This window comes from Collinsella sp. An307, from assembly GCF_002161805.1.
Classification (GTDB): domain Bacteria; phylum Actinomycetota; class Coriobacteriia; order Coriobacteriales; family Coriobacteriaceae; genus Coprousia.
In genome coordinates this window covers 172,376-257,817 of sequence record NZ_NFIP01000002.1, presented here as the reverse complement: position 1 = coordinate 257,817, position 85,442 = coordinate 172,376, and the positions used below count along the sequence as shown (strand labels likewise).

67 protein-coding genes, 5 tRNA genes and 1 pseudogene (1 of these 73 cut by a window edge) are annotated in these 85,442 nt (G+C 61.5%); 26 read left to right on the top strand and 47 right to left on the bottom strand.

The features are described from left to right. Positions 1 to 281 precede the first annotated feature (281 nt). The 14 genes from B5F89_RS03090 to B5F89_RS03025 form a co-directional block, all read right to left on the bottom strand. Positions 282 to 358 (bottom strand) — tRNA-Glu (locus B5F89_RS03090). Between the two features lie 108 nt (positions 359 to 466). Beyond that, positions 467 to 1,120 (bottom strand): ATP-binding cassette domain-containing protein, encoded by a 654-nt coding sequence (locus B5F89_RS03085; RefSeq protein ID WP_087430341.1) that lies wholly within the window; start codon positions 1,118 to 1,120, stop codon positions 467 to 469. Then, positions 1,117 to 2,079: an ATP-binding cassette domain-containing protein gene (locus B5F89_RS03080; RefSeq protein ID WP_087430340.1), complete on the bottom strand. Its 963-nt coding sequence runs from the start codon at positions 2,077 to 2,079 to the stop codon at positions 1,117 to 1,119. The genes B5F89_RS03085 and B5F89_RS03080 overlap by 4 nt, the downstream gene beginning before the upstream one ends. Beyond that, on the bottom strand, positions 2,076 to 2,957 hold the full coding sequence (locus B5F89_RS03075; RefSeq protein ID WP_087430339.1) for an ABC transporter permease: 882 nt from the start codon (positions 2,955 to 2,957) through the stop codon (positions 2,076 to 2,078). The genes B5F89_RS03080 and B5F89_RS03075 overlap by 4 nt, the downstream gene beginning before the upstream one ends. Further along, positions 2,944 to 4,020 carry an ABC transporter permease gene (locus B5F89_RS03070; RefSeq protein WP_239286647.1) on the bottom strand — a complete coding sequence of 359 codons (1,077 nt, stop codon included), beginning with the start codon at positions 4,018 to 4,020 and terminating at the stop codon, positions 2,944 to 2,946. Before B5F89_RS03070 ends, B5F89_RS03075 begins: the two co-directional genes overlap by 14 nt. Then, complete coding sequence (locus B5F89_RS03065) at positions 4,017 to 5,699, bottom strand: ABC transporter substrate-binding protein (RefSeq protein ID WP_087430338.1); 1,683 nt, start codon at positions 5,697 to 5,699, stop codon at positions 4,017 to 4,019. The genes B5F89_RS03070 and B5F89_RS03065 overlap by 4 nt, the downstream gene beginning before the upstream one ends. A 179-nt stretch (positions 5,700 to 5,878) precedes the next feature. After that, the gene (locus tag B5F89_RS03060) at positions 5,879 to 7,276 is read right to left on the bottom strand and encodes an HD domain-containing protein (protein WP_087430337.1); all 1,398 of its coding nucleotides are present in this window, start codon (positions 7,274 to 7,276) and stop codon (positions 5,879 to 5,881) included. A gap of 119 nt (positions 7,277 to 7,395) precedes the next feature. Continuing rightward, positions 7,396 to 8,328: a 1-phosphofructokinase family hexose kinase gene (locus B5F89_RS03055; RefSeq protein WP_087430336.1), complete on the bottom strand. Its 933-nt coding sequence runs from the start codon at positions 8,326 to 8,328 to the stop codon at positions 7,396 to 7,398. Between the two features lie 134 nt (positions 8,329 to 8,462). Beyond that, positions 8,463 to 10,166: a phosphoenolpyruvate--protein phosphotransferase gene (gene ptsP / locus B5F89_RS03050; protein ID WP_087430349.1), complete on the bottom strand. Its 1,704-nt coding sequence runs from the start codon at positions 10,164 to 10,166 to the stop codon at positions 8,463 to 8,465. A gap of 104 nt (positions 10,167 to 10,270) precedes the next feature. Further along, positions 10,271 to 10,534, bottom strand: coding sequence for an HPr family phosphocarrier protein (locus tag B5F89_RS03045; protein WP_087205351.1), 264 nt, complete (start codon positions 10,532 to 10,534; stop codon positions 10,271 to 10,273). A gap of 258 nt (positions 10,535 to 10,792) precedes the next feature. Beyond that, a tRNA-Arg gene (locus tag B5F89_RS03040) sits at positions 10,793 to 10,869 on the bottom strand. Between the two features lie 121 nt (positions 10,870 to 10,990). After that, a complete protein-coding gene (locus tag B5F89_RS03035; RefSeq protein ID WP_158098410.1) occupies positions 10,991 to 11,722 on the bottom strand; it encodes an RloB family protein in 732 nt (243 codons plus the stop codon). Then, positions 11,709 to 13,109 carry an ATP-binding protein gene (locus B5F89_RS03030; protein ID WP_239286652.1) on the bottom strand — a complete coding sequence of 467 codons (1,401 nt, stop codon included), beginning with the start codon at positions 13,107 to 13,109 and terminating at the stop codon, positions 11,709 to 11,711. The genes B5F89_RS03035 and B5F89_RS03030 overlap by 14 nt, the downstream gene beginning before the upstream one ends. A 220-nt stretch (positions 13,110 to 13,329) precedes the next feature. Further along, complete coding sequence (locus B5F89_RS03025) at positions 13,330 to 15,432, bottom strand: LTA synthase family protein (RefSeq protein WP_143758326.1); 2,103 nt, start codon at positions 15,430 to 15,432, stop codon at positions 13,330 to 13,332. Between the two features lie 137 nt (positions 15,433 to 15,569). Here B5F89_RS03025 and B5F89_RS10195 point away from each other — a divergent pair, with 137 nt between their 5' ends. From B5F89_RS10195 to B5F89_RS03010, 4 genes are all read left to right on the top strand, one after another. After that, positions 15,570 to 16,025, top strand: a complete 456-nt coding sequence (locus tag B5F89_RS10195) for a glycosyltransferase (protein WP_239286646.1) — start codon at positions 15,570 to 15,572, stop codon at positions 16,023 to 16,025. Further along, positions 15,979 to 16,317, top strand: coding sequence for a hypothetical protein (locus B5F89_RS10190; RefSeq protein WP_239286653.1), 339 nt, complete (start codon positions 15,979 to 15,981; stop codon positions 16,315 to 16,317). Before B5F89_RS10195 ends, B5F89_RS10190 begins: the two co-directional genes overlap by 47 nt. A 126-nt stretch (positions 16,318 to 16,443) precedes the next feature. Continuing rightward, positions 16,444 to 18,021, top strand: coding sequence for an IS21 family transposase (gene istA / locus B5F89_RS03015; protein WP_158098409.1), 1,578 nt, complete (start codon positions 16,444 to 16,446; stop codon positions 18,019 to 18,021). Beyond that, positions 18,011 to 18,562, top strand: coding sequence for an ATP-binding protein (locus tag B5F89_RS03010; protein WP_239286651.1), 552 nt, complete (start codon positions 18,011 to 18,013; stop codon positions 18,560 to 18,562). The genes istA (B5F89_RS03015) and B5F89_RS03010 overlap by 11 nt, the downstream gene beginning before the upstream one ends. A gap of 74 nt (positions 18,563 to 18,636) precedes the next feature. On the opposite strand, the gene B5F89_RS03005 is transcribed toward B5F89_RS03010, so the two are convergent. Then, positions 18,637 to 19,920: an IS256 family transposase gene (locus tag B5F89_RS03005; RefSeq protein WP_087430330.1), complete on the bottom strand. Its 1,284-nt coding sequence runs from the start codon at positions 19,918 to 19,920 to the stop codon at positions 18,637 to 18,639. 123 nt (positions 19,921 to 20,043) lie between these two features. On the opposite strand from B5F89_RS03005, the pseudogene B5F89_RS03000 reads away from it, so the two are divergent. Both B5F89_RS03000 and B5F89_RS09955 read left to right on the top strand, forming a co-directional pair. Further along, a pseudogene (locus B5F89_RS03000) lies at positions 20,044 to 20,262 on the top strand (ATP-binding protein); the annotation flags it as partial. A 103-nt stretch (positions 20,263 to 20,365) separates the two neighbouring features. Next, on the top strand, positions 20,366 to 20,524 hold the full coding sequence (locus tag B5F89_RS09955) for a hypothetical protein (RefSeq protein ID WP_239286645.1): 159 nt from the start codon (positions 20,366 to 20,368) through the stop codon (positions 20,522 to 20,524). 14 nt (positions 20,525 to 20,538) lie between these two features. Here B5F89_RS09955 and B5F89_RS02995 read toward each other — a convergent pair whose 3' ends face one another. The 7 genes from B5F89_RS02995 to B5F89_RS02965 form a co-directional block, all read right to left on the bottom strand. Continuing rightward, positions 20,539 to 22,389 carry a glycosyltransferase gene (locus tag B5F89_RS02995; RefSeq protein ID WP_158098406.1) on the bottom strand — a complete coding sequence of 617 codons (1,851 nt, stop codon included), beginning with the start codon at positions 22,387 to 22,389 and terminating at the stop codon, positions 20,539 to 20,541. Between the two features lie 16 nt (positions 22,390 to 22,405). Continuing rightward, positions 22,406 to 24,196: a glycosyltransferase gene (locus B5F89_RS02990; RefSeq protein WP_087430327.1), complete on the bottom strand. Its 1,791-nt coding sequence runs from the start codon at positions 24,194 to 24,196 to the stop codon at positions 22,406 to 22,408. A 105-nt stretch (positions 24,197 to 24,301) separates the two neighbouring features. Continuing rightward, the gene (locus tag B5F89_RS02985; protein ID WP_087430326.1) at positions 24,302 to 25,789 is read right to left on the bottom strand and encodes a sugar nucleotide-binding protein; all 1,488 of its coding nucleotides are present in this window, start codon (positions 25,787 to 25,789) and stop codon (positions 24,302 to 24,304) included. A gap of 128 nt (positions 25,790 to 25,917) precedes the next feature. Beyond that, the gene (gene rfbB / locus B5F89_RS02980; RefSeq protein ID WP_087430325.1) at positions 25,918 to 26,937 is read right to left on the bottom strand and encodes a dTDP-glucose 4,6-dehydratase; all 1,020 of its coding nucleotides are present in this window, start codon (positions 26,935 to 26,937) and stop codon (positions 25,918 to 25,920) included. Positions 26,938 to 26,971: 34 nt separating this feature from the next. Further along, positions 26,972 to 27,871 carry a glucose-1-phosphate thymidylyltransferase RfbA gene (gene rfbA / locus B5F89_RS02975; protein WP_087430324.1) on the bottom strand — a complete coding sequence of 300 codons (900 nt, stop codon included), beginning with the start codon at positions 27,869 to 27,871 and terminating at the stop codon, positions 26,972 to 26,974. Between the two features lie 167 nt (positions 27,872 to 28,038). Then, positions 28,039 to 28,470: a GNAT family N-acetyltransferase gene (locus B5F89_RS02970; protein ID WP_158098405.1), complete on the bottom strand. Its 432-nt coding sequence runs from the start codon at positions 28,468 to 28,470 to the stop codon at positions 28,039 to 28,041. Positions 28,471 to 28,511: 41 nt separating this feature from the next. Next, complete coding sequence (locus tag B5F89_RS02965; protein WP_087430322.1) at positions 28,512 to 28,784, bottom strand: DUF1778 domain-containing protein; 273 nt, start codon at positions 28,782 to 28,784, stop codon at positions 28,512 to 28,514. A 1,369-nt stretch (positions 28,785 to 30,153) separates the two neighbouring features. On the opposite strand from B5F89_RS02965, the gene B5F89_RS10100 reads away from it, so the two are divergent. Then, positions 30,154 to 30,888, top strand: a complete 735-nt coding sequence (locus B5F89_RS10100; protein ID WP_204230558.1) for a hypothetical protein — start codon at positions 30,154 to 30,156, stop codon at positions 30,886 to 30,888. A 99-nt stretch (positions 30,889 to 30,987) separates the two neighbouring features. On the opposite strand, the gene B5F89_RS02950 is transcribed toward B5F89_RS10100, so the two are convergent. From B5F89_RS02950 to B5F89_RS02940, 3 genes are all read right to left on the bottom strand, one after another. Beyond that, the gene (locus tag B5F89_RS02950) at positions 30,988 to 33,405 is read right to left on the bottom strand and encodes a glycosyltransferase family 2 protein (protein ID WP_143758325.1); all 2,418 of its coding nucleotides are present in this window, start codon (positions 33,403 to 33,405) and stop codon (positions 30,988 to 30,990) included. Positions 33,406 to 33,437: 32 nt separating this feature from the next. Then, on the bottom strand, positions 33,438 to 35,519 hold the full coding sequence (locus B5F89_RS02945) for a DUF2142 domain-containing protein (protein WP_087430319.1): 2,082 nt from the start codon (positions 35,517 to 35,519) through the stop codon (positions 33,438 to 33,440). 80 nt (positions 35,520 to 35,599) lie between these two features. After that, entirely contained in the window at positions 35,600 to 37,123 is a 1,524-nt protein-coding gene (locus B5F89_RS02940) for a glycoside hydrolase family 25 protein (RefSeq protein ID WP_158098404.1), read from the bottom strand. 590 nt (positions 37,124 to 37,713) lie between these two features. Here B5F89_RS02940 and B5F89_RS02935 point away from each other — a divergent pair. Continuing rightward, entirely contained in the window at positions 37,714 to 38,256 is a 543-nt protein-coding gene (locus B5F89_RS02935) for a transposase (RefSeq protein ID WP_143758323.1), read from the top strand. 239 nt (positions 38,257 to 38,495) lie between these two features. On the opposite strand, the gene B5F89_RS02930 is transcribed toward B5F89_RS02935, so the two are convergent. Further along, positions 38,496 to 39,173 carry an ATP-binding protein gene (locus B5F89_RS02930; RefSeq protein WP_087430316.1) on the bottom strand — a complete coding sequence of 226 codons (678 nt, stop codon included), beginning with the start codon at positions 39,171 to 39,173 and terminating at the stop codon, positions 38,496 to 38,498. A gap of 371 nt (positions 39,174 to 39,544) precedes the next feature. Further along, positions 39,545 to 40,729, bottom strand: coding sequence for an IS21 family transposase (gene istA / locus B5F89_RS02925; RefSeq protein ID WP_158098403.1), 1,185 nt, complete (start codon positions 40,727 to 40,729; stop codon positions 39,545 to 39,547). 865 nt (positions 40,730 to 41,594) lie between these two features. On the opposite strand from istA (B5F89_RS02925), the gene B5F89_RS02920 reads away from it, so the two are divergent. Next, complete coding sequence (locus tag B5F89_RS02920) at positions 41,595 to 42,740, top strand: glycosyltransferase family 4 protein (RefSeq protein ID WP_087430314.1); 1,146 nt, start codon at positions 41,595 to 41,597, stop codon at positions 42,738 to 42,740. 3 nt (positions 42,741 to 42,743) lie between these two features. Here B5F89_RS02920 and B5F89_RS02915 read toward each other — a convergent pair whose 3' ends face one another. Next, positions 42,744 to 43,799 (bottom strand): glycosyltransferase, encoded by a 1,056-nt coding sequence (locus B5F89_RS02915; RefSeq protein WP_087430313.1) that lies wholly within the window; start codon positions 43,797 to 43,799, stop codon positions 42,744 to 42,746. A 71-nt stretch (positions 43,800 to 43,870) separates the two neighbouring features. Between B5F89_RS02915 and B5F89_RS09950 the strand changes: the two genes are divergently transcribed. Beyond that, a complete protein-coding gene (locus B5F89_RS09950) occupies positions 43,871 to 45,139 on the top strand; it encodes a hypothetical protein (protein ID WP_143758322.1) in 1,269 nt (422 codons plus the stop codon). Between the two features lie 111 nt (positions 45,140 to 45,250). Here the strand turns inward: B5F89_RS09950 and B5F89_RS02905 are convergent, their stop codons facing one another. The 4 genes from B5F89_RS02905 to B5F89_RS02885 form a co-directional block, all read right to left on the bottom strand. Continuing rightward, complete coding sequence (locus B5F89_RS02905) at positions 45,251 to 45,595, bottom strand: DUF2304 domain-containing protein (protein WP_087430311.1); 345 nt, start codon at positions 45,593 to 45,595, stop codon at positions 45,251 to 45,253. Between the two features lie 5 nt (positions 45,596 to 45,600). Beyond that, a complete protein-coding gene (locus B5F89_RS02900) occupies positions 45,601 to 46,281 on the bottom strand; it encodes a glycosyltransferase family 2 protein (protein ID WP_087430310.1) in 681 nt (226 codons plus the stop codon). Positions 46,282 to 47,092: 811 nt separating this feature from the next. Then, complete coding sequence (locus B5F89_RS02890; RefSeq protein ID WP_087430308.1) at positions 47,093 to 49,012, bottom strand: hypothetical protein; 1,920 nt, start codon at positions 49,010 to 49,012, stop codon at positions 47,093 to 47,095. Positions 49,013 to 49,384: 372 nt separating this feature from the next. Further along, positions 49,385 to 49,825, bottom strand: coding sequence for an Rrf2 family transcriptional regulator (locus tag B5F89_RS02885; RefSeq protein WP_087430307.1), 441 nt, complete (start codon positions 49,823 to 49,825; stop codon positions 49,385 to 49,387). A gap of 237 nt (positions 49,826 to 50,062) precedes the next feature. Here B5F89_RS02885 and sufC point away from each other — a divergent pair, with 237 nt between their 5' ends. The 9 genes from sufC to B5F89_RS02840 all read left to right on the top strand — a co-directional run bounded on the left by sufC (position 50,063) and on the right by B5F89_RS02840 (position 60,870). Continuing rightward, the gene (gene sufC / locus B5F89_RS02880) at positions 50,063 to 50,908 is read left to right on the top strand and encodes a Fe-S cluster assembly ATPase SufC (protein ID WP_087430306.1); all 846 of its coding nucleotides are present in this window, start codon (positions 50,063 to 50,065) and stop codon (positions 50,906 to 50,908) included. A gap of 9 nt (positions 50,909 to 50,917) precedes the next feature. Then, a complete protein-coding gene (sufB, locus tag B5F89_RS02875; protein ID WP_087430305.1) occupies positions 50,918 to 52,330 on the top strand; it encodes a Fe-S cluster assembly protein SufB in 1,413 nt (470 codons plus the stop codon). Continuing rightward, a complete protein-coding gene (locus B5F89_RS02870) occupies positions 52,331 to 53,635 on the top strand; it encodes a SufD family Fe-S cluster assembly protein (RefSeq protein WP_087430304.1) in 1,305 nt (434 codons plus the stop codon). It begins immediately after the preceding gene. Then, positions 53,632 to 54,972: a SufS family cysteine desulfurase gene (locus B5F89_RS02865; protein WP_087430303.1), complete on the top strand. Its 1,341-nt coding sequence runs from the start codon at positions 53,632 to 53,634 to the stop codon at positions 54,970 to 54,972. Before B5F89_RS02870 ends, B5F89_RS02865 begins: the two co-directional genes overlap by 4 nt. A 107-nt stretch (positions 54,973 to 55,079) precedes the next feature. Then, complete coding sequence (gene sufU, locus B5F89_RS02860) at positions 55,080 to 55,499, top strand: Fe-S cluster assembly sulfur transfer protein SufU (RefSeq protein WP_087430302.1); 420 nt, start codon at positions 55,080 to 55,082, stop codon at positions 55,497 to 55,499. Between the two features lie 78 nt (positions 55,500 to 55,577). Beyond that, positions 55,578 to 56,915: a YbhN family protein gene (locus B5F89_RS02855; protein WP_087430301.1), complete on the top strand. Its 1,338-nt coding sequence runs from the start codon at positions 55,578 to 55,580 to the stop codon at positions 56,913 to 56,915. Between the two features lie 191 nt (positions 56,916 to 57,106). Next, positions 57,107 to 57,841, top strand: coding sequence for a hypothetical protein (locus tag B5F89_RS02850; RefSeq protein ID WP_087430300.1), 735 nt, complete (start codon positions 57,107 to 57,109; stop codon positions 57,839 to 57,841). Positions 57,842 to 57,858: 17 nt separating this feature from the next. Next, the gene (locus B5F89_RS02845) at positions 57,859 to 58,863 is read left to right on the top strand and encodes a GGGtGRT protein (RefSeq protein ID WP_087430299.1); all 1,005 of its coding nucleotides are present in this window, start codon (positions 57,859 to 57,861) and stop codon (positions 58,861 to 58,863) included. A 264-nt stretch (positions 58,864 to 59,127) separates the two neighbouring features. Beyond that, a complete protein-coding gene (locus tag B5F89_RS02840) occupies positions 59,128 to 60,870 on the top strand; it encodes an FAD-binding protein (RefSeq protein ID WP_087430298.1) in 1,743 nt (580 codons plus the stop codon). 298 nt (positions 60,871 to 61,168) lie between these two features. Here B5F89_RS02840 and B5F89_RS02835 read toward each other — a convergent pair. The 4 genes from B5F89_RS02835 to B5F89_RS02820 all read right to left on the bottom strand — a co-directional run bounded on the left by B5F89_RS02835 (position 61,169) and on the right by B5F89_RS02820 (position 63,044). Further along, positions 61,169 to 61,245, bottom strand: a tRNA-Lys gene (locus B5F89_RS02835). An 18-nt stretch (positions 61,246 to 61,263) separates the two neighbouring features. Continuing rightward, a tRNA-His gene (locus B5F89_RS02830) sits at positions 61,264 to 61,340 on the bottom strand. 136 nt (positions 61,341 to 61,476) lie between these two features. Further along, positions 61,477 to 61,929, bottom strand: a complete 453-nt coding sequence (locus B5F89_RS02825; RefSeq protein WP_087430297.1) for a VanZ family protein — start codon at positions 61,927 to 61,929, stop codon at positions 61,477 to 61,479. Between the two features lie 5 nt (positions 61,930 to 61,934). Next, complete coding sequence (locus B5F89_RS02820; protein WP_087430296.1) at positions 61,935 to 63,044, bottom strand: hypothetical protein; 1,110 nt, start codon at positions 63,042 to 63,044, stop codon at positions 61,935 to 61,937. 371 nt (positions 63,045 to 63,415) lie between these two features. Between B5F89_RS02820 and B5F89_RS02815 the strand changes: the two genes are divergently transcribed. Next, the gene (locus tag B5F89_RS02815) at positions 63,416 to 64,198 is read left to right on the top strand and encodes an SDR family NAD(P)-dependent oxidoreductase (protein WP_087430295.1); all 783 of its coding nucleotides are present in this window, start codon (positions 63,416 to 63,418) and stop codon (positions 64,196 to 64,198) included. 106 nt (positions 64,199 to 64,304) lie between these two features. On the opposite strand, the gene rho is transcribed toward B5F89_RS02815, so the two are convergent. Both rho and B5F89_RS02805 read right to left on the bottom strand, forming a co-directional pair. Beyond that, the gene (gene rho / locus B5F89_RS02810; protein WP_239286644.1) at positions 64,305 to 66,467 is read right to left on the bottom strand and encodes a transcription termination factor Rho; all 2,163 of its coding nucleotides are present in this window, start codon (positions 66,465 to 66,467) and stop codon (positions 64,305 to 64,307) included. 310 nt (positions 66,468 to 66,777) lie between these two features. Continuing rightward, positions 66,778 to 67,278: a CarD family transcriptional regulator gene (locus tag B5F89_RS02805; RefSeq protein ID WP_087430294.1), complete on the bottom strand. Its 501-nt coding sequence runs from the start codon at positions 67,276 to 67,278 to the stop codon at positions 66,778 to 66,780. 331 nt (positions 67,279 to 67,609) lie between these two features. Here B5F89_RS02805 and B5F89_RS02800 point away from each other — a divergent pair, with 331 nt between their 5' ends. The 3 genes from B5F89_RS02800 (at position 67,610) to B5F89_RS02790 (ending at position 71,608) form a co-directional block, all read left to right on the top strand. After that, positions 67,610 to 69,451, top strand: coding sequence for an arginine--tRNA ligase (locus B5F89_RS02800; RefSeq protein ID WP_087430293.1), 1,842 nt, complete (start codon positions 67,610 to 67,612; stop codon positions 69,449 to 69,451). Positions 69,452 to 69,463: 12 nt separating this feature from the next. Then, on the top strand, positions 69,464 to 70,072 hold the full coding sequence (locus tag B5F89_RS02795) for an HD family phosphohydrolase (RefSeq protein WP_087430292.1): 609 nt from the start codon (positions 69,464 to 69,466) through the stop codon (positions 70,070 to 70,072). Between the two features lie 348 nt (positions 70,073 to 70,420). Next, positions 70,421 to 71,608: a hypothetical protein gene (locus tag B5F89_RS02790; protein ID WP_087430291.1), complete on the top strand. Its 1,188-nt coding sequence runs from the start codon at positions 70,421 to 70,423 to the stop codon at positions 71,606 to 71,608. 221 nt (positions 71,609 to 71,829) lie between these two features. On the opposite strand, the gene B5F89_RS02785 is transcribed toward B5F89_RS02790, so the two are convergent. Continuing rightward, on the bottom strand, positions 71,830 to 73,125 hold the full coding sequence (locus tag B5F89_RS02785; RefSeq protein WP_087430290.1) for a glutamate-5-semialdehyde dehydrogenase: 1,296 nt from the start codon (positions 73,123 to 73,125) through the stop codon (positions 71,830 to 71,832). Positions 73,126 to 73,269: 144 nt separating this feature from the next. Between B5F89_RS02785 and B5F89_RS02780 the strand changes: the two genes are divergently transcribed. Continuing rightward, entirely contained in the window at positions 73,270 to 74,703 is a 1,434-nt protein-coding gene (locus B5F89_RS02780; RefSeq protein WP_087430289.1) for an alpha/beta fold hydrolase, read from the top strand. 106 nt (positions 74,704 to 74,809) lie between these two features. On the opposite strand, the gene proB is transcribed toward B5F89_RS02780, so the two are convergent. From proB to B5F89_RS02740, 8 genes are all read right to left on the bottom strand, one after another. Beyond that, positions 74,810 to 75,955 (bottom strand): glutamate 5-kinase, encoded by a 1,146-nt coding sequence (proB, locus tag B5F89_RS02775; protein ID WP_087430288.1) that lies wholly within the window; start codon positions 75,953 to 75,955, stop codon positions 74,810 to 74,812. 78 nt (positions 75,956 to 76,033) lie between these two features. Next, positions 76,034 to 77,548 (bottom strand): nicotinate phosphoribosyltransferase, encoded by a 1,515-nt coding sequence (locus B5F89_RS02770; protein ID WP_087430287.1) that lies wholly within the window; start codon positions 77,546 to 77,548, stop codon positions 76,034 to 76,036. A gap of 43 nt (positions 77,549 to 77,591) precedes the next feature. Further along, positions 77,592 to 78,023, bottom strand: a complete 432-nt coding sequence (locus B5F89_RS02765) for a hypothetical protein (protein WP_087430286.1) — start codon at positions 78,021 to 78,023, stop codon at positions 77,592 to 77,594. Positions 78,024 to 78,122: 99 nt separating this feature from the next. After that, positions 78,123 to 79,067 carry a radical SAM protein gene (locus B5F89_RS02760; RefSeq protein WP_087430285.1) on the bottom strand — a complete coding sequence of 315 codons (945 nt, stop codon included), beginning with the start codon at positions 79,065 to 79,067 and terminating at the stop codon, positions 78,123 to 78,125. Further along, positions 79,064 to 79,609 (bottom strand): GNAT family N-acetyltransferase, encoded by a 546-nt coding sequence (locus tag B5F89_RS02755; protein WP_087430284.1) that lies wholly within the window; start codon positions 79,607 to 79,609, stop codon positions 79,064 to 79,066. Before B5F89_RS02755 ends, B5F89_RS02760 begins: the two co-directional genes overlap by 4 nt. Before the next feature lie 108 nt (positions 79,610 to 79,717). Further along, positions 79,718 to 79,793, bottom strand: a tRNA-Ala gene (locus B5F89_RS02750). Between the two features lie 36 nt (positions 79,794 to 79,829). Continuing rightward, positions 79,830 to 81,578, bottom strand: a complete 1,749-nt coding sequence (locus B5F89_RS02745; protein ID WP_087430283.1) for an alpha,alpha-phosphotrehalase — start codon at positions 81,576 to 81,578, stop codon at positions 79,830 to 79,832. Between the two features lie 7 nt (positions 81,579 to 81,585). Beyond that, the gene (locus B5F89_RS02740) at positions 81,586 to 83,058 is read right to left on the bottom strand and encodes a PTS transporter subunit EIIC (protein ID WP_087430282.1); all 1,473 of its coding nucleotides are present in this window, start codon (positions 83,056 to 83,058) and stop codon (positions 81,586 to 81,588) included. Positions 83,059 to 83,263: 205 nt separating this feature from the next. Between B5F89_RS02740 and treR the strand changes: the two genes are divergently transcribed. Both treR and B5F89_RS02730 read left to right on the top strand, forming a co-directional pair. Beyond that, on the top strand, positions 83,264 to 83,986 hold the full coding sequence (gene treR / locus B5F89_RS02735) for a trehalose operon repressor (protein WP_087430281.1): 723 nt from the start codon (positions 83,264 to 83,266) through the stop codon (positions 83,984 to 83,986). A gap of 533 nt (positions 83,987 to 84,519) precedes the next feature. Then, on the top strand, positions 84,520 to 85,442 hold the 5' portion of the coding sequence (locus tag B5F89_RS02730) for an MraY family glycosyltransferase (protein WP_087430280.1). Its footprint extends 316 nt past the window's final position; only the first 923 of its 1,239 coding nucleotides appear in the window; it begins with the start codon at positions 84,520 to 84,522; the stop codon falls past the right edge of the window.

Below are 85,442 nucleotides of genomic sequence, written 5' to 3'. Positions count from 1 at the left end.
ACATTTTGTCCAGGCGGGCAGTTGGGGCGGGGCAACTTTCCGAGGTTATTTATGCCGGTTGAGCTGGAAGAACACGGGCGTTACGGACACACATTTTGTCCTATAAGCCCCGAGCGAGCAGATGAAGCAGGAAGGAGCTCTCAGGGTCGCAGTCTAAGCCGATTGCGTCCCGGATTGTGTCCCAGTCCCCGTTGTGTCCAGATTGTGTCCCGCGAAGGAGGAGAGATGAGGCTTCAAAAGAAAACAGGCCAGAGGACGTATCCCCTGACCTGCGGTCTTGTTGGTAGCCCGTACCAGATTCGAACTGGTGATCTCCGCCTTGAGAGGGCGGCGTCCTAAACCGCTAGACGAACGGGCCGTGCGCACCGGCAGTGCCTTAGTGCGAGAAAGAATATACGGGAACCGGGCGCCGGGCGCAAGTACCTTTTTGGATACGCGCGATTTTATGGTCATCTCGTGGAGCGCCCTAATGGATCAGGGGAATCGTTCGCGTGGCGACGCGCTTAAGCAGAGCGGGCGAATGGGAAACGACGACAAGACCCATCGAGCGTTCCTGGGCGATTGCCATGACCTCGTGCCAAATCTGCGCTTGGGTAAGGGCGTCGAGCATGGCGGTCATCTCGTCGCAGATGAGATACCGGGGCTGCGCGAGCAGCGCGCGCACGATGGCAAGACGCATGAGCTCGCCGCCGGAGAGCTCATGCGGCAGGCGGTCGAGCCACGCGTCGCGCACGCCCAAGCGCTCGAGAAGACCCGACGCCTCGATTGCGCTGCGGGCGTCCTCCGCACCTGCAGCACCCTCAGCAAGAGAGCGCGCAAGTGTTAAGCGCGGGTCGAAGGCTTGCTCGGGGTGCTGCCAGATGAGCTGCACGGGCCGAGGACCGCGCCATGACCGGTAGGGGCGCCCACCGGCACGGGACGCCTCGGTGCCGTCCACCTCGATACGGCCCTCGTTCAAAGGAAGGTAGCCCGCTATCAGGCGGCAGAGCGTTGTCTTTCCGCTTCCCGAGGGCGCGGTAAGAACGACCCGCTCACCCGGATCCACGGTAAGATTCACGCCCCTGAGCAGGGGTGCACAGCCGGGGTAGGAGAACCCGGCGTTCTCAACGATAAGGCTCATGGCCTTCCCTCCCCTTCTGCGGGAACAGACGCGCCGTCGCCCACAAACGGCTCCCCTTCTGCGGGCGTGAAGTCGCGGTCGGGCAGCGCGTGCCAGAGCGCGCGCGTGAACGGGTGCGTAAGGAGTTCAGGCGAGGCAAAGCTCGCGCACGGGGTCTCCTCGGCGACGGTGCCCTCGTGAAAGACCGCCACGCGGTCCGCCACGCGCAGGGCGAGCTCGATGTCGTGGGTGATGAGCATGACGCCTCCCCCGCCGTCGGCAAAGGCGCGCAGATCGTCGAGGGCGTGCACCGCAAGATCCAGGTCGAGGCCGGGCGTGGGCTCGTCGGCGATGATGAGCCAGGGCTCGTCAACAAGGGCGGAGATGAGCAGTACGCGCCGCGCCATGCCGCCCGAGAGCTCGTGGGGGTAGAGGCGCTCGACCGCCACATCGAGTCCGTAGGCGCCCATGAGCTCACGCATACGCGCGCGACGGTGCTCGGCTACCGCGCGACCACCGGCACCGCGCCCCGTGGGCCCCACAATCTGGTCGCCTACGCGCATGAGCGGGTCGAGATTCGCCACGCTTTGCGGAACGAGCGCTATGCCGCGGCCGCGGAGCTCGGCGAGACGGGCGGCGTCCATGGCCTCGCCGTCAAACCAGATGTTGCCCTCCACAAGCGCGTTTGGTTCGAACTGCCCCATGATCGCGTTTGCGAGCACGCTTTTGCCCGAGCCGCTCGCGCCCACCACGGCGAGCACCTCGCCCGCATGCACCGACACGGTGAGGTCCCGAAGTACCGGCAACAGCACGCGGCCCGCCCGGAAGAAGGGCGCCTGCGCGTCATACATCTCGAAGCTGACCGACAGGTGCTCGACGGTGAGCAGATGATGCCCGCCGCCATGGTGCGACGTGGCAGCGTGGGCATGGTGATGGTGGAACTCGGCATCATGGTGGCGTGCATCGGCAATCGAGCTCATCGCTGCACCTCCTCGGGCGTCACGAGCGAGCGGAGGGCAGACCCGATACGGTCAAACAAAAGCACGGCCGCCAAAAGGGCAAGGCCGGGGAAGACAGCAAGCCACCAGGCGCCCGCTGTGAGGTAGCCCATGGCCTCGGAGAGAATGACGCCGATGGCGGGCTGCTCCGGCGACAGGCCAAATCCGAGAAACGTGATGGACGCCTCGTGCAGGATGGCGTGCGGGAAGAGCAGAACGAGCCCCACCAGGTACTGCGGAAGCACGTGGGGGACGATGTGGACGAGCGCGATGCGCACGCGCGAGACGCCGAGCGCCTCGGAGGCCGCAAGATAGGGCGCCGAGCGCAGCTGCAAGATCTCTGCGCGCAGCACACGCGCAAGGCTTGGCCAATGCGTGAGGGCGATACCCGCGAGAACGCCCGTTGCCCCGCGGCCGAGCGCGTAGCTCACGAGTACGAGCAACACGATGTGCGGGATGCCCATGACAAGGTCGATGAGCCACGACACCGCCGCGTCCGCCGCGCGACCGCCGAGGGCGGCGATGAGCGCGAGGGCAAGCGCAATGAGCGACGATGCGACCGCAGCCACGAGACCGACCCCGAGCGAGGTGGAGAGGCCGGCGAGCGTGCGGGCGAGCATGTCGCGCCCCATCCAGTCGGTACCGAACGGGTGCACAAGCGACGGGGCGAGGTTTGCCTGCGAGAAATCGGCCGTGACCGCGCGTGTGCCGAGCACGACGCCCGCGATCGCCACGGCAAGCAGCGCGAGCGCCGCGACGACGATCCAGGCAAGAAGCGCCCGTCTGCCGCCTGCGCGCCCGAGAGGCACGGGGCGGTGCAGAACTGCGGCTGCAGGCGTGTGTGAGCTATGCGCCGACATGGGCCACCCCCTTGCGCATCCGGGGGTCAATCACGCCGTAGAGAAGGTTTGCCACGAGGTTTCCCGCAAAGACAATCGTTGCGGTCGCAAGTGCGATGCCCACCAGAAGCGGCGCGTCGCCGCCGAGGCCCGCCGTGACCGCAGCCTGGCCAAGACCGGGATAGGAGAACACCTGCTCCACAAGGACCGAGCCGCCGATGATCTCGCTCACCTGGGCGCACTCGAGCGTGAGCGCGGGCAGCACGAGGTTTCGCAAGCCGTGGCGCAAAACGACGGAGAGCTCGGACTCGCCGCGCAGGCGCGCGAAGCGCACGTAGTCGCTTGCCATGACCTCGCAGGTCTTCTCACGCGTGTGGAGCGCCACGTTGGCGACGCCGGTGAGCGAGAGCGTGAGCGCGGGCAGCACCGCATGGTGAAGGCGCTCCGCCAAAGACACCTCGGCCCCCGCACCGATGGGCGTGGCGAAGCCGACGGGGAACCACCCCAGATACACCGCAAAGAGCATGAGGGCGAGCATGGCGAGCCAGAAGGTGGGCGTGGCGGAAAGCAGGTAGCACCAGCCGCAAATCGCCCGGTCGAGGCGCGAGCCGCGGCGCGCGCCCGCCACAACGCCGAGCACGAACCCGATTACGCCCGAGAGCAGCCACGCCACCGCGAGCAGAAGCGCAGACGAAGCGAGGCGCTCGCCCACCACCGAGACAACCGGTGCGTTGAAGCGAAGGCTCTCGCCAAAGTCGCCGCGGAGCGCGTCGGCAAGCCAGGCGCCGTAGCGCTCGAGAAGGCCCTCGCCCGCACCCCAGCGCTCGGCAAGCGCGGCGCGACGCTCGGGGCTCATGGTTAGGTAGGCCGTCTGCCCCACGTTTGCCTGCACGGGGTCGATGGGCGAGGCGGCCACAAGCGCAAAGGTCACAAAGCTCACGGCGAGCATGAGGAGCACAAAGCGGACAAGCGTGCGCACGGGCCAGGGGATGCGGCGCCAGGCGCGTACGAGCGCGCCTGCGGCACCGGATACTGCCGCGCTAGGTGCTGCTGCATACTTTGGCCCCGTCCCCAAATGGCTCACTTGGCCCAGCTCCAACGGTCCACGTTGTTCACGAGCGACCAGCCGTGCCCGTGCGGGTGCGGCTTCTGGTCGGCCACGTCGAGGCCGCTCCGCTTGAAATACAGATGGTCGACGTTGGCAATCCACGCCCACGTTGCCGCGCCCTCGGGCGCAAAGCCGTCCTCGCCGTCCCATGCGGCGAGCTGCCAGTGGCCGTAAGAGTCCTCGACCACAGGCTCTGCGAGCGCATCGTCCAGATGCCCGTCGATTGCCGCGCTCTCGTAGCCGGCGTAGTTGCCCCAGCCGGTCGAGTAGTTGAGTGCGTACACCTCGATGGGCGAGTTGGATCCCCAGCCCCACATGATGGGCGACTCGTACTGATGGCTGTAGACCTCGTCCCAGCTGCCGCCGTGTGGGGTGACCTCGATACCCACCTCGGCGAGCTGGTTGACGAGCTCGTAGGTGAGCGCCTGGCGCACCGAGTCGTCAGACGAGTACCAGATATCGAGCGCCGCGCGCACGCCCCCCTTGGCGCGCACGCCGTCCTCCCCCATCGTCCAGCCGGCGGCATCGAGCAGCGCACGGGCGCGCTCGGGGTCGTAGGCAACCTCCATGTCCGGGCTCGACCAGGGCATGCTGTCGCTCACGCTAAAGGCCGGCTTGCCATAGCCCGCAAGCACGTGATCGATCATGGCGTCGCGGTCGATGGCGCAGTTGATGGCGCGTCGCACAGCGACGTCGCAGGTGACGTCGTTGCCCTGGGGGTAGGCCATGTCGCCGTCGACCACCTTCGTGCCGCCCGCAGGCAACACCGGCAGCGAGATGCCACGCGAGTCCACGGTCGCATAACTCACGAGCTCATAGCCCTCAAACGCCTGGTGCGCGTGCGTGGCAAAGGTGTAGGCAATGTCCACCTCGCCCGCCTGGACCGCCGCGAGCGCCGCGTCCTCGTCCATAAAGACCACGACCACGCGCTCCATACGCGGAGCCTCGCCATAGTAGCGCGGATTGGCAACGAACACCGCCTGCTGCCCGCGGTCCCAGCGCTCGAGCAGATAGCGCCCCGAGCCCACCGGCGCCTCGCCATAGCCCTCGCCGTAAGCATGCTCCGGCACGATGCCGAGCACCGCGAGCGTGTAGAGAAGGGCGTTGTAGGGCTTGTTGAGATGGAGCTCGACGGTGTAGTCGCCCGTCGCCACCGCCTCGTCAACCATGGAGAGGTCCGCCTCAAAGGCAGTAGATGCAATGGCGCCATTGACCGTGAAGGCAACGTCGGCCGCCGTCAAGGGCTCGCCATCCGAAAAGACAACGTCGTCGCGGATGTCGAAGGTCCAGACGAGGCCGTCCGGCGAACACGCGTAGTCGGTCGCAAGGTCGCAGACAAAGTTGAGGCCCGCGTCGGTGGTGATGAGGGTCGACTGGATGAGCGGCTCGTGCACGTGCTCACCGCACCCCCACGAGACGAGGGGGTCAAAGCCAGCCGCCGGTTCGCTCTCGGTGTTCATGGCAACGATGACCTGTGAGGTGTCTGGTGCGACGGTTGCCGAGGAGCCGGTCGAACTCTCCCCCTCTCCCGAGGCGCAACCTGCGGTCGTCACGGCGGCCGCCAAAGCAGCCGCACCACCGAGCGCAAGCGCACCACGACGCGTGATGGGAGTGCCGCCGCGTGCAAACGCAGCTCGAGCGAGCGTGTCTGGCATGATGCCCCTTTCCGGCGGGGCCCCGTGCACGCCCCCAGCTATCTGATAGAGAGTGTTACGAATTCCAAATTCGTGTTACCGCAAGGCATCATACCACACTGCGGCCTCCCGGGCGTACGGTTCCCACGTCAAGCCCCTCCGCCGCAAGCGCTCCCGACGGAGCTCGCTCCCGACGAGCGTTAGTCGAGCAGGTAGGCCAGCAGCTCGTCACGCTTGTTGGACACCGCGCCCGCCATAGCGGCGTCGAGCGCGCGGCCGAGGAGCTCGCCCACCCGGGGCCCCGGCTGCACGCCGCGCTCGATAAGGTCGCGTCCCTTGAGGTTAAGCGTTGCGGTGCTGTACGCCTCACCGTTGGCGATAAGCTCGCGCACCATCTCGCGCATGCGCTCGATCTCGGCGATATAGGCAAAGCAACTCGGCGCCTTGCCAAGAGCATCCGCCCGTTTGAGGGTGAGAAGTTCGTTCATAAGGCGCGGCACGTCGAGCCCGCCGCCCGAGAACCGCTGCATCATGCGGAGCAGGTCCTCGCGCTCCGCGCGCAGGGGCAGGTCGTGATAACGGATAAGAAGCGTCACCTCGCGGATGAGCTCGGTGGGTCGCGCCAGACGGCGCATGATGTCGCGCGCCATGTCCGCACCGCGCTCCGGGTGCCCAAAGAAGTGCCCCGCCCCGCGTTTATCCCGGGTGAAGGTGCCAGGCTTTCCCACATCGTGCAGAAGCGCCGCCCACATAAGCGCCGGCGCTCGGTCGGCCTCCCCCGCCGCGGCGAGCACGTGAGCCGTGTGCCCGTAGACGTCGTAGATGTGATAGCGGCTGTGCTGGTCGAACCCGCGGCAGGGCGCGAGTTCGGGTATGGCCGCACACATGATCTCGGGATAGCGCTCAAGCGCCTCGCCGCCGCGCCCCGTGGCGAGTATACCGTCGAGCTCGGTGCCCACACGCTCGCGCGCAACCTGGTCAAGAAGCGGTGCGCACGCAGCGAGGGCGACGGCTGTCGCGGGGTCCATGGCAAAGGCAAGGCGGCTCGCAAAGCGCACCGCACGCAGCATCCGGAGCGCATCCTCCTCAAACCGCCGCCTGGGCTCCCCTACCGCACGGATGATCCGGCGACGAATGTCACCTCGGCCGTCGTAGAGGTCAAGCAGGCCGCGGTCGGGATGCCATGCCATGGCGTTTACCGTAAAGTCGCGCCGGGCAAGGTCCTCCTCGACCCGCTCGGCACGCCGGATGCTCTCGGGATGGCGCCCGTCGGTATAAAAGCCGTCGTAGCGGTAGCTCGTCACCTCAACGCGCTCACCATCTACCACCGCGGTGATGCCGCCAAAGCGCGTGCCCGATTCCACTACGGCGATGCGCGCCACCTCGAGGGCGCGCTTACTTTCCTGCCAGGAGCCGGAGCAGCAGATGTCGATGTCATGGCTCGGCGCGCCCATAAGGGCGTCGCGCACCCAGCCGCCCACAAACCACGCCTCAAGGCCTCCCGCCTCAAGCGCGCGCAACACCGCAAGCGCCGGGGCCGAGGGTCGTGCCGAGAGCAGGGTATCACCTGCGAGCGAGCTGTCGAGCGTCTGCACCATTCCACCGCCTTTCTGTGGCCTTCAGTATACAGAAGCAGGGCGCCTCACCGAAGTGAGACGCCCTGTGCGCGTCAGAAGCGTATCGGTAAAGCTACGCGGGAAAGCTTGGTGCCTTCAGTCTACTCGCGCGGAAGCTTGCGGACCGCGATGTGCTTGCTGTACTCGTCCACATGGCCAAAGTCGCCAAGGCCGGCGCTCTCGCAGACGTTCGCGCCGGTGGCGAGGGCCAGCTTCAGCGCCTCCTCGACGTTGTCGCGATCGTCGTACCACTTGTGGAGGAACGCAGCGAGCGTGCAGTCGCCGGCGCAGACGGAGGACACGAGCTTGATGTTGAACTCGCGCTTGGCGTACCAGATGTCCTCACCGTTGGAGAAGTAGGCGCTGCCGCGGCTGCCCATGGTGAGCAGGACGTTCTGCACACCAGACTCGTGAGCGAGCTTAAGGGCGCGGCGGGCATCGTCATCGGTGTCGATCTGAACGCCCCAAATGGCGCGCATCTCGTGATGGTTGGGCTTGATAAGCAGCGGCTTGGTGGAAGCAAGCGTCTTGAGCTTGTCGCTCGAGAGGTCGAGCACCACGTCGGCGCCCTTGGCCTTGGCGTGTGCGACGACCTTGTCGAGGAAGTCGGCAGAGGCGCGCGGAGGCACCGAGCCAGAGATCACGAGGCACTCCATCTCGGAGGCGCCGTCGATGATGTTGAAGAGCTCCTGCTCGTACTGCGGGGTGAGCGGAGCGCCCGGGTTCAGGATGCCGTACTCGTTCTCGCCGTCGTTGATGTAGGCGCAGATGCGGGTGATGCCGTCGATCCAAACCGGCTGGCAGAACACGCCCATGTTCATGGTCTCCTCGACAATGAACTTGCCGGTGAAGCCACCGAAGAAGCCGAGGGCACAGGAGTCCTGGCCAAACTTCTTGAGAGCGAACGAGACGTCGAGGCCCTTACCGTTGGGGGTATAGCTCGCGCCGCCCGTGCGAACATTCTCGTTCGGGATAAGCGGAGTGGACTGAACGGTCATATCGACCGCGGGGTTCGCCGTAAGCGTATAGAACATGTGCCCTTCCTTTCTTCGGGAAAACTGCATGGCGCACAGGCACCATGCAGCATGCGACCGGAATGATTATACGCGTCCGCCGCGCATGTGACAGCCACTTCCGCGGCGGACTTACATTCCGTTAATCGAATCGCCTAGCGAGCGGCCTCCTCAAGGGCAGCCTTGACCTCGTCGGCGGTCTTGAGCTGCATGACCTTTGCCTCAAGAGCGTCGGCGTCAGACTTGGTCCACTGGCTGATGGCCTTGCGGGTCTTGAGCACGCTCGGCGCGGAAACGGAGAACTCCTCCATACCCCAGCTGATAAGCAGCGGCGTGAGCAGAGGATCTGCCGCGGCCTCGCCGCACATACCAACCATGATGCCGGCCTTGACGCCATTGACGATGATGTTCTTGATGGCGCGCAGGACCGCCGGGTAGTACCAGCTGTAGAGGTAGGAGACCTTGTCGTTGCCGCGGTCGGATGCCATGGTGTAACCGGTAAGGTCGTTGGTGCCGATTGAGAAGAACGCGGCCTCCTCGGCAAGGATGTCGGCGATGTTGGCGGCAGCAGCCGTCTCCATCATGATGCCGACCTCGATGTTCTCGTTGTACTTGTAGCCCTCGGTCGCGAGCTCGGTCTTGCACTCCTCAACGAGCGCCTTAACCTGACGGAGCTCCTCAACGCAGGTAACGAGCGGGACCATGATCTTGATGTCACCAAAGGCGCTGGCGCGCAGCAGGGCGCGGAGCTGGACCTTGTACTCGTCGGCGTTGTCGAGGCAGTAGCGCACGGCGCGGTAGCCCATGAAGGGGTTGTCTTCCTTCTGGAGCTTGAGGTACGGAATCTCCTTGTCGCCGCCCACGTCAAGCGTACGAATGATGACCGGCGCGCCCTTAAGGGTGACAGCCACCTTGCGGTAGGCCTCAAACTGCTCGTCCTCGGAGGGGAGCTCCTTGGCGTCCATGAACAGGAACTCAGAGCGGAACAGGCCGATGGCCTCGGCGTCGTGGTCGACAGCGCCCTTGGCGTCCTCGGGGTTGCCGATGTTGCAGGCGAGCACCTTCTTGTCGCCGTCGGCCGTGACCGTGGGCTTGCCGCGGAAGGCCTCAAGCGCGTGCTTCTCCTCGGCGAAGGCGTCAGCGCGCTTCTGGTAATCCTCGAGCATCTGCTCATCGGGGTCGTTGATCACGTGGCCGTTGATGCCGTCGACGATGACGGTGGTGCCGTTAAGGAGCGCACCGCAGGCGTTGGGGACCGAAAGGACCGCGGGAATCTCGAGCGCGCGGGCGATGATGGCGGAGTGCGAGGTGCGGCCGCCGACCTCGGTGACCACGCCAGCGACGTTCTCCTTGTCGATGGTGGCCGTCATGGACGGGGTGAGGTCGTGCACGACCACGATCGAGCCGGCAGGCAGGACGGACAGGTCAACAACGTCCTTGCCGAGGAGCTCGGCGAGAATGCCGGTGCGGATGTCGGCGATGTCGGCCGCGCGCAGGCGGAACATCTCGTCATCCATGGCGAGGAACATGTTCTCGAACATGGTGCTCGTGTCCACGAGCGCCTTCTCGGCGCAAGCGCCACCGTCGATAGCGGTGTTGATGCCGTCGACCAGGCCCGGGTCCTGGGCGAGCATGATGTGGCCGCTCATGATCTCGGCCTCGTTCTCGCCCACGGTGACCTTCATGCGCTCGGCCTGGGCCTCGGTCTTCTGGCAGAAGACCTCGAGCGCCTGCTGGTAACGCGCCTTCTCGGCGGCGGCGTCCTCAACCTCGTGCGGCTCAAAGCTCAGGTCGGGCTCAACAGCCAGAACAACCTTGCCGATACCGATGCCCTCGGAGGCGTTGACGCCCTCAAACATGCTGTACATCTTGGTTCTCTCCTTTAAACCAAACAGGCGCCCACGCGCATGCGCGGACGCCCGAACCAACACCTGGTTTAACGCAGCGAAGCCACGCTCTAAAACTACTCGCCGAGACCGCTCTTGATGAGCTCGACAGCAGCGGTGAGAGCGTCGGCCTCGTCAGCGCCGTCGCAGCGGATCTCAACCTCGGTGCCGCAGGGGATGCCAGCAGCCATAAGGGCCATGGGGCTCTTGCCGTTGACCTCCTTCTCGGGGGTGACAACGGTCACGTCGCAGGCGAACTTGCCCATGGTGGAGGCGAAGAGGCCGGCGGGACGCATGTGAAGACCCTGCGGGTTAACGAGCGTAACCTTCTCAGAAACCATGTTTGACTCCTTTTGACCATGCCAGCCGCGCGCCGCGCGACAGGACACGTTACAACGACGGGTCTAGTTTACCCCATACATCCGATTTTGTTGCGAGAAATGCTACTTGCGCGTCCGTTTGCCGGTGAGCGGTAGCCGCAAGGCTCAACGAGACACCCGTCGCGCTCGACTTGACGCGCCGCGTTCTAGCCCCATGCGCCGCGCTCCCCCGCTGCAAACGAGCAGCGCCCACCGGTTGCGGCGGGCGCTCAAATACAATGGTGCGCCCTGGGGGATTCGAACCCACGACCTTGAGATTAGAAGTCTCCTGCTCTATCCAACTGAGCTAAGGGCGCTTAGCTCAACCGATTATAGATGAAGCAGGATTGCGAAACTCCTGTAAACGTAAACCACACGCCGCGCAGCTTTCGCACTCCAGAACTCAATGCTAATCTTTATTCATCCCACTACCGCTCCTTAACTTGATTCCAAGCGACCGATCAGAAGGCCGATGTTCGAGGTGAGAACACGAATCGCCGAACGTGTCTCTTGATTGATTCTGCCCTCCTCGTGACACGCCCTTGCATACCCGTTCGCAAATCGCGCACAAGCACCTTCCTTCTTCGGGTTGCATTGGACAGCATCAGAAAATAACCGCTCGATAAATCGACGCTTACTGCCCGGCATTTTCTGATTCTCGATGATCTCCGTCCGGTGGGGGAGCACCCAGTCATCTAGGCCGTTTTCAATGTGAAGGAACAGGAACAACTCGAAGCTCGGATACGTCACATATGTCGCAACGTCTTCTTTAGAGAAGTCATCTAATAGAGCGACATAAGCATCAGGCGAATTCTTATAGATGTCAGCATCGAAGATGGCGACTATCTCATCGCCCTCCTCATAGCTCACCTCGCCGCACACGCGTTCCTCAGCTTCAGCATCTCCTCTTGCGGCATTACGAATATCTTGCGCAAACGCAAGAAGCCTCTTTGGATTTGACGCCCCCTTATCCTTGCCCTCGCGCTTGGTGGGTATGACAGCAAGATATTTTGGCAGCTTCCTGCGGTTAAGAAGATTGATCAGCGCATCAAAGTAATCGAACTCAGAGTTTTCACCCTCGAAAAGCAGGAAGATTCTTCGCTTGGGCTCTACGGGAACGCCGCTCTCTGTCTCACGTCCCCACGTATCAAGGCAGTTAAGCGGAGGCATTCTCAACCTCCTCGCCACTCTGAATCTCGGAAAGGTTTTCCAACGACGAAAGAACAGGGACTCCTCCATACCTCCCGTCCCAATACGCCTTGGCAACTTTCTTATCTCCGCGCTCTCTAAACTGATCGAGCGGGTATAGACGTGACCCACCTTCGACGCTGCGGTCGATGAACCATATCTCATCATTTCTAAGAACTCTATGGTCCATAAGGGAATCCTCATGGGTAGTAAAAATCAGCTGGACCTTATCATCTGCATGGACAGCATTCACAAGCTCGATCAGATGCTTAGTGAGCATGGGATGTAGGCTGCGGTCAATTTCATCAACAAAGAACACGGCATCCTGATCCCCTGCGAACAGCAGATCAAGAAAATCAAAAAGACGCTTTGTACCCTCGGATTCCTCACCGAAATCGAAATCGTAAAACGAGCCGGCATGCTTGGTGCAGATCTTAGAGACGTCAGGATCGGTATTCTTGCGATACTCAATCACCACAAAAGACGCACCAGTTCTGATAATCATTCCCGCCGCCTCAACTTTGCGCCCCGCAATGTCGTTAAGACGTTCCTTCACCTCATCTACAACCTTCTGGGGAACAAGCTCGTTGAGCTTCGAAGCATCGACAGGGATCCTAGCAACCTTATCGATGCCAGTGTCGAACCCGGCCATTATTGAGGAGATGTTATCGAGTTTTTCCCTACTCAAATACGAGATATCAAACGGAACAACATCACCCGCCCCGATGATACGCACGCGGGAACAAAGATAGTTATATGCAATATGAAACTGATGGAAAGCCGAATCTGTTGCAAAGCGCTTGCCTCTATTGAGCTCTGCCAAAAACAAGCCCTCCGTTGATGGGGCGAAGTCAGAGGCATAAAGCTCGAAGCGGCTCCTATCAACATCATTCACCGCCACATCGGATCCAAGCTGGGGCGCTGCCGTTCCTTCCCGGCTGTATAGGCTCGTTGTTTTCCAAGAACTGCCAGAGCCGAGCTCCAACGCATACAGCCATTCTGAGACAACGTTTCGCTCCGCCAGACGCGCGGTAAATCCATAGTCGAAGAACTTGCCATCAACTTCAAACAGCAGGTCAAAGGAGCTTTCAGATGCAGCCCCGTCCGATTTCAATTTACAGAACGACGAAGTAACGTTTAGAGGCAACTTCCCATTAACGAGCGTAAATTGAATGAGCGACAGGGCAGCATGCAAGTTCGATTTACCGGCTGCATTAGCACCATAGATGGCGGCATTCTTCAGGACCTTCATACGACCAAAACGCGACACATGCCCTGGCAGAGCTTTAATCTTGGAAGAAGAGACCAGATCGAGCGTGACGGCATCCTTAAATGAACGAAAAGACTTTAGAGAGAACTTCAACAACATGATCACAGCACCCCTTTCTTTTCGAGCGCCTCTTCAGGATAGCATATTTGACGATTATTTCGTCGTATCTATCAGTCCTTGGTAATGGGTAATTCCATAAGAAATCGTCGCCTAATATCGCATCTTGCCCGAGATAATCCCCATACAAGCGTATCTCTTCACAATTAATTAATCCGTTTTTTTCGAGCATGAACAGCCCTAGATGTAGCACTCCGTTCTGCTACACCTTGCTCCCCAAATTGAGGTACTGAAGCCACTCGAGGTCATCGACGGTCTTTGAGCGGTCCTCTGCCGTAAGGTCGTACCAGAGCCCATCTGCCCCGCGATAGCCAACCGAGTTGATGGCAGGAACCTCGGCGCGTGCCGCGAGCAACGCTTTCTGGTACTTCGTCATAGGAGCGCCGATGATCTCCATCAGCTTGGCGCCGAGCGTGCTCGTGCTTAGGTCGTCATGCGCAGAGATCTGATCGTTGCCCGCAAGATCGTAGTTTGCCCAGATGAAGTATTGCGTGGTATAGATGCGCTCCGCATGGGTTACCTCGTCCTCGCCGGGATACATAGCATCGTTGAAATTGGAACTGATGCCCGGCTGGTGGTCACCGAAGAACACAACCACTACAGGACGGTCGAGGATGCGCAACCCCTCGATGAAGTCCGCAAGCGCCCAGTCGGACTGCTCGATGCAGGCAAGATACTCGTTCATCTGCGCATCAAGAGAATCATCGCCAGCGGGAAAATCAAACCACGGCAGATTCTGAGCGACATTGCCCACCGTGTAACCGCCGTGGTTCTGCATAGTGAGATCGAAGATGAACTGCGGAGAATCGTCCTCGCGGAGGAGCTCCAGGACCTTATCGTAGGTCGCCGCGTCGGTCACGCCGGCATGGTACGTCTCAGCGCCCTCGAACCCGCTAATGTCGATGAACTCGTCGAAGCCAAGTTCCGCGTACGCCTTGTCGCGGCTCCAGTTGCTGGCGAGGTTGGGATGGATAGCTGTCGTTTTGTACCCGAGCTCTGAGAACTGTTTGGGTAGGCTGCTCACACCAGAGAGGTTGAAGGTGCTGTAGGGGTAAAACGCGACGCCAAGATGCGCCATACTGTTACCCGTGAGGAACTCGAACTCGGAGTTTGCCGTACCGCCGCCGTGAACCGAGACGGAAAGGCTCCCCGTGAGGGCGGCATCCGCAATCGTGTTCATATACGTGGGCCCTTGGTAACCAACCCCCAGCCCATCCATAAAGGAGAGGTCAGAGAACGACTCGTTCATGATGGCAATAACCGTCGGCTTCACTTCGGCAAACTGGTCAGTCGCACTGGCGGTGATATTCGGATCGGCTACGGAATCGTACGTCGCCGCGTATGTGGACTCCAACTGCTCCGCTTCCCCTTGCGTGTAGCCGTCGGGCGCCTCTACGCGCATCTGCTGCGCTAGGGTAAGAAACGACGGCATGAAGCTCTGGGTCTTGTACGCAGGGAGCGGCTGCCAGGCGGCTTTGTCGGTTGCAAACGTATCGGCAAGGTCAACCGTGTTGAAGCAGGCAAGGGCGGCTCCTCCAACCGCAAGGGCGCACGCCGTGTTTATTGCAACGAAGATACCGATCTTCTTTTTGTCCTCCCCTATGCTGGGCACCATGAACTCAAGCAAGAAGAGGATTACAGCACAAGCGACCAGCAGCCAAAGCGCCTCTTTCGTTAGCGTAAGATCATAGCCCGAGTTCACCGCGGCAGCCGTTCCAAAGGCGTAGATGTCACTCGGCAAGATAGGCGAGCTTTTAAAGAGGACCACGAAGTTTTGGGCGACGCCGACCAGCGTGAAAACGACCACACCGAGGGATACGGCAATTCCCGTCCGCTGGCCGAGAAAATACAGGAAGAGATAAATTGCAAACAGGGAGACGATAGCGATAAGGGCGAAGATGATCTGGAGCGAGAAAAGCGTCTCGTTCCACAAAATGTCGAGAACGAAGAACGAGTAAACACTGGCAACGACAAGAAGCAGCGCGTCGCGCGCCTCCGCTAGAAGAACGCCCGAAACACCGGAAGACCGCTTAATCAGCACATCGCGAAACACCGAGAGCGCGCCCAGCAGCGTAAAGACACCGGTCATCCCAAAAAGGAAAATCTGATCGCATGCCATCTTGTCGAGTCCATACCAGATACCGGTAAACCCCAGGAGAGCAACAAAGGGGATGATGCCGCTGAAGGCGACAAGCCGCTCGCGCAGCGCCTCGTCCTTCTTGACGAGAGTCCTGCCCCAGCAGGAAGCCGCGATGAGAACTATGCCCAGCAACGGAATAATCGAATACAGCTGTTGTGCGTCCAAGCGTTCCCCCAAATAGAAATGTAATGAGCATGTAAAGGATAGCAGGCTCAGAGAATTATGGCGGTGACCATCACCAAAACCTAAAGCGCTAGACTTCTACTATTGAATGTCGTTTCGCCGGGGGGATTCATAACACTATGAGCCTTATCTCCGTTGTTGTTCCCTGCTATAACGAGCAGGAGAGCCTGCCGTTCTTCCTTTCCGCGCTTACCGATGTCGCCTGCGCCTTGCAAGCCGAGCACGACGCTCATATCGAAACCATTCTGGTGGACGACGGCTCTCGCGACGAAACGCTCGCCCTGATGAAAAGCGCCTCCGCACCCCAAACCGCCGAAGTATACGCACCTCTGACAATCCGCTGGATCACGTTCTCGCGGAACTTCGGTAAAGAGGCGGGCATCCTCGCAGGGCTCGAACACGCGCGCGGCGATTACGTCGCCGTCATGGATGCCGACATGCAAGACTCGCCAAGTCTTCTCCCCCAGATGTATAACATCCCGCTCACCGAGGATTATGACAACGTCGCTGCACGACGCGTCAACCGCGATGGAGAGCCACCCATCCGCTCGTTTTTTCGCCCGGATGTTCTATAAGCTCATCAGGCATATCTCCAAGGCAGATATCGCCGACGGCGCGCGTGATTTCCGCCTCATGAAACGCCCTATGGTGGATGCCATTCTCTCCATGCGAGAGTACAACCGCTTCTCCAAAGGCATCTTCGGCTGGGTGGGCTTCAAGACCAAGTGGCTCCCCTACGTCAACGTCGAACGCGTTGCCGGTGAGACCAAGTGGAGCTTCTTCTCGCTTATGCTCTATTCCATCGACGGTATCGTCGATTTCCCCACCGTTCCGCTGTCCATCGCCTCTGTTGAGTACTGCACCTAGTTAGTACCGGCGCTCTACAAGAGCGGTACCGCCGTTCCGCATATGCGGTACCGGCCGGCGAACCCGATAACCTTTCAGCGAGGAGGGCGCCATCCGGGCGCCCTCGCCCGTTGGAAGGAGGCCCGTATGGCCACTAAGAAGGAGATCATGCGCCAGCTGCTGAAGGGGGTGAGCTGGAACGAGGCCGCCCGCGCCCTGAGGTGCAGCAAGGCGACGGTCGCGAAGTGCGCGGCCAAGATGGCGGAGGAGCAGATCGGCCCGGAGAGGCTGGAGTCGATGACCGACGCCGAGGTATCGGGCCTCTTCGCCGACGGCCGTGGGAAGCGCGGCGAAGAGTACCTCGAGCCCGACTACGCGCGCGTCTGCGACCAGCTCGCGAGGGTTCCGAAGATGACCCTCGCGCTGCAGTGGGCGCGCTACTGCGATTGTAACCCCGGCGGCAAGAGGCTCTACGGCTACTCGGGCTTCTGCAGGAGGGTCGGCGAGCACGCCCGCGCGCACGACCTCGTCGCGCGCATCGCGCACGAGCCCGGCAGGACGATGCTCGTGGACTGGGCCGGGCTCACCGCCTCGGTCTTCGACCCCGTGACGGGGAAACGGTCGCCGGCGTACCTGTTCGTCGCGTCGTTCCCCTGGTCGGCATGGGTGCACGCGGAGTGCTTCCCCGACATGCGCAGCCGGTCCTGGATATCGGCCCACGTGCACGCGTTCCAGGCGGCCGGCGGCGTGCCCGACATCCTCGTGCCCGACAACTGCGCCACCGCCACCGACAGGCGCCGTAAGTCGGAGCCGATCAAGGTCAACGACGCCTACCTCGAGATGGCCGAGCACTACGGCTGCGCGGTGGTTCCGGCGCGCGTCCGGAGGCCCAGGGACAAGGCGGCCGCCGAGAAAGCGGTCGACCTTTGCGAGACGTGGGTGCTCGCGCCGCTGGCCGAGGAGAGGTTCACGTCCTTCGATGAGCTGAACGCCGAGGTGCGCCGCCTCGTCGACGCACTCAACGCCCGCCCCTTCTCCAGGCGCGAGGGCTGCCGGGACGACGCCTTCTTCGGCGAGGAGAGGGCCGCGCTGAATCCGCTGCCGGCAGAGCCCTTCGAGCTGTACGAGTGGCGCCGGTGCAAGGTGTCGCCCGACTACCACGTCCAGTGCGACCACATGCGCTACTCGGTGCCCCACCGTCTCGTCGGCAGGACCGTCGACGTGAGGCTCGGCGCGGCCTCCGTCGCGATCCTGGACGGCGGCGAGACCGTCGCCGAGCACGGGAGGCTGCGCGGCCGCAGGGGCCAGTACTCGACCGATCCCGCCCACATGCCGCCGGAGCACCTCGAGGCTCAGTCGCTGTGGACGCGCGGGTGGTTCGAGCGCCGCGCCGGCGAGATCGGACCCGAGACCAGGAGGCTGATAGCGGCCGTGCTCGATGCGCACCCCGTCGAGGCGCAGGGCTACGTCCCGTGCTCCAACATACTGTCGCTCTCCGGGCGCGGACGGGCGGCCGAGCTCGAGGCGGCCTGCGCGCGCGTCAACGAGATGGGCGGCACCGCGACCTACACGCGCGTGAAGAACACGATGGCGGCGGCGAGGTCGGAGGCCGCCGCGCGACCGGCGGCCCCGACGGTGCAGGTCGTCGACCGCGCCGCGCATGCCGGCAGGGTCCGCGGCGCCGAGTACTACCGCAGGAGGCGGGGTGACGCAGATGCTCAGTGAGGAGGACTTCGCCCTGTTCACGAGATGGCGCGTGGGCGCCTTCGGACGCAAGCTGCGCGAGATCTGCGAGGACGAGGCGTTCGACGACATGACCTTCGAGGACAAGATCGGGGCGTGCATCGACGCCGAGCTCGAGGCCCGCGACAGCAGGAAGATCGACAAGGCGGTGAGGGCGGCCCGCTTCAAGATCAAGGGCGCATGCGTCGAGGACATCTACTACCTGCCCGACCGCAACCTGACGCGCGACCGGATCGCAGGGCTCGCGTCCTGCGCGTGGGTCGAGGCGCGCGAGAACCTTGTGATCATATCCGAGAGCGGGGGCGGCAAGAGCTGCATCGCGCAGGCGCTGGGCGTCGCGGCATGCCGGAGCCTCATGTCGGTGCGCTACGCGAGGCTCAACGACATGTTCCGCGAGATCAACGTGGCGAGAGGAGAGGGCCGGGTCTACGACGCGCTCGACCGGTTCTCGAAACCGGACCTGCTCATCCTCGACGACTTCTTCACCACGCCGATCGAGAACCCGCTCAACGCGGTCGGGTAGTGTCGAGAAAGTTGGTGTATGGTGCGATCCGGCAAGCGGGCGGCCATCACCCTGAATCTTCAACCAAGCCAATCCTATGCCGCCTCCAGCTCGTCCGCAAGCTCGAGGCTGGCCTCGATCGCCTTTCTCGCCACGACGATCCACTCCTCTCGTCTCTCCGGCGATGTCGTCTTCGCCACCCTCGGCTCCTCGTAGAGCTCGGACATCGCCCTTGTGGAGAAGTAGCGCGCATCCGACCACGCCTCGTCCTGGTCGCACATGACCGCTCCCGCCAGCCGCTCCAGCGACGCCGTGCTCGGGAACACCTGCACCACGCGCGCCCTGCGCTTTATCTCCCTGTTGGCGCGCTCCTGCACGTTGTTGGTCCTGAGGCGCTTCCAGTGGCTCGGCGGGAAGTCGAGGTAGGCAAGGGCGTCGGGCTCGGCTTCCTCCAAGATGCGGGCCGCCTCGCGGCAGCACGCCTCGAGCATCTCGATCGCCAGGTGGTAGGCGGCCCTCGCCGCCCCCGCCTCCTTGAGCCGGAAGACCGGGGCCACTATCCTGCACACGCGCCTGGCGAGGCCCCTCGACCCCGACGCGGCCCTGGCGCAGTCGCGCATGAGATGCACGACGCAGCGCTGCCACGCCGACCCCTGGAAAACCTCCTCGACGGCCCTCCTCAGGCCCTCGTGCGCGTCGGAGGTGACGAGCTGGACCCCTGTCACGCCGCGCGCCCTGATCCTCCTGAGGAAGCCGACCCAGGAGTCGTAGCTCTCGGTGTCCACGACGGAGACGCCCAGCACGCGTCTCCAGCCGTCCTCGTCGCAGCCGATGGCGGTGACCACGGCCGTCGAGGCGACGCGGCGGTCCCTGCGGCACTTGACGTAGGTGGCGTCCACCCACAGGTACGGCATCCTGAGCGCGCCCAGCGGCCGCGAGACGAGCTCCTCCACCTCGGCGTCCAGGTGCTCGCAGATCGCGCTGACCTGGTCTTTGGAGAGGCGCTCGACGCCCATCGCCGCGGCGACCTTCTGCACCTTCCTCGTGCTCGTGCCGGTCGCGTACATCTCGCTGACCGCCGCCACGATCGCCCTGTCGACCCTCTGGTAGCGCTCGATCACGTCGTCGGGGAAGAAGCTGCCGACGCGCAGCTTGGGGATGCGCAGCGTGAGCGTGCCGACGCACGTGACGAGGCGTCGCTCCCTGTACCCGTTCCTGCTGTTGCCCGTGGCGTCGCAGAGCTGGTCCGCCTCTGCGGACATGATCTCGTTGACCACGGACTCGGCTAGCGCTCTCAGGAGCTCCTGCATGTTGATGAAGCCGTCCTCGAAGCGGGGGAGCGCGGGCGGGATGGCCGCCGCCTCTGGTATGCTGTTCATTGCGGTCGTTGCCTTTCTCTAGAACCTGTAATGTCGCGATTTCAGATTCTAGGCAATGGCCGTTTCGCTTACAGAAAGCGCTCTCTTACACCAACATTTCCGACGTGATCCGCGGTCGACCTCTTCGAGATATTGGAGTCGCGCGAAGGCCGCGGCTCGACGATGTTCGCCTCGCAGCTCGAGCCCGACCAGTGGTACCTGAGGATCAACTCGGAGCTGTGCGCCGACTCGATACTGAACCGGGCCGTGGAGCACGCCAGGGTCCTCGACATCAAGGGGCCGAACATGCGGGAGTACACCGCCGGCCTCAAGGCAGAGATGGAAAAGGGATACTGGGACTGACTTCGGTATCCGTATAGTGGAAAGCCGGTGCCGCCTTTCGTAGAGGGGCGGTACCGCTCTTGTAGAGCGCCGGTACTAACTAGGTGCAGTACTCAGCGATCCAGTGGAGGGATGGCCGTCTCTTGCCTGCCTTATCACAATGCTCGGCGGCATCCAGCTGCTCTACCTTGGCATCATGGGACAGTACCTTGCAAAGACCTATCTCGAGGCCAAGCATCGCCCGCCCTACATCATCAGGGAATCCAACGACGATTGCGCGTAATCTTAGCCTGAGCTTTATGCCTTAGACGCGATGCCGAGATACTGGGTCCAGAACTCACGTGAGGTGAGATAGGGTCGCGCCTTCTTCCATGCGGCGCGCACCTTCTTGCCCTCCCGGCGATACCGCGCCATGAGCGCGTGTTCGCGGCGGCGGATTGCCTTAAAGCGCGCCCGATCCATGTGGCGGATCGCCCCGTGTTGGCGCGTGGCGTCCAAAAATACCACCGTCTTGCAACGCGAGGAATTGCTCTCGAGCGCAACGGATACGTTTTTGACCACATACCCCGGCTTCTTCTTCAACAGGAAATCGGGCAGATAGTGGCGGTCATACGGAATGCTTCGCAAAAGACGGCGGACCTTAGACGGCCGGTAGACAAGATCTGTGCGGGCGAGGACCTCGGGCGTGACCCCTGCCTCGCGCAGAACCGCCTGGTCGAGCTCGGCCACATCGAGGTGTTTCTCGTTAAGCGCACCGAGCTTCTTCATGATGGCAGAGCCGTCTGCCTGGGCGAGGAACTCAGGGCCCTTCAGGTAATCCTCAAAGCCGTCAAGCAGGCGCTCGGCGCTGATGTAATCCAAGTCGCGCAGGTGCAGGCGGATGCTGCGCGTAAGGCGCTGGATGGTCCAGAACTCGGAGGCGCAATCGTCCACCGCAACCGTAGCGAGAAAGTTCCGCGTGTACTGATAGCAGTCCACTGAGGCGCGGTAGCGGCCCTCAAAGCTCGCATGCCACACGCAGATGCCATCCATGGTCATATACGTGGGGTTGTTACGCACACCAAACTCCACGTCATCGCAGCGGATGAAAAACGGCATGGGAAGGCCGTTCTGGCGGATGTTCTCGACCGGGATGCAACTAAACCACCAGGCGCCGTAAGCATTGGGAACCTCGACGCTCGTCCGCTCGTTGTAGAGCATACCCTCGAGCGTGCCGGCGTCGGCATCGCGCTTGATGCGGCGGTACGCACCGTTGTCCACCACGTAGGCAACATCCTCAAACTGGCGCGTAGGCTCCTCGAGCGAGAGCATAGCGCCGTTGATGAACGCGTGGCGATACGCACCGCGGGCAAGCGACAGCAGGGCAAACACGCGGACAAAACTCTCCGGCATGATACGCACGTCGTCATCCATAACGATAACGTGGGTGTAGGCGCCCGGCACCTCACTCGCCGCCATCATGCCGCGCGCAAAGCCGCCGGAACCACCCGCATTGGGGTTGGGCAGCACCGTGACCACCTCGTCTGAGAGGGCCTCCACATCAAGCGTGCGCCCGTTATCGACCACAAACATGTGGAAACTGCGCGCGAGGGCTCCGCCCTCAGCGGCGATACCCTTCTTTACGAGCTCGATGTTGGGAAGAATGTAGCGCTCGTTCTGGAACGTGGTCGTGGCGATAGCAAGAGAGACGCTGTTGACGCTCCCCTCCTCGACGCTCGCCGTATAGAACGCACGGCAAATGCTTACCGTGCTACCCTCAGTGGGCGCAACCGAGAAACCGACCAGGTCAAAACCCGACGTGTCGATCTGAACAACGAGCTCGAGAGTTTCCTCGGATGCAAGGTCATAGCGGGCGATTTGCTCCACCGATGAGGCGTCGGTCCTCACGCCTGTCACCGTAAGCGTGCCAGAACCCGCGTAGGCAACATGAAGCGCGACTTGCTCAATACCCGTGTACTTGCGCCATTTGATAGCCGAGAGGCCGTTGATATAGGTGAGGAAATCCACTGCGCCCGTCACGCAAAGAGCGCCGGCCTCCGCATCGTAGCGCGCGTCGCTCGGCGCACAGCGATAGTACAGCTCGGGGTGCTCTGCGGCGTGATCGTCCACGTGCAGGACAACGTTGGCGAGTTTGATGTCTGTGACCATGCTCTCTCCGTATCGCTTATGCTTCGGGCACAACGGGTACTTGGAAGTAGCCCGAGGCCTGGTCGAGATTCTTATTGAAGTAGGGGTCGCCTCCGGCGCGGACTCCGGGATGCTCCGCGTCAAACTGCGCAATATCCTCTGATGAGAACTCCGGCGCGTTGACGGCAAGGTTGTAACGCTCCTTCGGGCACACGACGCCCGTCTGGAGCTTGACCGTGGGCGTGAGGGCAATGCGGCCGCCGTTGCGCGCAAGGCGCCAGCAGAGCTCGGCGCTCCCCACCTCGCCCTGATACGCCTCATCAAAGCCACCCGCAGCCTCAAAGCGCTCGCGCGCCACGCAGAGACCCAATACGCTCGCAGCGCTCGCGTTCTGGAACGCGCGCAGGTTGCACTGGTAGCCCGGGAAGTCGTCGGGATATCCTCGGTAGAGCGGCATGATGCGCTCGGGCGTGATGGCGATGCCATACATCCGGTTGGTGCCATCCGTATACAGGAGCTTAGGCGCAGCGGCAACAACGCCCTCAATCTGGCACAGCGAGACCAGCTGCTCAAGAGGCTCGGGCGTGGTGAAGAAACACGTGCTGTCGGCAAACAGCAGGTACGTGCCACGCGCCACCGCGGCCCCCCGGTTGAAGCGTGTGAAAAGGCCAGCGGATGCCTCCGCCTCGACTAAGGTCAGGTCAAGATTTGGATAGCGCTCATGAGGCTCGGCGTCGAGCGCAGAACCTACTAGGATTACCTCGCACGCATCGTAGCTGTTCGTCTGCAAGAAGTATTCTAGGAAGGAGTCGGGCGAGGACTCGTCCGCGCAATCGACCACGACCGAGACGCGCTCCTGGCGCGAGCACGTGAACCACAGGTTGTGGATGTTCACGATGCCCGACCCCACAATGTGTCCACCCGGGGCGCAGGCACGAAAGCGGTTTGAGGCAGAGAGTCGGTACGCCTTTTGGCTGTAGGGCTTTGCGTCGGGGTTAGCCGCAGTCGACGCCGCACTGATGCGCCAGTGATACAGAACGCGCGGCTCATGGTGCACGGCGCGGGCATGCAAGGTGGCGAACAGAACCATGTTGTAGTCCTGTGCACCGTCATAGCGTTCATCGGGCCGCGGCATCTGATCGATGATAGAGCGACGGACGGTCATGAGGTGCACGATGTAGTTCTTGCAGAGCAAGAGCTCGGGCGCATAGTCGGGCTTGAAGAGCGGGTGCAGGGGCACAAAGCCGTCGTCCTCGCGAACAACGAGGTCCTCGTCACAGTAGAGCACGCCAATCTCGGGGCGGGCGCGCAGGGCAAGCACGTAGCGATAGAGCAGGTCCGGCTCGAGATAGTCATCGTGATCGAGGAAGCAGCAGAACTCCCCCGTTGCCGCAGCGAGCCCGCGATTAGTGTTCTCGGTAATACCGTAGTTGCCATCAAGCATCACGTGCTTGACGCGCGTGTCCGCGCTGACGTACCCCTCCACCTCGCGCGCAAGATCTGTCATCTCGGGCGAGGCGTTGACCAGCACAAGTTCCAACTCACCGTAGCTTTGCGCCAACACGGAGTCCACCATGGTGTGCAGGTACTCGGAAGGGGTCTTGTATAGCGGGACTATGAAGCTGAAGAGGGGGCGGTCCTGCCACGTCGCAACCTCGGCGCGTTGGCGGACAAGCTCCGATTCGCCCACACGATGCGCCTCGAACCAAGCGGCGTACTCCTTGCTCTGAGTCCAGGCATCGATGGGAAAATCGTCTTTAGGTGGCGGATCGAGGTGGCGGCACACAAAGCGCACGCACCGCTTGGTGAAGTCGATAACAGCTGCCATTTACGCTCCCCGCAACAATTCAACTGATGGCATTCTATCAGACAAAGGGAAGGGGCGAAGGTCGAGCCTCCGCCCCTTGGATACCATAACGCATCGTCGAGAAGCCTACGCGCGCAGTGCCCTCACGTAGTCGCAGAGCTCTTCCTCCCAGTCGCGCGGGGTGAAGCCGGCGGCCTCGATCTTGGCGAGGTCGAGCGCCGAGTGCTCCGGGCGCGGCGACACGGGGCCGGTCGCCTTGGCGTAGTACTCCGCGGTCGTGACGGGCCGCACGGCGCCGCCGTTGCCGTTGGCGAGCTCGAACACCTCGCGCGCGATGTCGGCCCAGCTGGCGGCGCGGCCCTCGCCGGTGAGGTTGTACGTGCCGCAGGGCGCGGAGGCGGCAGGAAGCACCGAGCCCTCGCGGTAGCCGAGGAGCCAGAGGATGCCCTCCGCCATGTCGCGCGTGAAGGTGAGGCGGCCCACCTGGTCGTCGACGACCGTGACCTCCAAGAGCGCGTCGCCCGCGTCCGCCACGCGGTCCGAGAGCGCGCACATGGTCTTGACGAAGTTCCTCCCGTCGCCGATGACCCAGCTCGAGCGCACGATCCAGTGCGCGGGGCACCCCGCGACGGCGAGGTCGCCCGCCGCCTTGCTCTGGCCGTAGACCCCGAGCGGCGAGAGCGGCTCGTCCTCTGTGTGGAGCTCCCTCGTCCCGTCGAAGACGTAGTCCGAGCTCACGTGCACGAGGGAGATGCCCCTCTCCGCGCAGGTGCGGGCGAGGAGCGCCGGCCCCGTCGCGTTGGCCTTCCAGCACGTCACGCGCCCCTCGGGCGTCTCGGCGGCGTCGACGGCCGTGTACGCGCCGCAGTTGATGACGGTGCCGTAGAGGTCCCAGTCGACGGTGCCGTACGCAGCGGGGTCGGACATGTCGAAGGTGTCGATGTCGCAGTAGTCGAAGGCCATGAGGCCGCGCTCCTCGGCGAGCGCGCGCACCGCGCGGCCGAGCTGGCCGTTCGCGCCCGTCACGAGCGTGCGCCTGGGCTCCATCGGGCGGACGTCCCTGAGGAGGGGGTGCGCCCTGTCGGCGTCGGAGAGCTCCGCCTCGGCGAGCGGGATGGGCCAGTCGATGGCGAGCTCGGGGTCCGCGAGGTTCACGAACGTGTAGGTGCCCTTGAGCTCGGCGGACCAGTGGGCGTCGACGAGGTAGGTGTAGGCGGTGCCGTCCTCGAGCGCCTGGTAGGAGTTGCCCACGCCGCGCGGGACGTAGATCGCGCGGGAGGGGTCGAGCGTGCAGGTGAAGACGCGGCCGTAGGCGGGGCTGCCGGCGCGGAGGTCCACCCACGCGCCGAAGACCGAGCCGGTGGCGACGGAGATGAACTTGTCCCACGGCTCGGCGTGTATGCCGCGCGTGGCGCCGCGCTGCGTGTTGAAGCTGATGTTGTTCTGGACCCAGCGGCGGTCCGGGAGGCCGAGGCCGAGCGCCATCTTGGCGCGCTGCCAGTTCTCCTTGAACCAGCCGCGGTTGTCCCCGTGGACGGCGAGGTCCACGACGACGAGCCCGGGGATGCCGGTCTCGGTCAGGCCGAGCTCCTTCTCGTATGCGATGTCCGCCATGCGGTCACCCCTTATGTCGGTGCTGGAATCGGATCGTGTCGCAAGGGCGCCCGCCGCGCGGAGCCCCCGCCGGGCGATCATCCCCATGGCGCCCGCGGGGGCGCCGCGCGGCGGGCGCCCCGTCTGCCCTACTGGCCCTGCGCGGCGTAGCGCGCCTCGGTGGCCGCCTTGGCGGGGCGCCACCAGGCCTCGTTGTCGCGGTACCACGCGACGGTCTCGGCGAGGCCGGCCGCGAAGTCGGTGTGCGCCGGCTCCCAGCCGAGCTCGGTTCTGAGCTTGGTGGAGTCGATGGCGTAGCGGCGGTCGTGGCCGGGGCGGTCGCGCACCCAGTCGAAGTCGTCCGGCTCGCGGCCGAACGCCTCGAGGATGGCGCGCAGGACGTCGATGTTGGAGCGCTCGCCGTCGGCGCCGATGAGGTAGGTCTCCCCGATGCGCCCGCGGGTGAGGATCGTCCACACCGCCGAGGAGTGGTCCTCGGTGTGGATCCAGTCGCGGACGTTCCTGCCGTCGCCGTAGAGCCTGGGGCGCACCCCGTCGATCAGGTTGGTGATCTGGCGCGGGATGAACTTCTCCACGTGCTGGTAGGGGCCGTAGTTGTTGGAGCAGTTGGAGATGGTGGCGCGCACGCCGAAGGTGCGGTGCCAGGCGCGCACGAGCAGGTCCGAGGACGCCTTGGTGGAGCTGTACGGCGAGCTCGGGCGGTAGGGCGTCTCCTCCGTGAAGCGCGCCGGGTCGTCGAGCGCGAGGTCGCCGTAGACCTCGTCGGTCGAGACGTGGTGGTAGCGGACGCCGTATTTGCGGCACGCCTCGAGGAGCGCGTAGGTGCCCTCGACGTTGGTGCGCAGGAACGGCTCCGGGTCGGCGATGGAGTTGTCGTTGTGGGACTCCGCGGCGTAGTGGACGATCGCGTCGTGGCCGGGGACGAGCTCGTCGAGGAGCGCCCGGTCGCAGATGTCGCCCACCACGAGCTCCACGCGGTCGGCGGGCAGCCCCGCGATGTTCTCCGGGTTGCCGGCGTAGGTGAGCTTGTCGAGCACCGTCACGTGCACGCCCGGGTGGTTGTTCACCACGTAATGCACGAAGTTGCTGCCGATGAAGCCGCAGCCGCCGGTGACGATGATGTTGGTCGGCTCGAAGGTGTCGGGCATGTGTCTCCCCTCTCGGATCTTTCGCTGCGCGGGTCTAGTAGGCGCTCGGGCGGTCGCGGTAGACGCCGTCGGCGACCTTCTTGAGGTGCTGGCCGTAGACCGACTTGCCGTAGCGCTCGGCGCACGCCTCGAGCGTGGCGCGGTCGATCCAGCCGTTCTCGTAGGCGATCTCCTCGAGGACCGACACCGGAGTGTCCTGCGCGCGCTCGACGGCGCGGACGAACTCGCCGGCCTCGTAGAGCGACTCCATGGTCCCGGTGTCGAGCCAGGCGTAGCCGCGCCCGAGGGTCACGACGTCGAGGAGGGCGTCGTCGAGGTACATGCGGTTGAGGTCGGTGATCTCGAGCTCGCCGCGGGCCGAGGGCCGGACGAGCGCGGCGCGCGCGGCGACGTCTCCCGGGTAGAAGTAGAGCCCCGTGACGGCGTAGGAGCTCTTGGGCGCCGCGGGCTTCTCCTCGATGGAGACCGCGCGGCCCGCTCCGTCGAACTCCACCACGCCGAAGCGCTCGGGGTCGTCCACGTGGTAGCCGAAGACCGTGGCGCGGCCCTCGGAGGCGTTGGCCACGGCGCGGCGCAGGTGCCGCGAGAGGCCGTTGCCGAAGAAGATGTTGTCCCCGAGCACGAGCGCGCAGGGCTCGCCCGCGATGAAGCGCTCGCCGATGAGGAAGGCCTGGGCGAGGCCGTCCGGCGAGGGCTGGGCGGCGTAGGAGAGCGAGATCCCGAAGTCCGACCCGTCGCGCAGGAGCCGCTCGAAGTTGGGCAGGTCCGCGGGCGTCGAGATGATGAGGATGTCGCGGATGCCCGCCATCATGAGGACGGAGAGCGGGTAGTAGATCATGGGCTTGTCGTACACGGGCAGGAGCTGCTTGCTCGTGACCGTGGTGAGCGGGTACAGGCGCGTGCCCGACCCGCCCGCGAGGATGATGCCTTTCATGAGCGCCCTTTCTTGAGTCACCTATGCTGGAGATGATTCTAGCGCGTCATGCGGGCGCGAGCGAGCCGGATGGGGTGTCTCTAGGCAAAGCGCACAGGGCGGCGCCACGCGCGTCACCCCACTCTCCATCGAATTGAAGAACCGCTTCGATACGCCAGACAAATCAGCTAGCAGAGCGGCAGGAAGAGCCTGGTTGTTCCCCCCAGTTCCTTAAACCCAAAATGGCGATAAAAGGCAGAAGCCTCGCTGTTTGCCGGATCGACCAGAAGCGCTCGGGCTCCTATCTGACCAGACACCTCGACGGAACGCAGTATAGCGTCCCTTAAAAGGGAGGCTCCCAGCCCCTGGCCCTGAAAATGAACATCTACGCCCAGCATCCCCAGAAGTATCGCAGGTATGTGCTCTGGGGTATTGCGCTTCAGCCAGCCACCCTCGACATCGGTGCGCAATACGGAATGCGCGCTCAACGCGTAGAGCCCCGCGATGATTCGCCCGCTGTAGACAACGTAAACGATCGCAGTCCCTTGCCTCATGCTCCGGTGCGCACGGCAATGCACCCATGCATCCACCACATCAACACCAGAGATAAAATCTCTCACGTCGTCTGACTCCAAGAGCTTACGAGGCGCCGAGAAGCAGCTCATTTCCATACCGGCTCACGTTGCAAAAGCCGACGCGCCTCTTCGGGCATACCGGCATCGAGAGCGTTCTTGAACTCATTGAAGGCGTCTATCGAAAGACGGGTTGTGGACTCCTCTGAAACATCCCGACGAGCTGCGGAAAGCAGGTTCTCGAGAGCCCACTGGGTCAGGCTCATGCCTTTGATTGCAGCTGCATGCTCAATCTCCCTGCGCTGCGCTTCCGTCATACGCATGTCCAGACGAGCTCGTTTCTGCATCGAAACCGTTGCCATGGGGAATCCTCCTCACATAACTCACTCGCAATACGACATTTTAGCAGTATAACCAAATGTACGGGGATATTACGTACATGGCGTATTAACCCACAAGCACTCATCACCGAGATTCCAAGTCTTGAAAAGCGCGTGAGGACACCGCACGAGTGAAAGGTGACGTTCGACGGCTTCACTGCGATTGACAGCGCCGAGACGGAATGCGAAAGTCTTGGAATCTCAAACGGCACTCTTTATGAGACCCAAGCCACAGGGGAAATGAAACATGCGGAGACTGCCATTGAGGACTAAAGATTCGACGGTATTATTCTTTACGCTGACGGAGCGTCACATCTTAGTACCGTTCTGTCAGCATTTCAATTTTAGAATACAGGCATTTCCCGACGCGATGCAGAAAACTCCTATCCGCCCGACTATCTCGGTTCTGAATTGCGTCCGATAGCTTTTTATACGCATCGCATAGATCATTCTCCCGCAAAGGGGAGCCCGATATGCGGCGCGACGGGCCCCGTGCGCCGCAGCCTAGCCGCCTCCGGCGCCCAGCGCTGGCTCTGTCGCGGCTACGGACTCTCGTTCACAGCCTCGACCGGTGGCGTGCTCGCCCCGTCAAGGTGAAGATTCAGGTTCAGGTCGACGGCACGCTAGTCGCCGAGTCACTCGCGGGTAGAAACCGCAGGCAGTCCTTCTCAAAGCCGCGCAAGGCCATGAGGCACAACGGCCAAGTCTCCATATGGGACGTCTCCAGCGAGCATCCCTACGCCGTCTGCGGAGCCAATGACCGCGGGGGTGTCCTCCCGGAACTCTCCAGCTGCGGTCGTTGCACCGACGAGCAGGTCGGCCGCGCGCTCGAGAGCAAGGTCTCGTCGGGACCCTGGTCGCCACCGGCCTGCACGGCGCCTACCGCAGGCTCCTTCCCAGGATGGGCGCACGCCGCGAGGCGTTCAGGTCAGGCGCGCCCGAAACGAACCGGCGCCCGGCGTTCGTGAACTCCCTGCACTCGAGTCTCAAGTCATTCCTCGCGCCCCTCCGCGGCGTGCCCTCGCGCCGCCTGTGGCAATAGCTGTGGCGGGTCGCCCGAACGGTCCAGACCTCCGTCGGTGCCGACAACATTGGCCGGCCCCTCTTCGCGAGTGAGTGCGAGGGACTCCTACTCGATTACGAGGCACACACTATGGGACGCCCGCACCCATTCGCTGAGCACTCAGGGATGTTAGCGGTGGTTTTGCAGAGCCAAAACTTTAAGCGCGACGAACACTGTTATTCATTCAGCACCAACCACCCGCCGATTGAACCAATTAAACACATAAGGGAATGCTAGCATCATTGATAATGCGGATAGCGACGCGTATTTGTTGGGAAGGAAGAGTCTATGAAAGTACGCACGCTCACTAGGAGGCTATTTGCCTCGCTCTTCGTACTAATTGCCGCCTTGGCAATTACTCCAACCGCTGCGCAGGCAGCCGAAACAACAACCATCTACAGGCTTTATAACAGCAGCACGGGCGAACACCATTACACTCACGATGCAAACGAATACGCAACACTTGGAAGAATCGGCTGGGTCCAGGAAGGTTGCGCTTGGATTGCGCCCACCCAATCTCAGTCTCCCGTCTATCGCCTGTACAACCCCAATAGTGGGGACCACCACTACACTATGGACGCCAACGAAAGAGACGCGCTGGTTCGTATTGGCTGGACATACGAGAATATAGGTTGGTATTCCGACGAAGCCAAGACAGTTAAAGTCTACAGACTTTTTAACCCCAATGAGGTAATTGGAACGCATCACTACACCACGAGCCTGAATGAGTACAACACGCTTGGAAACATTGGCTGGAGGAAGGAAGATGTGGCTTGGTACGCCGTCCAACTTCCGCCCACCACTCCAAGCAATGGAAGCCAATCCCAAGGTGGATCAGGAGCCAGCGCCCCCTTCCAACCTTCGACACCGCAAGAATGCGTCGTTTACTGGACACCCGGCGGCACCAAATGGCATTCGACCAAAGACTGCCCAGCACTCGGGCGCTCGCACACCATCTTAAGTGGCACAGTTCAACAGGCGCAGGCTGCCGGCAAAGATGCCCCTTGCAAGGATTGTCATTAACGACACACTTACGGACATTGGCCCGAACGATGAAACCGTATGGGGCGGATATTGAGTAGGCCGCATCCGCCCCATGGAGCATCTCGACAACAAGTAATTCTAGACAAGATTTAGATATTTTCCGTAATACGGATCTGCTCCAGTGAAGTACTCAGGCCAATCTTCTCTAAGCTTACCTTGCTCGGTAACAAAGCGTACTGCACGTTCTCCGACTTCGTCGCTACCGCGGCTAAACGACTCGTAATGGTAGAGTACGGCGTCTGCATCATAAACTACCAAATATCCTGCCTCTCGAGCCCTCAGACAATAATCAACATCGTTATATGCAACCGCGTATCGCCCAGAAAGGCCACCCAACTGGTCGAATACGGACCTTTTGGTAAGAAGGCACGCACCGGTAACAACAGAAACATCTTGCGAAAAAGCTGCGCGATTCATATAACCGCAATCGTCTTTATCCAGATGACAGAACACGTGAACCGGGCCGCCAACTTCTGCAAGGGTTTTGCAACTTAACATGGCAACCCCCGCATGCTGAATAGTATCGTCGGGATAGAGTAATTTTGCACCTACGACAGCAACATCCTTGCGCTGACAGAACCCCAGCATAGAATCAAGCCAGTTTGGCTCAATGATCTCAGTATCATTATTCAAGAGCAAAAGGTAGTCGCCGCGGGCGTGCTCGGCACCATAGTTATTTATATTCGAGTAGTTAAACTCATCAGACCACGTGATAACGCGCACGTTGTCGTACCTTGTCTGGACTTCGTCATAGAATTTAAACGTATCGGTGCACACGCTGTTGTTTTCAACGATTACCACTTCAAAATACTTGTAGGAAGTAATCTGCTCCAAAGAATCCACGCAGCGCGAAAGCACCTCAACACTATCTTTGTTTGGAATGATTATGCTGACAAGCGGACTCCCCTCTACCCGGTAGGAGGTCTTATAGAAAAACATGACATCCGATTCTGCTGCTCGAGCAGAAAGGGAGCAGCGAGAGAGATGTTCGTCAAGAGCGCGCAAGCCAGCAAGTTGAGCATAAGGCTTGCTCTGAGAATTACTGGCGGTGGATGTAGCGCTTGCGCGCCAGTGATACAGCACCTCTGGAATATGAGCGAATCTGTCCGTACGCTCTGCCAAACGCAACACAAAATCATAGTCCTGTGCTCCGTCGTACTCTTTGCGAAGCATCAGGTCACGCACGTAATCAGCCCGCACGGTAAGCAAATGAGTTACATAGTTATGAGCCCGAAGCAAATCCAAGTTAAAATCTGACTTGAAATGTGGGGCAGAGTATTCGCCGTTTTCCGAAAGAATGTCCTCGTCGCAATACAGGGCATCTATTTCAGGGTGTTCGGATATCTCCTTGGCATAGCGGAACAAGACAAGTTTATCGAGCACGTCGTCATGGTCGAAGAACGCGATATATTCACCGGTGCACGCTTGAATACCGGCGTTAGTGTTCTCAGAAATCCCCAAGTTCTCCGATAGTGTGAGAATCTTAACTCTATCGTCGGAAATCGAGTCGAGCTCGTGACACAGCTGTTGATTATCCGGAGTGGAATTAACCAGAACGAGCTCCCAGTCAGTATAAAGTTGGTCCAAAACAGATTGAACCATCTCGCGAAGAAAGGCAACTGGAGTGTTATACAAGGGCACAACGATACTTATTTTTGGGCCATTTGCGACAACGTAATCCCGTGGATTTGCAAGCTCGTACTTGCGCGCATGGTCACGAGCCAGGTTAGGCCAAATCCACGCCCGGACGGCACGGTAGTAGAACATAAAATGATTGGTAAAGGCAGGAGTCGTGCGCCCCTTGTACAGGCTCATAAAACCCGAGCGAACATCGCCCCCGCCTTTGGCCACAAGGCAATATGCATTTCCGTCGTCCGGAATTCGAGCCGTAAAGCTTGTTTCAGCTCTCGGAACGCCATCATAGACAACTTGTTGTGTCGGCAGCAGGTAAGGTGAGAATTCATCAACTTGATTACCGTCAGATGCAAGCAGCTGTAGCTGTGGTCTGCCAGTTTCAGAAGGGGTGCAGATGATTCCCTTCACCACTAACTGATGTCGCTTCTCGGCCACCGAACAGTACATTGGCTTGATATGGATCTGGTCGGAATATGTAAAACGATCAATGTCGCGCAGATGAGAGACCTCACCATAGTTGAGTTTATAGTTCAGGCGAGAAAGCCATTTTGTAAGGGTGCGTCGAACACGCTTTACCTTTGAATCAATAACATCCCTGCCCGCGCCAATGGCCTCAAACGTGAAAATAATCTTGCTCGTGTTCAACATCGGTGTTGCGAGGACGCAATTCCGCATAGCACCCCCACTTGACACTGAGTTGCTTTGATGCCGATTTAGATAGTAGACTTCGACCGGCAAATCCACCCCACACTCCGATTTGGCGGAAACCCTCATCTCTGTGGTACCCGGCAATACGGTAATTTGCGCGTCGATGTAGATTACGCCTCCGCCACGACATACCTTGCCGAACTTAACCTTCAACCAAATCACATCCTAACAGCCGAAAACAGCCTCTATGCAAATATGCGCGAAACCACTAGCAACCAAAGAGTCCCATATAGTAACAATCCTGTGCCAATTCCTACAACGCACGAAAAAGCTCTACTAGAGAAATGAGCTTCAACTCGAAACGAGAAGACAAAGCAAAACACAAGTAGCCACAAAGGGGCCATGTATCGTGCTTGCACACCGGCAATAGTTGAGGAACCTACAGCGGTAAAAGAAATATATAAGGCGGAGCAGACTAGGGCCAAAGTACAAACGATTATGAAACTGGCCCAGAGCCTATTCTTTGCCGAGAGCATCCGGGCGGACAAACTATCAGAATCGAGTATCGAAACCACTATGACCGCAATAAAGACAAAACCGGTCAAAAATGGATACATACTGTTTAACGAACCCATATACGAAAGATTGGTAAAGCCATCTTCGATTGTTCCAACGGTTAGGTAGTTACCCAATAAGAAGCGAATCAAAATAGAGAGATAGCCAAGGGGGCTTTGCATCACAAATGACAGCTGCCCGGAAGAATTAACCTCAGTTCCGCCACGAAGATCTCCGACATCACCGGGAACCGGCAATATGATGGGAAGCATAAACGAGACGATGAGAAGAAACGCCATAAACAGAGCGAAGATGATGCATTTCTTAGCATCACTCTTATCACAACGGGTCCATAACAAGATGCAAACTATACCCATGATTGGGAAGTAGACAGCTTTGGGGCAAAACGCTATAAAGAACACCCCGATAGAAACAAGAACCCTGCCGTAATCAATAGAGCCGGCTTTAAGGTATTCCCGCAAAAACATAGCAAGCGCGAGGTGTGTAAACGAGATAACCCACGGATCATACGAATAGTTTGCCGCCATGAACAGCGTTGTTGGCATAAGCGACAAAACCAGCAAAAGTCGTCTTTTTACAGGGATAATCCGAATCGCAGCGTATGAAACCAGTGAGTAAGAGAGAAGATTTGCGATTCTCCCCATCAAGAACGTTGCGGTAAACGACAGACCCAACAATCTACCGAGCCATAATCCGATTGCAGATGGAATATAACCAACACTCGTTACCGACGCAACAAAGGCATTTATTCCGCTACTCGTAGTGATCGAATCAAGTGTATTGTTACGGTCAAGCTCGGCAGTAGTCTTATCGATTTGCTCTTTCTTCCAAGTCTGATCTAAATTGATTGGATACCTCTTATTGGAAACATCTTCGCTAAATCCAGGCTCAACACGAAACAGCTCGCCCACCATGCGATCAGAGGCGGTCTGCTCAACATCAGCGATGTAAGACAGCTGTAGCGCGCGGATATAATGCACTTCATCATCCCATGAGTATAGATTACCAGCCGGAAAAGCAATAGCAACGATAATCCCGGCAGGTACTGCAATCGCAAGAAAGACGTTTTCAATACGAAAGGATGGGAGCGAGCATTCCACGCACAGGAATGCAATTGCAAGAAAAACCGCGGCAAAAAAAGGCACCGTAATATAAGGGGAAAGATCAAATACCGTTACAGATAGACCTGCAAGGATCACGGAAGCTGCGGCCGACGCGAAAATGATTGTTTTGAGTTGGATCGAAAGACTATGCAGGCGATTTACAATATCGTCAAGATTCTTACGAAGGCTTTCAGATATCTTCCTAAGCGATACAGGACTTGCACCAATCCGCACTACAAGAATGAAGGAATAAGCGATTCCAAAATAGACCACCAATCGCTTGACGTTCCAGTCTGGAAATAGCAATGGACTCGAAGACAAAGAACCGACGAGGGTCCCGCATTCAATCAAAAGGGAAAGAATCAAGGCAATCACGACGTGCGAAATAAACGCTCCACGCTTACCTTGGGCAGTTTTCGATTCTTTGGAACAGGCTCCGTACAGCCTCATTGTTGAAATAACTGCAACAATAACCCAAATGGAGAGAATCAGATACGAAGCAATTGCACTACCGTGATGTGTTGTTGAAAAGATAAGGCCGCCCACTGCAAGCACAGTGGCACAGACACCACAGGCTAGCTTCTCTAGTAAGGTCAGTGAAGATAAACTCAACCAAGACAGCGAATGGCAGCAGGACTGCTTAATCATATATTCCCTTCAAATCGTCTACAAGAGAGTCGCCGTTGCAAAAAAAGAGCAACGGCGACCGTAGCGGCAATATCAAAAAACTATTTCAATCCGTACCAAGCAATGCCTTCGCTCCTCCAACCAAGGCGCACCAGCGTATCGCGTTCATTGGCATCCCTAGTGTAGTGATGAGCTCCCGGTCCAAGCTGGTTGGGGTTGAAGAGACGGTACAAAACCACTTCTTTTGAATCGTCAGAATACCAGCAAATATTCTCATAGTTCCATCCAATTGACCTTAGGACATCTCGCTCATGTGAATCTGTTGTGTAATGATGATCACCATTATTCGGATTATACAAACGGTAAACTGGGGTAGACGAAGAGGACGGCGCATGCCAGCCAATTTGCTCGTATATCCAGCCTATACGTACAAGAGTATTTCTCTCATTTCTATCGGAAGTATATAGATGTTCGCCTGTATTTGGATTGTAAAGACGGTACATTGCAGCCGTCCCGCCATTTGACGGATCCTCGGGTGCCAGGTTCTCCAAATCGACAAAGTCAAAGTTTATATCCACGTTGCCATCAATGCCCGGGATGCGTCCGTTGCTCATGCACTGCCACATATCATACGAACCAGAATAGGTGCAACTTGTGTTGTATTGCGCAACCCACTTGCTCCACTCACCAAAGGAACTTTCCGTTAAATAGTTAGTCCACCAATTCTTGTTTGCATACACGCCAGCGTTATAGCCGGCATTCTCGATAGATGAACAGAATGTGATGGCAATCTGCTCAAGCATCTGGTTGCTGACAGTATGAAAAACCCCGTCATCCATACCCGAAGGACGACCAGAAGAATCCTGCTGCTCAAGGTCAAGATAAATGGGGTAGGCAACTTTTGAAGGAGAGAGACCCGCTTCGCTTAACAGGCGCATTACATGAGACGCCTCGCTTTGCGCCATAGAAGTATTATATGCATACGAATAAATATAAATACCAAAGGGTATTCCGTTGTTCAGGCAACCACGCACATTGTTAAGAAACTCTCGGTCATCCTGAGAACGAAAGTTGTCTCCCCAACCGCATCGGATAATCGCGTAATCGACAATGCCCGATGCCTTTACCATGGCCCAATCAATCGTACCTTGCCACGACGAAACGTCGATGCCAAAACCCTTGGCACCCGTCACGGTCATACCAGTGGAACCGTCAGTACCCGTAGCCACATACGTTCCGCCACCAGCATTCGACCACGTATTACCGCCTTTGCTGAAATCGATAGCAGCAGTGGAAATGCCGACATCCTCGGGCGAAGTCTCAGTGCTTGCTCCGTCGATGAGATAACCGTCAACGAAGCGGAAGCTGTTCGCAAAGGCGCCCGAAGCATCTTGCTCTGGTTCCTGCTGGGTGCCTTCATCTGCAGCGGAAGAATCACCTTGAACAGCCATTATGTCATCGTCAGCAGTGACAGCAACGTCATCGAAAACGGCCGCAGCTTCATCTTGCTGTGAAGTCACGGCGTCGTTCTGCCCCTCGGCAAATGCGCAAACAGGCACTGTTACCGCAGTAAGCAACAAGACGCCGACAGCCCCCGCAATAATCGGTCTAGAGATGTTCCTCATAAACCCTCCAACCCATCTCAAAGCTCGTAGCATATGCCGTATGCAATTATGGCACAGGCATCTCATAAGACCCGAAGCTTCATGGGTTACGCGCAACGTGCCAGCATTTTCCACTCAGTTGACGACTCAGTACTGACCCGCAGCATTTAAAGTCTGCGGTCCAAAATGCTCAAATATGTAGAATGATACCCTCCTCCCAAGGGCCAGAAGTAAACGTTCCAAGACTGGCCTTCAGTACGTGAACAACAATATGCCCATTCGCCACCCCGGCCCAAGGCTCTCGACCGAAAGAAAGGCCCACACCGCGGTGTGACGCTATAAACCTAAGGCTCTCGCTGCCCACAAAACGAAGTACTAATCAATCTAGCGTCATCAAGATTCTTGCGCGCTTCGATAGAGGAATAGCGGCTTATAGGACAAAAAGTGTGTCCGCTTCAGGGGCATCGATGCGGGTCGATGCTTTTTTGTTCGTTTAAATCTACGCGGTGGTTTTAACCGCTCGGACAGAAGGTGTGTCCGGTTTCATCCCGGCCCTGCAGGTGGATGGCGGAAATCGGGCCGTTAAAATCCGAATATCCAGGGGGATCGAGATGAAGGCGGTCAGATGCCCCTCCTGCGGGGCGACGATGAAGAGGAACGGGAAGACCAAAGCCGGGTCTCAGAGGTGGAGGTGCCCCTCCTGCGGGACCTCCTCGACCGTCTCCTACGACGATACGGCCGCGAGGCTCGGGGAGTTCCTGGCGTGGCTGACGTCGAAGGACACCCAGCTCTCGCTGCCCGGACAAGGACGTACGTTCAGGAGGAGGATCGCCGGGTTCTGGCGCGTCTGGCTCATGCCCGAGCCGACGGGCGAGGTCCACCGGGTGCTCTTCGTCGACGGGATCTGGCTCGCGCGCGGCCTCGTGGTGCTCATCGCGCACGACGGGGAGCACGTAGTGTCGTGGTACATGGCGCAGTCGGAGACCTCGAGGGCCTGGGAGGCGCTGATGGCGCCCGTCCCGGCGCCGGACGTGGTGGTGTGCGACGGCGGGATGGGCTTCGAGAGGGCAAGGCGCCGGGTGTGGCCGGGCACGCGGGTGCAGAGGTGCCTCTTCCACGCGTTCTCGCAGGTGAAGAGGTACACGACCTCGTGACCGAGGCTCCAGGCAAGACGTGAGCTCTACGCCCTCGCCGTCGAGCTCATGCACCTCGACACCCTCCGCCAGGCGAGCTGGTGGACCGAGCGCTACCTGCAGTGGTGCGGGTTCTGGGCAGACTTCCTCGAGGACGTCTCGTACGTCTGTGTTTGGTCAAGTCTTCTTTTTGGAAAAGGGCATGCGCTTCTTTCGGGTTCGGTCGCGAAACTTTTTCGGGTTCCGGCACGGGCTCGCCGCTAACTTCCTGACTTGCCCAGCATGAGCGATTGCTCCAGCCTGCGGCTGGGGCCGCCGAACCCCACGAGCCTGCCGTGGTGGACGACGCGATCCACGATCGCGGCGGCGAGCTTGTCGTTGGCGAAGACCGTCCCCCACTTCGAGAACTCCACGTTGGTCGTGAACACGACGTTCCTCCTCTCGTACGAATCCGATATGACCTGGTATAGAGCAGGCGGGCCCGTCGACGTCGAAGGAAACGTAGCCGAACTCGTCCGGTACGACCAGCGATGCGCGCCCGATGTCCGCCACCAGCCTGTCCAGGGCCCCTCCCGCTTCGCCTTGCCGAGCTGGAGGACGAGCGAGGCGGTCTGGTAGAACCTGACCGGGATGCCGCGACGGGTTGCCTCGACGCCGAGCGCGGTGACCATGTGGGTCTTACCGCGGCCGGTCGGGCCGTGGAAGACGAGGTCCTCCGCATGCCCGACGAAGTCGAGCGAGAGCATCTCCTCGCGGCCCCAGCCCTCCGGGAACCGGACGAGGGACCCGTCGAACCCCTCGGCAGCCTTGGGCACGGGGAACCTGGCCTGCCTGAGCAGCCTCGCCCGCTTCGAGCGCTCGCGCGACTCCAGCTCGCGGGCGAGCATCGACGAGCACGCGGAGAGCTGGCCGGGGATGGCGGTCTCGGGGAACCACACCGCCGTGGCTTTCGAGATGAAGAGCGCGCGAGGCGAACTCGGAGTGCTCGGCGCCAGACAGCCTCGACATCGGAAGCGTCCCCTTCCAGCAGCTCGAACGCGCGATCGTACCCCGCGAGGTCCACCGGTTCGTCGTACTCGACCAGTGCGTCGCCCGCCGCCGCCCTGACAGCCGACAGCTCGAGCGTGGCGACGTCCACGCCGCCCGTCGCTTCGAGCGAGCGCATCGCCCCCTCCACCGCCGCGGCCCAGCCGCGGCGGGCGCTCACGTCGCGCAGCGCCCTGAGGTCCGCGCTGAGGTCCGCTGGCTCCTCCGAGTCGAGGAACTCCACGAGCTCGACGGGTAGCGACCTCCTCACCACACTGTCGCGCTACCCGCCGGGACGTGCGCAGAGCAGCCTCAGCTGGAGCGCGGGGTCCGCGGAGTCCGTCGGCGCGTCGCCCCACTCGCGCGGGTACTCGGTGACGACCTCGCCGCCGAGCCCCACGACCGCGACGTCGAAGGCGCCCATGGCGACGGCGACCTCGCGGGAGGCCATCTCCGGGCCGGCGGAGTAGGGGTGGTTCCCGCCGGCCCTGAAGCCACCCTGCTTGTCGCACTTCCTGGTGAGCCACGTGACGCACGCGAAGGGCGATGCGGGCAAGGGCGAGAGCGCCGCGCGGTCGTCCTCGAATAGCTCGGGCTCGGTCGCGCCCTTTCTGTAGTGGGGCTTGCCGTCAGACGCCTTCAGGCACGCCTCGAGGAGGCTTTTGTTGTAACCCCTTGCGTCGAAGAACTGCGGTATCAGCACGAACAGGTTGCGCCGAAGCGCCCCGACCTTGTTCTCCACCGAGCCCTTCTCGTTGCCGAAGCAGGGTTTGGCGAAGCTGTAGTCCAGGCCGTAGTGCGCAGCGAAGCGGCGGAAGAGTTCCGAGGTGACCACCTGCGCGCTGATGCGGCGCCCGACCTCGGTGGCACTGTCGAACACGGCGCGCAGCGGCACGCCTCCCAGGAACTCGAACACGTCCCCGAGCCCCTGGCAGACGCATTCGGCCGCCCCCCCCCAGAACACCTGTGCGAGCCCGACGTTGGAGTGCGGGAACATCACGACCAGGAAGTGCCCGCGGATGAGCACGCCCCGCACGCGGAAGTCGGCTTGCCCGAAGTCGACCTGGCACTCGCCGGGCAGCCAGTCGAGCAGCAGGAACCCCTGCGCCTCACGGGAGTCGAGCCCCGCCGCCAGCTCGGTGCGCCTGCATTTCACATATCTCCGCACGGTCGAGTACGACCCCTCGAAACCCCGCTCCTCGACGAGCCTGTCGTAGACCTTCTTGGCCGAGTGGCGCTGCTTGAACCAGCAGCGCCTGTCCTCGCTGAGCCATGAATCGATCAGGTCCGCATAGGGTGCGAGCAGGGGCGATCCAGGGGTTTTGCCGACCCTGGGAGGCTTTTCGGAGAAGTCTGCCTTTCTAAGGTACTTCCTCACCGTCGGCTCCGAGACCCCGGTGTCCCGGACTATCGAGGCGACGTTCTCCCCGCTCCTGCCCAACCTTCTGATATCGTCGATCTTGTCCACGCCGATCATTTCCTTTCCCGGCCCTCCCTTGTCGAAACCGATGCAACGACAACGTTAGGCCGAACGGGATGGTCGGTGCGCCCATGCTCAGACCCGAAAGTTTTTCGTACTCATTACCGAAAAAACAATATGCTCAAATTCGCAAATCAGAGGTTATCAAACACGGACAATGAAGAGGCACGTCACGAAGGGCTCAGCGGCCGCTCGCGATGGGAGCGTACACGCAACGCGTCTGCATGCGTACTTGGACTCGCAAACGAGTCCAACAAAACAGACGCCCGTGACCCCATCCACCACAGATCCATGTCGTTCGTGAACAACCTGCGCTCGTGGAAGAAGCACTACCCGCAGTGCTTCACTGTCATGGCCCTACCACCTGCAGCCCTCTCGGTCTCAATCTCTACGACCTCCGCACACTCACGGTGAAGCATAGAGGCAAAAGGCTGTCGAAAATCTCTGGGATAATCCACCGTATGCTGCTGACCCACCCGCGTTTCCTTGGTCCACGCTGATAGCGCAAACGTCTACTCGGCTGATTGCCGGCCATAAGAGTCTTTGCAAATCTAATCGGAAATAGACGTCTTCTTCCCCTACATTTTCACATTCAAATACCCGAAAACCCAATCTCGCACAATGATTCGGACCTACTTCTCAAGAATCGCAAACACATCAACACCATCCACTGAATACTCTGCAAATCGGACTTCGACTCTTGTAATATGAGGTACGCTATAAGGTAGCCTGTAAAGATGTAACAGTAAGCTTATTACCATCAAAGTATTCGTGTCTTTATGTAAAACGGAAGCATATTAATGTGAATATCTCTATTGGAATGCTCGATAGGTCTTTTCGAGAGTGAGGTTATATGAACATTGTTTTATTCTCCGCGCTCTATAAACCAAGCATCGGAGGAGTCGAGAACTACACGGAACAAATGGCGCGCACGTTGCAAGCGGATGGCCATCATGTCTCAATTATCACCTACGATATTTCTACCAATCCATCATTCGAAAGCCTGCCTGAAGGCAATATCATTCGGCTTCCATGTCATCCACTAATGAACGGCAGGCTTCCCCTGCCTAGGTGTTCTAAGCTGAATCGTAGACTTTGGAAGAATCTGAAGGAACTAGAAACTGACGGAATTGTTATTAATACGAGGTTTTACCCACTGTCAATACTGGCGGCAAAATTCGCAAAGCAGAAAGGAATCCGCCCGATTGTACTTGAACACGGCTCCGCGCACCTAACGTTCAACCAACCTATTGTAGATATTATAGTTCGCCTGTATGAGCATTCAATCACTTTGTTGCTTAAGCACTACAAACCTTCTTTTTATGCAGTATCAAAAAAAAGCGCAGAATGGCTAACGCACTTCGGCATTAAGGCGGATGGCATTATCCCTAATGCCATCGATGCCCCGGCCTGGAGGAAACAGGCTTCGCCACGCGATTTTAGGCAAGAGCAAAGCATCCGCCCCAGTACTCCAATCGTCTCGTTTGTCGGGCGCCTAGTTCCCGAAAAGGGCATACTTCAACTCATCGAAGCAATGAGGCAACTCGAGGAGGGGCGTAAAACGTGCATGCTTCTAGTTGCAGGTAGCGGAACTCTTTTCAACCAGCTTAAGAACAACCTACCGAACAATGCAAAACTGCTTGGTAGTCTATCAAAACCTGATGTCGCGGCATTATTGCTTCAGAGTAGCTTGTACTGCCTTCCCTCTCGTTCGGAAGGATTTGCCACCTCACTTTTAGAGGCCGCTGCAAGCGGCACGCCGACCCTAACCACCAATGTCGGTGGCTGCGATGAGCTAATTCCGGATGAAAGGTATGGATTCCTGCTAAAAGATGCAAGTGCAAACTCGATAGCCAAAGGCATAACCGAAGCGCTTACAACGGTTGCCAATGACGCAGAAATGGGTGCCCGAATCCGCAATCGTGTAGAAGACGAATATAGCTGGGAACGCAGCTGCGAACTACTTACATCCGCACTAATAAGGAACAAACTCGCCTAACAGTCAGTTCCGTTTAGCATTTCCAACCTTCATCCTCTCCTTTGAGTTACGTAGAGTAGAGATTATCCTGCTTAAGGATATGAACGCTCGAGGAGCCAACACAATCATATTACACAAAACCCTCGCTGGAGTGGCAGCGGTCCTAAAGCTCAGCTTGGAATTCAAGCTCTCACTTATTACCGTCTTTGCCAGCCGCAACAAATCCCTTCTCGAATCATTGTCCTCAGCAAGCCACATCGCAGAGTAACACGCTTGGCAGAATTGCAGCCAGTATATGTTCGCCACTGCACGAGGAACCTCCGGCTCGATTCTGAGAAGATCAGAAAAAGTTAAACGAAACTCGTCTATAATGCCGCGCGCTTTTTTGGAGCTTTGTTTTAAGACGCTCGTAGAAGAAGATGCGTTGTCGCGGCGGTAGTAATAGAACGGCTGATTAACATAGGCATATGATTCAGCTGAAGCGTACGCCTTAAACCAGAAACCAGAGTCCTGAAACATCGCACCCGGAGTTGTATGATAAGCAGGCCGGAGACTTCCGATCAACTCACGTTTATATAAAGCCGTCCATGTTTGGAACAGAGGACCAGTCGGAATAGAGTCGTTTTTTAACGATAAACGAGCACCCGGCTCACCCCCAATAGGAGATGGCGCGCTAAACTTCCTGAAGTCTTTATCCCCATAAAACAACGTAGCCTGCGAACGCACTATATCAACATTAAGAGCATCGGCAACGCCCAGAAGCACTTCGTACATCCGTGTGTCAACATAGTCATCCGGCTCCAAGATTGCGACGTATCGCCCCCTCGCAACCTCAATTCCTCTGTTCATAGTCATGCCATAGCCTTCGTTTGGCTTGTCTATGACAACAAATCTTTGATCCATCTCCGCATATTTATTTAGAACCTCAAGAGAGCCATCGGTGGAACCGTCATTTAGACACACTATTTCTATATTGGTCAGCGATTGGTTCTTTACGCTCTCCAGAGCCTCAGTCAAATATGGCAAAGCATTATACACTGGAATAATGACAGAAACCGCTGGCTGATAATTGGTGAACATAGGCTCCTCCGTACGAATTGGCTCAAATAATAGTAAACTTACTCAATCGCTTAGGCTATATAGGAGAACAAATGAGTGGTTATGGCACAGGAGGGGCTCCTCGGCCCAAATCGTTAAAAAGCAATCTCCTGTGGAACGCTTGCGGCTCACTAGTTTTTCTGGGATGTCAATGGCTGGTTACGGTTTTTGTGGCCCGCCTTTCATCGGGCTATTCAGCTGCCGGCAGCCTAGCAGTAGCAATGGCCGTTTCAAACATATTTGTTCCCATTGCGTTATATAAGATTCGCTCGTTTCAAGTATCTGATATCCAGAATGAGTACTCTAGTTCTGACTATGTCGCCTTCCGCCTGTTTACAATTTCCGTAGGCCTATTAGTATCGACAGTCTACGCAGCATTCACGTGTTCTCCATCCGATTTAATTATTACTGTAGCGTACATGCTCTTCAGAGTAAGTGAAGTATTTACCGACGTTTTGCATGGAATTGACCAGAAAAACGAAAGGATGGATTATTGTGGGAAGTCAATGCTTTCCAGAGGCATTCTGTTTCTAGTTGCATTTATTGTCTCAATGGAATTGACCGATAATTTATTATTTTCTATAGTTTGTATGTGTATATCCAATTATCCTTTCATACTCATAGACATGAGATGGGCTTCCCGGTTTGACGATATACGCCCAAAATGGCGAACTCGCCAAATGGTTTCCCTTGCAAAAATGTGTCTACCAGCTGTTGCTGGGATGGTTTGCTGCTCAGCTACGACGAGCATCGTGCGACAGTATTATGGACTCATCGCAGGCAACGAGCTACTTGGTGTATATGCGTCAGTATGTGCTCCTGCTGTAATTGTTCAAGCTGGCGCATCATATGTGTACGCCCCGCTACTAAGTAGTTTCGCAGATAGCTATCACTTTGGCAGAAGGAATCACTTTTATAGCTTACTGCTCCGCTCTTTGGCTGCCATAGGCATCCTGACGATAGGCTCTCTAGCTTTTGCTGAATTCTTCGGGGCCCTTTTTCTCGAAGTCGTGTTCGGGAATGCCATGGCAGCTTATTCCGATGTGCTCCTTGTCGCCTTTTTTGCAACAGCGGCTACTGCCTGTATTGCTCTTTTTAGTGACCTAACAATTGTGGTGCGCGACATGAAAGGGAATCTGGTGGGAAATAATCTCTCACTCCTCGCCTCTATTGTGATAATGGTTCCGTTGGTCGCCTCTTTTGATATGAACGGCGTAAGCCTGACTATTTGCGTTGCCTATTCCGTGGGATGTGTATACATGGCGTATTCCATGTCATCCAAGGCAAATCTCGATCAGAACACGAAACACAGTGCAGGATGAGCCGGCATATCCCGTAGGCTATGACGCTAATTCTTCATGCGATGGAAAAGACGCTATGTTGACTTGACAAATCCACTGCCTTAACGGCAAAGGGAGGTTAAGCAGCAGGGACTAGTGAGTCTTGTTTTCCTCTCGCTCTCTCAGAGCAATCTCCTGAATAAGAGAGTTCGTCTTCGCACGGAGATGAGCAACTTTTGCGTTAAGCGAAAACACACGGATGAGCAAAATAGCGATTACACACAGGAAAACAAAGTTGGAGGGAGAGTCGAATCCCAACACACCCGAGAGCGCATAGGCAATCCCCGGGAAGATGGCTAGCAGTGCAAGCACGAGAATGAATAGCAGCCAAAAGATGGCATCCATCGTCTCAAACTCGGATTTCTTAATCTTTCGAATTACAAAGATCAGCACCAAAACGGCGCAGACCAGTAGAAAGATACGCAGGGCAAGCGACATGACAATCACCTAAACCATTGGACAAACAGAATGGACGCGCACGTACGAAGCATGTACTCAATCGAGCGGGTCAGGTTGAGGTAGCTCTCCCCCGCCATGCGGTCACGCATCTCCACCTGGCACTCAACCACCTTGGCACCCTTATGAATGAGGTAGGCGATGGAGTCGGGCTCCGGACCAAAATCGTTGAACCGGCAGAACGACTGAAACACCGTCGACCGATAGAGGCGCATGCCCGAGGTCGGATCCTTGATCTTGGCGCCCGTGGTAAATCGGGTAATCGCCGAAATTAGGCACGAACCGATCATACGCGCGGAGTGCGACTTCTTCTCGGTCACAAAACGAGAGCCGATGACAATGTCAGCTTCGGTGCGCTCCATCTCGTCGACGAGCGTCTTGATGTACTCAGGACGATGTTGCCCGTCGGCATCAAACTGAATCGCCGCATCATAGCCCATGCGTAAAGCATATTTGATCCCCGCTTGGAAGCCATAGGTGAGGCCAACGTTCGCCGGCAGGTCTAGCATGCGGAAGCCGTGCTCCCTACAGATGCAGCGCGTACCGTCCTTGGATCCATCGTTGATTACAACGTAATCATACTGAGGGGCGACCCGCATTAGCTCTTCGACCGTACCGACGATACTATCTTCTTCGTTATAGGCCGGTATGATGACCAGTGTCTTCATAGCTTGCGTCGCATCTCCCCTTCTGCACCTACATCTCGGAATATTGTACGCGAGAACGCATTTGGCACAACGCGCACCGGAAAGACATAGACAACCTTCAGATGAGTTCGATTGGCTCCTTCGTCATAGCATTGATGTAAGCGCAGTCAACCTTTGTGCATCGGTTCGGCCAAGGAGAGCAAAACGCTAAAGCGAAAGCAAAAAAACAGTGCGCGAAATAACCAACGAATACATCCATTTTCAACATATCCGGCTACCACCACATCACTCGAGTCCATGCTTCGCGATATAATCCTCAGCCACGCGGTTGAGCTCATCAATACCGTTCGAAAGCGTTTCCCATACAATGGCGCGATCCACATGCGAGCAATCGTGAGCAAGGCGATTGCGCAAGCCGCGCACGGCGTCCCATGGAACTTCAGGGCAGGGTTAACTTTACCTCGAAAGACAGTGCGTTAGCCTCCTAGAGTAAACGGTAGACGCTCTCTCGCTTTAGACCCTCATCGCGCGCAGTCCATACCTCACCGCAGATAAGGTCAACCATCGGGCACGAGAGTCAAACAGGTGCAGCTTTCGCACAAACCGATGGATACGACATACGTTGCGGATGCGTACCAGCTCATCAGCCAAAAGCACGTTCACGGCATCTTGCACACAGGCTCCATGCATCTCCGGACTCGCCATGAGGCCTCATCTCTTATAAGAGTATAACCGGAGCAAACCTTTGTGCAGGGCCCTTGGTCTGCAGCTAAAACAGGCCGCGCACGGTCACCCCGTGCGCGGCCCTTACAAGCCGATATGTACCTAACGGCTACTCCGCGCTGTCGCTACCGTCCTTGCGCTTGATGATGCCGCTCTTGCCGGCAAAGACAAACGTCGCGCCGAATGTTGCGGCGCTTGCGCCCGCCAGGCCTGCGAAAAGCGCAAGGTCTGAGGTTTGCGGCAAGCGCTTGGCGCCGTTGGTACTGCTTTTGCTCGACCCGTTGCCGCCGTCTGAGCCAGAGGGGTCGCTCGCGTTCGCCGGGTCGGCAGCACCGTCCCGCTCGCCATCGGCACCCGTCTTCTTAGCCGCATCATCCCCTGGGGCCTTTCCGCCCCCATCGCCCTGCGTGTCTTCATCTGCAGCGGAGGTCCCCTGCCCAGAGGCGTCATTCGAGGTGTCTCCCTCGGATGAGTCGCCCTCAGCAGACCCATCAGCGGTCGCGTCGCTCTCGGCATCGCTGCCGTTAGAGTTGTCCGCCTGACCGGAGTCCACGCTGCCTCCAGGCGTGCTCGGAGCAGACTGCGGCGTCACCGGATCGACGGCATCCGCACCGTCGGAATCGGTGCCACCCTCCGTATCCGACCCGCTCCCGGCGTCCGAGCCACTATCGACGGTCGAATCCTCGCTGCCCTGCGATCCATCGGCCGAAGTATCCGACCCCGCGCCATCCGAGTCGTCAGACCCGGCACCGTCCGCACCCGCGTCGGCCGAACCGTCGCTCGAAGCGCCGCCATCGGGCTCATCGGCCGAGCCTCCGCCCGCAGTCCCCGGATCGGCGGCATCGCTCGAGTCGCCCGCGGTCTGACCGGAATCGGATCCAGCGCCCGCACCATCGGACGCGCCGCCCTCGCCAGAGGCACCAGAAGACGATCCCGCACCGTCAATCCCTTCCCCCTGCGTCGGCTCGTCCGCCGCGTCTCCATTGGAGTCAGACGCACCGGGCCCCGTCGCATCTGAACCGGCAGACGGATCATCCACCGCACCCCCGACGTCCTGCTCTGCCTCATGCAGCGAGATATATGCCAGGCAGTCATTCAGCTCGTTGCGATAACGGTCCCCCCAACCCTTGTAGTACCGCGTCTGCGAGCTGTACTGCGCGATGTTGTCCGTCATCTGGGTCGCTAGGGCCGTCACAAACTCACGGTCTGTCATATCGTTGCTGAGGCTCGCTCCGCACATAACCTTCTTCACGCCGTTCGTACCCCACATGTTGGAGAGTCCCCACACCATGCCCTTGACGCAATCGGCGCGGCCGAACATATCGATGCCCAGCTCGCTCTTGAGCCAACGCTCGGTCGGAACGTAGTAGCTGTTGTACGCATACGCATCCTGAAACGCCGAGAACTCCGCGGGGTCGGTGTCATAGGCGGCGTACCACGCATTCTGCGCCAGCTGACCGAGCTCGTTCAGCGTTCCCGCCTCAGAATCGTACATGGACGACGCGCCCGCGATCTCACTCCCCCGGTCGATCACCGGTTTGAGCATGGAGTACTTCGCGGGATTGGCACTATACACCGCCGTGACGAACGAGATGAGCGAGTACCGCCGGTCAAACTGATAGTAGCCGAGCGCGTTGTAGCCATCTCCTCGCCCGAAGCCCTGGCGGTAGTTGCTGTGGCTCTCGTACTTGGTGAAGTACTTCATCTCGCTGGAAACCGAGACGGATGAGAGGCTCGATGCCGAGGAGCGTGCTGACCGCGCAGAGGCGGGGGCGACGTCCTCGCAAAAGTCGGTCTTATCGTAATCGCTCGGCGCAGGCAGAGGCTCCGCGGCAACGTCATCCGCTGCCACATCCCCCGTACCAGTCGTATCCGCGCCGGCTGACGAGGAACCTTCCGGCTGCGCCGCGGCGTTAGCATCGTGCTCGACAGACGCCTCTTCAGCATAAACGGGCGTTGCCGCATGCGCGGCTCCAAAGGAAAGCGTAAGGGCGAGTCCTGCGGCAACAGCGAGGTGGCGGGGCTTCATGTCGCTCCAATCTGCGGCTCCAAAGAGCAAGCGCGGTTATGGTACGGGTCACAGACCATGAGAAGCCCAGTATTGCAAGCGTCTTAAGCGGGGGTCAAGCAAATCACGCCACCCCCACGCAATTCAATTAAGGTTGAAGTTCAGCTTGAAGCGTACGGGTAGCACCGGGCGGAGTCTCGACAGGCCGTGCTCCTTGGGCGACCGTTGCGTATCCACCACTCTTCTGTTTACTCACGAGTGGTTTTCTGCTATTTTCACATCACATTTTGGTGCTGTACAGCAGAAAGCCACTCCTCAGCATATCTGCACCGTGCTGAGGAGTGGCTTTCTGCCATTTCGAACATAACAACCAAGGTTCGGGTGGAGCCTGTCCTACTCTCCCGTCGAAATCTCGAGGTTGATCTCGGGCACGGCGGCGAGGTCGGCGAGCGTCACACCGTCCACGTAGCGTTCTATCACCTCGTCGAGGCCGGTCCAGAACTTAACCGTCGAGCAAAGGCCGGCGCGGTAGCACGCCCCCTCGATACCCTCGCAGGCCACAGGCGCCGTGGTGCCCTCCGCGACGCGCAGGATATCGCCCGCGCGAATATCGGTCGCGGGACGGGCCAGCACGTAGCCACCGCCTTTGCCCCGCACGCTCTTGAGCAGCCCGGCCTGCATGAGCGGGCGCACGAGCTGCTCGAGGTATTTTAGGGAGATGTCCTCCCCCGCCGCCACCTCGCGCAGGGCGACCTTGTGACCGTCCTCGCGACCGAAGGCGGCGATATAGATCATGAGGCGCAGCGCGTAGCGCCCTTTAGACGATATAAGCACGCGCTCGCTCCTTCCTGCGGTGGCTTCAGCTTTGGCCCGCAAAGGTGGCAAAGCGGCCGGATCGGGGCACCCTGCGGTAGATGTCGCGTTACGGCCCCGCTCCACATGCGGCACCCAAATGGCACAAGAAATCCTAGTGGATTAGTCGGATTTCATCTTGACTTCACCGGCATTCATCTTATCGTTAATCCGAGATTATTCCTAGGATTTTCATCCTACGCACAGCAAGGAGCCACTATGCCCGCTTCCACCCCGCTGCTCAGCGTCCAGGGCCTCTCGGCCGCGGTCGATGAGAAGGAGATCCTCCACGGCATCGACCTTGCCGTCGACGCCGGCGAGACGCACGTCCTCATGGGCCCCAACGGCGCCGGCAAGTCCACCTTGGGCCACGTCATCATGGGCGACCCCGTCTACACCCAGACCGCGGGCACCATCACCTTCGACGGCGAGGACGTGACCGAGCTTTCGCCCGACAAGCGCTCCCGTGCGGGACTTTTCCTCTCCTTCCAGGCGCCGGTCGAAATCCCCGGCGTGCCACTCTCGAGCTTTTTGCGCGCCACGCTCGCCGCGCGCCCAGACCGGGCGCTTAAGGGCAAGGAGTTCCGTCGTCGCGTGAAGGAGCTCTGCGCCGAGCTCGACATGGACCCGAGCTACCTCAACCGTGAGCTTGGCGTGGGCTTCTCGGGCGGCGAGAAGAAGAAGGTCGAGATGCTCCAACTTTTGCTCCTCCAGCCCAAGCTCGCCATCCTCGACGAGACTGACTCCGGCCTCGACGTCGACGCGCTCAGCGTTGTGAGTCGCGGCATGGACCTCTACCGCAAGACCTGCGACGGCTCGCTCATTATCATCACGCACAACACCCGTATCCTGGAGCACGTGGACGTTGATCGCGTGCATGTCATGGTCCAGGGCCGCATGGTGCGCGAGGACGACGCCTCCCTCATCCCTTGGATCGACGAGAACGGCTTTGAGTCCTTTGAGCAGGCCGGCGAGGGCGCTGTCGGCGCGGACGGTCAGGCGTCCGGCACGGGCGCACTCGACGGGATCGACGCCGCCGACCTCTCGGCCGTCGTCGAGCGCTAAGGAGGCGCGATGGCAAAGCAGCGCACCGAGGTCGCGGATATCGACCGCAGCCTCTACGACTTCAAAGATTCCGAGGAGGGCTTTGAGCGCCTGGCCGAGGGCCTCACGCCCGAGATCGTGACCGAGATCTCCCGCCGCAAGGACGAGCCCCAGTGGATGCTCGAGTTTCGTCTGAAGTCGCTCGAGATCTACAACAGCTTCCCCGACCCCACGTGGGGCCCTTCGATCGCGGGTCTCGACATGGACCACATCGCCACCTACGTGAAGCCCAACACCGACCAGTCCGCCACCTGGGAGGACGTGCCCGACGACATCAAGAACACCTTTGAGCGTCTGGGCATCCCCGAGGCGGAGCGGAGCTACCTCGCCGGCGTGGGCGCTCAGTACGACTCGGAGCTTGTCTACCACAACATGCAGGACACCGCCTCCAAGATGGGCATCGTCTACTCCGGTATTGAGGAGGCGCTCCACGAGCCGCGCTGGGAGGAGCTCATTCGCGAGAAGTTCATGACGCTCATCCCGCCGACGGACCACAAGTTTGCCGCGCTCCACGGTGCGGTGTGGAGCGGCGGCTCGTTTGTCTACGTGCCCGCCGGCACCAAGCTCGACTTCCCGCTCCAGAGCTACTTCCGCCTGAACGCCAAGGGCGCCGGTCAGTTTGAGCACACGCTCATCATCGTCGAGGACGACGCCGACCTGCACTTTATCGAGGGATGCTCGGCGCCTAAGTACAACGTGGCAAACCTGCACGCGGGCGCCGTGGAGCTCTTTGTGGGACGCCGCGCGCACCTGCGCTACTCGACCATCGAGAACTGGTCGAAAAACATGTACAACTTGAACACCAAGCGCGCACGCGTGGAGGAAGACGGCGAGATCGAGTGGATCAGCGGCTCCTTTGGCAGCCACGTGGGCTATCTCTACCCCATGAGCGTGCTCACCGGGCGACGCGCGCGCTCGAGCTTTACCGGCATCACCTTTGCGGGCGCGGGCCAGAACCTCGACACCGGCACCAAGGTGGTCATGGCCGCGCCCGACACCCGCGCGACCGTGGAGACCAAGGGTATCTCCAAGGGAGGCGGCATCCAGACGTTCCGCTCCTCCATTGTGGTGACGCCCGCGGCAGAGGGCGCGCAGGCAACGGTCAGCTGCCAGTCGCTCATGCTCGACGACGAGAGCCGCTCGGACACCATCCCCGCGATGGACGTGCGCGCCAAAAACGTCGACATTGGTCACGAAGCAACGATCGGCCGCATCGGCGACGACAAGGTCTTCTACCTTATGAGCCGCGGCATCTCTGAGGAGGAGGCGCGCGCGATGATCGTGAACGGCTTTGCGAACCCGGTTGCCAAGGAGCTGCCACTCGAATACGCCGTTGAGATGAACAACCTCATCAAGCTCGAGATGGAAGGGGCGATCGGCTAGATGGACGCTCTCACCATACGCAACGCCAGCGCTATGCCCGCGCCCACGTGGGGCTGGCTCAAGATGAACAACGCCAAGGTCGCCATTCCCGCCGGCCTTGCCCCCGTCGGCGCCGTTGACGTGGACGCGCCGCAGGAGCTCTTTGACAACGCGCGGCCCTTTGAGGTCGCGGTGGCCGAGATGCAGGAGCGCGTGGACGCCGCACGAGGCGACACGGCGGATGACCGTGCCTGCCTGCGCGCCGCCAAGACGGGCGGCACGCGTGCCGATGCGGACGGGGACCTCGGCGACCTCGACATTCCGGCGCTCTCGCGCTACCAGGAGCGCGCCTGCCGCGAGGAAGCCGAGGGCGACATCGCCCGTGCCTTTGAGACGGGCATGGGCCACGACGCCCGCTCCTACCTGAACTTTCTCGCCGGCGAGCCGGTGGCCCTCGGCACAACTGAGGGTGAGCGCGCCCGCGCGGTCGTGCGCGTAGAGGGCGAGGAGCGCGCAGCCGCGGCCGTTGCCGTCGACGTGGTGGCCGCGCCCGACTCCGAGCTCGACCTTGTGATCGAGCTCGACGGTACCGATGACTTTGGCGATGCGGACGCTGCCGCCCTCATTGGCTCCGAGCTGCGCGTCTTTGCTGGCGCGCGCTCGCGCGTGAACGTTACCGTCTACGTGTGCGCCCTGCCCGCAACCGTGGTTTTGGACGACGAGGGCTACGTGCTCGACGAGGGCGCACGGCTCACCGTGCGCCACGTGGTGCTGGGCGGCGGCACGACCTACACCGGCCTTGTGGCGGACCTCCGCGCCGACGGCGCCCGCGCCGACATCGACACGAGCTACCTTGCAACCGGCGCCGAGAGCCGCGACTTTGCCTACACCGTCCGCCACCGCGGGCGCAAGACCGTCTCCAACATCCTCGCAAACGGCGTGCTCGCCGGCACCTCTAAGAAAGTCCTGCGCGGCACCATCGACCTCGTCCACGGCTGCAAGGGCTCCGAGGGCACCGAGCGCGAGACCGTGCTCATCGCAAGCGAGGGCGTGGACAACAAGACCGTCCCGACCATCCTTTGCGACGAGGACGACGTCGCCGGCAACCACGGCGCAACCATCGGGCACGTCCGCCCCGACCAGCTCTTCTACATGATGAGCCGCGGCATCTCGCCCGAGGCGGCAGAGGCGCTCTTCCTCACCGCCAAGCTCGAGGACGCCGCACTCACCGCCCCCACCGAGGGCGCCCGCGCCGCGGTCGCGCGTCTGGCCGAGCGTCTGGTCGAGGATTTCGATATCGACGAGACCGAGGAGGACGCAGCATGATCGACACCGAGAACGTTCGCTGCGAGAGCTGCACCGCGCCCGAGGCGCCCGTCATCGACGCGAGCGACGAGGCCTCCCGCACCTGGCCCAAGCTCGATATCGCCGCCAACCCCTACAAGGCAGACTTTCCGCTGCTCACGGGGCATTCGGACATCGCTTTTCTCGACAGCGCCGCCACCGCGCAGCGCCCTGCCGTGGTCCTCGACGCGCAGCGCCGGTTCTATGAAACCATGAACGCCAACCCGCTCCGCGGTCTCTACTCGCTCTCCGTCGAGGCGACCGAGGCCATCGCCAAGGTGCGCGCTCAAATCGCAACGCTCATCGGCGCCGTGGACGAGCGCGGGCGCGCGCAGGCCTCTGAGATCGTCTTCACCCGCAACACCAGCGAGTCGCTGAACCTTGTTGCCAAGGCGTTCGCGCCCACGGTGCTTGAGCCCGGCGATGAGGTCGCCATCACTATCATGGAGCATCACTCCAACCTCATCCCCTGGCAGCAGGCGTGCCGGGCGGCAGGAGCCACGCTCGTCTACCTCTACCCCACCAAGACCGGCGAGCTCACCGATGAGGAGATCGCCGCCAAGATCGGCCCCAAGACCAAGATCGTGGCCGCCACGCAGGTCTCAAATGTCCTTGGCTGCCGCGTACCGGTGGAAAAGCTCGCCCGCGCCGTGCATGCGCAGGGCGGCTACCTCGTTGTCGACGCCGCGCAGTCCGTCCCCCACATGCCCGTGGACGTGCGCACACTCGGTGCGGACTTCCTCGCGTTTTCCGCTCACAAGGCGCTCGGGCCCATGGGCGTGGGCGTGCTGTGGGGACACCGCGCGCTTCTAGAGCAGGCCGAGCCCTTCCTCACCGGCGGTGAGATGATCGACTCGGTGACCGAGCAGTCCGCCGTCTGGGCACCCGTGCCCGAGAAGTTCGAGGCGGGCACGCAGGACGCCGCGGGCATCTTCGCCACGGGGGCCGCCCTCACCTACCTGACCGAGCAGGTGGGCTACGACGCCGTACACGCGCGCGAGCAGGCGCTCGTCCATTACGCCATGTCCCGTATGGTGGAGCTCCCCTTCATCGACATCCTGGGGTCCATCTACTGGGACCGTCACCTGGGTGTCATCAGCTTCAACGTGCGCGGCATCCACCCCCACGACGTCGCGAGCATCCTCGACATGCAGGGCGTGTGCATCCGCGCCGGGCACCACTGCGCACAGCCGCTGCTCGCCTGGATGGGCTGCGAGAACCTCGCCTGCTGCCGCGCGAGCCTCGCCTTCTACAACGACCAGGCGGATATCGACCGCTTTATCGACGGTCTCACCACAGTCTGGAACACCTTCCACTGATTCATTTGGGGACGGGGTCGAAGTATGCAATCTGGCGCGTTTCGGCCCCGTCCCCAAATGCACCTATTTTGAACCCGTCCCCAAATGTGCACCTAAGGAGCACCTTCATGGCCAACATCTACAGCTCGACCACGTTCATGGAGCATAACTCCCACCCCGACTACAAGTACGAGATGGACGCCCCCACCCACACGCACGACGGCATCAACCCCAGCTGCGGCGACGAGCTCACCCTCCAGCTGCGTGTGGAGGACGGCGTGATCGAGGAGGCGAGTTTCACCGGTCACGGCTGCGCCATCTCCCAAGCCTCGGCAGATATCATGGCCGAGCTCATCACCGGTGAGACCATCGAGGAAGCACGCCGACTCTCAGCCCTCTTCCTCAAGATGATCCGCGGCGAGGAGCTTTCCGAAGAGGATTACGAGGACCTCGACGAGGCTGCCCAGCTGAAGGACATCTCGCACATGCCCGCCCGCGTGAAGTGCGCCGAGCTCGCCTGGCGCACGCTCGACGGCATCCTCTCCTAGCCCTCTCCCACCAGCGCGACGCCCCGCCGCCGTTTCTGGGTACACTGGCGGGAGTACCCTCAGCGACAGGATGCAACCGTGGCCAAACGACCCGACCGAGACAACAAGCGCTCCCAGGAACATCGCAGCACCAACATCGACGGCTCACCGCGACAGCGCAAACCCGGCACCCCGAAGCTCTACGTCGGCGATGCGTGGTCGACACGCGACCGCAACGCAGATCGCTCCTCGCTCAAGCAGGTGCGCGTCACCTTTGTCATCCTCGCCATCGTGGCGGCGGCCTACGTCGCCTACCTCGTGCTGAGCGGTCAGGCGGACGACTTCATCCGTGCGCTCGCCGGCGTCGACCCCGCCTGGATCGTCGCGGGAATCATCTGCTTTCTGTTCTATTACGTCTTCGGCGTGCTCGCCTTCGCGGTGCTCGCCGCCCTCGACCACGACTCGCCGGTCGGGTTTCGCGACCTCATGAGCGTGGAGGCGTCCGGCGTCTTCTTCATGCGCCTCACCCCCGGCGGCGCCGGCGTCATCCCCTCCCAGATCTACCGTCTCACGCGTGCGGGCCTTCCCGTCGCCGAGGCGACCGCACTGCAGTCCGTTCGCTTCACCCTCTACGAGGCGGGCGAGGGCATCTTCGCCGCCATCATGCTCGTGCTCTGCGGCGGATACTTCCTCGAGACCTTCGCCGACGTGCAGATCTTGGGCCTCAACATCACCCTCATCGGCATCTTCATGTTCGCGGTCAAGTTCGTCCAGGTGTCGGTCGCGATTCTTATCTGCCTACTGCCGCGCCCCATCATGGCGCTGGCCCACGCGGCGCTGCGCGCAGGGCGGGCGCTGCACGTGGTGAGCGAGAAGCGGTACCGCCGCTTCCACGAGCTGGTAGACACACAGGTCGACACCTTCGCCCGCGCCTTTCGCAACGGCGCCGCGCACGGGGGCGTCTTGCTCGCAGCAGAGCTCATCACCCTTGTGCAGCTCGGGTGCATGTACGCGCTCCCCTATTTCGTGCTGCGCTCCTTTGGCCTCGAGGCGGACCTCATCATCTGCCTCGCCTCGGGCTCCATGGTCGAGCTGCTCGTGAACGCGATCCCGCTGCCCGGCGGCGCGGGAGGCGCCGAGGTGGGCTTCACCTATCTCTTTGGCGGGATGTTCGGTTGGCATCTCTCCGCCGGCCTCGTGATCTGGCGCGGGATCGAGTACCTGCTGCCCGTGCTCATCGCAGCCCCCTGCATGGGCATGCGCTCTGCCTCGGGCGAGAGCATCTATCACCGCTTCACGCGCTGGGACACAAACCTACGGCGCATCGCCCGGCATGATCGGAGCGGTCTCAAGCGTGCACAGGGCATCACCTATCGGCCCAAGCGCACTAAAGAAGACGAGGACCTGGCAGCGAAATCCTCCACCGACAAGCACTAGCAAGTCGCCCATCCCCACCTATCTGACGCCCCAGGACCGCACGAACGCGCAAGGGGCCATAGTTTCCTTCGTTTTTCATGCCATCGGGCATCCTCGAAGATGGCTATTCGCGGTACAATGACTGTGCATGTCAGGTTCGGCCGGCTATGTTGCCATGGCCCGCCGCTGAGAAACCGAAAGAGAGGAGAGGCATGCAGTACACAGCAGAAGTGGAGAACATGTGCCCTGTCGCCAAGGGTGCATACCACGGCCCCGCGCCCATCCCCGAGGAGGGCAAGTGGGTTCAGGCCAAGGAGATCGCCGACATCTCCGGTCTCACGCACGGTGTGGGCTGGTGCGCGCCCCAGCAGGGTGCCTGCAAGCTCACGCTCAACATCAAGGAGGGCGTCATCGAGGAGTGCCTCGTCGAGACCCTCGGCTGCTCGGGCATGACCCATTCCGCAGCCATGGCCTCCGAGATTCTTCCCGGCAAGACCATCCTTGAGGCTCTGAACACCGACCTCGTCTGCGACGCCATCAACGTGGCCATGCGCGAGCTGTTCCTCCAGATCGTCTACGGCCGCAGCCAGACCGCCTTCTCTGAGGACGGCCTGCCCGTCGGCTCCTCCCTCGACGACCTCGGCAAGGGCCTGCGCAGCCAGATCGGCACCATGTTCGGCACCAAGCTCAAGGGCGCCCGTTACCTCGAGCTCGCCCAGGGCTACGTCACCCGCATGGCGCTCAACGACAAGAACGAGATCATCGCGTTCGAGTTCCTGAACCTCGGCAAGTTCACCGATGCCCTCAAGAAGGGCGTCTCCCCCGAAGACGCCATCGCCGGCGCCATGGGTCACTATGGTCAGTGGGAGGCCGCTGCCAAGTACATCGATCCTCGTACCGACGAGGAGACCCACACCGTTGAGTCCGTGTTCCCGGTTCACGAGTAGAAAGGGAGGGAAGACACATGGCTGTAAGCTTCGAAGGTTACGAGCGCCGCATCGACAAGATCAACGCGTGCCTCGCTGAGAACGGCATCTCCTCCCTCGAGGAGGCCGAGCAGATCTGCCTCGACAAGGGCGTCAATCCTCGCGAGATCGTCGAGGGCGTCCAGTCCATCGCGTTCGAGAACGCCAAGTGGGCCTACACCCTCGGCTGCGCTCTCGCCATCAAGAAGGGTGCCAAGGACGCCTCTGAGGCCGCCGCTATCATCGGCGAGGGCCTCCAGGCCTTCTGCGTGCCCGGCTCCGTCGCCGAGGACCGCAAGGTCGGCCTCGGTCACGGCAACCTCGGCGCCATGCTCCTCGGTGACGACACCGAGTGCTTCGCGTTCCTCGCTGGTCACGAGTCCTTCGCGGCCGCTGAGGGCGCCATCGGCATCGCTATGAACGCCAACAAGGCCCGCAAGAAGCCGCTGCGCGTTATCCTGAACGGCCTCGGCAAGGACGCCGCTCAGATCATCGCCCGCATCAACGGCTTCACCTACGTGAAGACCCAGTTCGACTACTTCACGAGTGAGCTCAAGGTCGTCGAGAAGATCGCCTACTCCGATGGTCCGCGCGCCGAGGTCAACTGCTACGGCGCCGACGACGTCCGCGAGGGCGTCGCCATCATGTGGGCGGAGAACGTCGACATCTCGATCACCGGTAACTCCACCAACCCCACGCGCTTCCAGCACCCCGTTGCTGGCACCTACTTCAAGGAGCGCGTGCTCGCCGGTAAGAAGTACTTCTCCGTCGCCTCCGGTGGCGGCACCGGCCGTACCCTGCACCCGGACAACATGGCTGCCGGCCCCGCCTCCTACGGCATGACCGACACCATGGGCCGTATGCACTCCAGCGCCCAGTTCGCCGGCTCCTCTTCGGTGCCTGCGCACGTCGACATGATGGGCCTCATCGGCATGGGCAACAACCCCATGGTCGGTGCGACCGTCGCCTGCGCCGTCGCCGTGAACGCCGCGCTGAACGCGTAAGGACACGTTGCATCTGACGCTCGTCCAAGACGCAACTTGAACGGCAGCGCCGTCGCTTGGGACTCCGAGCGGCGGCGCTTTTTCGTTACCGGGCGACCCCCGGGGCACGCATGCCGGCGCGCCTTGGGCTGCGGCCAGCCCACAAGGCAGTAGGCAGCCTACGAGGCAGTGGCCTACCCACAGTGGCAAGGCGAGGGCTCGCTCGTCTAACAGAAACTCACTCGCCTAACAGAAACTCACTTGCCCGAATCGAGAGGAATACCTATGGCGCAACACGGCACCGGCTGTAGCTACGACGTGCTCGTCGTGGGGTCCGGCATCGCCGGCATATCGGCAGCCATAGAGGCCGCACGTGCCGGCGCGCACGTTTGCCTCGCCACCCAGGGGAAACCCTTTGGCGGATCGAGTTTCTTTCCCGGCACGTGGGGACTTGGCCTTATCGCCCCAGCAGACGATGCAGACGAGCGCGACCTCGCCGCAACCATCAACGCGGTCGGCTGCAACATGGTGGTCCCTGAGCTTGCCGACACCTTCGTACACGGAATACGCCCTGCCTTAGCGTGGCTCGAGGAGCTCGGTGTCGCTCTCGAGAAACCCGCGGATGCTGCGAGCGCTCAAGAGGACGCCTTCATCCCCTGTTTTGACCATAAACATCGTCTGTGGCGCGGCCTTACACGCACGAGCATGGAGCGCGCCTTCGGCCGGGAGATCGAGCGCCTGGGCATCGATGTTCGAGCCGGATGGGAGCTTATCGATCTAATCGACGAGGCGGATACGCCGCTCTCCCCCTCTAGAACTTGTGCCTTCGCTCCCCTTACCGCAAGCCCCTGGAAACAGAACGCGAACGGCTCCCGCGGTGACAGACGCATCCGTGGCGGCATCTTTTTCGATTGCGCGCGTCAACGCATGGCCACCCTCTCCTCGCGCGCAACCGTTCTCGCCACCGGCGGCACCAGCGGTCTTTTTGCACGACGCCTTACCGCGCGCGACGTCACGAGCTCGGTCCAGGGCATCGCGCTCGCGCACGGCTGTACCCTCATCAATATCGAATTCATGCAGATGATGCCTGGGCTCATCGCGCCTAAGCGCAATCTCGTCTTCAACGAGAAATCGTTTCGCTACGCTGATACCGACCCCGCTCTTGCCAGAGAGCTCCTCATCGAGCGGAGCAGCCACGGACCGTTCACCGTGCGGTTAGCAACACGTGAGGTCGACCTTGCCATCGCCGCTTGCGGCGAGCGGGGCATGAAGGTCCGCTACCACTTCCCCAAACAGAACGTCCCCGAGTTTGTGCGCACATTCAGCTCTTGGCTCAGCGACGCACAGGGCATTGGGGCGGACGAGGAACTCGCCATCGCACTTTACGCCCATGCATCGAACGGCGGTATCCTCATTGATAGCGACGGGCGCTGCGGACCTGCAGGGCTCTATGCCGCAGGTGAGGCCACGGGAGGCATGCACGGCGCCGACCGTATCGGCGGGCTCTCAAGCGCCAACGGGCTCGTCTTTGGCAGGCGAGCGGGCAGAGCTGCTGCCACATATGCGTTGAGTGCTAACGGCGACAAAGCAGAAAGCGCGCCGCACGCCGTCTCATATCCACAGGATGCCGGATATCGTTCCTCTACCGAGATGGTCCGCCTCCCTCTGCCCACGAGCGTTGACACCGCCGCGATGACTGATGAGCTTCACCGCGTGATGCAGCGCTCTGCAATGCTTCCGCGAACCGCAGAGGGACTTACCGACGCCCTGAGCAGACTGGAGGAGCTAGAGAGGCGCGTGCGGGCACGAGATAGCCATAGCGGGGCTACAGGGCCCTCAAGCGAGATGCCGGCCAGCACCCAAGCGCAGGCCGCAACGTTGGGTGCCCAACTGCTTCTCGGGCGGGCAATGCTTACCGCCATGCTTGCGCGCGCGGAAAGTCGCGGAGCTCACTTTCGGGCGGACTGTCCCGAACAGAATCGGGATTACAGCCAACCAAACATCATCCTCTTGTCATCACCAAGGTAGTACCCGACAAAAATGCAAGTATTCAACAATCTTATACGCTCTTCCAAAGTAGAACGCCCACGTCGCTCCCTATTTCCCAAGGATTCGAACGTATGGCAAAGCGCCCTATCCCGGCAGAAGGACATAGGTTGTTGAATAACTGATATTCCTGTCGAGTGAATCGGAAATCGCGCCCGCCAGGTCACTTTGAGACAGAAAGAGCAAACCCTCACAGCGCAAGCGATCCTCGCTGCGTTTGCGTCCGTTGCCGAGACAAAGAAAAACGGAAACCAAATTGATGGTTTCCGCAGGTAAATCGTGGTGGACCGTCAGGGATTCGAACCCTGGACCTTGGGATTAAGAGTCCCCTGCTCTAGCCAGCTGAGCTAACGGTCCAATATGTCTGGAAACTGATGGGGTGGGTACAGGGACTCGAACCCTGGACCTACGGGACCACAACCCGTCGCTCTAGCCAACTGGGCTACACCCACCATGTCTCCGTGCGCAGTGCGCTTAGCTATTATGACAGTCCTCGCAGGCGCGCGCAAGCCCCAATTTGAAGAAAAATCCCCTCTTTAGGATTCTTGTGAAATGCGCAGGTAGGGAACGATTTCTTACGTACTAGGACTACGCTTCCGCGCGAACGTGATCGACGATCCAGCTTACCGCGCACGTCAGGAGAACACCCGTCAGCGCACCGCAGCAATCAATGGCAACATCGGTCAGCAACCCGGACCGCCCCGGAACAAAAAGCTGAATCGTCTCATCGATCGACGGCACCATGACCAGAAAGACTGCAAGGTAAAGCAAATCAATCCGCCATGCAATCCTCGTCACGCAAAACGCGCGCGCGGCGAGGACCCCCAACACGAGGTATTCGGTGAAATGAGCGGTCTTGCGCACGAGGAAGTTCGTTACCCATGCAGACGGCGCGCCCACCGCGTCGAGAACCGAGCGAATCGTATCGACCACAAACAGGCTGAGACCGCCGCTCCCCTCCCCGGGGACCAGCGAGTTACCCCAGATAAAGAGTGAGAAGACGAGCGCGGCGACGAGCCAGGGCTTTGAAATTCCACCCACGCTCTTTAAGCCTCCGCACGCAGACGAGGCAGCGCTGCAGTACCGCCCTGAATGACGCTCAGGTACTCACGGCTCGTACGACGGACGCTCTTGGAGGGCACGTGGTCGAACTCATCCTCGATGAGCTCGTTGACATGCATATGACGCTCTGTGGCAAGAGCCCCCTCGTTTACCGCGGCCGCGCGCTCGGGGCTCGGCGGAACCGCTGTGGGCTGCGTGAGTGCCGCAGCGGGACGCATGTGCTTGCCCATGTAGACGCTGTCCGTAGATTCTGCCTCGGGTGTAGTCTCTTCCGCGAGGATGGCGAGGGCGGACGCCCACATGTCCTCATGACCCGAGTAATCGGCCATCTCGACCGTGGGCACGGTCTCGGTCTCCTCATGGTGCATGACCTCGATGGGATCGCGCGAGATGCGCTTGGAGGCAAGCTCCTCGCCATCGATGCTGTCGAGGGAAGCGATGGCGGCAAGGCGCGCGGAATCGGTATCGTAGGCGTCGTCCGCGGCGATCTTGGAGGTCTGCGCGGGCTCGGGCTCGCTCGCCACGCCGGCGAGCGCCATGAACACAGCGCTGGAATCCGCCACTGGCTCGCTCGCGGGTGCAGCAGCAGCACTCTCTGCACGCTCGCTCTCGCGCTTGAGCTCCTCGAACGCGATCTCGTAGATATCCTTGGAGTAGCGCGGGTCACAGCTGATGGGCGACGACTCGTCGAGCATCGAATCGATCTCCGCCCACGCCTCCGCCTCGCTGGGCGCACCTTGGGCACGCGCGATCACGGGAACGCCCTTGGGAGCGCGGCGGCCGCCGAAGAAGCGCTCGACATCGGCCTCATCTGCCTCACCGAACAGGCTTGTAGAGGTGGCGGCGTAGTCGTGCGACTCGGCCTCGGCAGCGGCGGTACGCTCGGAGCCGCGCATCGCCATGTAGCCGACGAGCGCGTTGACACCGGCACCGGCAAGGGCACCGGCGGCGAACGGCAGCGCGCATGTGGACACGACCGCATGGGCCTCTTCAAACGGAATGGTGGCGATGAACGCAGCGGCGGGCACCACGACACCTGCGCCGCAGGTCAGACCGGCGGCGATGGCACGCGCGCGAGTGCATTGAGAAGCCATCTGGATACTCCTTCAACCCATCCGACCCGCCATAAGGGCATGCGGGACGAACCGTATACGGCATCGCTCTAGAAACGGATGATGAAGGCTGCGGGAAGACCCGGGCAACGGATGAGGGTACATTTCATCTGCGTTTTCCGTCGCGATGGTCCCATTATGCGAGAGCTCTGTACAAAATGCAAGCTCAGCGCCGTCTTTTTGCCGCGAACGGCACCGATTCAACGACCGTTCAAAGACCGGGTAACGCGAACATGCCTGCTCGAGCTCTTCCGCCCGCCAATTGCTGCATGCGCGGTCGTTCTTTGGGGAACAACATGAGCAATAGGCCACTGTTGCGTTGCACGCCGCAACGCATGCCGAAAGGGGTCCCCATGCCGCGTATCGCTATTGTCACCGGTGCCTCGTCAGGTCTCGGCAGGGAGTTCGTCCGCCTCATAGACTCAGGGGTTGCGGGGCAGGTGGATGAAATCTGGGGCATCGGACGTCGGGCCGAGCGCCTTGAGGCGCTTGTGCGCATCGCCAAGACGCCGGTGAGGGCGTTTTGCTTCGACCTCGGTGTCCTCGACTCCTTCGATGTGATAGAGGAGGCACTCGCCAAGACCGAAGGCGCCGAGGTAACGCTTCTCATCAACTGCGCAGGAAGCGGCAGCTTTGGGCGCTTCGGCGAGCAGAGCAGCACCTCAGCGTCCGACATGGCGGCCATCCTCGTGCGCGCACCCGTGGAGCTCACCTACCGCGCGCTCCCCTATCTGGTGCCTGGTTCAAGCATCATCAACATCTCGAGCGTAGCCGCCTTCATGCCCCAGCCCGATCTGGCCGTCTACGCGGCGGCGAAGCGCTTCGTTCTCGATTTCTCGCGTGCGCTCGCCGTCGAGCTCGAGGGGACGGGCATCACCGTCTGCGCTGTCTGCCCCAAGCCGATGCGCACCGGCTTCTTCGACGCGCCGGGCGATATCGAGACCGCTGCGCGCATCACCCGCGCCCTGGGCTTTGAGAAGGTCGAGCGTGTCGCACGCAAAGCGCTCAAGGCGGCATCACGCGGACGAGACCTCTGCATACCCGCGCCCGAGATGCGCGCCTACTACGCGGCAGCCCACGTTTTGCCCTACCGCGCGCTCATCGCCCTGCAGCGCAAGATAGGAACCATCACCTAACACGGCCATCCCGGACAGAGGAAGGCCCCCTATCTGAGCGATTCGCAACGCGGCACCGAAGGTGCTGAACTCAGAGAGGGGGCTTCCGCTGTTTGGAGCCGGAAGGTTAGGGCAGCAGGTCGCCGTGCTCCTGAGCGCGCTTGGCGGAGCGGATGAGGAACTCGCTGTTGGAGTTCGTACCGCGCAGGCCCTTGATGAAGGCAGACGCGGCGCGCTCGGTGTTGCTCATGGACGCAAGCACGCGGCGGATGCCCCACACGAAGGGGCGCATCTGCTCGTCGATCAAGAGGTCCTCGTTGCGCGTGCCCGAGGCAACCGGATCGATCGCCGGGAAGATGCGGCGGTCGGCAAGGTCGCGGTCGAGCTTGAGTTCCATGTTGCCCGTGCCCTTGAACTCCTCGAAGATGACCTCGTCCATCTTGGAGCCGGTGTCGATGAGGGCGGACGCGAGAATGGTGAGCGAGCCACCGTTCTCGATGTTGCGCGCAGCACCCAAGAAGCGCTTGGGCGGGTAGAGCGCCGCGGAGTCGACGCCGCCCGACAGGATGCGGCCCGAAGCGGGCGCCGCGAGATTGTAGGCGCGCGCCAGACGGGTGATGGAGTCGAGCACGACCACCACGTCGCCGCCGAGCTCGACGATGCGCTTAGCGCGCTCGATCACGAGCTCCGCCACGCGTGTGTGATTGTCCGCCGGCATGTCGAAGGTCGAAGCAACGACCTCGCCCTTGATGGAGCGCTGCATGTCGGTGACCTCCTCGGGACGCTCGTCCACGAGCAGGCAGATAACGTGCACCTCGGGGTTGTTGATCGAGATGGCCTGGCAGATTTTTTTCAAGATGGTAGTCTTGCCTGCCTTGGGCGGCGAGACGATAAGGCCGCGCTGGCCCTTACCGACGGGTGCCACGATATCGATGGCGCGGCCGGTGATGGAGTCCTTGCCGTGCTCCATCTTGAGGGGCTCGTTGGGGTAGATGGGCGTGAGGTCGCTGAACTTGGGGCGCTTCAGGATCTCCTCGGGGTCGCGGCCGTTCACCGTGACGATTTTGGCGAGAGCCGGGTACTTGTCGTTCGCGCGCGAGGGGCGAACCGAGCCGGTGATGTAATCGCCCGCGCGCAGACGCGCCGCGCGAATGAGGTTCGCCGGCACAAAGGCGTCGTCACGGCTCGCCATGTAGCCGTGGACGCGCAGGTGGCCAAAGCCCTCGTTGGCGATCTCGAGCACGCCCTCCACGTCGCGGAAGCCCTCGGCGCGGGCGGCGGCGGTGTAAACCTCCTCCACGAGCTCGGGCTTCTTCTTGCCGGTGATGTCGATATCGAGCTCGCGGGCCTTGTCGCGGAGCTCGGCGACCTTCATCGCTGCGAGGTCATCGCGCGAGAGCGTGGGCTCGGTGGGAACGTTGTAGCGGTTGTTGCGCTGCTTGCGCTGCTGGCGCTTATCGCGGCGGTCGTTGCGGGCGGGTGCCTGCGCGCCCTGAGCCGCGTCCTGGGCGGCGTGCGTGCGGCGAGCACCACGGGTGCGCGACGGGGTGTCGTCGCCCTCGCGCTTGGCATCCTTGGCTTCGGCCTCGGGCGCGGGGGCGTCGGCGGCGTCCGCCGGCGCGTCCTTAGCGTCCTTGGTGGCCTTAGGCGCCGGGGCGTCCTTTGCGGCGCGGGTACGCTCGGCCTTTGCCTTGGTGCGGCGGCTGCGGCCGGGACGAACGTCAGAGGCGCCCTCGGCATCGCCCGCAGGGGCGGCAGCCTCGACGGCCTCGGAGCTCGACTGGGCAGCCTGCGCGGCAAGTGCTGCCGCGGCGGCCTTCTCCGCCTCGATATAGGCCTTGGGCTTGCGGCCACGACGATGCGGGCGGAGCGCCGGGTCCACAAGCGGGACAGCGCTCTCTGCGGCGCCGTGAGCCGCAGGGGCATCGGCCGGCTGCGAGGCGGTTGCGTCGCCGGCACCAATCATCTCGGCGGCCTGCTCGGCAGCGCGGCGCTGGCGGCGCGCAACCGATGCCTGAGACACCTGGGCCAGGGCGCGCGCCTGAGCGACCTCAGGGGAAACCGCGGCATCCTCAGCGGGAGCCGTCTTGCGCGTACGGCGGCGGGGCTTGGGGGCGTCCTCGGCACCTTCTGCTGCGGGCGCGGCCTCCGCCGCGGGCGCCTTGCGCGTACGGCGGCGACGGGGCTTCTCCGCCGCCTCGGGAGCAGAAGCGCTCTCAGCTGCGGGCACGGGCGCCGCCTGCGCGGGGGCCTCGGCATTCATCTCTGCGGATGCATTTTCATCTGCCACGTTAGCTGCTCTACTTTCTCTCGGTCGGTGCTGATGTGACCGACGAACCTACCACGGCGCGGCAAAGCATCGCGCCGATACAGACCGATTGGCGTGTTCGTACCCCGTCGCCTCGATTGCCAAGGCCTCTGCGTCATGCCATCTGATATCGCTTGAAGGTTTGGCTACACGCACTGGGTGAGAAAAACGAGCGGCAAAGATTCGACTGTACAAGGGGGTAACTAAAACACGCACGTGATTGTAGCACAACCCCCTGCCCGCATAGGGTCAGTATGGGCAAATCAATGGGTGAGCGATTAGTTGCCGCTCATTAATTGTCGCTCGGCTGCACCTGCATCATCTGCTCAAAGCGCGCCTCGATATCGTCCTCGCTGCATTCGAGCGCCACGGCGAGCTCCTCCACCGAGCGGCGATGCGCCTCCTTGAGGACGCGCGCATAGTAGCTGCTCGGCTTCTTAGACAGGCGCTCCGCCTCCCGGATGCGGTGCCGCATGGTCTTGGCCACCCGCATGGTGTCAGGCATGCCGCGCTTGAGAAGCTGTTTGAAGTGGGTTTCCTCCAGCGAGCTGTTGCGCTCCGTAAAGGAGTCGCACTCCATATCGAGATACCCTGCGATCAGGCGCTCGGCCTCCTCACGAGAAACGGTTGCATGCAGCCGGTCGGATTGCGCAACAGGATAGAGCATGCGGGTCCGCGCATGCCCCTGCTTTGATTCGAGGACGAGCATCGGTGCCGCCCCGCCCTCGTCATACCCCGTCACCGTGCAGACGCCCTGCCCGGGATGGATAACGTGCTCTCCGATTCGAAACATGCTTCCTCCGTCTCATAAGCTCAGTTAGATAAGAATAGCATGTTTACGTGCACTTTTGTTGATTCACTACACAAACTCAGCACAATTTACCTGCGCAAACGTTTCAGCATTGTCCGCACAAGACCGCATGGTGGACGCTCGCGGCGCCGTGCCCCCTCGCCGCAGCGGCGCGACGGCCCGTCTGACGGGCGATTTTGCCTCTGTAACCTGCGTGAGGGCACGCGATATGTGCTAGAGTGTTCTTCCGTGTACGGTTATGGGCCGTAAGCTGCGGATTCTGCGCCCCGGACTTGCGCGATTCCGCCTGCGGTGCGACATATGAGGAGGATCCATGCCCGACAAGATCGAGGAGCTGGTGCGCGCAGCGCTCGCCGCCGCGCAAAAGAAGGGCGAGCTGCCCGCATTCGACGTTGCCGACTGCGGCATCGAGCGCCCCCAGGACACCAGCCACGGCGAGTGGACCTCCACGGTGGCGCTTCGCTCCGCAAAGCTCGCCCACCGCGCGCCGCGCGACATTGCCAACGCAATCGCGAACAATATCGACCTCGGCGGCGCCGTTGAGAAGGTCGAGGTCGCGGGCCCCGGCTTCATCAACTTCTATCTCTCCGTTGCGGCAAAGAACGCCGTCTTTGCCGAGGTGCGCGAGCAGGGCGCAGGCTTTGCCCGCTCCAACGTTGGCGAGGGGCAAAAGGTCCAGGTTGAGTTTGTCTCCGCAAATCCGGTTGGACCCATGCACGTCGGCCACGGCCGCTGGGTCGCCATCGGCGACTCGCTCTGCCGCGTCATGGAGCACGCAGGCTATGACGTTGAGCGCGAGTACTACATCAACGACCACGGCAGCCAGATGGACGTCTTTGGCAGCTCCCTCTCCGTGCGCTACCTGCAGCTTCTCACGCTCATGAACGAGCGCGGGCTCACGCTTGGCGCCGCCCACGACGCCCTTGAGGCGGACCGCGTCGCCTTCGTGGACGACGAGGAGGGCGCGCACCCCGAGTCCCATCCCTTCCAGAACGCGTTTATGGATGCCCTCGGCGGCAACGCTTACGGTGGCGGCTACATCATCGACGAGGCCGCACACATTGTGGAGGCGGATGGGGACCGCTGGGCAGCGGTCGCGGACGACGAGCGCATCGCCGCCTTCCGCGAGAACGGCTACCGCCGCATGCTCGACGACATCCGCACCACCTGTGAGGACGCTAACTGCACGTTTGACGTCTGGTTCTCCGAGCGCACGCTCTACGAGAAGGATGACAACGGCCAGACCGCCGTCGACCGCGCCTTCGCCAAGCTCCGCGAGATGGGCTACCTCTACGAGAAGGACGATGCGCTCTGGTTCCGCTCGACCGACCTTGGCGACGACAAGGACCGCGTGCTTGTAAAGGCCAACGGCGAGTACACCTACTTTGCCTCCGACGTCGCGTACCACTGGAACAAGTTCCAGCGCGTCGAGCACGTCATCGACATCTGGGGCGCCGACCACCACGGCTACATCGAGCGCGTGCGCTGCGTGTGCGACGCCCTTGGCTACCCCGGGCGCTTTGAGGTGCTGCTCGGCCAGCTCGTGAACCTGTTGCGCTCAGGCAAGCCGGTGCGCATGTCCAAGCGCCGCGGCACGATGGTCACCTTCCGCGAGCTGCTGGATGAGGTCGGCGCCGACGCCGCGCGCTACACGCTCATCTCCCGCTCATCCAACCAGATGATCGACTTCGATATCGACGCCGTCAAAGAGAAAAGCAACGCCAACCCGGTCTATTACGTGCAGTACGCACACGCACGCATCTGCTCGATTCTGCGCCGCGCCGCCGGCGTGAGCCCCGAGGAGGCGGCGGAGATCGGTATGGACGAGGTCGCGCGCCGCGCTGTTGGCGAGGATGTGAACCTCTCGGTGCTCTCGGACCCAACCGAGCTCGCGCTCGCCCGCAAGATCTCTGAGCTCGAGGAGCTCATCGCGAGCTGCGCCCGCGACCGCGCGCCGTTCCGCCTCACCCACTTTGCCGAGGAGCTCGCCGGCGCCTACCACGCGTTCTACCACGACTGCCAGGTGCTCCCGAGCGAGGGGCGCCCGGTCGACGAGGAGCTCTCGCGCGCCCGCCTTGCTGTCTGCGATGCGGTGCGCATCGTGCTCGCGCTCGTGCTTTCGCTCGTGGGCGTCTCCGCCCCCGAGGTCATGTAGGGAGGAGAAACGATGTCGGAAACCCTTTCTGCCGGTATGACCCGCGAGCAGGCGTATGAGCTGCTCGCCGCGCACAACCACGATCCGTTCCACCTCGAGCACGGCGAGACGGTGGAGGGCGTCATGCGCTACTTCGCCCGTGAGCTCGACCCGGACAACGTCGAGTTCTGGGGCATCGTCGGCCTCCTGCACGACCTCGACTGGGAGGAGCATGCCGACGAGCCCGAGCGCCATACGCTCTTTGCGGCGCCGCTCATAGAGGAGGCGGGCGGTACGCCTGAACTCGTGCGGGCCGTGCAGAGCCACTGCTCGGACTTCAACCCGGACCTCCCCCACCCCGAGCTTGAAATGGAGAAGATTCTCTTCGCCTGCGAGGAGCTTACCGGCCTCATCGGCGCTGCCGTGGTGATGCGCCCCTCCAAGAGCGTCATGGACTTCAACGTCAAATCGCTGAAGAAGAAGTTCAAGGACAAGCGCTTTGCCGCGGGCGTGAACCGCGACACGATTCGCCATGGCGCGGAGATGCTCGGCTGGGAGCTCGACGAGCTCTTTGCCCGCACCATCGAGGCGATGCAGAGCTTCGCGCCTGACCGCGACACTTTCGGCAAAGAGGACGCCTAGACACGCGCCCGCGCCGCACGCCCAAAGCTTCGTCCAACCCATCGCCGCCCTATCAGTGCAATCTGATGGGGCGGCGTTTTGTGTTGTTTTCCGATATTTCGAAATCAATTGCGGTGTCAAAGAGGCGCCCTCTTTCCCCCTTCGGGTCAATAGACGTATCTAGAGATTGAAATATCAGGCCTTCTACCTGCTTGTTTCTTACGTTCTGCAACCCTGTCAGATAGTGAGCAGATAACGTTTCACCGATTGTCAGGTATCTGTTGGAGGCATGAGGATATCTGTAAGACGTCCATGGGATTCTTATCTCTATGGAGCACTGACAGCTCCGTCTAGCGATCGGGGGATTACATGGTCATCATCATTGGGGAATCGGCTCTTGCATACTGGCGAACACCGCCCTGCGTTCGCGACGTAGAAATCTCTCTCGCGAACCTCCCAGACGCCTATCGGCCCGACACCAAGGTTGCACAGCGGCTGGCACGAGAGCGCCCCAATGACGGGGCGGCGATTCGCAAAATCAGAGGGCGGGTTTTATCCGACTTAAAGGGTATACCGCTTCCCATACGTATCATCACCGATGAAATGCAGCGCGTCGGCGACAGCCCCATCGTTTCCATTCGTCGAGGCAATGCCCCGGCAATCAGGCCGTTTTGCGTGGACTTGGGAAACGACCTATTCGTGGCATCCCCCGAGCTCGCGATTGCGCAGGCCGCCAGAGGGCGGACCGATGCGGCGCTTCTCCACCTGATGTATGAGGCGTGCGGAATATATGCGCTCTTCTATCCCACCAAGCGGGCGCAGCTCGTCCTGTCATCCCTACCCCAAGAGCAACTGAGTGGTAGCCCCATTACTGCCTACTCCGACGAATTTGGAATCCCCCTGACCTTTGACGAAACCGGCTCGCAGCGCTGGAGCTACTGTGAGGGCAAGAACCCTCGCAAGGGAACGCTCTGGAAGCGACCTCCCCTTGCTACCCATGAGCAGCTGAAGGACGCGTACAGAGAAATCAAAGAGGTCAACGGTATCGTCAGGGCGCGAAGCTTGGCTCCGTTTGTGCTGGACGGTTCCGGCTCTCCCCTTGAGACAACCATGTGCCTATTGGAGTTTCTGCCCGCCTATAGAGGCGGCGAGCAGTGGGAGATTCCCCATCTGAACAGAACGGTCCTCCTGAACGAAAACGCGCGAAACATTCAGGACAGCGACCATCTCGTAGCAGACCAAGAATGGCATAACAGGCTGGCGATTCTTGAGGTAAACAGCATGGGCCATCATGCAGACCCCACCGGATTTGCACGGACCTCTCGACGACGCGTCTCGCTCGAGGCGATGGGCTACGTCGTCCGAGAAATAAACTATGAGCAGATTGAAGACCTGGATAAGCTCAATATCATTTTGGAAAGCTATGCCGAACCGCTCGGGCTCAAGCACTGCCCGCGGACGGCTTCGTTCCTCGATGCACGTGAACGTCTGCATAGGGACCTGTTCTCCATCCCCGGCATCCACGGCAAAGCCCTGAAGAATGATCCCGGTTGGTAACGAACGAGAGGAGGTTACTTAGACATAGTCACGGCAAATAACTTAAAAATGCGCCTCAGCACTTCGCTTATCGACAAAGAATTACAGGTAAGCGCTACGCAGCCTCACTGATGTGATTCTAAGGCACGCTATTTCCCGTGACTATGTCAGATTAACCCCCCGTTCGAGGGAAGCTGCGCTATATCCCGGCTGAGGTTGCGGCGCGACAGCGCATTGCGGTGCTACGGGCGAACCTGGCCCGTGCCACGAATTTCGTACTTATAGGTAGTGAGCGCTTCGGCGGCAAAGGGCCCGCGAGCGTGCAGCTTCTGCGTGGAAATGCCGATCTCGGCCCCCAAGCCGAACTCGCCACCGTCGGTGAAGCGCGTGCTCGCGTTGGCATAGACCGAGCTTGCATCGACTTCGGTAAGGAAACGCTCGCAAGCCGCCTCGTCGGCGGCGACTATTGCCTCCGAATGATGCGTTCCATAGCGGTTGATGTGCGCAATCGCCTCACCGATACCAGAGACCACCTTGACGGAGATCTCCAGGGCAAGATATTCGCGGCCCCAATCGTCCTCGGTGGCGGGCACGAAATCGGCACCCTCCGCGAGGCCAAGACCGCGTGCGATATCGCACGTAGCAGCATCACCGTGCACCAACACATCGTGCGCTCGCAGGACAGGAAGCATCTCGGTGAGAAACGGATTGGCTATCCTCTCGTCCACGAGCAGGGATTCCGCCGCGTTGCACACGCCAACACGCTGGGTCTTAGCGTTTACGATGATATCCTTTGCCCGCTCAAAATCAGCGCTTTCGTGCACGTAGATATGGCAGTTACCCGTTCCCGTCTCGATGACAGGAACCGATGCCTCGCGCACGCAGCGCTCGATAAGGCCCGCCCCGCCGCGCGGAATGAGCACGTCCACGATGCCGCGCAGCCCCATAAGGACACCTGTCGCGGCGCGATCGGTCGTCTCGATGATAGAAACTGCCTCACGCGGAAAACCGCTCGCCTCAACGGCGTCGGCGAGCACGTGCGCGATGGCCGCGCAGGAGCGCTGCGCGATGGAGCCGCCGCGCAGAATACAGGCGTTACCAGTGCGAATGCAGATGCCGGCGGCGTCGGCCGTGACGTTGGGGCGCGCCTCGTAAACCATCGCGACAAGACCGAGCGGCACGCTTACCTTCGTGAGGTCGAGGCCGCAATCAATCGTTCGGTGCTCGAGCACGCGACCGACCGGATCGGGCAGCGCTGCCAAAGACTCGAGCCCCGCCGCCATGCCCTCGATGCGCTCAGAAGTGAGCAGCAATCGATCGAGCAGGCCCGCATTGATGCCGGACGCGCGAGCCACGTCCATGTCTTGCGCGTTTGCGGCGAGAATCTCGTCGGCGCGCTCGCGTAGCGCGCCCGCCATCGCGCGAACCGCAGCGCACCGGGCTTCATCCGAGGCGAAACCGAGCGGACGGGACGCCTCCTTGGCCGTACGGGCGAGCTCCTCAACGTAGGCGGCGATGTCATTCTGCGCGATTTCCATGGGTGCTCCTGTCAGACGGAAGCTTGTACCGAACCGGTATCTTCGCATGGTACCCGATACCGCGCCGCTATGGGTATCATGAGCACAATGGAAATGTTCGCGGGGCGCTCGCGCCCGCTCAAAGATGTAGCGACAGGAGACCTGATGACTAAGCTCGCCAGCTATTACGTACCCGGCATGTATGTCGAGGACCACGCTATCGACGTTCCCCTCGACTGGCGAGGGCTCGAGCCAGCGCTCCTGGCCATGGGGCTCACCCTGCGCGCCGGCGCCTTCCCCGACCCCATCGCCGGCGCTCCGGAGTCGTTGAAACTCTTCTACCGCGTCCTTTGCGCGCCGGAGCATGTGCATGATGACCTACCGCTTTTGGTCTTTCTCCAGGGAGGCCCCGGCGGCGAGGGTCCGCGTCCGACCTCCCCCACTGCCGACGGTTGGATTGCCGAGGCCCTCAAGCACTTCCGCGTCATACTCCCCGACCAGCGCGGTACCGGCCGTTCGAGCCACGTCTCCGGGCGCACCATCACCGCACTCGGCGAGCGCGCCAGCGCCGCGGGGGCGGACCCCACCCGCGCCCAGGCGGATTTCCTCAAGCGCCTGCTCGCACCCTCAATCGTGCGTGATTTAGAGTACCTGCGCCTCACCGCCTTTAAGGGCAAGCCGTGGGTGACGCTCGGGCAGAGCTACGGCGGTTTTCTCACGCTCGCCTACCTCTCGGCCTACCCCACGGGTATCAGCGCCGCCTTCGTCGCGGGAGGGATTCCTCACGTGCCGGCGAGCGCGGGCGAGGTCTATGCGCACACCTTCCCTCGGATGGCCATGAAAACCCTGCAGTACTACGAGCGCTATCCCGAGGACGCGGCGCGCGTGGCGGCGATGGCAGACCGCCTGTCCGCAGGCGACGTTGTCCTTCCCGACGGAAGTCCCTTCACCGTGGCGCGCCTGCAGCTTCTGGGCAGCGACTTTGGCATGAAGCCGAGTTTCGAGCGGATGCACTGGCTTTTTGACCACGCGTTTGAGGCGGCCGATGGCAACATTCCAACAGACCCGGCTGGCGCGGAGCTATCTGACGCCTTCCTCATGGGCGTGCTCGACCGCACCACGACGCGCCAGAACCCGCTGTACTGGACGCTCCAGGAGCTCATCTACGCCGACGGCACCTGCGCGCCCATCGGCTGGGCGGCCGAGCGCGAGCGCGCAGGGCGTCCGGAGTTCGACGCCGGCGCGCGGCCTCTCCTGTTCACCGGCGAGGCCTGCTTCCCCTGGATGTTTGCCGAGATGCCCGAGCTTAAACCGTTCGCACCGGCAATGGAGCTCATCATGACGGATACCGAGTTTGACCGTGTTTACAACCCGGTGCGCCTCGCAGCAAACGAGGTGCCACTCCAGGCGGCCGTCTACTTCGACGACATGTACGTGGATGCCAAGCTTCAGCTCGACACGCTCTCGCGCGTGGGCGCGAGCCACGCCTGGGTTACCAACGAATTCGAGCACGACGGCCTGCATGGTGACACGGTGTTCGCACACCTCTTTACCGAAGCGCTCGAGCGAGGCGACCTCGAGCGAGCGCTGCGTAGCTAGCACAGAACAGGCAGGCGCGGCCCGGCTGTTACGTAAGCACGCGGAACGCACGAGCTACGCGGATAAGCGCCGCCCAGCGACCATGCGGCCGCACGTGATGCAGCGGCTATGCGAATACGATCATGTTGTCGCGATGAACTGCGGGGCGCTCCGCGAGCGCGGCAAGCAGGCGGTTGCCGGCGAGCTCCTCCTGGCGCCGCCCCGAGGCGAGGGCGAGCTCATCTGAGCTGGCACCGGCAAGACCGCGCGCAATCACGAACCCATCTGGATCGCAGATATCGAGCACCGCATCCGCATCGAACGCTCCATCGACCGCTGTGATGCCCACCGGCAAAAGCGACGAACCGTGCTCGACAAGCGCGCGGGCAGCTCCGGCATCCACGGTAAGACGCCCGTGGGCGGCATCGCCAAGCGCAATCCAGAGCTTGCGCGGAGCGATGTCGAGCCTGTCCGCCGGCGGCACAAAGATCGTGCCCACCGCCTCGCCGTCTGCCAAGCGCACGAGCGGACGCTCCTCCTCGCCACTTGCAATGACGCTCGGGATACCCGCGGTCATAAGGATGCGGCTCGCGCGAACCTTGGTGATCATGCCGCCCGTCCCAACCGCCGAGGCGGAGTCGCCAGCAGCACCGATGATAGCGGCGTCGATATGCTCTACACACGGAATCAGGCGGGCGGAGGGGTCATGTGCGGGATTGGCGGTGTAAAGACCGTCGATATCGGAAAGCGTGACGCAGAGGTCGGCCGAAACAAGGCAGGCCACGAGCGCTGCCAGCGTGTCGTTGTCGCCGAAGCGGATCTCGTCCACCACCACCGTGTCGTTCTCGTTCACCACGGGCACGACGCCGAGCTCGATCAGGCGCGTTAGGGTATCGCGCGCATGCAGGTAAGAGGTGCGGCTCGCCGTGTCCGAACGGGTGAGCAACACGAGCGAAGTAAGCAGGTCGCGTGAGCGGAACTCCTCGTCGTAGGCGGCGGAGAGCACGCACTGCCCCACCGACGCGCAGGCCTGAAGGCTCGGCATGTCGGTCGGGCGGCGGTCAAAACCCAGCACGGGCGCACCGCAGGCGATAGCGCCCGAGCTCACGACCACGAGAGCCCAGCCGCGACGGGCAAGCTCGGCCGCCTGGTCGGCGAGCGCGGCGATAAAGGCGCGGTCGGGGCCGTCCGCCCCGCGGACGAGCGTGGATGAGCCGATTTTCACCACCATGACGCGTGGGCGGCCGGACGCGGCGGGTCGGGCAGCAGCCATGTGACCTCCTTGCGCGAGGAATGTTGGGGCGGGGCAGCCCTTAGTGCACGAAACGACCCCGTCCCCAAATGTGCGTCGTTAGCGACGGGCCTTCCAGGGAAGCGCCGTCTCGGTCTCCGCCATGCGGGTGCGCACGAGCTCGTCACGCACGCGGGCAAGACCGGTCTCCATGCCGACCACGTAGGACTGCGGGTAGAGGAAGCGCTTGTACACCGGATCGAGCGCGTCGAGCGCGGTGGAGCAGCGGGCGCGGGCAACCTCGAGCGACTCGCGGGGCGCCACGGCGCGGCCGTCGCGCACCACCGGCACGAGGAGCTCGCGGTAATCCATACCCGCCACGCTCGTCACGAGCGCCGCGTCGTTCACGGCAACGAGCGTGTTGCCGCGGTCGGCCCCCTCGCCCTCAAGATAGGTCTCGTCATAAATCATGTCGCACACGGGGCTGCCGGACTCGTCCACATAGCGGCGGACCTGCTGGATGCCCGGGATGGTGCGCTTGTAGGGCTGCTCGGAGAGCTTGACCACGGGCGTCCAGTCGCGCTCGCCGTCTTCGCGGCGCGCGGCGAGCTTGTAGACGCCACCGAGCGCGGGCTGGTCGTAGCATGTGGCGAGCTTGGTGCCCACGCCAAAGGAGTCGATGGGCGCGCCCTGGTTCAGAAGCGACTGGATGGTGTACTCGTCCAGGTCGTTGGAAACCGAGATCTTGACGTAGTCGAGCCCCTCCTCGTCAAAGCGGCCGCGCACGTAGGCCGAGAGCTTTGCCAGATCACCGGAGTCGATGCGGATGGCGGCAAGACGCTCGCCGCGAGCCTCCATCTCGTGCGCGACGGTGATGGCGTTCTCCACACCCTCGCGCACGTCGTAGGTATCGATGAGCAGCGTGCAGTTGTTGGGCATGCTGCGCGCGAAGGCGCGGAAGGCCTCGAGCTCGGAGTCGAAGCTCATCACCCAGCTGTGGGCATGCGTGCCAAAGACCGGAATGCCGTAGCGACGGCCGGCAAGCACGTTGGAGGTCGATGCACAGCCCGCAACGTAGCTCGCGCGCGCCACGGCCATACCGCCGTCGGGGCCCTGGGCGCGACGCAGGCCAAACTCCGCCACGGGGCGCCCCTGCGCCGCCTGCACCACGCGCGCGGTCTTGGTCGCCACGAGCGTCTGGAAGTTAATGGCGTTGAGGAGCGCCGTCTCGATGAGCTGGCACTCGAGCGCGGGGCCCATAACGCGGACCATGGGCTCACGCGGAAAGACGAGCTCGCCCTCCGGTACCGCGTCGATATCGAGATGAGCGCGGAAGGTGCGCAGGTATTCGAGGAAGGCCGGCTTGAAGAGGGCGCCGCCCGCGGGCGCCTCGAGCGAGGCAAGGTAGTCGATGTCCTGCTCAGTAAAGCGCAGGTTCTCGACCAGATCGGGCAGATCCGAGGTGCCGCACATAACGGCAAAGACGCCGCCAAAGGGGTTGTCGCGGTAAAACGCCGTGAAGCAGTCCTCCTCGGCGAGCTTGCCGCTCTCCCACAGGCCCTGGGCCATGGTGAGCTCGTACAGATCGGTCAGAAGCGAGACGTCGGTGGGGTAAGCGGTGTCCGTGAGTGCCATGGGTGCTTCCTTTCCTCGCGGGATGCGCAGATGCGCTGAAACGTTATCCGATCATGCCGGCATTGCTGAGCGCCACGTAGACAACAACGACCACGGCGAGCACCAGGCACACGCCGATGACGATCTTTTGGGCGGGAGGCATGCTGGGCAGGCCGTCCTCGTCCTCGTCCGACGAGAGGACCATGCGCTGGCCAAAGGTGCGCTCGGCGGGGTCGTCGGGAACAACGGGGTCTTGCGGCGCGACGGGGCGGGGATGCGGGGCGGGTGCGGCAGCGGGGGCTGCGGCTGCGGTGGTCGAGGGGGCCGCCGGCGCGGTGCTCGCCGCCGGAGCGGGTGCCGGAGTCGCAGGGGCAGCCGCCTGGTCGGCGCGCAGCGCCTCGAGCTCGGCACGCTCGCGGCGCGCCTTCTCTGCGCGAAGAGCCTCCAGCTCGGCACGCTCCTCGTCGGTCAGCGGGCGTGCATCCTGATCTGCCATAGAGGACCTCTCCTTATGCTCGTCGCCGCGCGATGCGGCAAAATACATTGCCCAACAGTATACTCCGACCTCAGGCAGCGTCGTTGACTTGTAACGCGCCTATACGTCAGCGCGGCAAAGCACGCCGGTGGTGTCGAAAGGCGGGGTGAAGCTCTCGTCCACCGCGCCGCCCTCCTGCCAGAACATCTGCGTGAAACCAAGATCGTCCGCATGGTCGAGCACGCGCTCGTATTCGTCGTCGGTCACCGCGCGGGCGAGCTCACCGCCCGCGGCGCGCATCGCGGCGTTGGGTGTGTACTGGTTCATGACCGAGATGGGCACGTCACCCGCTATCTCCCAGATGCGGTCGAGCACGCGGCACGAGTCCTCCGCATGCCCCGGCAGCACCAGGTGGCGCACGATGATGCCGCGCGTCCAGGTACCGTCCGCGCACGCGGCAACGCCACCCGTCGCGCGCACCTGACGCACCATCTCCGCCAGCGCCGCAGCGGCAACGTCTGGGTAGTTGGGCACGTGGCTGAGTCGGCGGCCCAGTTCGGCATCGGCGTACTTGAAGTCGGTAAGCCAGATGTCCACGAGCCCCTCGAGCTCGCGGACCGCGCGCACGCGCTCGTAGCCGCTCGTGTTGTAGACAACAGGTAGCGCAAGCCCGCGCGAACGCGCCGCGGCAAGTGCCTCGGGCAGCAGGTGCGCCCAATGCGTAGCGGTCACCAGGTTGATGTTGAGCGCGCCTTGGTCCTGGAGCTCGAGCATAATCTCGGCAAGCCGCTCGGGTGCCACCTCAAGGCCAAAGTTACCGGTCGAAATCTCGTGGTTCTGGCAGTAGACGCATTTGAGGGGGCAACCGCTAAAGAACACGGTCCCAGAGCCCGCCTCGCCCGAGATGGGCGGCTCCTCCCAAAAGTGAAGGGCCGCGCGGGCGAGCTTGAGCGCAGATCCCGCACCGCATATGCCGACCTCGCCGGCCGCACGGTTGGCGCGGCAGCGGCGCGGACAAAGTTCGCAGGCGGTAAGGGTGGCGGGGTCAAGCAGCGATGTTGTCATCTAAGATCGAGCTCCATCAGGTGCGAGGCGTGACGGAGCCCGCCGCCGACGCCGATGTCAAAGATACCGTAGTCGCAAAAACCGCACGAGCGGTAGAGGGAAGCTGCCGGAACATCGATATCGAACGTGTCGAGGCGAAGCGCTATCGCGCCACGGCGGCGAGCCTCAGCGGCTGCCGCAGCAATGAGGGAGCGACCCACGCCGCGGCCGCGCGCAGAGGGGTCGGTGCAAAGCAGGTGGAGTACGGCCACCTCATCCGCAGCGGCGGGAACATCCCATGGGGCGAGGTCGTAGTCCTCCCCCTCTTTATCGTCGATGATGAAGGCGCCGAGGAGCGGCTCGCCAGCCGCCACAAAAAGGTTGCCCTCCGCCGTCTCGCGCTCGAGGCGCTCTACGGTTGGGTGCGCGTCCATATCCCACCACACGTCGGGCGGGTTCACGCGCATATGGGCGATGACACGCTCATAGAGGGCGACGATGGCGGGCAGGTCGTCAGCGGTCGCACGGCGAACCGTGTGCACAACGCAGTCAGGGGTACCCATAGAACCTCCGATCGACAGACGCCGCGACGTTGGGCTACGCACCCGGCGGCGCCACTGGTGCCGAATACAAAACGGGCCCCGACGAAGCGGGGCCCGTTACGATGCTTGTGGTGGAGACGAAGGGAATCGAACCCTCGGCCTCTGCCATGCGACGGCAGCGCTCTCCCAGCTGAGCTACGTCCCCAAGCGAAGACCTATTCTAGCAAGTCGCGACGTGCTGTCAACCGGCAAATTGGCCCTCCACAAGGACTTGCGCCTCAAAGGGCCTGAGCGCAAGCACCCCGCGCTCGATACGCGCCTCGTCGTAGCTGCCCACCACACGCGTTGCCCTGCGGTAGCGCACAGGGAGCTCGAGTGAGGCCGGCTCAGCGCCGAGCGAACAGACAACGAGCAGGTGCGTCGGCTCCCCCGCCTCGCGAGCACGCGCCTCCGCCTCACCCTCGAGCCAACGCTCAAAGGCAATCACCTGCGGCGCGGCGTCGTCCTTTGCAAGAAAACGCACCCGCCCCTCCGAGATGACGGCGAGCTCGTGGCGCAGACGCACCAGCTCCCGGTAGAACTCGAGCATCGATCCCGCAACACCCCGTTCGGCGGCCACGTTCACGCGCTCGGCGCTCTGGGGCACCGCGAGCCATGGCGTGCCCGTCGTAAAGCCCGCCGCAGGGCTGCCGTCCCAGGGCATGGGCGTGCGGCCGTTGTCGCGCGAACGCTCGCCCACCACACGCAGCGCCTCAGCGGGGCTCGCGCCGCGCTCGCAGAGCATGCGGTAGGCGTTTGCGCTCTCCACGTCGTTGTAGTCGTCGATCGAAGCGTAGCCCGCGTTGGGCACGCCGAGCTCCTCGCCCTGGAAGATATAGGGCGTCCCCTGCATAAGATGCGCGCACACGGCGAGCGCCTTGCCCACGTGCCCCCAGCTGCCGCCGCGCTCGCCCACGCCCGTGCGACCGCCAAAACGCGTGATGGCGCGCGGCTGGTCGTGATTGTTCCAGAACAGGGCGTTCCAGCCGCCGCCCTCCTGCATGCGCTCCTGCCAGGTGGCGAGAATCTCACGCAGGCGGTCGATGTCGGGCGCCATGAGCGCCCATTTGTCGCCGTCTTTATAGTCGACCTTGAGATGGTGGAAGCTAAAGACCATGCCGAGTTCCCCGTACGCGGGGTTGGTGTAGCGCACGCAGTTGTCGAGGGTGGTCGCCGCCATCTCGCCCACGGTGAGCATGCTGTCGATCCCCGACGCCTGCACGAGCTCGCGCAGGTACTCGTGCACATGCGGCCCGTCGGCAATGAGCGCGCGCCCCGTGCCCGCCGGATCGTCCTCAAATACATCGGGCTTGGAGATGAGGTTCACCACGTCGAAGCGAAAACCCGCCACGCCGCGGTCGCGCCAGAAACGCACCACGCGCGCCAGCTCGGCGCGTACCTCGGGGTTCGTCCAATCAAGATCGGGCTGGCTCACGTCGTGCATGTGCAGGTACCACTTGCCAAGGCGCGGCTCCCACTCCCACATGCTGCCGCCAAAGGCGCTCTGCCAGTTGGTCGGCGGCTCGCCCGGGTCGCCGGGCCCCGCGGAACCCCGACCGTCGCGGAGGATGTAGTAGCGCTGGTAGCGCTCGTCCCCGGCAAGCGCGCGCTTAAACCACGCGTGCTCGGTCGAGGTGTGGCAGAGCACCATATCGAGCATGATGCCAATGCCGCGGCTCCACGCCTCGGCCACGAGCTCGTCAAAATCGGCCATCGTGCCAAAGACGGGGTCGATGGCGCAGTAGTCCGAGATGTCGTAGCCGTTGTCGCGCTGGGGCGAGGGGAAAAACGGCGTAATCCACACGCAGTCGACGCCCAAATACGCAAGGTAATCGAGCTTTGAGGTGATGCCGCGCAAATCGCCGATGCCGTCGCCATTGCTGTCGCAGAAGCTCTTGATGTAGATCTGATAGACCACGGTCCTGCCGAGGTCGCGCTTGTCAATCGCCATGGCTCCCCTATCTGCCGTTCTCGTTGGAATCTGCTCCGGCCGGCAGCCTGCGGCGCGCACCGACCGCACCGCAGAGCACAACGGGCACGAGGACGGCTACAAGCGCCGCGGCCGCAAAGCCGCCCCACGCGCTGGGCATGATGGAGAGAATGCCGGGCAAACCGCCCACACCGATGGAAAGCGCGCTCACCCCAAGCGCGTTTGCGAGCGCGCCCGCAATGGCCGCACCCGCCATACCGCAGATAAGCGGGTAGCGAAGCGGTTGGTTCACGCCAAAGAGAGCGGGCTCGGAAACGCCAAGGTAGCAGGAAAGGCTCGCCGCACGATACGTTGCCGCGCGTGAATCTCGCCCGCAAAACACCGACGCGCCAAGTGCGGCGGAAGCCTGGGCGATGTTGGAGAGGGCAAGAAGCGGCCAGAGCACCGTGCCGCCGGTAAGGCACATGAGCTCGAGGTCGATGATGATCGTGAAGTGGTGGAGCCCCGTCATGACAAGAAGCGGATACAGGCAGCAGGTGAGCCCCGCAAGCAGAACGCCATGCCAGGACGAGAGCAACGTGGAGACCGCCAGTGCAACATACGTGCCGAGTGTGCTCGCCACAGGTGCCACCACCAGCAGCGAAACGAGCACCGCCGGGATAAGCGAGCAGAGCGGGACCACCACCATCCGCACCTCTTCGGGCACGACGCGTGTAAGGCCGCGCTCAAGGTAGGCGAGCACAAGCGCCGATAGAAAGGGTGCGAGCGCGGTGCCCTCATAGCTCATGCCGAGGGCGAGGCCCCAAAAACCGTCGCTCGGCACAAAGCCGGCAAGGCCACCATCGGCAAGGCCGGGCGAGACGAGCACAAGACCGAGCACGATGCCCAAAACGGGCGTCGTCCCCATCGCCCGGCAGGTCGACCACGCGATCGCCACGGGCAGGAACGCAAACACCGCATCGCCCACCATGCCGAGCAGGTAGTGGAGGGCAAGCAGAAGGTCCGGTACCGAACCCGTCGCAAGTACCGGCGTCAGCGCCTCGTGGAGCCCGAGCACCATGCCGCCGCAGATGAGGGCGGGCACCACGGGAGCGAATACCTCGCCGATGAAGCCCATAGCCCGCTGCCAGGGGTTGCGGCGCGTACCCGCCGCACCGGCGGCAGCGCCCGCAGCGACGGCGCCATCCGCAGGGGCACCCTCCCCTACGCCGCCCTCTCCTTCGACAGCGCTCACCACGACTGCGGGCGCCGCCGCTTGGCGCACATCCTCAAAATCGCGGTAAAACTGAGCGACGTCGTTGCCGATGATCACCTGGAACTGGCCAGACTGGGTAACGGTGCCCTTCACAGACGCGAGCGCAGAAGCTGCATCCGTATCGACACGCGCAGTATCAACCAGCACGAAGCGCATGCGCGTCATGCAATGCGCGACACTCACGATGTTCTCGGGCCCTCCCACGGCCGCAAGCAGCCGTTCAGCATCCTCCGCGTACGCCCCCATCGTTCAACCTCTTCTCTTCTACTGCTGCGGCGCACGGCATCACGCGCCTGCAGCTTATTCAAATAAGTTTTCCTCAGTATGACGCAGCTCGCTCGGCGGGGCTTTGCGATTTCTGCAAACGAGCGCTTTCCGGGCATTCTCCACGCGATGCACAACTTATTTAGATAAGCTAGAGACACCGACGGGCACCGACTGAGGGGGTACCATGAAAGCGCGCTACGATGCGATCTACCGCGACCTGCTCTCGCTCATAGAGAGCGGCGCCTACCCCTACCAAAGCATGCTCCCCTCCGAAAGTGTGCTTACCGCGCGCTACACCTGCTCGCACAACACGCTTCGCCGCGCGCTCGGCCTGCTCAAAGAGAAGGGCTTTGTGCAACCCGTGCACGGCAAGGGGGTCCGCGTGATATGGCGGCCGCAGGAGCGGACGATGTTTGAGGTGGGCGGCATCGAGTCTTTTCGCGAGACGGCCGCTCGCAACCATCTCGCGGCGTCCACCCGCGTGACTGCCTTCGAGACGCTGGCCGCAGACGCGGACCTTGCCGAGAGAACCGGCCACGAGGTGGGGTCAGAGGTTATCTACGTCGAACGCGTACGCGAGCTTGATGGGCGCCCTGTCATTCTGGATCGGAGCTGGTTTCTCGCCGAGGCTGTTCCTGGCCTTACACCAGAGATCGCCGCTGGCTCCATCTACGACTACCTTGAAGGCGAGCTCGGCGTCGAGGTCTCGACAAGCAAACGGACCATCACCGTCGAGCGCGCGACCGCCCGCGACCGCGAGCTTCTCGACCTTGCCGGGGCGGATTACGTCGCCGTTATGACGAGCCGGACGTTCGACAGCGACGGCATCATGTTCGAGTTCACGGTATCGCGCCATCATCCCGATATGTTTTGCTTCCACGACACCGCCGTCCGCAGCACCGTATAGGGCATGCGCAGGCGATGCGCATGCGGGAATCAATTTGAGGGAAACGGGATAACGCGGCAAAAAAAACCGCCCCCCGCTTTGCCATAATGAACCCACCTCTGCAAGGTGGGCGCCCTCATCGCCTCTTCCAGCGTCCTTAACAACGAAGGATACCTGTACTGGCGCGACTGTGTGGGCTCCCTAGAAAAACGCGACGGTTCACCCAGTTGCTCCGCGGGGGGGCGGAACACCTTCATCATACGCGACGGGAAATCTATTACTAGTCTTGACTTATCCGAGCCGCTGTCGGATGATGGGAGTGTTCGTCTGAACGAAACATTTCTCCATATAAAAGCCTATATTGTTGCCTAATCACGCCCGCCGAGGTGCGCGGTGTTTCCCGCGTGAAAACTTATCTGGTGTGACCGTGTTCTTGGCCGCTTTGCGCCCGCGAATCCTGCGCGTTCAAGTATCATGTGTGTGATTTGGTGCCGTCCCCGCCGGCCGGTCACCGTCGCAGCTTATTCGCTCCCGATTCACGGCGGTCACCAGACATGGATTCGCTTCTACCCTACATATGCCTCGCTGCCGCGGCGTTCGCGACCACCTATGTGCTCGTCCCCGTGGTGAAACGGCTCGCCATACGTCTCGACGCCGTCGACTACCCCTCGAAGCGCCGTATCAACACGCGCCCCATCCCGCGTATGGGCGGTCTCGCGGTCTTTGCGGGCCTTGTAGTCGCCTGCATCCTCCAGATTGTCGGCACGTGGAACTGGGGCTGGCCGTCCGCTCTGGTGCCGCACCCGAGCATGTCGCTCAACTATCCCATGCTCGCCGTCTCGTTTTGCCTCATCACGGCGGTGGGCGCTATCGACGATGTTGTCTCGCTCCGTCCGCGCGCCAAGCTCGCCGGCCAGATCGTTGCCGCCGCCGTTGCCGCGGCTGGCGGCCTTGTCATCGGATCTGTTGTAAACCCCTTCGTACCGGGGGCCTATATCGACCTCGGCTGGTTTGCCTACCCCATCACGGTCGTGTACCTCGTTGCTTTTGCCAACATCATCAACCTCATCGACGGGCTCGACGGCCTCGCCACCGGCATCTCCGCCATCGCCGCCTTTGCGATGTTCGGTTTCGCCGCGCTTTCCGGCCGAGGTGACGCCGCTGCGCTGTCTATCGCACTCTTTGGCTCAACCCTCGCCTTCCTGCGCTTCAACTTCCACCCGGCGTCCATCTTCTTGGGCGATGCGGGGTCGCTTCTCCTCGGCTTTGCGCTTGGCACGATCTCGCTGCTCTCGGTGAGCCGCACCGCCGCGCTGACCTCGCTTCTTATCCCGCTCATCGTGGCGGGCGTGCCCATTCTGGACACGCTTTCGGCAATCGTTCGCCGCAAACGCGCGCATGTGAGCATCGGCCAGGCCGACAAAGGCCACATCCACCACCGCCTCATCCAAGAGGGCTACGACCAGCGTCAGGCGGT

Coding starts and splice junctions, on each gene's coding strand:
- B5F89_RS02745 (WP_087430283.1), bottom strand. CDS start 81,578: ATGGCGATTGACAAGCGCGACCTCGGCAGGACCGTGGTCTATCAGATC.
- B5F89_RS10190 (WP_239286653.1), top strand. CDS start 15,979: ATGGAGAGCCACCCATCCGCTCGTTTTTTCGCCCGGATGTTCTATAAG.
- B5F89_RS03065 (WP_087430338.1), bottom strand. CDS start 5,699: ATGCCAGACACGCTCGCTCGAGCTGCGTTTGCACGCGGCGGCACTCCC.
- B5F89_RS02940 (WP_158098404.1), bottom strand. CDS start 37,123: ATGAGGAACATCTCTAGACCGATTATTGCGGGGGCTGTCGGCGTCTTG.
- B5F89_RS03010 (WP_239286651.1), top strand. CDS start 18,011: ATGCTCAGTGAGGAGGACTTCGCCCTGTTCACGAGATGGCGCGTGGGC.
- B5F89_RS02760 (WP_087430285.1), bottom strand. CDS start 79,067: ATGACAACATCGCTGCTTGACCCCGCCACCCTTACCGCCTGCGAACTT.
- B5F89_RS02900 (WP_087430310.1), bottom strand. CDS start 46,281: ATGAAGACACTGGTCATCATACCGGCCTATAACGAAGAAGATAGTATC.
- ptsP (WP_087430349.1), bottom strand. CDS start 10,166: ATGTTTGAGGGCGTCAACGCCTCCGAGGGCATCGGTATCGGCAAGGTT.
- B5F89_RS03005 (WP_087430330.1), bottom strand. CDS start 19,920: ATGAACAGCATACCAGAGGCGGCGGCCATCCCGCCCGCGCTCCCCCGC.
- B5F89_RS02815 (WP_087430295.1), top strand. CDS start 63,416: ATGCCGCGTATCGCTATTGTCACCGGTGCCTCGTCAGGTCTCGGCAGG.
- B5F89_RS03045 (WP_087205351.1), bottom strand. CDS start 10,534: ATGGTTTCTGAGAAGGTTACGCTCGTTAACCCGCAGGGTCTTCACATG.
- B5F89_RS02865 (WP_087430303.1), top strand. CDS start 53,632: ATGATCGACACCGAGAACGTTCGCTGCGAGAGCTGCACCGCGCCCGAG.
- B5F89_RS02790 (WP_087430291.1), top strand. CDS start 70,421: ATGGTCATCATCATTGGGGAATCGGCTCTTGCATACTGGCGAACACCG.
- B5F89_RS02840 (WP_087430298.1), top strand. CDS start 59,128: ATGGCGCAACACGGCACCGGCTGTAGCTACGACGTGCTCGTCGTGGGG.
- B5F89_RS02785 (WP_087430290.1), bottom strand. CDS start 73,125: ATGGAAATCGCGCAGAATGACATCGCCGCCTACGTTGAGGAGCTCGCC.
- B5F89_RS02965 (WP_087430322.1), bottom strand. CDS start 28,784: ATGGCAACGGTTTCGATGCAGAAACGAGCTCGTCTGGACATGCGTATG.
- B5F89_RS03080 (WP_087430340.1), bottom strand. CDS start 2,079: ATGAGCTCGATTGCCGATGCACGCCACCATGATGCCGAGTTCCACCAT.
- B5F89_RS03055 (WP_087430336.1), bottom strand. CDS start 8,328: ATGTTCTATACGCTTACGGCGAACCCCGCGGTCGATATGACCGTTCAG.
- B5F89_RS09950 (WP_143758322.1), top strand. CDS start 43,871: ATGAGTGGTTATGGCACAGGAGGGGCTCCTCGGCCCAAATCGTTAAAA.
- sufU (WP_087430302.1), top strand. CDS start 55,080: ATGGCCAACATCTACAGCTCGACCACGTTCATGGAGCATAACTCCCAC.
- B5F89_RS02920 (WP_087430314.1), top strand. CDS start 41,595: ATGAACATTGTTTTATTCTCCGCGCTCTATAAACCAAGCATCGGAGGA.
- B5F89_RS02915 (WP_087430313.1), bottom strand. CDS start 43,799: ATGTTCACCAATTATCAGCCAGCGGTTTCTGTCATTATTCCAGTGTAT.
- B5F89_RS10100 (WP_204230558.1), top strand. CDS start 30,154: ATGAAAGTACGCACGCTCACTAGGAGGCTATTTGCCTCGCTCTTCGTA.
- B5F89_RS02850 (WP_087430300.1), top strand. CDS start 57,107: ATGCAGTACACAGCAGAAGTGGAGAACATGTGCCCTGTCGCCAAGGGT.
- proB (WP_087430288.1), bottom strand. CDS start 75,955: ATGGCTGCTGCCCGACCCGCCGCGTCCGGCCGCCCACGCGTCATGGTG.
- B5F89_RS03085 (WP_087430341.1), bottom strand. CDS start 1,120: ATGAGCCTTATCGTTGAGAACGCCGGGTTCTCCTACCCCGGCTGTGCA.
- B5F89_RS02890 (WP_087430308.1), bottom strand. CDS start 49,012: ATGAAGCCCCGCCACCTCGCTGTTGCCGCAGGACTCGCCCTTACGCTT.
- sufC (WP_087430306.1), top strand. CDS start 50,063: ATGCCCGCTTCCACCCCGCTGCTCAGCGTCCAGGGCCTCTCGGCCGCG.
- B5F89_RS10195 (WP_239286646.1), top strand. CDS start 15,570: ATGAGCCTTATCTCCGTTGTTGTTCCCTGCTATAACGAGCAGGAGAGC.
- B5F89_RS02795 (WP_087430292.1), top strand. CDS start 69,464: ATGTCGGAAACCCTTTCTGCCGGTATGACCCGCGAGCAGGCGTATGAG.
- rfbA (WP_087430324.1), bottom strand. CDS start 27,871: ATGAAAGGCATCATCCTCGCGGGCGGGTCGGGCACGCGCCTGTACCCG.
- B5F89_RS02765 (WP_087430286.1), bottom strand. CDS start 78,023: ATGGCAGATCAGGATGCACGCCCGCTGACCGACGAGGAGCGTGCCGAG.
- B5F89_RS03060 (WP_087430337.1), bottom strand. CDS start 7,276: ATGGTGCAGACGCTCGACAGCTCGCTCGCAGGTGATACCCTGCTCTCG.
- B5F89_RS03035 (WP_158098410.1), bottom strand. CDS start 11,722: ATGCCTCCGCTTAACTGCCTTGATACGTGGGGACGTGAGACAGAGAGC.
- B5F89_RS02740 (WP_087430282.1), bottom strand. CDS start 83,058: ATGGGGGCGTACGCGGAGGATGCTGAACGGCTGCTTGCGGCCGTGGGA.
- rfbB (WP_087430325.1), bottom strand. CDS start 26,937: ATGCCCGACACCTTCGAGCCGACCAACATCATCGTCACCGGCGGCTGC.
- B5F89_RS02945 (WP_087430319.1), bottom strand. CDS start 35,519: ATGATTAAGCAGTCCTGCTGCCATTCGCTGTCTTGGTTGAGTTTATCT.
- B5F89_RS02780 (WP_087430289.1), top strand. CDS start 73,270: ATGACTAAGCTCGCCAGCTATTACGTACCCGGCATGTATGTCGAGGAC.
- B5F89_RS02935 (WP_143758323.1), top strand. CDS start 37,714: ATGAAGGCGGTCAGATGCCCCTCCTGCGGGGCGACGATGAAGAGGAAC.
- B5F89_RS03030 (WP_239286652.1), bottom strand. CDS start 13,109: ATGTTGTTGAAGTTCTCTCTAAAGTCTTTTCGTTCATTTAAGGATGCC.
- B5F89_RS02805 (WP_087430294.1), bottom strand. CDS start 67,278: ATGTTTCGAATCGGAGAGCACGTTATCCATCCCGGGCAGGGCGTCTGC.
- B5F89_RS02845 (WP_087430299.1), top strand. CDS start 57,859: ATGGCTGTAAGCTTCGAAGGTTACGAGCGCCGCATCGACAAGATCAAC.
- B5F89_RS02985 (WP_087430326.1), bottom strand. CDS start 25,789: ATGGCGGACATCGCATACGAGAAGGAGCTCGGCCTGACCGAGACCGGC.
- B5F89_RS02905 (WP_087430311.1), bottom strand. CDS start 45,595: ATGTCGCTTGCCCTGCGTATCTTTCTACTGGTCTGCGCCGTTTTGGTG.
- B5F89_RS02995 (WP_158098406.1), bottom strand. CDS start 22,389: ATGGTCACAGACATCAAACTCGCCAACGTTGTCCTGCACGTGGACGAT.
- B5F89_RS02990 (WP_087430327.1), bottom strand. CDS start 24,196: ATGGCAGCTGTTATCGACTTCACCAAGCGGTGCGTGCGCTTTGTGTGC.
- B5F89_RS02770 (WP_087430287.1), bottom strand. CDS start 77,548: ATGGCACTCACGGACACCGCTTACCCCACCGACGTCTCGCTTCTGACC.
- B5F89_RS02800 (WP_087430293.1), top strand. CDS start 67,610: ATGCCCGACAAGATCGAGGAGCTGGTGCGCGCAGCGCTCGCCGCCGCG.
- B5F89_RS02870 (WP_087430304.1), top strand. CDS start 52,331: ATGGACGCTCTCACCATACGCAACGCCAGCGCTATGCCCGCGCCCACG.
- istA (WP_158098409.1), top strand. CDS start 16,444: ATGGCCACTAAGAAGGAGATCATGCGCCAGCTGCTGAAGGGGGTGAGC.
- sufB (WP_087430305.1), top strand. CDS start 50,918: ATGGCAAAGCAGCGCACCGAGGTCGCGGATATCGACCGCAGCCTCTAC.
- B5F89_RS02820 (WP_087430296.1), bottom strand. CDS start 63,044: ATGGCTTCTCAATGCACTCGCGCGCGTGCCATCGCCGCCGGTCTGACC.
- B5F89_RS02755 (WP_087430284.1), bottom strand. CDS start 79,609: ATGGGTACCCCTGACTGCGTTGTGCACACGGTTCGCCGTGCGACCGCT.
- treR (WP_087430281.1), top strand. CDS start 83,264: ATGAAAGCGCGCTACGATGCGATCTACCGCGACCTGCTCTCGCTCATA.
- B5F89_RS03075 (WP_087430339.1), bottom strand. CDS start 2,957: ATGTCGGCGCATAGCTCACACACGCCTGCAGCCGCAGTTCTGCACCGC.